Raw genomic sequence first — 89,484 nt, forward strand, 5'->3', positions numbered from 1 at the left:
GCCCGCGTGATCATGCTTCAGGAGGAGCTCGGCCTGGATGTGCTCGTCCACGGCGAGCCCGAGCGCAACGACATGGTCCAGTACTTCGCCGAGCGACTCGACGGCTACGCCGCCACCGACCACGGCTGGGTCCAGTCGTACGGTTCCCGCTGTGTGCGCCCGCCGATCCTGCACGGCGACGTCTCCCGCCCCGAGCCGATGACGGTGGAGTGGGCCTCCTACGCCCAGTCGCTCACGTCCAAGCCGGTCAAGGGCATGCTCACCGGGCCGGTGACGATGCTGGCCTGGTCGTTCGTCCGCGACGACCAGCCCTTGGCGCAGACCGCCCGCCAGGTCGCCCTCGCGCTACGCGACGAGATCACGGATCTGGAGGCCACCGGGATCGGGATCGTCCAGGTGGACGAACCGGCGCTGCGCGAGCTCCTGCCGCTCCGCAAGGACGACCAGGATGTCTATCTGGCCTGGGCGATCGGGGCGTTCCGGCTGGCCACCTCCGGCGCCGCCGACTCCACCCAGATCCACACCCACATGTGTTACTCGGAGTTCGGCGAGATCATCAGCCCGATCGCCGACCTGGACGCCGACGTCACCAGCGTCGAGGCCGCCCGCTCCCACATGGAACTGTTGCCCTACCTGACCGAGGTCGGCTACGCCAACGGCATCGGCCCCGGCGTCTACGACATCCATTCGCCGCGTGTCCCGACCACCGAGGAGATCGAGGACAACCTGCGCAACGTCCTCCAGGCCGTCCCGGCCGACCGTTTGTGGGTCAACCCCGACTGCGGGCTGAAGACCCGCGGCTACCCCGAGACGCGAGCCGCCCTGGCCAACATGGTCGCCGCCGCCCGAACTGTCCGAGCGGATCTCTGATCAGTGCCGCTTCCCGGCCCGAAGCCCTGCTTCGGGCCGGCGTTCAGGAAGCTTCCTGGCCACACACCGCATGATCGCGTTCAAGTCATCGACAGCTCACCCCCGGGGAGTGAACTGGGCCAGGTCGTAGATGCCGAGGCTCTTCTCGATGTCGGCCACCTGGTTGACGACACCTGCGAAGCCGGCCGTACCGAAACGGCGGTGTTCCTCGTCTTCGAAGATCTCGCCCAACTCGGCGAACTGCTTGGCGGAGACGACTTCGCGCAGGGCGGGGAAGACGACGGTGTCCTCGCGCGCCTCGTGCGGTTCGTACATGCGGATGAAGACGGCCATGTCGGCGACCAGGGCGCGGCGGGCCTGGGCGGACGGCGTCGCGACGCCGGTCGTGCCGGTGGCGTTCAGGATGCGGCCGGTCACCGCGCGTCCGCGCCGATGTTGCTGGAGCAGCACCGTGACGGTGCCGGTGAGCTTGCCGGCCTTGACCAGCGGCGGGAAGACGTACTTCTCTTCCAGGCGCTCGTGGTACTCCTCGATGAAGGAGCGGATGAGGCCCGCCGATGCGTGCAGCGCCTGGGCCGGTACGACCTGGCCGCTGTCGATGCGCCGGATCCCGTCCCGGTAGATGAGCAGGATGCGCTTGAGCACACCGTGCTCGCGCATCAGATCCTCAGGTGGGGTAACGGGTTCGATCTGCCCGGCCGGGGTGGAAGGCGTCGGCGAGGTGGCGTAGGAGACGTTGGTGGTATGCGTCCCGCAAGCCGTCAGCGCCGATCCGCAGACCACCACGAGCGGCAGGCCGAGCAACTCGCGCCGGTGCACAGGTGGCCTGTCGGCGCACGTTTGGTCGTCCCGTCCCACCGGCCGCATCCCGAGCCCCCAGTTCATCTGCCGCATGCCCGCGCATCACGGGCATGCCCGGGTTCAGACGATCCGATACGACGAATCGGGTAATGCCTGATCAAGGTCCCAATCAGGGGACGATCTGCCAGGGGCGCATCGTCTCGGTGTTCTCGTGGCCCCCATGACGCTCCCAGGAAACCGGGTGATGACGTGGGAGGCGACTATCTGGATGTGCAGGGGGCGGCGCCCGGCCGTCCGGTTGGACCATTCACCAAGGAAGGACGGACGGTCGGGCGCCGCGGTCATGGGGTCAGGCGCCCTTGGCCGCGTCGAAGCGGGCGATGACGTCGTTCCAGTTGATCAGCGACCACAGCTGCTCGACGTAGTCGGGGCGCACGTTGCGGTACTGCAGGTAGTAGGCGTGCTCCCAGGCGTCGAAGACCAGCAGCGGGGTGGTGTTCACACCGACGTTGCCGTGGTGGTCGTACACCTGCTCCACCACCAGGCGTCGGCTCAGCGGTTCCCAGGCCAGGATGCCCCAGCCCGATCCCTGCACGGTGGCGGTGGCGGTGGTGAGCTGCTTCTGGAAGGCCTCGAAGGAGCCGAAGTGCTCGGTGATCGCCTCGCCGAGCGCTCCGTCGGGACGGTCGCCGCCGTCGGGGGAGAGGTTCTGCCAGAAGATCGAGTGCAGCACGTGCCCGGACAGGTTGAAGGCGAAGGTCTTCTCCAGCCCGACCAGGCCGCCGAACTCGCTCTTGTCGCGCGCCTCGGCCAGCCTCTCCAGGGTGTCGTTCGCGCCCTTGACGTAGGCGGCGTGGTGCTTGGCGTGGTGCAACTCCAGGATCTCCCCGGTGATCGCGGGCTCCAGCGCCGCGTAGTCGTAGGGCATGTCCGGAAGGGTGTATCGGCCCACAGTGATCTCCTTGCTGCGCCAGACCTTATCGCAATTAGTTCGCAACAACAATAACTATGCAACTACTTACGGCATGTGCCGTGTGCTCCACCTCGCACGGGAGGCCCCCTCCGGCCATCGCCGACTTGATGCGGCTTGCTGGCAATTGCAACTTATGTGCAGAATATGGTGCTTTGATGCACAACGATCGTTTGATCTCGAACCTCCGGAGACTCACCACATGAGCCGCCCGCCCCGCATCACCCCGACCATCTGGCGGCGACGCGCCACCGAAGGCGGTACCCCGATCATGAGAAGACTGCTCGTCCTGGCAGTCGCTCTGACGCTGACCGCCTGCTCACCGGCTCCCGCCACTCAGGGGACCGGCCAGAAGGCCGAACAGGCGGCGGCGCCGCAGGCCGGTTTCCCGGTCACGGTGGAGAACTGCGGGCGCGAGCTCACGTTCGACAAGCCGCCCGCCAAGGTGGTGACCGGCTACCACCCCTCTCTGGAGACTCTGTTCGCGCTCGGTCTGGGCGATCAGGTCGCCGGGCGCACGAACTTTTCCGAGAGCCCGTTCCTGCCGGGGCAGCAGGAGCAGTACGCCAAGATCCCGGAGATCTCCGGCACGATCATGCTGCCGCAAAAAGAGGTCATGCTCTCCCAGGGCGCGGACTTCGTCCTGGACAACGCGATGGCCGGCTTCGACGCCGCCGGTGGTTACGCCACCGTGGAGGAGCTGGACGCGGCCGGCTCTCCGGTGTACATCCTGGGCGGCTGGTGCAGCCCCGAGGAGGTGCTCGAGTTCACCATCGACGACACCTACACCGACCTGCGCAATCTCGGCGCGATCTTCGGTGTCCCCGACCGCGCCGACGCGCTGATCGGCGAACTTCAGGGCAGGCTCGCCGATGTCACGAAGCGCGTCGCCGACCGCAGCCCGGTCAAGGTGCTGGCCACCGACGGCGGCAAGGGGCCGGTCAACGCCTACGGCGGCTCGGGCATCACCCACCAGATGATCACCGCCGCCGGCGGGACGAACGTGCTGGCCGACGTCAAGGGCGACTACACCGAGGTCAGCGCGGAGAAGGTCAGCGCCGCCCAGCCCGAGGCCGTCCTGATCAGCGACTACTCCACCCTGCGCGGCGAGGACATGCCGAGCTCGCCGGCCAAGGCCGCCGAGGCCTTCGCCATCGCCAAGAACAGTCCCGCCGCCAAGGAGCAGCGCTACCTCGCGCTTCCGGTGGCGGCCCAGCACCCCGGTTATCGCAACATCCTGGCCATCGCCGACATCGCCCGTTTCCTGCACCCTGACGCCTTCACCCGGTGACCGGCGCGACCCGGCAGAGCCCGGCACAGACCGGGATCGTGCCGAAGAGGCGCCGCGTGAGCGGGTTTCTCCTGCTCATCGCCGTGCTCGCCGTCGCCGTCGTCGTCTCGACCTGGCTGGCGGTGAGCATCGGCGCGGTGCACGTCGCGCTGCCCCAAGCCTGGGGCATCGTCGCCGACCGTCTCCTGCCCGGCGTCCTGACCGATGGGGGAGCGCGCACCTGGACCCCGGTGCAGGAGCAGATCGTGTGGGAGTTCCGGCTGCCACGCGCGCTGCTGGCACTCCTGGTCGGGGCCGGGCTCTCTGTGGTCGGCGCGGTGCTGCAGGCCCTGGTACGCAACCCGCTGGCCGACCCGTTCCTGCTCGGTATCTCCTCCGGCGCCTCGTTCGGCGCGGTGCTCGTGCTGATCCTGGGCGCCTCGGCGCTGGGCGGGCTGTCACTGTCGGCTGCGGCCTTCGCCGGATCCCTGCTCTCGCTCGCCCTGGTGTACACGCTGGCGCAGCGGTCCGGCCGCCTGTCCCCGTCCCGGCTCGTGCTGGCCGGGGTGGCGCTGGCCTACCTGTTCCAGGCCGCCTACAGCTTCGTCCTGCAGCTGGCTCAGAGCGGCCGGGCCGCACAGCAGGTGCTGTTCTGGCTGATGGGGAGCCTCGGCGGCGCCCGCTGGCACATGCTGCCGCTGCCGGCCGTCGTCCTCGCCGCCGGGGTGACGTACCTGCTGCTGCAGCACCGTCCGCTGAACGCGCTCGCCGCCGGAGAGGAGACGGCCGTCTCGCTCGGCGTGAACGTGCACCGCTTCCGCCTGATTCTGTTCGTGCTGACCTCGCTGCTGGTCGGTGTGCTGGTGGCCACCAGCGGCGCGATCGCGTTCGTCGGCCTGATCGTGCCGCACGCCGCCCGGCTGCTGGTGGGCGCCGACCACCGCCGTGTGTTGCCCGTCAGTGCCCTGCTCGGAGCGGTGTTCCTGCAGTTCGTGGACATCGCCGCGCGCACCGTCAACGCGCCGCAGGAACTGGCGCTCAGTATCGTCACCGCCCTGTTCGGCGTGCCGTTCTTCCTGTGGCTGCTGCGCCGCCGCTCCGTGGACCGGGCGGTGAGCGTCACGTGAAACTCGATCTGCGCGGTGTGTCCGTCACACTGGACGGCCACCCGATCGTGCACGAGGCCGACCTGGTGGTGGACGACGGCGAGTTCGTCGGCCTGGTCGGGCCGAACGGTTGCGGCAAGTCCACCCTGCTGCGTTCGATCTACCGGGCGCTGCGCCCCGCCGCCGGGCTCATCACCGTCGACGGTGACGACGTGCACCGGCTGCCCGCCCGCCAGGCCGCCCGTCGCACCGCCGTGGTCGCCCAGGAGACCCCGTCCGACCTCGACTTCACGGTGGCCGAGATCGTCTTCATGGGCCGCACCCCCTACAGGGCCGACGCCGCCGGCGACGAGGAGCTGTGCGCGCGGGCGCTGGAGCGCGTCGGCCTGGCCGGCGCCACCGAGCGGATCTTCGCCACCCTGTCCGGTGGGGAGAAACAACGCGTCCTGCTCGCCCGCGCCCTGGCCCAGCAGACCCGCCTGCTGTTGCTGGACGAGCCCACCTCCCACCTCGACATCCGCCACCAGCTGGAGATCCTGCATCTGGTGCGCGAGCTGGGCATCGCCACCCTCGCCGTGCTGCACGACCTCAACCAGGCCGCCGCGTTCTGTGGCCGCCTCTACGTGATGAACGCCGGCCGCATCGTGGCCGGCGGGCCGCCCGAGCAGGTTCTCACCCCGGACCTGATCTGTCAGGTGTACGGCGTGCGCGCCGTACACCGAACCCAGCTCGTCTTCGAGCGGCTCAAGGAGGAGCGGTGATTCCCTGACCGCCGCCCCTGTCGCCGTTCATCCGGGTGGCGCCGCGGGTCCTTGCCGCCGTCCAGCACGGCCATCTACGTGGGACTCTCCAGCAACATCGCTTGAGCGCCGTCGGGGGACTATCGTGCTCAGCGTGTCCGATCGCGCGCTGAGCTTCGGAATGATGGCGCAAGCCTACGAACGGTTCCGCCCGGGATATCCCGAGGAGCTTTTCGACACGGTAGCGGCGTACGCCGCCCGGCCGTTGAGGACCGCCCTCGAAATCGGTGCCGGCACGGGCAAGGCGACCCGCCTGTTCGCCGAGCGAGGAGTCGCGGTGACCGCGACCGAGCCCGATGAGGCCATGCTCACCGAGCTGCGCAAGCACGTGCCGGCACATGTCAGGACCGTGCGAGCCGCGTTCGAGGATCTGCTGCCGGGGGAGAGGTACGACCTGGTCTACGCGGCCGCGGCATTGCATTGGACGAGCCCGGAGGATCGGTGGTCACGGATGGCTTCGCTGGTGGAGCCGGGCGGGGTGGTCGCCTCGTTCGGCGGGCCGATCGAGCCGGCCGACCCGGCTGTGGCGCGCACCGTCCGCGCGGCACGAGCACCGTTCCTGGCGAGAGATGATGTCCCGTCCCCGGATGGGACACCTCCGGAGGCGGAGATGCAGTGGCCGGGCACCGAGCTTCGACGGTCTGAGTGGTTCACCGATGTCCGGCAAGCCGTGATCGAACGCCGCTTCACGTTGACCGCCGACGATTACATCGGCCATCTCTCGACCGTCTCGGCCTATCTCGTCCTGCCGGAAGCGGAGCGCGAGCAGGTGTTTCACCAGATCAGGAGGGTTCTGCCGGAGACGCTCCAGATCACCGCCGACGTCACCGTTCACCTCGCACGCCGCCGCTACGATCCGTAGCCGGAGTCTGAGGTGATCGGCTGGAAAGGGCTCGCCGGTGACGTCGATCGAACGGACCGCCTCCCCCGCAGTTCAAGCGCCTGACCTCGACGTGGGTGCTGAATGGGTTCTTCACCCCAACGGCCGAGGAGATCGACTGGGCCAAGGAGCGCGCCGGCTCCGGGGTGTCGCTGGCCCTGAAGTGCTTTCAGAAGATGGAGCGTTCCCTTCCCGGCAGGAGATTTCCGAGGCTGACCATGATCGGTTCTACCGCTGATTTCTGCATCCAGACTCCTCGAAGGCCTGCCTGGCGGAGCGGCGAGCCACCGCGGAGATCGAGTGGAACCGGCTCTGGGCCGCGAAGGCCGGCGTTATGGAGTGAGGACCACCTTGTTGCACTCGTCCTGCTTGTTCTTGAACAGCTCGAACGCGTGCGGCGCCTCGCTGAGCGGCATCCGGTGCGAGATGACGAAGCTCGGATCGATCTCGCCTCCGCGGATCCGCTGCAGCAGTGGCTCCGTGTAGCGCTGCACGTGGCACTGGCCGGTGCGGATGGTCAGCGACCGGTTCATGACGGTGCCCATCGGGAACTTGTCCACGAATCCGCCGTAGACGCCGATGACGGACACCACGCCGCCGTTGCGGCAGGCCATGATGGCCTCGCGCAGCACGTACGGGCGCTCGGTCTCCAGCCGGGCGGCCTGCTTGGTGCGGTCGTAGGCGTACATGGCCGGAGTCGGATGGTGGGCCTCCATGCCGACGGCGTCGATGCAGGCGTCCGGGCCGCGCCCGCCGGTCATGTCGCGCAGCGCGTCCAGCACGTTCACCTCCTCGTAGTTGAGGACCTCGGCGCCGGTCCGCTGGACCCGCCTGAGCCGGTACGGGAAGCGGTCGATGACGATGACCCGGTCGGCGCCGAGCAGGAACGCGCTGGCCGCGGCTAACTGCCCGACCGGCCCCGCGCCCCAGATCGCGATCGTCTGGCCCGGCTTGATGTCGCACATCTCCGCTCCCATGAAGCCGGTGGGGAAGATGTCCGACAGGAACAGCACCTTCTCGTCCGGCAGGTCGTCCTCGACCTTGATGGGACCGACGTCGGCGAACGGGACGCGCACGTACTCGGCCTGCCCGCCGGGGAAGCCGCCCAGCATGTGGGAGTAGCCGAAGATGCCGGCGGGCGCGTGGCCCATCAGCTTCTCGGCGATCCCGGCGTTGGGGTTGGAGTTCTCGCACACGGAGTAGAGGCCCTCTTCGCAGGCGAAGCAGGCGCCGCAGGCGATCGGGAACGGCACTACGACGCGGTCGCCGACGTGCAGGTCACGCACGCCGGAACCGACCTCGACGACCTCGCCCATGAACTCGTGGCCGAGCACGTCCCCCTTCTTGACGGTCGGGATGTAGCCGTCCACGAGGTGCAGGTCGGAGCCGCAGATCGCGGTGGAGGTGACGCGGACGATCGCGTCGCGCGCGTTGAGGATCTGCGGGTCGGGAACGTCTTGGATCTCCAGGCGGTTGCGGCCCATCCACACGTTGGCTTTCATGCCCGTCCTCCGATCGGTTGTGCGGGACGCTGGTGGAGCCGGCGCAGGGTGCGGTGGCCCTCGGGGCTGCCCTCGGAGCGGACCACCTCGCCGGTCTCCATGACCTGCTTGAAGCGGCGCAGGTCGTCGCGGACCTGCTGCTCGGGGTGCTCGCCGAACATCCGGGCGAGGGCGGCGGCGAGCTTGTGGCCGGGCGCGCCGTACTCCAGCGAGACGTCCACGACGGTGCCGCGCCCACCGGGGCCGTCGCTGAAGCTGACCAGGCCGGCGGTGGAGACGCCGGTGCCGGGCACCGACCGCCAGGCGATCAGGTCGTCGGCCCGCTCGTCGATGATTTCGGCCTCCCACTCCAGGTCGACGATCGGGCCCTTGGCCTTCCAGCGGGAGCGGCGCTGGTTGATGGTGCGCACCGAGTCCAGGTGCACCATGAAGGAGGGCAGGTTTTCCAGGTCCCGCCAGAAGCGGTAGACCTCCTCGCGTGGCTTGTTGATGGTGATGGAGGCGCGCACCTGCAGCGGGCCCTTGGCCTTGGCGGTGCCGCCCCGGGCGCAGGCGACGTCGATGGCGGTGATCCCGGCGACCGCGCCGAGCGCGGCCAGCACGCGGATGCGGCGGGCGCCCGTGCGGTTGGCGGCGGCCTTGCCGAGGACGCCGAGATTCATCGTGTCGCCGGCGACCCTGGTCCACGCCCATTGGGCGGGATTCTTGGTGCCGAGCAGCAGCGCGGCGTGCAGGAGTTCGCGCCCGCCGACGAGCCTGGCGACGGTCGTGGCCTCGGGCGCGTCGTCGACGCCGCACAGGCGGGTCACGGCCCGTGGCGCCGCCAGTTGCGCCGCGCCCAGCGCGAGGCTGGTCCACCCGAGCGCACGGGCGAATTTGTTGATCATCATGCCCCCTAACACAGGTTGCGGTGGTATGTGCGCACGCCGCAGGCGGCCCCGATCTGCCGACGCCCCCGCGTCTATCGTCTCCTTTCCCCCGACAAAACCGACGACACCGGCAGATTCGGGCACGAAAGGTGCAATTCGCCTGGATGGCCGTCCACGACGGGTTTCGCATCCCGCGCCGAACCTGCTAGCGGCCGAACAACGCCAGGCGGTTGCTGCGCGTCGCCGACCGTCGCGCTGCCCAGCGGCGGCACACTCGCCGCGTCGAGGAGCGTTCTGATCCGCGATGACGGGAGTTGTCGCAGATCAGAACAGGTTCGGCGGCTGGTGACACGTTGGTTGACGGCCCCCCGAACGGCGGCGACATCGAATGCTCAGTCGCCGGGCGACGGCCGTCCCTGGCCGACGGATGATGAGCGATCGGCGAAGACGAGTTCGCCACCCAGCTGACTGTACAGCTCCAGCTGGTCGTAGTAGATCCGGTGAGAGAGGATCTTGTCGTTGCCGACGGAGCAGGTGCTGGTGCCGCGAACGGCGACGGGACGGCCGGTTCCGTCCAGCACACCCCCGCGGGGCAGCATGAAGGGCCCGTTATGCGTGCCGGTGAGCATCCATTCGGTCACCACGGGATCGGCGCAGAACACCGTGTGCCAGACCGTCATGCGCAGGTCCGGAAACCCTTTGAAGACCTCCTCGTAGAACGAGGCGATCTGGTCGTGTCCTTCCGCGACGCCCTCCGGAGTCACCAGGACCCCGTCCTGGCTGTGGCACTGAAGGACACGATCCAGATCGTGGGCGTTGAATGCCTCGAACAGCTTGTCCTTGAGCGCGCGAGCGTCGCCCATGGTCATCACCCCTTCGACGGGAACCCTTCCGGCGACGGACGCGTCATCACGGCGGCCGGCCTTCGCTCGGGACCGGCCGCCGTGGTGGCGTGCGCACTCGCGGCGGCCGGTCCGGACGCCGTGTATCAGTTGAGCTTGCCGGGATGGAGGACGACCTTGGTCCAGCCGAGATCCCTCCGGTCGAAGTGCTCGTAGGCGTCCGGCGCGTCGTCCAGGTTCAGTTCGTGCGAGACGACCCAGGACGGGCGGGCCTTTCCTTCGTGGATGAGTGTCATGAGCGCCCGGTTGTAGCGCTTCACGTTGCACTGACCGTTGCCGATCATCTGGCCCTTGAACCAGAACATGCCGTAGTCGAAGGCGATCTCGCCCTGTTTGAAGAGATCGTCCGGGCTGCCCGGGTCCGACGGGATGAAGACACCGACGACGCCGATGGTCCCGGTGAACTTGACCGATCTGACGAGGTTGTTGAGCGTCATGTTGGGATGCTCGTGCCCCTGTGGGTCGTGTGCCTGGTAGCCCACGCACTCACAGCCCCGATCGGCTCCCCGGCCCTGGGTGAGCTCCATGATCTGATCGACCGGTGGCGCCTGGGAGTCGTCGATCGCGATCGCGCCGATCTCCTTGGCCTTGGCGAGCCGGTCGGGGTGGCGGTCGACGACCATCACCTTGCTCGCGCTCTTGAGCGTGGCGGAGTAGGCGGCCATCAGCCCGACGGGCCCCGCTCCGTAGATCACGACCGAGTCGCCCGCCTCCACCTGGGCGAGTTGAGTCGCGTGCCAGCCGGTCGGCCAGATGTCGGCGAGCATCACGTAGTCGTTCTGCTTCTCCTTCGCGTCGCCCGGGAGGACGAGGCAGTTGAAGTCGCCGTACGGCACGCGCAACAACTCGGCCTGGCCGCCGTTGTAGGGCCCCATGTCCGCGAAGCCGTAGGCCGCCCCGGCCATGCCCGGCTCGGGATTGGTGGTGAGGCAGTAGGCCGTCAGGCCCTTTTCGCAGTTCATACAGAAGCCGCAGGAGATGTTGAACGGGATGCAGACCACGTCGCCGACGCGGACGTGGTCGACGGCCGATCCGACCTCGACCACTTCGCCAAGGTTTTCGTGACCGAGGACGCGGCCTGTCTCGAAGTCCGTCCGGCCTTCGTACATGTGCAGGTCCGACCCGCAGATGTTGGTCGCGGTGATGCGAACCAGGACATCGGTGGGCCGCTCTATGCGCGCGTCCGGGACTTCCTCGACGCTTACCTGTCGAGGTCCGTTGTACACGATTGCTCTCATGATTTCCTCGCATGCGGTTGATCGCGAAGGATCGCCTTACCCGTCGGCGACGGGGCGAGAGGTTCTACGCCGTACAGCAGGTCAACGTTTCGTTCCTCCTTCCTCGCTCGCCGCGGCCGTGCCGCGGGAAGGGGCCGGCGCTGAACTCACCGGGCGTCCGGGGCGGGCCGTTCCGGGCTGATCGCCGAGGCCGTCCCGGCCGCCTCAGAGCAGCAGATCGAAGACACGTGTCGTGCGCTCCCACTGCTCGGTCGCGGGGTTCTTCACGTCCGGATCCACGATCTTGAAAGCCTGAGCCAGTGCCACCGACAGGCCGCCGACGATCTCGGGCAGGCGGCCGACGGTCTCCTCACCGATCGACAGGTCGAGCGGAGGCAGTGCGGCGAGCTGCTCCAGGATGGGTTTCAGCTCGATGTCCTCATCGAGGAGGCGGAACCGGTGAATGCTCTCCTGGAGGCCTTTGGTGACGGGTAGATCCCAGGGTTCGACGATGTCGCGACGGTTCGCCTTGGCGTGGGCCTGGCCGATCACCAGAAGGTCGTAGAGCTTGTCGTTCACGAAGTCGCCGTAGCGCCGGAGGTCGTCCTTGTCGACATCGACACCTGCGGCACTGCGGAAGAAACGTTCGAATCTCGGCACCGCCATGACAGCCATGGAGGTCTCCTTCCTTCCGGCCCGGAGTCACTCTCCGGCCTGGAGGTAGTCGTGGATCAGCCGTACGGCCATGGCGCCTTCACCGACCGCCGCGGCCACCCGCTTGATCGACCCGCTCCGCACATCCCCGGCCGCGAACACGCCCGCCCTGCTCGTTTCCAGCGGAAACGGCCGGCCGGCGGAGTCGGGCGTGCCTTCCTTGCCGGACCGGGTGGCGTCCGCGCCCGTCAGGATGTAGCCCCGCGGGTCGAGCGCGATCTCGTCGGCCAGCCAGGCGGTGTACGGCTCCGCGCCGATGAAGATGAACATCGCGCGGGCCTCGATCGTGGAACGCTCGCCGGTGACGTTGTTCTCGGCGACGACCGCGGCGAGCCTCTCTTCTCCCATCAGCTCCCGGACCTCGGTGTTCAGCATGACCTGGATCTGGGGGTGCCGTTCGATCTCGACGGCCAGGTAGCGGGACATGTTCGCAGACAGCGCGTCCTCGCGCACGAGCAGCCGGACGCAGGCGGCGTGCCGGGCCAGGAAGAGGGCGGCCTGGCCGGCCGAGTTGCCTCCGCCCACGATGACGATCGGATCTTGCTCGCACATCTGGGCTTCGAACATGGTCGCCGCGTAGTAGACGCTCGTGGGCTCGAACCTTTCCAGATTCTGGACATCGAGCCTCCGGTAGCGGACGCCGGTCGCGACGATCAGGGTCCGCGCGTGGATCGTGCCGCCCTCCCCGACGGTGACGATGTGATCGCCCGCGTCCAGGCGCAGTCCGCACGCCTGTGCGGGGACGCAGAAACCCGCGCCGAACTTGCCGGCCTGGATCGCCGCACGCTCCGCCAGTTCACCGCCGGAGATCCCGGAGGGGAAACCGAGGTAGTTCTCGATCCGCGAGGAGGTGCCCGCCTGGCCACCCGTCGCGACATCGTCCAGGACCATCGTCGCGAGACCCTCCGACGCCCCGTAGACCGCCGCCGCCAGCCCGGCCGGCCCGGCCCCGATGACGAGCAGGTCGCATCGGGTCTCCTGCACCCGTGGTGCGAGGAGCCCGACCGCCCGGGCCAGCTCCGCGTTGCTCGGGTTGCGAAGCACCCTCTCGCCACCCCAGATCACGACCGGGGTCTCCTGCGGGGTGACGCCCATGCTCCGCAGGAACCGCTCCGCCTCCTCGTCCTGCTCCAGGTCGATCCACCGGTGCGGCAGCCGGTTGCGTGCCGCGAACTCCCGCAGCCGCCGGGAGTCTGCCGAGAAGCGGGAGCCGATGATGCGGAAGCCCGCCCCCAGTCCGATGAGCATCGTGCGGCGGATGAGGTATGCGCGCAGGATGAGGTCGCCGAGTGCCGGATCCCCGGCGACCAGGTGGCGGAGCGCGTCCGCCGGCACGGCGAGAACCTCACCGTCCTCGGCCACCACACCGGTGACGAAGCCCACCTGGCCGGTGAGCACGTTGAGCTCTCCCAGGAACCGGCCAGCCCCGTGGACACCGATCACCCGGTCGTCCGCTCCGAATCCCTCGACCGTCGCCACCTTGCCGGCCAGGATCGCGAAGAACTCGGTGCACGGAAGACCCTCCGCGTACAGGACCTCGTCCTGACGGACGCGGCGCCGCTCGCCGTGCGGAGCCAGCGCCTGGAGTTGCGCGTCGCTCAGCCGCGGGTAGGCCCCCTGTGGGTCCGGCGTCTCGCAAAGCTCAGGCGGCCAGCGCATCGTCCACCCATTCACGGAGGACTGGAGCCGGCGCCGCGCCCGATCGCCGGGTGATGACCCGGCCCTGATCGATCACGACAAGGGTCGGGATGGCCTGTACGGTGAAGCGCTCCGAGAGCCGGGGCGCTTCGTCCACGTTCACCTTCACCAGCTTCAGGCGACCGGCAAGATCGGCCGCGACCTGTTCCAGCGCCGGGCTGACCATGTGGCACGGGCCACACCAAGGTGCCCAGAAGTCGACGACCACCGGGACCTTGGCCGCCTCGACGACCTCGCTGAAGTCGTCGTCCCCGGCCTCGGTGACCCAGGGAAGCGGCTGGTGGCAGTCGCCGCACCGCGGGATTCCCGAGGCGACCCTGGGCAGCCGGTTCTTCCGCCCGCATTTAGAGCATTGAACGACGCTCGCGTCCTTGGTCTGTGACCGCATGGTCAGACCTCCGGATTCCCCTACGTCATCGAGAGTGTGCCGCCGGTCGGTGCGACATGGATGACCGCCCCGTCGAGGGCGTCCCCGGCAACCGGTTCGCCGGTCCTGGCGGCCGCTCGGTGACGAGCCGCCGCTCAGCCTTCTCCACATCCCCAGACTAGCTCCGCCGCCAAAGACGCTTTGCAGCACCCCCAACGCTGACCAGCGACTATCCCCGCGCGTGATCCCTTTTGACGTATTCGTGTGCCCTGAAAGTGAAGGAGAGTTCGACGTAGGCGAATGATCTGAAGGGCTCTCCGCTCGGGTCGATGCGACCAAGTGAAAAGTAGCCGTGTGTAGTTATGGTCACCGATGGTGACGGTCAGGGGCTGGCCGTTGCCGCTGCCTGTTGGTCGTGTTCGCGGAGCATACGCATCACGGTGGCGGCCGAGGGGGGCCGGCCCTTGCGCTTACCGGTGGTGATGACGAGCCGGCGAGGAATTCCAGGCCGATGTCGCTGGCTTTGAGCTGTTCGGCCAGTGCCGCGAGTTCGATGCCGCGGCCGAGCCCTTCGTGTTCGTGGACCACGAGGGTGACCGCGACCACGCGCGTAGTCGTCGTCGCTCACCCCGGCCGCGTTTCATGAATGTGTTTCACAGATCATGTCATTTCATCGCCGTAGTTCTGGGAGATCAGGGCCGAGATGCGTGCGCATCAGGAGGCACGCAGCGTCTCGTGCCTGGTGTGCGATTTCGGGTGTGCCGAAGATCGCTGCGGTGGTGATCGCTCCTTCGGCGAGGAGCGCGAGCTGATCGGCCAGTTTGGCGGGCCGCCCAGATGCCTTCACGAGCCGGGCGAGGTAGTCGTGGAAGGCCCTCTTGTGGTGCTGGGCCTGCTCGGCGACCTCGGGCGAGACCGCGCCCAGCTCGCCGAAGGAGTTGATGAAGGCGCATCCGCGGTAATCCGGCTCGCAGAACCACTTGTGCAGCCAGTCGAACACCGCGGCGATCCGCTCCTCGGGCGTCGGCTGCGCCTCGACGTAGTCGGCGAGAGCCCGCCGCCACCGTGAATCCCGCTGCTGCAGGAATTCCAGCACGAGCGCTTCCTTGGAGGGGAACAGCTGGTAGAGGCGCTTGAGAGACACCCCGGAGGCGTTGCGTACCGCATCCATCCCGACCGCCTGGATGCCCCGGCTGTAGAACAGCTCCTGGGCTGCGTCGAGCACCCGTTCCCGTGCCGCTTCCCGATCCACCATCTGTGCCCCCTTGCGCGGAGAACCAACGTTCTCTACTCTAGCAAGTAGTTGAGAGAACGAACGTTCTCCGATGTTTCCAGGGCTCACCGGGCCTGCGGTGAGCCCCCAGAGTTCGAAGGAGTCGAGTCGACATGGCTGACACGACCCGCCCGCCGGTGCCACCGTTCACCCGGGAGACGGCCATCGAGAAGGTCCGATTGGCCGAGGACGCGTGGAACACCCGCGACCCACAGAAGGTGTCGCTGGGCTACACGGTGGACTCCCGCTGGCGCAACCGCTCGGAGTTCGCCACGGGCCGAGACGAGATCGTCGCGTTGCTGACCCGCAAGTGGAACACCGAGCTCGACTACCGGCTGATCAAGGAGCTGTGGGCCTACGACGGCAACCGCATCGCCGTGCGCTTCGCCTACGAGCACCGCGACGACGCCGGGAACTGGTACCGCTCCTACGGCAACGAGAACTGGGAATACGACGAGCGCGGCCTGATGCACACCCGCCACGCCTCCATCAACACCCTCCCCATCGCCGAATCCGAGCGCAAGTACTTCTGGCCGCTGGGCCGCCGTCCCGACGACCACCCCGGCCTCAGCGATCTCGGCTTCTGAGGACGCCTTCTCGGCAACCACCGAAGGGAGTGGCCCATGCGAGACTGGAGTTGGCTCGGTTTGGCGGCTGGAGGTCGAGCACACCCGTACCGACGGACGGCAGAGCATCATCGTGCTGGACGCCGGCCGGGCGTGAGATCGACCACCTACGAACGGCTCTACACCGGCCGCATGCGCGACGGCGTCCAGCTACCCACCCCGATGTTTCCCAGCCCTCTGGCCCAGACCGGACACCGCCGCTTCGGGCGACCATACGCGGCAGGTCGTAGGCGCCGACCTGGCTGATGGCAGGGAAACCTCCGTGAGGCGTCACCGTCGACGTGGGCGGTTTCGCCTCAGGCGTGCATCCGCCTGCCCAGGGCGGTCTCGTAGGCACGCATCGTCCGCACGATCGTGGCGCGCTCGGCCGGTGTGAGGTCGGTCAGGACCTCGGCCCACGCCAGCGCGCTGCCCGCCAGCCACTCGCGGATCGGCTCGGCGTACTCCGGTGCGATCGCGACGACCCGCCGCCGCCGGTCGGCGTCGTCCTCCTCCCGTGTCAGGACACCGCGTCGAGACAGGTCGCCGACCATGAGGCTGATGGTCGTGGGAGCGACCTCCAGTCGTTCCGCCAGGCGGTTCACCGTGCTGGGGCCGTCGTACTGCAGGTAGGCGAGCAGCGACAGGTGACGGGGGGCGAGATCGAATGTCCGCAGCGACTCGGGAACGGGCATCCGCTTGGCCCGCCCGACGAGCCTGGGCATCAGCAGCAGCATGGACCGCACCGCCTGCTGGGTCGTCATGCCGTCCGCGTCGTTGACCATCTGGCACCTCACCAATTACCTTTGCATATAAAGCTGATTTGAGAACAAACAGGAGGCCCTCGATGCCACATCTGACGGTCCGGGTGTTGGAGCCGCAGCTCGAAGGCAACGAACCGGCCCTCATCGCCGCGCTGACCGACGCGGTGGTCGAAGTGTACGGTGAGTGGGCTCGCGACGTCGTGGTGATCCACCTCGACGGCGTACCCGCCGGACGCTGGGGCCTGCGAGGCAAGCCGGTCGACGAGGCCCCGCCCGCGATCACGTTCGGTATCCGTGAGGGGGCGTTCACCCGCCCCGACAGCGACGAGCTCATCGCCAGGCTCGTGCGAACCGTCACCGACGCCACCGCCGACGTCCTCGGAGCGCACCTGCGCGACACCGTCGCGGTCGAGCTCGTCGCGACCCCGGCCGGCCGCACCGCGATCGGAGGTGTGATCGTCGACGGCTGATCCCGTTCTCGCACATCGAGGTGGTACGTCACTCTCCTTCGCGTCAGGGCGGCTCCGGCCGGCGCACCTTCTCACTCCGCAAGTGGTTCACGAAGATGCAGAGAATATGGCTCGTCGTGGCCGAATCCGGCGTGACCGAGATGATCCGCGCGAGGGCGATCGAACTCGGCTCGTTGCCGGATGTCGAGAATGTGGTGCCGGCTCCGTCTCAGGTACACCGGTGGCCACGACGGGCCGCCCAGCGAAGAAGGAGAACCACCATGGCGATTCAGCGGATGGACAACGTCGGCATCGTCGTCGACGACCTCAAGGCCGCGATCGCGTTCTTCGTGGAACTCGGCATGGAGCTGGAAAGCGAGGCGCAGATCGAAGGACTCTGGGCGGACCGTACCGTCGGACTCGACGGTATCCGGAGCGACATCGCGATGATGCGGACCCCGGACGGTCACAACAAGCTGGAGCTGATGAAGTACCACGCCCCCGCGGCGATCAGCGCCGGGCCGCAGAACCCGCCGCCCAACACGCTGGGCCTGCATCGGGTCATGTTCGCCGTCGACGACATCGACGACACCGTCGCCCGCCTGCGCGCCCACGGCGCCGAACTCCTCGGAGATCTGGTGCGCTACGAGAACAGCTACCGGCTCTGCTACCTTCGCGGCCCCGGCGGGATCATCCTCGCGCTGGCCGAGCAACTCGGCTGACGGCCCGTCGCGGCCGACCCGCGACCAACCGGAACGATCCGCCGGATGGACCGAGAACGACAGCGAAGAGGGCGGCCGGGCAACACACGATCGCTCGCGTGGGTTGGATCTCCCACGCCTCGACCCCGCAGCGGTACGCGGACTCCGTGAAGTCCGCCGGAAAATGTCGCGACGGGATGTCGAGAAGCCACGCGCCGCTCCGTCCCCGTGGTGAACACCGCCACAATGGGCCGTACCTCACCAAGGAGAACACGATGGCCAAGTACCTGCTGCTCAAGCACTACCGGGGCGCGCCGGCATCGGTGAACGACGTACCGATGGACCAGTGGGAGCCGGAGGAGATCTCGGCCCACATGCAGTACATGCGTGACTTCGCCGCCCGGCTTGAGAGCACCGGCGAGTTCGTCGACAGCCAGGCGCTCTCCCCGGAGGGCACCTTTGTCCGCTACGACGGCGAAGGGCGTCCGCCGGTCACCGACGGCCCGTTCGCGGAGACCAAGGACCTGATCGCCGGCTGGATGGTGATCGACGTCGAGACCTACGAGCGGGCGCTTGAGCTGGCCGGCGAGTTGTCCGCGGCGCCGGGAGCGGGCGGGAAGCCGATCCACGAGTGGCTTGAGCTGCGACCGTTCTACGGGCAGCCCACGGTGGTCGAGTGAACGAGTCGCTGCTGCGGGAGCTGGTGCCCGCGGTGATCGGCGTTCTCGTCCGCCGTGGAGCCGACTTCGCGGCGGCCGAGGACGCCGTGCAGGACGCCCTGGTCGAGGCCGTACGTGTGTGGCCGGACGATCCGCCACGGGATCCCCATGGGTGGCTGATCACCGTGGCCTGGCGGAAGTTCCTCGACGCCGCCCGCGCCGACACCTCGCGGCGGCACCGCGAGGTGCGCGTCGAGACCGAGCCCGTACCCGGCCCGGGGAAGGCGGTGGACGACACGCTCCGCCTGTACTTCCTGTGCGCGCACCCGTCCCTGACACCGGCCTCGGCCGTCGCGCTCACGCTGCGCGCGGTCGGCGGCCTCACGACGCGTCAGATCGCGCAGGCATACCTCGTGCCGGAGGCGACCATGGCCCAGCGGATCAGCAGGGCCAAGCGGACCGTCTCGGACGTCCGGTTCGACCGGCCGGGAGACGTCGCCACGGTTTTGCGCGTGCTCTACCTGGTCTTCAACGAGGGCTACTCCGGTGACGTCGACCTCGCCGCCGAGGCGATCCGGCTCACTCGACGGCTGGCCGCGGCGACCAGGCACGAGGAGGTCGCGGGCCTGCTCGCACTCATGCTGCTGCACCACGCCCGGCGACCGGCACGAACCGGCCCCGACGGCAGGCTCGTCCCTCTGGCCGAGCAGGACCGCGGCCTGTGGGACACCCGCCTGATCACCGAGGGCGTCGACGTGCTCCAGGCGGCCCTCGCCCGTGACCGGCTGGGCGAGTTCCAGGCCCAGGCCGCCATCGCCGCGCTGCACGCCGACGCCCGAACGGTCGAGGAGACCGACTGGGTGCAGATCGTCGAGTGGTACGACGAGCTGGTGCGCCTCACCGGCAATCCGGTGGCCCGCCTCAACCGGGCCGTCGCGGTCGGCGAGGCCGACGGCCCGCGGGCCGGTCTGGCCGCCCTCGCGGAACTCGACCCCTCCCTGCCCCGCCACACCGCCGCCGCGGCGTACCTGCGCGAACGTGACGGCGACCCGGTGACCGCGGCACGTCTCTACGCCGAAGCCGCCCGATCGGCACCCAACCTCTCCGAACGCGACCACCTCACGCGACAGGCCGCACGGCTCAACGCGCGACTGCGCGGTTGAGCCGCGGACACCGGGCGTTCACCCAAGACCGCCGTCGTCGCCGACGCGGGTGTGGCGCGGCCGGCGAGGCGGACGGCCGCCTGGCGGTCGTAGGGCAGGAGGAGCGGTGTGAGGGTGGTCGGCTCACGGATCTGGCCGGATCCACGGGTGAGCGCGGAGATGGCCGGGTCCGGACCGCGGCAGGCGCGGGAATCGCGCCTGCCGCGGTCCGGACCGATGGGTGTCGTGTGCGATCAGCGGGTGGCGCGGGCCGCCGCTGTGATGACAGCGACGGTGGTCTCGGGCCGGGAAATCATGATCACGTGTGAGGCTTCCCTGACTTCGCTGGTGTGCGCGCCGGCGCGCTTGGCCATGAACCGCTGGGCTGCGGGTGGGATGGCCCGGTCGGCGCCGGCGACCAGATACCAGGAGGGGACGGCCTTCCAGGCGGGCGCTCCGCCCGGGGAGCCGAGCGCGGCCAGGGCGGCCGGGCGCTGGGTGGCGGCCATCAGGGCTGTGTCGCGGGCGGGCAGGTCGGCGGCGAAGGCGGTGCGGAATGCGGCGGGGGCGATGTAGGCGTCGGTGCCGGTGCCGCCGCCGGGCAGCGGGTACTGGCGGGTGATCAGGCTGGTGGGCAGCTGGCTGCCGGGGAACCTGCCGGTCAGGTCGAGCGCCGACTCGGCTTCCTCAGGTGCGAACGCGGCGATGAAGACCAGCGCCTTGACGTTGGGGTGGCCGGTGGCGGCGTTGGAGATGACCGCTCCACCGTAGGAGTGGCCGACCAGGATGACCGGCCCGTCGATGCTGGAGACGACGCTCGACAGGTAGGTCGAATCGCCTGCCAGGTCGCGCAGGGGATTGGCGGGGGCGATCACCGGGTAGCCGGCCTCCTGGAGCCGGGCGACGACCTTGCTCCAGCTCGAGGCGTCGGCGAACGCACCGTGGACCAGCACCACCGTGGGTTTGGCGGTATACCGGCTCGCCGTGGTGGAGGCGGCGGCCGGGGGAAGAGCCGTGACCAGCATGGCCAGGACGGCCAGCGTCACGGGCAGCAGGATTCGGATTCCCGGCCGGGAGAGCGGAGAGGTTCGTGAGGGCACATGCGCGGACATGGCGGATCTCCTTGGTCAGAAGTGAAGGTGTCAGGCGAGGCGAGGACGGCTTCGACGTCGAAGGAGGCCGGTGCGTCGTTCACGTCGGAGACGGGCGAGCTGTCGGCTGCTCCTGTTTCGGCGTCGGGTCAGTTCTTGAGGAAGCGCAGAAGTGTGCGGGTGAGCTGTTCGGGGTGTTCCTCGAAGATCCAGTGACCGGAGTCTTCGATGACGACCCCGGTCACGCGGTCGGCGTATCGGCGGACCTGGGCGGGGACGAAGTCACCGAGGCTGCCGCGGGCGCCGATGGCGAGCACGGGCATGGTGAGCTTCTTCGCGCCGTACGCGCGGTTGTCGGTGACGTCCTGTGGCAGGGCACGAAACCATTCGAAACTCGCCCGCAGGTGCGCGTCGTCGCGCAGCCAGCGCGCGTACTCGCGGACCTGCTTGTCGCTGACGCCGTTCTTCCTGACTTCGAGGGAGTCGACGAAACGCTCCACCCACTGCTCCTCCCTGCCGTTCACCATGCGCTCGGGCAGGCCGTTGGTGAGGCTGAAGTAGCCGAAGTTCCAGAAGCCCGGCCCCTTCGCGGTGAGGGCGGGGAAGGTGTAGAGGGACTTGTCGGGGATGGGTGCTTCGCTGAGGACCAGCTTGGTGACGTCGCGGCGGTGGGTGGCGGCGTAGGCGTAGGCGACCATCGTGCCGATGTCGTGGCCCACGAGCCTGATGTCCCGCTTGAGGCCGAGTTCGGTCAACAAGCCGTGCAGGTCGGCGGCGAGGGTCTTCTTGTCGTAGCCGTCGGCGGGTGCGTCGCTCTGGCCCGCTCCGCGTAGATCCGGCGCGATGACGGTGTAGTGCTTGGCGAGCTCGGGCAGGACTTCGCGCCAGGTGTACCAGGTCTGCGGATACCCGTGCAGCAGCACCAGGGTCGGCCCGCGTCCACCGCGCACGTAGTTGATCGAGATGTCGCCGACCCGAACTCTCCGCTCGCGGAAACCTGCCGGAACGCGTGGCTCATCGCCGCTCTTCGAGAGCGTCTCGGCGGCGATGGCCGTGATGGGCGCCGGCGTGGCCAGGGCGGAGGCGGCAGGAGCGAGGGAGGCGAGCATGCCGATCACCGCGATCGGGATGACGGCGCGGCCGCGGATCTTCGGGGCAAGGGCGAAATGGATCGTTTTCACAAGACGTTTCCCTTTTCGAGGCGGGTGAGGGTCGTAGGCTGCTGAACGTGCCGACCGTGCGGTCCGGCTCTCCGGTCTCTCCACGGTGGACCGGGACGTCGCGCACGGTTCGCCGGGAGCCCCGGCGTCGCCGCTCAAGGAGCGATGGAGCACTGGGTATTCATGGGGCAAACCGTAGAAACCGGCTCGCCGGCCGCGCGAGCGTCACCTGACTGCGTCACCGAGCGCCACGTGACTGCGGGTCTTGTTCCAGGCCGAAGGTGCACGAAGCGGCGCCTCACCCTCGATCATGCGGTGACCTGTGGCTGTCACCGGTCTTCCCATAGGCTTTGGGGCATCTCCACCAGGTTGCGGAGAAGGAGCACCCGATCACCACACCCAGCTTCGCGGAGGTGCTGCGTCGTCATCGGCACGCGGTACGTCTGACACTGGAGCAGCTCGCCGAGGCCTCCGGGGTCAGCGCCCGGACGTTGTCGGACATGGAACGCGGACGCAGCAAGGGTTCCCAGCATCGGACCGTCACCGCGCTGGCCGACGCTCTCGGCCTGGACGACGCCGACCGCAACCAGCTCGTCGAGCTGGCGCGTGAGGGCCGCCTGCGTGATCGCTGGGCCCGGCCGACCGGGTTGTGCGAGCTGCCGCGCTCCGTCGGCGACTTCACCGGTCGAGCCGCGGGACTGGCCTGGACGAGCGAACTCCTACGCGCCGGGGACGCGCCGGGCGCGGCGGGGGTCGGGCTCATCACCGGTTCCGCCGGGCTGGGCAAGACCACGTTGGCCGTCCGCGCCGGGCACGTCCTGCGGCCGGATTTCCCTCGCGGGGTGTTCTTCCTCGACCTGTTCGGTATGTCTCCGCAGCCCTTACCCGTCGACGATGCCTTGGGCATGCTGCTTCGCGCACTCGGTATCGCGGATCAGCAGATCCCGGGCGACGTCGCCGAGCGTGCGTCCCTGTACCGCTCCCTGCTGCGCGACCGGCGCGCGCTGATCGTGCTGGACAACGCCGCCTCCGAGGAGCAGGTCCGGCCGCTGCTGCCTGGCGGCGGTGCGGGAAAGGCCCTGGTGACCAGTCGTCGCCTGCTGGCCGGTCTGGAAGGAGTGCGCAGACTCGCCCTCGGGCCCTTGCCCCCGCTGGAAGCCACCAAGCTGCTGACCGGAATCCTGAAAGAGCGCAGCGCCCCGGACGAAGAATCGGCCGTCGGGCGGCTCGCGCAGTTGTGCGGTGGTCTGCCGCTCGCGCTGCGGATCGCCGGAAATCGGCTGGTGAGCCGGCCAGGCTGGAACGCCGCCGACCTCGCCGCCCGGCTGACGAACGAGGAGCGCCGCCTGGACCAGCTCAGCGCCGGCGACCTCAAGATCGCCACCGCGTTCGGGTTGTCCTACGAGCAGCTGGCCATCTCGACGCGACGGCTTTTCCGCCGCCTCGCTTTGGTTCCGGGCCGTGACTTCGACGCCGCTCTGGCCGCCGTGGCGGGCGGCACATCGATCGAGGAGGCATGGAACGCCCTCGATGAACTTGTCGACCTCGGTCTGCTGCAGGATGACATGTCGGGGCGCTACCGCTTCCACGACCTGGTCCGGCTGTTCGCCCGCGACCGGCTTCGGCAGGAGGAGACCACGGCCGAGCGCGACGCGCTCACCGTGACGCTGACGTCGTGGCTGCTGTCGACGGCCACGACCGCCGGGCGGTGGTTCGAGCCCGGGTACGGCGATCCCGGCCAAGCCGCCCCCGACGCCGCTGAGCTGTCCTCCGCGGAGAAGGCCGACCACTGGCTACGCGTGAACGCGGACAACTGGCTGGGCGCGTTACGTCACGCGACGAGCATCGGCCGGTTCGACGTCGTCCTCGACTGCGCCGAGTCGATGGACTGGTTCTCCGACCGGTGGATGCACGCGCCGCTCTGGTACGAGGTGTTCACCCTCGGTGCCGAGGCCGCCGCCGCCCTGGGCGACCCTGCCAGGCAGGCGGTGCAGCTGAACATGCTGGCCTGGGCTCATCTACTGTCGCGAGACGACCCGGAGGCCACACTGCGCTACACGGCCCAGGCGATGGACCTGGCGACCCGCAGCGGTGCCTCGATCCAGATCGCCTTGGCCCACCACCATGCGGGGGGCGCGCTTCGGCGGCTCGGGCGCCTCGACGAGGCCATCGCGTCGGAAACCCGGGCGGCGGAGTTACACAGGTCCAACGGCGACATGGACCGGTACTGCCACTCTCTCGGCGCCATCGGCACCTGCCTGCGCGATGCCGGGCACCACGCCGAGGCACTGGAGCGCTACCTCGGCCTACTGGCTCTGCTGAACGACGACCGCTCGGGGGTGACGCCGAGCGTCGTGGCGATCATCCGGCCGATCGCGCTGGCCCGCGTCGGCGACTGTCTGGGACTGCTCGGCCGCCGGGCTGAGGCGATCCTCAAGCTCACCGAGGCGATCAGCCTCATGGAGCAGGGGCAGTTGCCCGTTCCGCAGGCCCGCTCCCTGGAGACACTGGCGGTCCTGCTGTCCGAGGAGGACCGGATCGGGGAGAGCCGCCGTGCCTACGCGCGGGCGGCCGAGGTGTACCAGGCCGTCGGAGACGCCGAGGCGAGCGGCCGCTGCCGGAGCCTGGCGACCGTCGCGCCCTGACCGTTTCCGCGCCACTTCTGCGTCCTGTTCTGCGTGGCCTGACCACGCGCGCGCGACTTGGATGGAGAGCGTCAGGGACAGGCGCCGGGCCTGTCCGTCCAGGACAGGAGCGACCATGACCGCTGTCGGGAACATCGTGCTCGTGCACGGGGGCTTCGTGGACGGATCCGGCTGGCGGGGCGTCCACGACGAGCTGACCAGGGATGGACTCCGCGTCCACGTCGTGCAGAACCCGACGCTGTCGCTGGAGGACGACGCCGCGGTGACCCGCCGGGTGCTGGACGGCCTTGATGGTCCAGCCGTCCTGGTCGGCCACTCCTACGGCGGGGTCGTCATCAGCGAGGCCGGCACCCACCCCAACGTCACGTCGCTGGTGTACGTCGCCGCGTTCGCCCCCGACAGGGGTGAGTCGGTCGGCACCCTCATCGCCGCCGCACCCCCCGGCGCGCCGGCGCCGCCCATCCTGCCCGCGGTGCAGGGCTTTCTCCTCCTCGACCGTGACAGGTTCGCCGCCGCGTTCGCCGCCGACCTGCCCGGCCGGGTGGCCGCGTTCATGGCGGACTCCCAGGTCCCGTGGGGCGTGGACGCTTTCGGCGGGCCGGTCACCGAACCGGCCTGGCGGCACAGGCCCAGCTGGTACCTCATCGCGACCGAGGACCGGATGATCCCGCCGCCGGCTCAGCACAGGATGGCCGAGCGTGCCGGGGCGAAGATCGTCGAGGTCATCGGCAGCCACGCCGTCCACGTCTCCCAGCCCGCCGTGGTCGCCGACCTCATCCGCGAGGCCGCCGCCTGACGACGTCCGCCCTCGCGCGGGAGGCCAGGCCATGTTCTTCCCGCTGACCTGGGAGCCCTCGCCGCAGCACAGATCGCGGCCGCCGCATGCGAGCCGCCCAGAACACGGACACCCGCAGCACTGAACGCATCAGTGAAAGGCCGGAATCCTCATGACCCGCGTTTCCGAAGAAAGCGCGATATCCGACTGCAGGAACGTCGCCCCGGCGGATTTCGCCGCTGCGCAAGACCGGCCCGGTCAGAAGCGATCTGTCAACGGGCCTGACAGTGGGCTCGCTGGACGGGACCTCTGGCGCAGGCAATCATGGCCATATATGCCAGCGAACCCGCCAGGAAGATCACTTTTCGGGCGAGAGTCCGAACAGCGGCGTCTCCGCGAGTTCGTGGACGGCGTCCACACCAGCGGCGGGGCGTTGCTGGTGCGTGGCGAGGCGGGGATCGGAAAGTCGGCCCTGTTGCTGGACACGGCGGAGATCGCGGCCGCGCGTGGCATGCGCGTCTTGCGGACGGCCGGTGTGGAATCAGAGACACACATGCCCTTCGCCGGCCTGCATCAGGTACTGCTTCCGCTTCGTGCCGAGATCGGAAAACTGCCCGCTCCGCAGCGCGACGCGCTGGGAGCGGCGTTCGGCTTGACCGACGCCCGGGTGCCGGACCCGTTCCTCATCGCCCTGGCTGCGCTGAATCTCCTGGGCGAGGCCGCCGTCCGCTCGCCCGTCCTGTTCCTCGTCGAGGACGCTCACTGGCTGGACCGTGCCAGCGCCGACGTGCTCGCGTTCGTCGCGCGGCGACTGGACTCCGAACCGATCGTGCTGTTGGCCGCGATACGCGACGGTTTCCAGAGTCCCCTCGACAGGGTGGGGCTGCAGGAGTTGCTCCTCGATCGGCTCGACGACACCGCCGCGACCGCCCTGCTGGACGCCCACAGCCCCGCCCTGGCGCCGACGGTGCGCGCACGGTTGCTGCGGGAGGCGGCGGGAAACCCGTTGGCCCTCGTCGAACTGCCGATCGCCTCGGACACGCGGGACGGGAAGGGGCCCCTGCCGCCGGGATGGCTCCCGCTGACCACCCGGCTGGAGCAGGCTTTCACCGCCCGCATGTCGGGATTGTCGCCGACCCTTCGGACCATGCTGCTGGTGGCCGCGCTCAACGACAGCACCGCTCTTTCCGAGACCCTCGACGCCACTGCGCTGATCACCGCTGTAGCGGTCACGGCAGACGATCTGGCTCCCGCTGTCAGCGTACGGCTGATCGACGTGCACGAAGCCGGGGTGTCCTTCCGGCACCCGCTCATGCGCTCGGCGATCTATCAGGGGGCGAGCATCTCCCAGAGGCACGCGGTGCACGCCGCCCTGGCCGACGTCCTCATCGGCCGGCCCGACCGTCGCCTCTGGCACCGCGCGGCATCCACCCCCAGACCGGATGAGAGCATCGCCGCCGAGTTGGAGACCACGGCCAAAGGCGTGCGACGCCGAGGCGACCTGTTGTCGGCCGTCGCGGCGCTGGAGCACGCGGTCAGGCTCAGCGAGAATCCCGCTCACCGGTGTGAACGGCTTGTGCGGGCCGCCGAGTACGCGGCTGAGATGGGACGGCGCGACATCGTCGTGCGGCTGCTGGGCGAAGGCGAGCGGCTGCGGCCTTCGGCCCGGCAGCGGGCCCGTATCGTGTGGATCCGTGAGAACTTCGAGGACGGCATCCGTGACGACAGCGAGGCAGCGCACTCACTGGCCGACCTCGCCGAGAGCATGGCGGCGCAGGGGGACGTCGATCTCGCGCTGAAACTCCTGTCCAGTGCGGCCTTGCGATGTTTCTGGGCTCATGCCGACGAGGAGTCACGGCAACGCGTCGTCACCGTGGCCGAGGGCCTGCCCGTCGACGATCTGGACGGGCGGTTGCTGACGGTCTTGGCGTTCGCGGCTCCCATCGAGCGTGGCAAGGTCGTGATCGAGCGATTACGCCACCTGGCCGCCCACCCGGCCGACGGCAGGCCGGTGGCAGGACTGCTCGGCAGTTCGGCGTTGATGGTGGGGGCATTCGACCTGTCAGAGAAGTTTTGCGCCGCGTCGCTACCGGCCCTGCGCGCACAGGGCCGGCTCAGCCTCCTGGCACGAGACCTCGGGGCACAGGCGTGGAGCGCGGCCCGGCTGGCCGACCTGAGCGTGGCCATTCCCGCTGCCGAGGAGGCCGCCCGTCTGGCGCACGAGACATCCCAGCCGCTGATGCACGCCATCGCTCAGGCCTCGGGCGCGGTGCTCGCCGCACTACGCGGCGAGCAGGATCGGGTGGGGAGCCTCGCGGCGGCGGCCGAGCAGGTGGCCCTGCCCATCGGAGCCCGCCCCGTACTGGCCACGGTACAGCTCGCGCGCGGGCTCGCCGCGCTGGGCGAAGGACGTTACGCCGACGCCTTCGACCAGCTGCGAAGAATGCACGACCCCGCCGATCCGGCCTTCCACCTGGCGCTACGCTGCTTTTCCATCGCCGAACTCGCAGACGCCGCGGCGCACAGCGGCCAAAACCACGCGGTCGCCGGCATCCTCCGGGAAATGGAGACGGTGGCGCTCACCACACCGTCGCCGTCCCTGCACGCCGACCTGCGCTACGCGCGGGCCGTGCTGGCCGACGAGGCGGTGGCAGGACCCTTCTTCGATGCCGCGCTCGGCGCCGACCTGCGGCGATGGCCCTTCGTGCGGGCCCGGGTGCAGCTGGCGTACGGGGAATGGCTGCGACGCCGGCGGCGTACGGCCGAGTCGCGGGCGCCCTTGCGGATGGCTCGCGAGACGTTCGACGCCTTGGGAGTGATCCCCTGGAGCGAACGAGCGCGCCAGGAGCTGAGGGCCTCGGGCGAGAGCAGCCACAGTCGCAGCAGCGAAGCGCGCGACGTGCTGACCCCGCAGGAACTCCAGATCGCCCAGATGGCGGCCGACGGCCTGACGAACCGGGAGATCGGCGAGAAGCTCTACCTGTCTCACCGAACCGTCAGCTCCCACCTCTACAGGATCTTCCCCAAGCTGGGGGTCACCTCACGATCGGCTCTGAGCACAGCGCTACGCGTATCGGCCTCACCTCACCGCCTGCTCGGGTGACGCTCGGTGACGCAGTCATGTGACGCTCGCGAGGCGCGCACGGGACTTCCTACGGTGAGGCCATGACAGCAGAGAGATCCTTCAAGAACGGCAGCACACCGACCGTCGTCCTGGTCCACGGCGCCTTCGCGGACGGGTCGAGCTGGTCGGGCGTGATCGCCGAACTTCAGGATTCCGGGATACCCGTGACCGCGGTGGCCAACCCGCTGCGCGGCCTGGCCACCGACGCCGCCTACCTCACCGGCGTCGTCGCCGCGATCGACGGTCCGGTCCTGCTGGTGGGCCACTCCTACGGCGGTGCGGTCATCACCTGGGCCGGAGCACGACCGGGCAACGTGGTCGGGCTGGTCTACGTGACCGCTTTCGCGCTGGAGGCGGGGGAGAGCCTGCTGGACGTCACGGGCCACTTCCCCGGCAGCCTGCTGGGCCCGGCGCTGCGGCCGGCCGTCTTACGCGCAGCCGACGGGGAGGAGACCGTGGAGTTGTTCCTCAAGGACGAGCGGTTTCCTGCGGTGTTCGCCGCCGACCTGCCCGGGCCCTTCACCTCGGTGGCGGCCGCCGCGCAACGCCCCATCGCGGCTACGGCGTTCGAGGACAGCTCTCCCGACGCGAGCTGGAAGACCCTCCCGTCCTGGTACGTCGTGGCGACCGCCGATCAGGCGATCCATCCCGCCGCCCAGCGTTTCATGGCCCGGCGCGCCGGGGCCGACACCATCGAGGTCGACGCGTCACACGCGATCGCGCTGTCGCGACCGGCAGCCGTGGCCGACCACATCCGCACCGCCGCGACCACGACCGGGGCGGTCAAGCACACCCATCCGGCATAAAAGCCCTGTTCCCAAGGAGCCACACCCCATGACCGCACCGACCGTTCCCGTCATCTTCATCCACGGCCTCTGGCTGCACGCCACCTCCTGGTCCTCCTGGATCGAGCTGTTCACGACCGCCGGCTACGACGCGACGGCCCCTGGCTGGCCGGGCGACGGCGAAAGCGTCGAACTGTCCCGCAAGAACCCCGAGAGCATCGCCGACCATGGCATCGACGACGTCGTCGCCCACTACACAGAGATCATCAACGCTCTGGGCGTCAAGCCGATCCTGATCGGCCACTCCTTCGGCGGCATGATCGCCGAGAAGCTGCTCGGGCAGAACCTGGCCAGAGCCGCGATCGCGATCGACGCCGCGCAGATCAAGGGGGTGCTGCCGCTGCCGCTGTCGGCGCTGCGCTCGACCCTGCCGGTGTTCAAGAACCCGGCCAACAAGCACCGGGCGGTCTCCCTCACCCTCGACCAGTTCACCTACGCGTTCGGCAACGCCATCCCGCCTCAGGAAGCCGCCGAACTGTACGAACGCTGGACCATCCCTGCCCCGGGCAAGCCGCTGTTCGAGGCCGCCGCCGCCAACTTCTCCCCTCATTCGCCCGCCAAGGTCGACACCGGCAACAACTCCCGGGGACCGCTGCTCCTGATCGCCGGTGGCAAGGACCACACCGTCCCCGAGACCGTCACCAAAGCGACCCTCAAGCAGTACCGGGACTCCACCGCGATCACCGACTTCCAGGATTTCCCCGACCGCGGCCACTCCCTGACCATCGACCACGGCTGGCGTGAGGTGGCCGACGCCTGTCTGGCCTGGCTCACCGCGAACAACCTCTAGACGAGCCGAAAACGATCCGCGGCGTTGCCTTCGTCACCCGTCAACGTCGAGGTTGACCTGGCCACCGCCGCGGGCCCGGCCGCCTCGTCGCCGCCGCGCCGGCGCAGCTGAACCTTCACACCCTCCTGCCGGCCTTCGAAGCTCTGTGAAGCGGGACTCAGGCGGCTCGGTCGGCGGCTTCCAAGGACTCGATGAGCTGGGTTCGGGCTCGCGCCACCCGGGAGCGCACCGTGCCGATCGGGCAGCCGATCAGCTGGGCGGCCTCGGCGTAGGGCACGCCGACGACCTGGGTGAGCACGAACGCCTCCCGCCGCTCGCGGGGCACCTTGGCCAGCAGGTCGGCCAGAGCCACCTGATCCTCGCATCCCGGCAGCCCGACGGGTTGACGCCGTTCGGCGACGCCCTGCCAGTCTGCGAGATCGGCGACTACGGGGCGGCGGGACGCGGACCGGAACCGGTCGACGACGACCCGCCGGGCGATGGACAGCAACCAGGTCCTGGCCGAGGAGCGGCCCGCGAAGCGGGGCAGGCTGCGCAGGACGCGTACGAACGTCTCCTGGGTCAGGTCTTCGGCCGGCGCGCTCCCGGCCAGATGGGCGACGAACCTGCGGACCTCGGCGTAGACCGCGCGGGTGAAGGCCTCGACGTCCGCGGGCGCTCCCGAGCGCGCGGTCAGCGCGAGCAGCGTCAAATCGTCATCGGGACACGTGGTGACGTCGTGGTCGGCAGCGGGGTGATCGCACGTGGCGGAAATCATGGTGATCGTTCCTCGGGTCACGGTGCAGAACGGATACACGGGTCGAAGGCGCGGCCCCGGAGGGGCCGGCCACGACAGGGATCGGGAAGAGGGCGGCCGGACAGCGCGAATGCCGAGGCGGAACGCGGAAGCGGGATCGGGGCGCGTGGCCGGACCGATCGGGTTTCGTGTTCGCGGCGAGAAGGGGGATGGGCATGGGCCTGCTCCGGCCTGTGGTGAGGGGTACGGCCTGTGAATTCGGGCACGACGGCGGCCGAACGGACACAGGTCCGCCCGGGAGGGCATCGTGAGGAGACGGAACCGCCTTCGAACGAAGGTCGGTCCGTGATGGGGGAGCGGTTCAGCTACGGATCGACAGCGGCGGGGCGCGTCCGCTGAGCGCGTACCGCAACAGCGCCGAGCGCAGCAGCGGCGGTGCGGGGGAGGCGGTGAACCAGGGGCGGGCGGGTTTGGCCGTCCGGTCGCACCGGACTGTCAGCAACCGTAAAACCCGGACGGCGAGGCGGCGCAGCACCGCCCAGAGCGCGGCCTCGCCGCGCGCCAGCCACCAAGCGGCCAGCGCTGCGGCCCAGGCGTGTGTCGCCACCATGCCCAGGCCGGGCACCAGCCCAGAACCGGAATGCGCGTGTCCGCCGGTCTCGGCCAGTGGCGCGATGAGGTGAACGGCGGAGAAGAGCAGGTGCAGCGCCACCTGCGTGGCCGCCAGCAGCGGCCAGATCACCGCCATGCCGCGCTCGGTGCCGGTCGCGGGCAGCGCCGTCAGGAACGCCAGCGCCAGGGCGCCCGCCGCCGCCGGCGCGGAGACGACGCCGCCGCCCACGATATGGGCGAGCGCGCCCAGTCCCAGGCACACCACGGCGAAGACCGCGGCGCGGGCCAGGCGCAGCGTCGGGTGCGCGGGCATGCTCAGCGGATCACTCCGCGCCGCCGCCGGGACGGCCCCGGCGCGAGATCAGCGACCAGGTGCCCGAGCCGATCACCACGAGCGCGACCAGCGCGATCCAGGTCCAGCCCGGCAGTCCCTCGGAAGCCTGCCGGTCGTCGGTCGCGGAAACGGGGGCGTCGGCCACGGCGGAGGTAGGAGATGTCGGGGCGGGCGAGGAGGGCTGCGCGTCCGCCGAAGGAACGGCGGAAGTGTCCGACTCCGATGTCGGTGTGCGGGAGGGGATGGCAGACGGGGTTGCCGGGGCGGTCACGGTGAAGGGGATCTCCCCTTCGATCGGGTGACCGTCGGAGGAGACCACCCGCCAGGCGATCACATATTTGCCTGCGGGCAGCGGCTCGGGAACGTCGGAGGTGACCGTGTCGCCCGCGCCTTTCGCCTTGCCGATGTCGATGACCACATCGCCCGCCGTGCGCAACGCGACCGTAGGGAAGCGCATCCGGGAGCTGAACTCCAACTTGATCCGCTCGACCGCCGAGACCTTGGCGCCCTTGGCCGGGGAACTGCTCTTGAGGCGGTCGTGGGCGAGTGCGGCGGGGGCGAAGGGGGTGCTGAGCAGGACGAACAGGGCGCAGCACAGTGTGGTGACAACGGTCGTGCGGACGGATCGTGGCAGGGATGCCATGGTGGGCTCCGAAAAGGACCTTTCGCCGTGCCTCGGTACGGGCCGACGAGAACGGAAGAGACGCCTCCGGCGAAAGAAGAGAGGAGGACATCATGGTCACGGGGGCACGCCGCCCGCCGGACCCTTTCTTCCGAGGTCCCTCAGCCGGCGTGTCGCGGCACGGGCGGGCCGCGCCGCCGCAGCACCGGTGAGATCTCCCAGCCGCCGTACGGCCGAACCTCCGCGGCCGGGACGGCCCGCCACACCGGCGCCGCCACCTCGACGGGGACGGCGAACAGCAGCCGGATCAGCGGCCTGGGCCCGCCGTACAGGCGGATCATCAGCCACAGCGCGCTCTCACCCCGGTGCAGCCACCAGCCGGTGCCCAGCGCCACCACCAGATGGACCACCGTCATGCCCAGCCCGGAATGGCCGTGTTCGGCGGGCGACATCACGTGCGAGGCGGGCGCGGCACGGCCGAACAGCTCGTGCAGCAGGATCTGCGCGCCGATGGTCGCGCCGAGCACGACCTCCACCCCGCGTTCACGCCCGTTCAGCGCGTACGCCACGCAAAAAGCGATCAACGCGCCGAGAACGGCCAGGTGCGGGGGGATCAGGCCACCCCCGGCCAGGGCGTGGCCGCCCGCGGAGACCACGAGGCACATCGTCGCGAAGACGACGGCTCGCGGCACGCGCAGCGCCGACGCCGGAGGGGTCACGAACGACATCTTGTCAGGCAGGTAGCCCGCCGAGAAGACCGGGACCGTGGATCATGTCATCGGCCGTCGCTGCCTGGGGCGCACACCTCATGTCCGGAGATACGCGGATGGGCGGTCCGGCGGTTCACCCGTAGGCATGTCCGGCGCTCCGCGCCGGACATGCCTACGAAGCCGACGCCGGTCGAGGCGGGAGCGGCTCCCGTGGACTGTGCCGGCCGGCAGCCCGTCGCCACAGGAGCCCGCGAAGGTCGTTCAGGGTCTGCGGCCGTGGAAGGTACGGCGCAGGTCGTTCACCCAGGCGTCGGGGTTCTCCCAGGGGATGAAGTGGCCGCCGTGGTCGTGGGCGTTGACGTTGACGTGGTTGAACCAGTCGCCCTGCGGGCCGCTCTTGAACGCCTGGACGCGCTCGGCGGCGGTGTGGATGCCGGGAGGGTTCTCGTACGTGACGAAGGTGAGGCCGACCGGGGCCTGCACGACCGGGGTGCGGTCGTGGGCGGGGGCCCAGGGGTAGCGGTTGGCGTTGGCGTAGTAGCGCATCGACGTGGCGATGGAGTTGTTCACCCAGTAGATCGTGGCGTGGGTGAGCAGATCGTCCTTGGTGAAGACGGTTTCGATGTCGCCGCCGTTGTCGCTCCAGGCGTTCCAGCGCTCCAGCAGCCAGGCGAGCAGTCCGGCGGGGGAGTCGCTCAGCCCATGGGCCAGGGTGGCGCCGTCGAGCATGTGCACGGCGAGGTGGGACGCCCAGCGATGGTCCAGCTCGATGATGCGGGCGCGGATGTCCGCGGGCTGGTCGTCGGTGAGAGGCTGGTTCCGGGCGAAGTTCCAGGCCCGGGGGCCGGTGAAGAAGCTGAGCGGCAGCCCGGAGCCGATGTGGATGCCGTACAGCTCGTCGGCGTACTTGTGGCCGAGCTGGCTGGTGACGATTCCGCCGATGTCGCAGCCCCCGGCGGCGTACTTCTCATACCCCAGGGTCTCGGTCATCAGGGTGTGCCAGAGGTCGGAGACCTTCCAGAAGTTGACGTCGGGAAAGCCGGTGAGCGGGCCGGGGAAACCGAAGCCGGGCAGAGACGGCACGATGACGTCGAAGGCGTCGGCGGGGTCACCGCCGAACGCGGCCGGGTCGGCGAGCGGATCGATCACCTTCGACCAGTGCCAGAACGTCCACGGCCAGCCGTGGGTGAGGATCAGCGGGATCGGACGGGGGCCGCGGCCGGCCTTGCGCATGAAGTGCACCGGGACACCGTCGACGCTCACCCGGTAGTGGTCGTGGACGTTGATGGCGGCCTCGGCCTTGCGCCAGTCGTAGCCGTCCCGCCAGTAGGCGACCAAGTCACGGAGATAGCCGTCGGGGACGCCGTAGGACCAGTCCTCGTTCCCCTCGTCCAGCGGCGGACGGGTCAATGCGAGACGGGCGCGCAGGTCATCGAGGGCCTCGTCGGACACGTGGATCGCAAAGGGCTTCAGCGGGAAGACGTCCTGGGTGCTCATCGCGTGGTTCCTTCTTCTGACATCAACCATTTGGGACATTGAATCGGTCACGGGGCGGTCGCCGCTCAGGCACCCCGATCGGATCTACCCGTGTGGACGAGCCGAGAACAGGAGGGTCAGCGGGCCAGCAGGCCCCGGATCGTCGCCGCGATCTCGTCGGGTGCCTCCTCGGCCATGAAGTGCCCCGCCCGGGTCAGCCGGTGGTCCAGGTCCGGCGCCCACGCCTTCCACACGCCGGCGGCGTCGTAGCCCAGCCGCGCACCCCAGTCCTGCTGGACGACCGTCACGGGCATGGCCAGCTGCGACCCGGCGTCCAGGTCCGCCTGGTCGTGCAGGACGTCGATGCCCGCCGAGGCCCGGTAGTCCGCGACGATCGACGGCACCGCCGCGGCGCTCGCCCGCAGGTATTCGGCACGCACATCCTCCGGCACGGCGGCCGGGTCGTTGGCCCAGGCGTCGAGGAAGGAACCGAAGAACGCGTCCGCGCTGCCTGCGATCATCGTCTCCGGCAGGCCCGGCGGCTGCGCCATCAGGAAAAGGTGGTAGCCGACCGCCGCCGAGACGCCGTGCAGGACGTTCCACATGTCGAGCGTCGGCACGATGTCGAGGATGCCCAGGTGCGTGATGGTCTCAGGATGGTCCAACCCCGCCCGGAAGGCGACCAGGGCGCCCCGGTCGTGGCCGACGAGAGCGAAACGCTCGTGCCCGAGCGCCGCCGCCAGGGTCACGACGTCGGCGGCCATGGCGCGCTTGGCGTACACGTCGGGGTCGGTGGCCGCCGGCTTGTCGCTGGCGCCGTAGCCTCGAAGGTCAGGACAGATCACCGTGTGCTCGTCGGCGAGCCGCTCGGCGACGTGTCGCCACATCAGGTGGGTCTGCGGAAAACCGTGCAACAGCACGACCGGGCTGCCACTGCCGCCGACAGCGGTGGACAGCTCAACACCGCCCGCACCGGGCAGGCGAATGTGATCGAAGCCGGGAATGGTGAGCGTCATGAAGGGCCGTCCTTTTCGATTGGGGGACTGACCCGATCAGCCTGGGCGACGGCGATCAGCAGCCGATCAGTGCGGTTGGGCTCGGCCGACCCCAGGCAGGGAGGATGGGAGTATGCGAATCGACGTGCTCGGCGCCGTGCGGGCGCTCCGCGACGACGGCAGCCCGGCCGACCTGGGCGGGCCTCGTCATCGTGAGGTACTCGCCAGGCTCGTCGCCGCCGAGGGGCGGATGGTGACCACCGACACCCTCGTCGACGACCTGTGGACCGATCCACCGGCCCGCGCCGTGGGCGCTTTGCGGACGTTCGTCGCCGCGTTGCGCCGCGCCCTCGAACCCGACCGGCCGCCGCGCAGCCCGCCGCGCGTGATCGTCACCGAAGGTCCCGGCTACGCGCTGCGCCTGTCACGCGAGGACGTGGACGTCCACCGGTTCCAGGACGCCCTGGCCCGCGCCCGCCGCACCCCCGACGCGGTGGCCGACCTCGACGTGGCACTCGCGGTCTGGCGCGGACCCGCCTACGCCGATGTGCCCGGCTCCCCATGGGTGCGGCGCGAGCGGACCCGGCTGGAGGAACTGAGGTTGGAGGGGGTGGAACTGCGCGCCCGTATCCTCCTCGACTCCGGGGAAGGGACCGATCTCGTCGCCGAACTGGGTGCTCACGTCGCCGAACATCCGTGGCGCGAGCCGGCCTGGGGACTTCTCGCCCGCGCGCTGTACCGCGCGGGCCGCCAGGCCGACGCACTGGCCGCACTCCGCCGCGCCCGCACGATGCTCGTCGATCAACTCGGACTGGACCCCGGTGCCGATCTTCAGCGCCTGGAGACGGACATCCTCCGCGGATCCGTGCTCCTCGAAGGCGCGCGCACCGCGTGGACCGGTCCCGGTGCCCGGCTCGGCCCGCGCACCACCGTGAATCTGGCCCGCACCCTCGCACTGGCGGGCGGCGACGCCCTCATCCACTCGCGGCGCGACCGCCTCGCCGCCATCCAGGCGGCGGAACGCACGGGAGACCTCTTTCTGACCGCCCGGATCATCGGCGCCTACGACGTGCCCGCCATCTGGAGCCGGGCCGACGATCCCGAACAGTCCCGCGCCGTCGTCGCGGCCGCCGAGCGCACCCTCACCGCACTCGGCCCCGACGGTCCCCCCGGCCTGTCGGGCCGCCTGCTGGCCACGATCGCCGTCGAGAGCCGCAGCGCCGATCTGTCCGGGGCCGAGCTGAGACGCGCGCACCAGGCGGCGCTGCGGGCCGAGGCGCTGGCACGGGACCTGGCCGATCCGGCCCTGCTGGCGTTCGCGCTCAACGGGGTCTTCCTGCAGTCCTTCACCCGCCCCGGGCTCGCGACGGTACGAGACGGGATCGGCGCCGAGATCCTCGACCTGGCCACCCGGCACGAGCTGCCGAACTTCGCCGTACTCGGCCGGCTCATCCGCCTGCAATCCGCCTCGGCCCTCGGTGATCTCGACGCCGCGACCGCGCACGCCGAGGCCGCCGAACAGCTCGCCGCCACCACGGAGGCGCCCCTCGTCGCCGTCCTCACCCGGTGGTTCAGGGCCCGGGCCACGGCCGTTCGCAGCACCGAACCCGGTGGGCCGAGCGCCGCCACGGCCGCAGCGCACTACCGCGCCTGCGAGGACGCCCTCCTTGCGGCCGGAATGCCGGGGCTGCACCGCGGCCTGTTCCCGCTCGCCCTGCTGGGGCTGCGCCTGCTGCACGACCGGCCCGCGCCCGTTGACCCGCACCTCGACTGGGGTCCGTACCGGCCCTGGGCACGCCCCCTCGTGCTGCTGGCCCAGGACCGGGGCGAGCAGGCCCGTACCGCCCTCGCCGCGGTGCCCGAACCGCCGCGTGACCACATGCAGGAGGCCATGTGGTGCCTGACCGCCCGCGCCGCCGTACACCTCGGCGAGCGCGAAATCGCCGCACACGCTGCGGCGGCCCTGAGCGATGCCTGTGCCGAACAAGCCGGCGCCGGCAGCGGAATGCTGACCCTGGGCCCGGTGTCGCGGTATCTGGCCGAGGCGAAGGCATGCGCCGAAGCGAGGTAGGCGAAGGCGATCCGCGAGCTCGCCCCATGGCCCCGGCGGGCTCAGGTCGCCATCGAAACGGCTAGGGTGATCGCCGTGCTGCGAGGAGGCGGGGCCGAGGTGATCGCGTCATGCGGGACGGATGAGCTGTCCGACCATGACGCCATGGAGTTTGGGGCCGACTGACGATGAGCGCGGAAGAGGATTTCAAGCAGGTCGGCGCCGAGCTGGCCGACCTGGGCGTATGGATCTCCACAATGATGGGGAATCCCGCGCTGAAAGATCAGGCGGGGAAGGTGTTCGCGAGCCTGCAGCGCGACGGTTCCATGGTGTTCCGGCTGGTCAGGGAAACCGTTGAACACACGGCCGCGCTTCAGTTGGCTGGGACGTCCCTGTTCGACCCCTCGGGACGGGGCAGGGTGATGAAGGACTGGGTGGTCGTGCCTCACTCCTTGGCCGAGAGATGGACGGATCTGGCCGAGGCCGCCCTCAGCCGCCCACGCTGAGCGGGCCGCGACCGCTGGACGGTCAGCCGTCATCGCGGCCTTCCTCGGGCGGCTCGGGTGCTTGGCGACATTTGTATTGACCACGAACGTAGTTGACAGTCGGGCTTGATCAATAGCGAAGACCTCCGATGTGGTGGAGGTGTCTGGGCTCCACGTCGAAGTCTTCTCAGGCGCTTGCATCTCAAGCCGCTTGAGGTCGCATAGTGGGCGTCGTGGACACGAACGAGCTGTATGCCATCGGGGATGTCGCCCGGCGGACCGGCCTGAGCGTCAGCGCCGTCCGGTACTACGCGGACGCCGGCGTCGTCACGCCGACCGCCGGCACGTCGGCTGGCCACCGCCTGTACGACGTGTCGGCCATCGCCCGGCTGGAACTGGTCCGGACGCTACGGGAACTCGACGCGGGCCTGGACGAGATCCGGCGGGTGCTGGCCGGCGAGGCGACGCTGCGCGAGCTGGCCGCCACCCACCTGGCCCTGCTGGCACGGCAGGAGGCACGGCTGCGCAGCCGTCGCGCGGTGTTGTCGACCATCCTGCGACAGGACTCCACGGCCGAGCAGGTCACGCTGATGCACAAGCTCGTCGGCATGCCGGACGAGGAGCGCGACCGGCTGATCGACGAGTTCTGGACGGAGGTCTCCACCGGCTGGGAGCCGCCGGAGCGGATGGTCGAGTGGTGGCGGGCGGTCCGGCCTGAGCTGCCCGAACATCCCAGCGCGGCCCAGCTGGAGGCGTGGATCGAGCTGGCCGAGATGGTCCGGGACACCGAGGCCCGGCAGGCCGTGCGCCGTGAGCTGCACGAGGTGTGCACCACCGGGGCCGGACCGCTGATGACCTCGTCGCCGATGCTGGACAGCCTGGAGGCGGCCACGCCGATCGGCCAGGCGGCGATGGACGCGGCACGGGAGCAGGTGCCACCGGACTCACCACGAGGGCGGGAGATCGCCGACCGATGGATCGGGTGGCTGACCGGCATTTTCGCGACACCGGACAGCCCCGGGATGCCGGACACGCCCGAGTTCCGGATCCAGACGGCCGACCACATGCTGATGGCCGCGGAGTGGGACCGCACGCCGCCGGAGCCGGAGGGACCGCTCGACCGGTACATGGCGCTGGTCACCGCCGTGAACAACGCGCCAACGGAGCAGTTCCCGTACGAATGGCTCGCCGCGGCACTGCGCGCGTCCGCCCCACCGGCTCGCTGATCACTTCGCCCCGAAGCCGCAGGCGCCTCGCGTCAGTTCTTGGAGGGCCGCTGTCTCCGGGAGCCGTCGGCCGCGAGCGGGAGACCGCGCAGCGACAGGGCACTCGGCGGAGGCAGGGCCCCGTGAGCCGCCTCGGCGCGGAACGACTGGAGCAGGTACGCCACCAGGCGCCGAGACGCGGCACCGTCACGCGGCAGCGCGGTGACCAGCCCGCAATGGGACAACAGGGCCACGGCGAGGTCGGAGGGGTGGAAGTCGGCCCGCAGCGCGCCCGCTGCCTGGGCTCTGCGGACCAGGGTCATCAGGTCCCGCTCGGCCCGTTCCCGGGCCTGCGCGTGTTCCACCGTGCTGTCCGGGAAGGCCGCCACGAACGCGGCCGAGAACCCCTGTTCCTCCCGCTGAAGCTCGCAGGCCGTCTCGACCAGCCGCTGGAAGCCCCGCCAGGGGTCGGGGTCGGCCAGCGCCTCGGTGAGCGCTCGGGCGCAGGTCTCCATCTGCTGCGCGAACGCAGCCCGCACCAGGTCGTCCCGGGTCGGAAAACGCCGGTACAGCGTCGCGACGCCGACCCCGGCCCGTCGCGCCACGGCCGCCATGGGCGCGTCGATCCCGTGCTCGGCGAAGACCGCACGGGCGGCGACGAGGATGCGCCCCCGGTTGCGTCGGGCGTCGGCCCGCAGCCCCGGGCCCGCGATCCGAGAGGATTCCTCCACCACTGTCTCTCACCTCCGGCCTAAACGGACGGTGTCGTCCGGTTAAGAGCCTACGCTCGGGGCCAGCCCCCCGCACGGCCGCTGGTGACGAAGGTGAGAACGATGGACGACCGCACGATGAGAGCAGTGCTTTTCGACCGCTTCGGCGGCCCCGAGGTGTTGTACGTGGGCCGGGTTCCACGTCCCGAACCGGCACCCGGCGAGGTACTCGTGCGGGTGCGCGCGTTCAGCGTCAACGGCGGCGAACTGGCGGCCCGTTCCGGCCGCCTCCGTCTCTTCACCGGACAGAAGTTCCCGCAACGCGTCGGGCTGGACTTCACCGGCGAGGTCGCCGCGCTCGGCGCCGATGCCACGGGCGTCGCGGTCGGCGACCGGGTGTGGGGCGTCGTGGGCCGTACCGGATTCGGCAGCGCCGCCGAGTACGTGGCGGTCCGGGCCGAGCGGCTCGGCCGGGTCCCGGACGGACTGGATCTGGTGGCAGCCGCCGCGCTGCCGGTCGCGACCACGGCCATCACGGCGCTGCGCGACAAGGCCAGGCTGCGCCCCGGTGAACGACTGCTCGTACGGGGCGCAGCGGGTGGCGTCGGCAACGCCGCCGTCCAGCTCGGACGGGCATACGGTGCCGAAGTCACGGCCCTGGCCCGCGCCGCCAACCTCGACTTCGTCCGCACGCTCGGCGCCCACCACGCCATCGACCACCGGACCGTCCCGCCGGGGGAACTGGGCCTGTTCGACGTGGTCCTCGACACCGTGGGCACCGACCTGCGGTCCTTCCGGCGCCTGCTGACGCCCGGCGGACGCATGGTCACCATCTCTTTCGACCTGACACGGCTCGCCGCCTCACTCGGCTACATCGCCGCCAGCGCCGTACACGGACGCGGCCGGGTGCGCTTCTTCAGCGGCAACCCCACGCGGGCGCTCTTCGACGACCTCGCCCGCCAGGCGGCGGACGGGGGACTGCGCCCCGCGGTGGACAGGTGCTTCCCGCTGGAGGAGACGGCGGCGGCACACCGGGCGCTGGAGGCGGGCGGGGTACGGGGCAAGTACGTGGTCAGGGTCGACTGATCGTCACGATCGCAGATGCTCCTCAGCCTTTCCGGGACGGGTTTCATCCTCCGGCTCGGTGAACCGCACGACTCGCTCCACGCATCCCTGATCGCTGCGGCAGGGCGAGCGGCACCCGTCGTGGCCTCCAGGCGACCGGGCCCGTAAGGGGGCTGAGAGTCTGGTGCGCGTGACAGTTGATGCGGTTGAGGAGTTCGAGCGGCATCGTTCGAAGCTGTTCGGGTTGGCCTATCGGATGCTGGGTTCGGCTGAGGAGGCCGAGGACGTCGTCCAGGACGCCTTCCTGCGGTGGCATCAGGCGAGCGCTGTCGCGTCGCCGTGGGCGTGGCTGGCCAAGGTCGCCACCAACCTGTGTGTGAACCGGTTGACGTCCGCGCGTGCGCGCCGGGAGAGCTATGTCGGTTCTTGGCTGCCGGAGCCGGTGTTGACCGCGGGCGGCGCTTTGGGCCCGCTGGACAGCGCCGAGCAGCGGGAGTTCGTCTCGCTGGCCTTCCTGGTGCTGCTGGAAAGGCTCAACCCGGTGGAGCGCGCGGTGTTCGTCCTGCGCGAAGCCTTCGACTACAGCCATCGGGAGGTGGCCGAGGTCATCAACTCCTCCGAGGCGAACTCCCGGCAGCTGTACACCCGAGCTCGCCGGCGTCTGACCGAGGCGCGTGGTCGCTCCGATCGCCGGTTGGACCAGGACCACCGCCGCGACCTGGTGGAAAGCTTCCTGAAAGCCGCGGAACAAGGAGACCTGCCGGGGTTGGAGAAGGTGCTGGCCGAGGACGTGACCGTGTGGGTGGACGGTGGCGGCAGGGTCGGCGCCGCTCGGCGGCCCATCTCCGGTGTCTCCAAGGTGGCGCGCTACCTGGTGGGGTCGTTGAGCATCGCCGGTGAGGGGGTGCGGCTGTCGGCTACGGAGGTGAACGGCGCACTGGGACTGCTGGCCCGGGCCGGTGGGAAGCCGGTCGGCGTGCTGGTGCCGGAGACGGCGAACGGCCGGATCAGCGGGATTCGCATCATCGCCAACCCCGACAAGCTGCGGTTGTCACATTCCGGAGGCCTGTCCGGTTCTTAACAGGTGACCGCCTCACGCCGGACCCGGTGTGAGGCGGTGACCTGACAGCCGCGCGAGGCCGGAACACCGGCATCGCGCTCTCCGCGGAGGATTCCTGCTCGTGACGAACCTGATCCTGGTGACGGGCGGTACCGGCCGGCTCGGCCGCGTACTCGTGCCACGGCTTCTGTCGGACGGTCATGCCGTCCGCGTGCTGAGCCGCAAGGCGCCATCGGATGAGCGGACGTGGCGCGGTGACCTGCTCACCGGTGAGGGCCTGAAGGAGGCGGTCGACGGCGTCGGGGTGATTGTCCACTGCGCGACCGGTAACGGCCGTGCGGACATCGCCGGCACGCGCAACCTCATCCGGACGGCGGTGCGAGCCGGGCGCCCGCATCTGATGTACGTGTCCATCGTCGGCGTCGGCCAGGTGGACATGGCCTACTACCGGGCGAAGCTGGCCTGTGAGCAGCTCGTGGAACGCTCTGCCCTGCCGTGGACGATCCAGCGTACGACCCAGTTCCACGAGCTCATCGTCTGGATGTGCACGAGCCAGCGCTGGCTGCCCATGATCGTGATGCCCAGCGGGGTCAGCTTCCAGCCCGTTGACGCCGGCGAGGTGGCCGCCCGCCTGGTCACGCTGGCCGGCGCGCCACCGGCCGGCCGTTCGCCGGACATGGGCGGGCCCGAGGTGCGCCTCGCCGCCGATCTGGCCCGCGCCTACACGCGCTCGCGCCCCAGCCGTCGGCCGGTGGTGTCGGTGCCGATGCCCGGGGCCGGTATCCGCGGCTACCGCGAAGGGGGACATCTCACCCCTGAGCACGCCGACGGTCGCATCACCTTCGAGCAGTTCCTCGCCGCATGAGCGCCCTCACCCGGCTGCGGGCGGGCCTGGCCTTCCTCGCCGTGGCGCAGTTCGTCGTGGGGGGTTGGGCACTGTTGTCGCCCCGCTCGTTCTTCGACATTCCGTGGGTGGGGATGCGCATGCCGTACAACGCGCATCTGATGATGGACTACGGCGCGATGAGCCTGGCCACGTCGGTGGTGCTGGGCGTGAGTTTTTTCATCGTACGGCGGAGCATGGCCCGTACGGCGCTCGCCGTGTACCTGGTGTTCGCCGCGCCGCACCTGGTGATCCACATCCAGCTGCTGCACCATCTCACGCCCGGCGAACGCGTGCCGTTGCTGGCCGCACTCACGGTGGCCGTCGTGATCCCGCTGGTGCTGCTTCCGCTCACCAGCCGGCTCGAAAAGGAGTAATTCCTCCACCTTTCCATAGAGCGGTGGGGTTCACGAGATACTCGGGCGGCTCCGCGGGTGGCGTGCTTCGGGCGCCACCGGAATACCGTAGAAACGGGTCAGCGAGCTTGATCGCCGATATTGGTAAAGGTTTCGAAGGTTCAGGTGGTGCCGATCGATCGGACGGCGTACCCGAGGTTCACGCGAGCCGTATCGGAGCGGGTCAAGATGTTTCCCCTGGCAATCGAGCAGACATTCGCCGAGCACCGCGGTCTGCTGCACGCTGTGGCCTACCGGGTGCTCGGCAGCGTCGCCGAAGCCGAAGATGTGGTGCAGGACGCGTGGTTACGCTGGAGCCGCGTCGATGTGGCGACCGTCGCGGACGCCGAAGGCTATCTGGTCAGGGTGGCCACCCGGCTGGCGATCGACCGGCTGCGCAGTGCACGCGTGCGGCGGGAGTCCTATGTGGGATCGTGGCTGCCCGAGCCGCTTCTGACCGATCCGGATGCCGCGCAGAACGTGCTGCTCAAGGAGTCGGTGTCGACCGCGATGCTGCTGGTGCTCGAGATGCTCTCCCCGGTGGAACGCGCGGTGTTCGTGCTCAGCGAGGCCTTCGGGTACGGCCACCACGAGATAGCGCACCTCATCGGGCGCAAACACGCGACAGTGCGCCAGATAGCGCTCCGCGCCAGGAAGGCGGTGGAGACGCGGCACCGACGCTATGACACCGATCAAGCGACCAGGCGGCAGGCCACCGAGCGGTTTCTGGCGGCCTGTCTTGGCGGCGACCTGAATGCCCTGATGGAGGTATTGGCGCCGGATGTGACCATGGTGAGCGACGGTGGCGGATTCACCGGCGCCCCTCGCAGGGCCATCCACGGCCGCGAGCGTGTGGCCCGCGCCGCCGTCGTCCTGTCGGCACGTCGGCCGTACGACTCGCTGGCGCAGATCTTCCAGGTCAACGACGGCCCGGGAATCATCATCCACTCGGGGCGCACACCGGTGCTGGCGGCCACCTTCCACCTGGCGAAGGGGAAAATCGAGGTGATCCACGTGGTCAGCAACCCGGAGAAGCTGACCGGCGTCGCGTTGTAACGCAGATCACACGGCGACGCGTCACTCCTCGGGCCGCCGTCTCGTCCGTGAGGCGATCAACCAGCCGATCGTTGTCACGGAAGAGGGAATAGCTTGATGTTCGCGGTCTATCTCACGGTCACACTTCTCGCTGCGGCGCTCTACGGTATGGCAGCCATCGCCAACCTCATCGGCCATGACTACCCCAAGAGCCAGGCGGACATGTTGGGCGTTCCCCGGTCCTGGATGCGCCTGTTGGGGGTGCTGCTGGCCGCCGGGGCGCTGGGGCTGCTGGCCGGAATCGCCGTACCGATCCTGGGCACGCTCGCCGCCAGCGGGCTCGTGCTGTACTTCCTCGGCGCATTCGCGGCACACCTACGGGCCAACGACCACCACTTCGCCCCCTGGAGCCTCTTCTTCTGCATGGCGGTGGCCGCCCTGGCCGTCAACCTGACGTGCCGCTGATTCATCACTTGGGCGAAGACATCACCTCGACGCGGACGTCATGAGCGGCACCGACGGCATCCACTGGTCCTCGCTCACCTGGAGGAGACCGACATCGGGGAGTTCGCCTCCGGCAACCGGCCAACGCCGGCAACCGGGGCCATACCGTTGTGGCCGTGGCCGGCCTGGTGGGCGCGCAGCCGTGCGCCAGGCCGGGGAATGGGCGGCTTCCGTTACGGCGTAGCCGACAATTCCGATACCCGGGGTGGGGCAGGGAACTCGTCGTCAGGTGAAAGGCCCGTCACCGTCTCTGCTCCGGAGTCAGGACGCGTCGGGTCCGGTCCCCGGTCCAGGCCGCTTCGAGGATCGCGGTCAGGCTGGCGGTGTCGGTCGGGCCCGGATGGTTCTGGATCAAGCGGGTGACGCCACTGGCCATCTCCGCGAAGCGCGGGAGGTCGGCGCGTGCCACGCCGATGTCCGCCAAGGTGGCAGGGATGCCGATGTCGGCAAGGAGCCCGTCGAGCCAGGTGAGGAACATATCCGCGGCCTCGGCATCGGAGGCGTCGGTCACATCGAGCCCGCACACCCCGGCGAGGACGGCCAACCGGTCGCCGATGGCATCCTTGGCCGCGTCCAGCGCGTAGGGCAGCAGCAGCCCGACACCCAGGCCGTGCGGTGTGTGGGTGGCTGCGCCGATGGGGTACTGGAGGGCGTGCGGAGCCCCGTTGCCCGCGTGGGAGAACGCGAGCCCGGCCAGCATGGACCCATAGGACATGTCCGCGCGCGCGTCCTTGTCGCCTCCGTCCCTGACGGCACGGGGCAAGCTGCGGGCGATCCGCTCCGCGGCCAGGAGCGCGTAGTGATCGGTGATCGGGTTGCGGCCGAGGAAGACCTGCTCCACCGGGTCGCGAGGTGCGTGGGCCCGGGGCCGCGCGGTGTAGCTCTCCACCGCGTGGCAAAACGCGTCGATGCCGGAGTGGGCGGTGACGGTCGCGGGGCAGGTGTAGGTGAGCTCGGGGTCGACGATGGCGAAGTCGGGCACGATGTGGACACTGGAGACCCCCACCTTCAGCTCGCGGTCCGGGTCGGTCAGCACCGAGACGGGCGTGAGCTCGGAGCCGGTGCCTGACGTCGTCGGGACCGCGACGAGAGGAATCGTCGGCCCCGGCACCCTCGACTCGCCGTAGAAGTCGCGCGGCGTCCCACCGTGGCGCCGGATGACGCCGACGATTTTGGCGAGGTCGATCACCGTGCCACCCCCGATGGCGAGGATCACGTCGGCGTCCACCTCTGCGGCGACCGAGACGGCCAGGGCGACATCGGTGAGTGGCACGTCCGGAGTCGCGTCGGCGAACACCCCGACGACTTCGACCTTCTCCCGCACGGCGGCCACGATCTCGGCCACGCCCGGCTGCCCCAGAAGAACCCGGTCGGTCACGATGAGGAGTCGCGAGCCGCACTCGGCCACCACTCGTGGGATGTTCTGCGCGACCCCTTCGCCCACTATCAGCTGGCGTGGTCCGCGGACGGTCTCAAGCATGTCAGTGCCTCTCTGGAACGTCGGCGGTGATTTGCTGGGCGGACGTCCAGGTCACCTGCGAGACCGGGACGGCGTCGGCAGGGTTGGCTGCCGGGTGGCGCAGGCGCGTGCCGGACTCCCGGATCCGGTCGTGCCCGGGCGCCCTCGGGTCCATCGCGATGCGGTGATCCTCGGTGGGCACCCGGAGCCGCAGGCCGGTCACGGTAGGTCGATCGCGGCGTAGGTGACGTCGAGGTACTCGAAGATGCCCTCGTGCGACCCCTCCTTGCCGATCCCGGACTGCTTCACGCCTCCGAACGGAGCCGACGGGTCCGAGATCAGGCCACGGTTGATGCCGATCATCCCCGTCTCCAGCCCTTCGGCGAACCGGAGCGCCCGCTGGAGGTCACGGGTGAAGACGTATCCGGCCAGGCCGTGCTCGGTGTCGTTGGCCTTCGCCATCACCTCGTCGTCGGACGTGAACGAGATGATCGGCGCCACCGGGCCGAAGATTTCCGCCTCCAGTATCTGCGCGTCTTCGGGCACGTCGACGAGGACCGTAGGCGGGTAGAAGTGGCCCGGCCCCTCCGGACGCTCGCCGCCCACCAGGACACGGGCGCCGCGATCGACCGCGTCGGCGACGAGCTCGTCGATCTTGGTGACCGAGGGCTCGTCGATCAGCGCCCCGACGTTCACGCCGTCGTCGAGACCGTGGCCCACCGAGAGCGCGGCCATCCGCTCGGCGAAGCGCGCCGTGAACTCCTCGCGCACCGGCTCCTCGACGTAGATCCGGTTGGCCGCGATGCAGGACTCCCCGATGTTGCGCATCTTGGCCACCATGGCACCGTCGAGCGCGACGTCCAGGTCCGCGTCGGCACACACGATCAAGGCCGCGTTGCCGCCCAGTTCCATGGAGGTGCGCAGCACGTTGTCCGCCGCCTGTCGGAGCAGCACGCGCCCGACCTCGGTCGACCCGGTGAACGAAAGCTTGCGGGTCCGGCGGTCGGCCAGCAGTGCCGAGACCACCTTGCCGGAACGCTTTGTCGTCACGACGTTGACGACGCCCGGGGGAACGCCGACCTCCTCCATGATGCGGGCCAGGAACAGCATGGTGAGTGGCGTCTGGGCTGCCGGCTTGGTGATCGTCGTGCAGCCCGCCGCCAGCGCAGGAGCGATCTTGCGGGCCCCCATGGCCAGCGGAAAGTTCCAGGGCGTCACGAAGACGCACGGTCCGACCGGCTTCGGTACGGTGAGGATGCGATATCCACCGGCGGGAGCGGTGTTGTAGCGTCCCTCGACGCGCACCGCCTCCTCGGCGAACCAACGGAAGAACTCGGCGCCGTAGGCCACCTCTCCGCGAGCCTCGGCGAGCGGCTTGCCCATCTCGAGCGTTATCAGCCGGGCGACCTCCTCGGATCGCTCGGTCAGTGCCCGGTACGTCGCGGTCAGCAACTCCGACCGTTTTCGCGGCGGGGTCGCCGCCCACTCCGCCATCGCCTTGCTCGCCGCGTCCAGAGCGGCGAGCCCGTCCACGACGTCGGCGTCCGCCACCTCGGCGATGGTCTTGCCGGTGGCCGGGTCCTCGACGGCGAAGGTGGCTCCGCCGGCGGCGTCGCGCCAGGCGTCGCCGATCCGGAGCCGCCGGTGCTCGGGGGCCAGGACGTTCATCGGGTCACTCATCGCGTCGCCTCCTGTGATGTGCTTGGTGATGTCCGGCGTGACCTCCGCGGTCGCGCCACGCGCGTTGACGAACGGGTCACACGACCTCGTCGGGGTCGAGGTCGCCGAGCGGGTCGAACGTGGCCTCGGCCCTGGCCGCGGGGCGACGCCCCGCGCCGCCGGTCGCCTTCTCGGGCCATGGCTGCTTCGGCGTCGTCAGGCTGTGCTCACCGGTGACGGTCCGCCGAGGCTCGATCGCCTCGTAGGGGCGCATGTCGACGTCGTCGCCCCGCGCGGTTACCTCCCGGCCTCGGACAGCGCCAGCCCGGTGTCCGCGTCGAACAGGTGCGCACGGTCCAGGTCGACCGTGACAAGCAGCCGCTCGCCCGGCGTACCGGTGACGGTGGGTCGTGCCTTGATCTTGAGCATCTCCGTCCCCACCCGGACGTCGACCACCGTCCGGTCACCGAGCGGCTCAAGGCCGTAGAGCTCACCCGGCAACGACGTGCTCCCACGCTGCTCGACGGACAGGTCCTCCGCGCGCAGGCCCAGCAGCAGCGGACGACCGTCCTCGGCCGTGGTCCAGCGGGGCCGCGGCAGCGTCCAGCCTTCCGCCCCGACCAGACGATCTCCCTCGGCGTGGCAGGCGAGCAGGCTGATCGCCGGGCTCCCGACGAAGCCCGCGACCCACTGGTTGGCCGGACGCTCGTACACCTCGGCCGGCGTTCCGACCTGTTGCACCTTCCCCTCCTTGAGGACCGCGACCTGGTCGGCCATGGACAGGGCCTCGACCTGGTCGTTGGTCACGTAGACGAAGGTTCCCCCGAGGCTCCGGTGGATGCGGGTGAGCTCGGTGCGCATCTCGACGCGGAGCTTGAGGTCGAGGTTGGTCAGCGGCTCGTCCATGAGGAACGCGCGCGGGCGACGGACCAGTGCCCGGGCCAGGGCGACACGCTGCATCTCACCGCCCGACATCTGCGCGGGACGACGCTGCAGCAGGCGTTCGATGTGCAGCAGACTCGACATCTTCTCGACGGCGGCGGCGATCTCGCTGGAAGAGCAGCGGCGTGCCCGCAGTGGTGAGGCGATGTTCTCGTACGCCGTGAGTCGCGGGTAGAGGGCGTAGCTCTGGAAGACCATGGCCAGGTCGCGTGCGGCCGGGGTGTCACCGGTCGCGTCCCTCCCGTCCAGGTGCACCGACCCGGCGTCGAGCTTCTCAAGGCCGGCGATCGCTCGCAGGGTCGTCGTCTTGCCTGCCCCGGAGGGCCCCAGCACGACGAAGAACGAGCCGTCCGGCACGTCCAGCGTCACCCCGTCGAGGGCCTGGACTTTACCGAAGGACTTGGACAGCCCGTGCACTGCCACGGTTCCCATCAGGCCACCAGCTCTTCCGTGCTCGCGTCGTAGACGGGCGGGGGCCCGCCGGTGTGCCGCAGCCCGACCGGCGCGTCGGCGGCGAAACGGACGGTCAGTGGCATTCGAACCCGTGCGTCGCGCCGGTCGCCGTGGTCGACCACGTAGATGATCTCGTCGCCCAGCCACTCCGCCGAGACCACGCGGGCCGGGACCGAACGTTCCGCCCCCGGTTCCGTGACTTCCAGCGCCTCCGGCCGGACGCCCGCGATCAGGGAACGGTCGCGCGGCAGGTTCGGCGGTGGCGTGAGGGCCAGTCCGCTCTTACTGCGCAGTTGCCCGTCGGCCAGCTCCACCTCGATCAGGTTCATCGGCGGGGAGCCGATGAACGCGGCGCAGAAGAGACTCGCCGGACGGTCGTAGACCTCCAGCGGCGTGCCGACCTGCTCGACGCGGCCCTTGTTGAGGATGGCGATTCTGTGACCGAGCGACATCGCCTCGACCTGGTCGTGGGTGACGTAGACCATCGTCGTCCCCAACTCCCCTTGGAGATGCTTGATCTCCGTGCGCATGTCCGCCCTCAGCTCCGCGTCCAGGTTGGTGAGGGGTTCGTCCATGAGGAACGCGCGCGGTCGTCGCACCAGGGCGCGAGCGAGCGCGACGCGCTGCTGCTCCCCGCCCGACAGCCGGTGCGGTCGCCGGTCCATGAGCGAACCGAGCCGCATCAGCCGGGCGGCCTCGTCGACCCGCTCCTGCACCTCCTGCTTGGGCAGTCCCTCGGCCCGCAGGGGGAACGCCAGGTTGTCGCGGGTTCTCAGATGCGGGTAGAGAGCGTAGAACTGGAACACCATGGCGATGTCGCGCTCGGCGGGCGGCAGGTCGTTGACCAGCGTGTCGCCGATGCGGATGTCGCCCGTCGTCTGCCTCTCCAGGCCGGCTATGGCCCGCAGCGTGGTCGTCTTGCCGCAGCCCGAAGGGCCGAGCATCACGAACAGCTCACCGTCGGCGATGGACAGGTCCACGTGCTCGACCGCGACCGTCCCGTCCGGGTAGCGCTTGTGCAGCGCGGTCACCTCGATGCCCGCCATCAGCGTCGCACCGCCCCGAGCGTCACACCGGCGACGAGGTGCTTGCGCACCAGGTAGGCGAAGACGAGCACCGGTAGGGCGAACACTATGGAGGCGGCGGCCACGAGACCCCAGTCCACAGTGGTTCCGCCGATGAGGCCGGCGATGGCGGGCGGGGCCGTCCGCACGGCGTCGCTGGAGGTGAGGAAGATGGCGAACACGAACTCGTTCCACGAGAAGATGAGGGCGAAGACCGCCGTCGCGGCGATGCCGGGCAGGAGCAGGGGAAGGGTGAATTTCCAGAACGCCTGCAGGCGGGTGTAACCGTCGAGCATGGCGGCATCCTCGTACTCCGCGGGCACCTCGTCGACGAACCCCTTCATCATCCAGATCGTGAACGGGACGTTGAACGCGGTGTAGATGAGGATCAGGCCGAGCTTGGTGTCGAAGAGTCCGACTTGGCGGTACATGAGGAAGATCGGGATCACGACCACCACGGGCGGCATGAACCGGGTGGACAGGATGAAGAACAGCTGGTCCTTCTTGGCCTTCACGGCGAAGCGTGAGTAGGCCCAGGCCGCCGGGACCCCCAGCACGGTGGCCAGCACCGTGGAGACCCCGGCGACCACGACGGAGTTGAGGAACGCGCCGGACAAGGTCGAGGGACCGCCACCGGAGGCGACGAACACGTCCTTGAAATGGTCCAACGTGACCGTGAAGTTGAAGAACTTGGCCGGGATGGCGTAGACGTCCCGGTTCTCCTTGATGGACGTCTCGATCATCCACAGCACCGGGAAGAGCATCACGGTGGCCAGCACGGCCAGCAGCGCGACCTCCAGCACGGCGCGTCCCCGGCCGCCGAAGCGGCGCCCTGGGGGCCGGTGATCCTGGACAGGACCTGGGGACACGGCCTCGTCGACGGAGACGGCCATCAGTCCTCCTTGAGCTTGTTCAGGTAGCGCATGTAGAGCTGCGCGAGGACGATGACGACGAGGACCATGAGGATTCCGTACGCCGAGGCGGTTCCGGTGTTGAAGCCCAGGAACGCGACCTTGTAGACGTGGAACGACAACGTCTCGGTGGAGACTCCCGGACCTCCGCTGGTGAGGATGTAGACGAGGTCGAACAGCCGGAAGGCCTCGATGGCCCTGAACAGCACGGCGATGAGGAGCAGCGGCCACACCAGCGGAAGAGTGATGGTGCGGAACCGGAACCACTCGGACGCCCGGTCGATCGAGGCGGCCTCGTACAGGTACTTGGGGACCGCGGTGAGGCCCGCGAGTGCGATGAGCATGATGAACGGCGTCCACTGCCAGGTGTCGACCACGATCAGGGAGATCAACGCCGTGTTCTGCCGGGTGAGCCACTCCACCTGCCCCAGGCCGAGCGAGCCGAGCATGCTGTTGATCACGCCGAACTGCGCGTCGAGCATGAATCGCCAGAACAGCCCGACCACGACCGGCGACAGCATCATCGGAACCAGGAACAGCGTGGTCAGCACTCCTCGCCCGTGCGTGCGCCGTGAGATCAGGTAGGCGATGGAGAAACCGAGCACGGTCTGCAGGGTGACCGCGCCGACCACGTAGATCAACGTCGTGAAGGCCCTCAGGTGGACCTGCGCCGAAGTCAGGATGGCGGTGAAGTTCTCGAACCAGACGAAGGTGGCGGCCCCCCCGCGGGTGGCCGAGTAGTCGGTGAACGACAGGTACAGCGCCCACAGCAGCGGGAAAACCGACATCGCGAGCAACAACAGCAACGCGGGGGAGATGAAGGCCACCGTGAGCCAGCGGTCGCTCAGGTGGCGGGACCGCCCCGGTGCAGGAGGCGTCACGGACGCCTCCTGCACCGGGTGGTCCGTCGTCAGAGAGACGGGGTCACTCACAGTCCGCCGCCACCCTTGCGGCCGGCGGAGTCGAGCACGCCCTGCTGTTCCTTGGCGATGTCGTTGAGCGCGTCCTTCGGGTTCTTCGCGCCGTTGAGAGCCGCGTTCACGTTGGTGTTCTCGATGTCGATGAGGCGCGCGTACTCGGGCACGTTCCACATGTCCCGCATCCGGGTGACCGAGTCGGCGTACACCTGGTTGAACGGCCCGGCATTGAGGAACTCGGGCGAGGCCAGGGCGTCCGTACGCGCGGGCACACCACCGGCGGCCGCCCACTTCTTCTGGATGTCAGCCTGCTCGAACCACTTCATGAAGTTCAGGGCCTCCGCCTGCTTCTCCGCGGAGGAGTAGGCCGACACGTGCATCCCCATGCCGCCGAGCGGCACCAGGTCCGTCTTCTGCTTCGGCAGGGTGGCAAAGCCCAGCTTCTCGAGGATCTCCTCCCGCGTGGTGCCGAGCGTCGACTCCTTCGGGTCGAGCAGGCCGCCGCTCGCGGCGATCCAGTTGAACGCGATGCATGCCTTGCCCTGGGCGACCGCCGCGTTCACCTCGTCGATGAACCAGTTGCCGGAGCCTGCGGCGGTCAGCGGCTTCATCTTGTTGACCAGGACGTCCATCGCCTCCTGGCCTGCGGCGTCGTTGATGACGCCCTCGATCTTGCGCGCCTTGGAGTCCCAGAGTTTGCCGCCGTAGACGCCGTTGACCGTGTTGTAGGTCACGGCCGCGGCGTCGGAGCCGTTGGCCTGGTGGAAGGCCAGCCCGCTGACGCCGGGGTTGTCCGTCTGGCACTTCTCGGCGGCTGCGATCATCTCGTCCCAGGTCTGCGGCGGCTTGTCGCCGATCAGGTCCTTGCGGTAGATCATCGTCCAGGTGTCGCCGAGCAGCGGCAGGCCGTACAGGCTGGCGTTCTCGTCGCGCTGCCCGGTCTCCGCCTGGGGGTACTGGCCGTAGGCCGCCAGGAGGTACGGGTTGTAGGCGCTGACGTCGATGTTCTTCTTGACGAAGTCGGTGATGTCGAGGATGTTGCCGTTCGTCACGGCCTCACCGATGTGCTGCGAGTCCAGGATCGGGATGTCGAAGTCGGTCTTGTTCGCTGCGAACTGGGTGAACATCGCGTCGTGCCAGTTCGCGTTCGGCACGGTGTTGACCTTGATGGTCACGTTCGACCGCTCCTTGGTGTACTCCGCGTTCGCGAAGTCTTCCAGAGCTTTGGCGGGGGGCCACTCGAACCAGATGAAGCTGAGGGTCAGCGGGTCCTTGGTGAGCTCCGGGATGTCCGCCGGCGCCTTGGGGGCGCTCGCCGCGCCGTCGTCCTGGCCACCGCAAGCCGCCATGGTCGCGGCCATCACCATGGCCATCGTCGCCAGCTGCACCTTTCGAGTGGGAACGGACAGTCGTCCTATCCGCTTGGGATACCGCATCCTCTTGCCTGCTTTCTGGGGGGTGGGAACTTCTGGAGCCCTGCTGTGTGCTTCGCCGAGCAGTTGCTGGGTTGTTCGGGCGTGTTGCCGGCTGTCGCAGGGGCTGACCCGCGGACCGGCGTCACGAGTACGCCGCGACGTGATGGGCTTCAGGCAGTCGAGAGGTCCTTCGGTCCTTGTGGGCCCGATGGCGAATCGAGTAGGACGTCGAGCATGCTCATGGGAGCTCCAACTGATCGAAGCGGAGCGATGGCGGGCGGTTCCCCGATTGGTGAAGGATGGCTGGCATCCGTCACCTTTCCTATACGATCCGGGTGGGGGCGTCAATATCCCGTAGCGTTGCGACCGATGTCAACAGGTTCCCGAAGGCGCAAGAAAGGACCTCACGTCACGATGGACGACGAAGCGGTGATCGCGCGGCGCCGTGGGGCCACGAGAGGCGGAACGCCGCCGGGAAGATCTCGCGGCCGGCTTGCCGACGAGGTGTACGACACGCTGCTCGGACAGCTGATGTCGCTACGGATCGAGCCTGGCTCCCGCGTCACGATCGATGCCCTGGCCCGAGAGCTCGGGGTCTCGCAGACGCCGATCCGAGACGCTCTGAACCGCATGGAGGCCGAGGGCCTGGTCGTGCGTGTGCCCCACGCCGGCTATCGCATTCCCCCCCAGATCACCCGTGACCGATTCGAGGACATGGTTGAGGTCCGCCTGCTCCTCGAGCCGGCGGCGGCGCGCAGATCCGCCGAACGCGCATCCTCGAAGCAGGTGGACGGTATGCGACGAATGCTGGAGGAGATGGCGGAGTTGGAGGGGGGCGACGGGGCCATGGCCTATGGCGCCTTCGGGCTACGCGACGCCGCTTTTCACGATCTCATCGCTCTGAGCGCGGAGAACCAGGTCATCCGCGAAGCGCTCGCCCGCCTGCACACACACGTGCACCTGTTCCGGCTTCTGCACGACACCCAGGTCACTCACCTGGCCATGGCCGAGCACGAAGAGGTTCTGGCCGCGATCGCCGCGCGTGATCCCGACGCCGCCGCCTACGCCATGCGTCGGCACATCCTGCTGTCCGGCGAACGGTTCCGGCGATTGTTCGACGAGGCCCAGGACGCGGACTCAATGGCGGCAAAGGCTTGACGGGCGGGCCGGGCCGAGGAATGCTAACCCAACCGGAGCGGATCGGATCGGATCGGATTGGATCCATCTCGCCCGCCCAGATACGAGGAGAAGCAGGTGCCCAGAGCGCTGCTCCTGACCGGCGACGCCGCCGAGGAGCTCGACACCATGTATCCCTACTACCGTGTGCAGGAGGGGGGCTGGGACGTTGACGTCTCGTCACGCACCATGCGTGACGTTCAGCTTGTCATCCACGAGTTCGACCCCAACTCCGACGCCTACGTGGAGAAGAACGGCCGAAAGCTGCCGGTCGACGTGCCCTGGGCCGACGTCGACGTCGAGCGCTATGACGCCCTCATCATCCCCGGGGGACGCGCCCCCGAGTGGATCCGGGTCGACGCCGACGTCAGGCGCATCACCGAGCACTTCTTCGCGCGCAACCTCCCGATCGCCCTGGTGTGCCACGGCGCGCAGGTCCCGGCCGTGTACGGGCTGCTGAAAGGCCGAAAGACGGCGTGCTTCCCTCCCATCACCGGTGACATGGAGAACGCGGGCGCGACGGTCATCGACGCTCCCGACGTCGTGGACGGCAACCTCGTCTCCTGCCGCGGCTGGCCCGACATGCCGCAGTTCGGCCGGGCGATGATGGACGTCTTCTCCAAGTCCATCAACTCCGCATCCGCATGAGCACACCTGGCCGGTCTCGGTGACGACACTTCGGACCGTCACCGTCGACGGCTCTCCCGTCCACGTCATGGAGAGCGGCACCGGGCCCGCGGTCCTGATGCTGCACGGCTCCGGACCCGGTACGACCGGATCCGGAGCCTGGGCGACGACGGCCCAGGCGCTGGGCACGTCCTGGCGCCTGGTGGCTCCTGACCAGGCGGGGTTCGGCCGTACCCCGATGCCGGCGGGCTCCAGGGGTGGGCTCCGGCTGTGGACGGAGCAGGCCGCGGGCCTGATGGATGCTCTCGGTGTCGAGCACTACGCCGTGGTGGGCCACTCCATGGGCGGTGCCGTGGCGCTGGCGTTGGCGGCCGCGCGTCCCCGGCAGGTCACCTGTGTCGTGGCGGTCTCGACGATGGGCGCCCCCGGGGCGCCGCTGTCGGCCGACCTCGACGCGCTCTGGGCCGCCCCCGCCGGCGTGCCCGGGGCACGAGACATGTTGAGTCGCCTCGTCCTCGACCAAGCGCTCGTGACCGAGTCGGCCGTCGCCGCCCGTGCGGCCGCGATGCGAGAGGGGGCGGCCGCATTCGCGTCGTTGTTCCCTCCGCCTCGGGCACGTTGGGCCGACGATCTCACCCTCTCGGCGCAGACGCTGGCAGGGATCCGCGCGCCCGTGCTGCTCGTCCACGGCGCCGAGGACCGAGTCACCCCGCTCGAGACGGCAGCCCTGCCCCTGCTCGAACACCTGGCCGATGTCCGTCTGCACGTGCTCGGCCGATGCGGGCACGTGCCGGCGCTCGAGCACCCGCACGACTTCAGGCGACTCCTGTCGTGCTTCCTCGGCCGGGAACGAGGTAACTGATCGCTGCGACAGGTCCGCAGCCGTGCTCAAGCAGGGCGGACACGGCTGCACTACCGTCAAGAACTGCCCGGACGATGATGGGGCTTTGCCTCTCGCCGCAATGACGAGGCGGACCGTGCCGACTGGGCGCGGTGGACCCATTCGGCGCGGTTCGGTGCCGATGGGTCAGGCATTGCCCGCTGATGACGGGCCGGCGTGGCCGCCGTAGGTGGCGATCTTGTATTCGGTCGCCGCCAGCGACAGGGTCAGCTCCCTGAGCTGCCGGCGGATCGTGTCGCGGTGTTCGAGCAGCAGGTCCAGGCGCTCGGGGACGGTGTCGTCGCCCTCGTCGGCCAGCCGCACGTAGTGCTGAAGGTCGCGTATGGCCATCCCGGACAGGCGCATGCGGGTCAGGAACACCAGCCTCCGTACCGTCTTCGCGTCGTAGCTGCGGTGGCCGCCGGCGTCGCGGGCCACCTCGACCAGCCCGATCCGCTCGTAGTAGCGCAGCGTGTGCGGCGACATGTCAAGCAGGTCGGCGACCTCCGTGATGGTCATGAGGTCGGTGGCGGCGCCGACGTCGACGAGGCGGTGGATCACCTCGACCGACATCGGGCCGTCGACCTCGTCGAGAGCGGCGAGCGCCCTCGACATCAGATCGTCCGTGGCCATGGCGACACTCTAGATCGGCCGGACGGACGCGGGGGCGCCGGGGAAGTCGGCGGCACGCGCGGCAGGGGCCCAGCGTTCGAGCTCCTCCAGGTTCTGCCGGTAGGACCTTCCGATGCGCTCGACCGCCTCACGCCCGAGCGGAAGGCGCAGCGGCAGCTCCTCACCGGCGACCAGGTCCACGATGATCTCCGCGGCCCGTACCGGATCGCCCTCCTGAATCCCGTCGGCGCTCGCCATGTCGTCGCGGACGGCCTCGAGCAGCCCGGCGTACACGGCGCCGGCGTCGGCGACCCCGAGCACGCCGGGCGCGTTGAACGAGGTGCGAAACCGGCTCGGCTCGACGATCATCACCCGGACCCCGAACGGCGCGACCTCACCGGCCAGCGCCTCCGACCAGCCTTCGAGCGCGAACTTGCCGGCCGAGTAGGCGCCGACGCCGGGGAAGGAGACGCGCCCGCCCTGGCTGCTCATCTGCACGATCGTGCCCGACCCCTGCTCGCGAAAGTAGGGCAGGACGGCCCGCACGAGCGCCGCCGGACCCAGCAGGTGCAGTTCCAAAGACGCGCGAAGCTCCTGCTCGCCGACCTCCTCGGCCGCGCCGACGACCCCGCGGCCGGCGTTGTTCACCAGCACGTCCACCCGATCGAACCGTTCGGCCACCGACCGTACGACGTCCCCGGCGCGTCCGGTGTCACGCACGTCGAACTCGGCGACCAGCACCTGGTCGCGATGGGCGTCCACCAGGTCGGCCACCGCCCCGGGCCGCCGCACAGCCAGCACCACGTTGTCGCCCCGCCCGACCGCGCACTCGGCGATGGCACGACCGAAGCCCGCCGACGCGCCAGTGATGATCCATGTCCGCTGAGTCTCTTGAGTCCCTGGTCGAGATGTCATGCCGGCGATGCTAGGAGTTCGAGCGCGCTCGAACTCAAGCGCGGCATCCGCCGCCGCTCGTCGACGGCCCTGACAGCACCCGCCCAGTACGTGGACGACGCGAACTCCGGCACGGCACAGATCGATTCCACACCGAACCGTTCGCGATGGGTATCGCAGTACTTCCTCCAGCAGGGCGCGTGCGGCGTCGTTGTCGCTGACGGCGCAGTCCCAGATCACCTGCTCACCGTCGCTGGTGACGTGGAACGCGAAGAACGCGCAGCACGCCTTTTCGCAGGCGGCAGTGGCGGCGGTGGCGGCTTCTACCCATGACCGCGGTGCACGCAGAAGAGCTGGTCTTCGGTGCCGTAGGGTTCGCGGTAGGAGACGATGGCGGGACCTTGAGCACTCAGGTGGCCGGGCAGCCGGATGTCGGGGCTCCAGTCGGCTGAGTTGAAGCTGGTCCACCACAGGCTCTGGTCGCCGGAGCCTCGGTGCACGCAGTACAGCCTGTTGTTGAAGACGGCCAGGGCAGGGCCCTCCGCACTCCGGTGCGCGGGCAGCCGACGGGCGCTGCTCCAGCGCGTGCCGTCGAAACTGGTCCACCACAGGAAGTGGTCGGAGCCTCCACCGCGAAACACGCAATACAGCACGCCGCCGTAGACGGCCAGAGCGGGGTTGGAGGCCGTGAAGTGGCTGCCGAACGGCTGGTCGTTGCTCCAACTGGTGCCGTTGAAGCGGGTCCACCACATCTGATCGCTGTTGGCGTCCCGGTAGGCGCAGTACAGCATGCCGTTGAAGGTCGCCAGGGCCGGGCCTCGGCTGGACGCGCCGTTCATGCGGGTGTCGGGGCTCCAGCGGTTGCCGTCGAAGCGGGTCCACCACAGGCGCCTGTCGTTGCCACCGCCGCGGTGCACGCAGTACAGGAAGTTGTTGTAAACGGCCAGGGCAGGGCCGTCGGCGCTGCGATGGGCGGGGAAGGGGACATTGTCGCTCCAGCCCTCGTTGCTGCCGGGGTCGTAGGCGGTCCACCAGAGCGATTCGTCCCGGTCCCCGCGGTGCACGGCGTACAGCCGGCTGCGGAACTCCGCCAGCGCCGGATTGGACCTGGACAGGTGGCCGGGGAATCTCTCGTTCTCGCTCCAGTTGTGAGAGGTGTTCATGGTCGTCCACCACAGCGAGGTGTCCTGCCTGGGGGCCAGAGAGATGGGCAGAAGCATCCCCGGGGCGAACCAGGGCGACACCAGCCGACAACCGTGGTCCCTGCCGACGATCTGGATGATGAGAGAACGGATCTGGAAGGAGAGCTCGATCAACCGGCCGAGCGTCCTGGGACGGACGGCCATGGCCACGATCTCCCCTACCAACTCCGAGATCTCGGCGGCGGCTTGGGCGGCCGCGGCGTTGAGGACGATCTCAAAACCCCACCATCTCGCGTTGGCGTACACCTGCCTGCCGTTGGCGTTCAGCTGCGCCTCGATCTGGCGAGTCCTATCCTGGTCGGCTTGGGGGAGCTGGCTGGTCTGCTCCTCGAATTCTTCGCGGGCCTCGTCCAGATACTCCCGGGAGATCCGCTGCGCCTCCTCGGGGGAGACGGAGTACGGGATGGCCTGCCAAGCGGCGAGGGCGTCGGCCTCGGCTCTGGCCTGGTCTCGGCTGGTGCTTTCATCGAGCATGCGATCACGTCCCATTCCGTAGGAGGATCCGCCGCGAAGCTCGTCAGCGGCCTTGAGTATCCGGCCGTGCCCCACTACCGGCAAGGGCGTGCGGGTGGCCGGATGAGGCCACGGGCATAACGGACCGTCGCGGGCCGGTTGGATACGTGGTCGCGCCACTGGGCCTCCGCTCGATCGTTGGAGGCCGCAGCAATGTACGCGCCACATCCAACGTCGGTTTCGAGACGGTACGACTGCGTTTCATTGCTATGGTCGCGCGCATGCGATCGAATTACCTCGCCTGGGACGATGCGGTGGACCTGTTCGAGCAGCGCGGGCTGCCGAAGGAGACCTACGAGAACCTGTACGAGGAGGAGTACATCCTGGTTCCGGGGTCGGCCGCGGTGACCGGCGAACTCCCCCTCGACGAGCACGAGCGGACGCCGTGGCGGGAGGGCACGCCCGAGGCGGCAACCGGGTACATCGTGGACGGTGACCTGGTCGTCGACGGGAACATCACCGATGTGGACGACGGGGCCGCCGCTCTGATCGTCCTCGGGAACCTGCGGGCGCGGAACATCTACCTGGCCGGTGACGCGAAGCTGGTCGTACGCGGCCACGTGACGGCCGAGACCTTCGTCGGCGACATGACCGACAAGCTGGTGATGATCCATGGGGACCTGCGCACCACCGTCTCGCTCTTCTGGAACGAGTTCTGCCCCGACCTTGTCGCCGGCACCCTCCACGGCAGGACCCTCGCGCCGGCCTACCTCGACCTGTCCACCGCCTCCATCGGCGCTCTGGTCGACCCGGCACCCGAGGTTCCGCTCAGCCGCCTCCTCGTACCCGAACTGCTGGTCACCGGCGCCCCCGGCCCCGACGACCTTCCCGAGCTCGGCATCCGCGGCGACGCCCTGCGCGACCGCCTGCTGGCCGGTCTTCCCCTCGCCGCGACCCTCTGATCCGCGTCGTCGCAGGAAGGTCAGGGCACGCTCGCGCCATAGCGGGCGCTCCCGCGCGGGCCTTGACCTCCGGCCTGAAGGCCGGAGCACTGGCCCGCACTCTGGTAGCGGGCGAGCATGGTCTGTACGGCTTGCTCGACGGCGTAGCGAGTGTCAGAGGCTGTGGGATCCCAGTCGGTCAGCAGCATGCGAGGCCACAGGACGTAGTTAGCGATCATGCCGAGGAACTGGTTGGCGGCGCTCTCGGCATCGGGGACGTCGGCGTTGCCGGCCTCGTGCTCGGATTCCAGGTATTGCTGGACGGAGGCGAAGTAGGGCAGTTTGCCGAGTTGGAACTGCATCCTTCCCAGTTCGGGGAAACGGGGCAGTTCGGCGATGACGATGCGGAACAGGGCTGTCATGCCGGGCCGGCCGATCAGATCGGCGTAGCGGTGACCGATGGACGTCAGCCCGGAGCGCAGGTCCCCGGCCTGAGGTCGTGCGACGGTGTCGCCGGTGTCACGTTGCCATGACTCGGTGACGATGGCCTCGAAGAGAGCCGCCTTGGTGGGGAACTGCTTGAAAAGGGTGGACTTCGAGACGGCCGCCGCCTCGGCGACACGGGCGAGGGAGGTGCCGTCGTAGCCGCGGTTCAGGAACAGCTCCGTGGCTGCGGAGATGATCGCCTCGCGCTTTTGTCGGGCGAGTCGGCGGTGGTGCGCGGAGAGCTCTGCTGCCATGTCTGCAGTATGCCCTGACATACGAGGCGAGTCACTTGACTCGCCTCTTTTTGTCGGCATATGGTGCGAAAGAAAGGCGAGTCAGACGACTCGCATCTAATCTGTGGCGCCTCCCGTCCTTCGGGTGCCATGTGATGAAGAAGGAGTTGTTGATGGCAGTCGACAGGATCGCTCTGGTGACCGGCGCCAACCGTGGCCTGGGACGGAGCGCCGCTCTCGCCCTCGCGAGGTGCGGGGTGCGTGTCGTTGTCACCCATCGCGGTGATGTGGACGGCGCCGAGGAGACGGCGCGGCAGGTACGGGCCGCGGGCGGGGCTGCCGCTGTGCTGCGCCTCGACATCAGTGATGTCTCCTCTTTCGGAACCTTTGTTTCCGAGCTGAGTAAACTACTGGAGCGCTACGGCGACGCTCCGCGGCTCGACATCGTGGTCAACAATGCAGGGGTTGGCGTCTTCGGCCCGCTGGAAGCTGTCACGCCCGACGACTTCGACACGGTGTTCGATACGAACGTCCGGGGCACGTTCTTCCTCATTCAGTCGCTTCTGCCGCTGCTGGCGCCAGGCGCCGGCATCATCAACGTCTCGTCGTCACTGACCCGGCACACCAGTCCCGCGACCTCGGTCTACTCCGCCTCCAAGGCCGCCGTCGAGATCTTGAGCCGCACGTTGGCCGCAGAGCTCGGCCCCCGCGGCATCCGGGTCAACTCCATCGCTCCAGGGCCGACCGCCACCGACTTCAACGGCGGAGCCATGCGAGACGATGCCGAGATGCGCCAGGGCCTTGCCCGGCAGACCGCGCTCGGCCGCGTCGGCGAGCCCGAAGAGATCGGCGACGCCATCGCCGCGCTGGCCTCCGAGAGCCTGCGCTGGGTCACTGCCCAGCGTATCGAGGTCTCCGGCGGCGTACTCCTCTGACGAGGAGGTACGCGGATCCGGTCCGCGGTGTCCGGTGTGCGGGGACGTCACCGGCCACCGGGGTGTGCAACCCGCCACGGCTTCAGCCATAGGGGCGAGCACTGCGGCGAACGCGCGGTGGGGACCGAGTGCCTTCCTCTAGTCGAGGGTGGCGCCGGGGGCGACGAAGACGACCTTGCCGTTGACCGGGGCGGTGGCGACTTCGGCGTGCACCTGCGCCAGTCCGGCCAGCGGCACCCGCCGGGTCGCGCCGAGGTGCAGCCTGCCGGCGTCAAGCAGGGTCGCCAGCTGGGCGAGCTGTTCGGCGTCGGGACGGAAGAAAAGATTGATCCCCCGTACGCCGCGGGCCTCGTCGGACGCAGCGGGCATCCACACGGTGGTGTTGACCAGCACGCCGCCGTCCCGGATCACGGCGGCCAGAGCGGCCATCTGCTCCGGGGCGATCGGGGCGAAGTTGAGCACGACGTCGACCGGCTCGGACAGCTCCGGGATCCCGGGACCGTGGATCTCGTCGGCGCCGGCCGTCTTGGCCTGCTCGGAGCTGCGTGGGCCGGTCGTTGCGATCACGTACGTGCCGGCGTTCTTGGCCAGCTGCACCGCGTAGCCGCCGACGGCGCCGCCCGCGCCGTTGATCAGCACCCGCTGGCCGGCGGTCGGCTTCGCGTGGTCGAACAGCGCCTGCCACGCGGTGAGCCCGACCAGCGGTAGTCCGGCGGCGTCCACCAGCGGGACGCTCGTGGGGGCTGCCGCCAGAATCCGGGCCGGGGCGATGACGTACTCGGCGGCCGCGCCGGTGCTGGTCAGCGGCAGGGCGCCGATCACCCGGTCGCCGATGTCGAAGCCGGTCACGTCCTCGCCGAGCGCGTCGACCTTGCCCGCGATGTCGATGCCGGGGGTGTGCGGCAGCCGGATCGGGATGGGGCCCTGCATGACACCGGCGCGGATGTTGCCCTCGACCGGGTTGAACGACGTCGCCGCCACCCGGATCCGGACCTCGCCGACGCCGGGGACCGGCTGGTCCACGTCTTCGTAGCGCAGGACCTCGGGGGTGCCGTACTCGTGGAAACGCACTGCCTTCATGACGAGCCTCGTCTTCCTGAATCCGTTGTGCTTCGACTTCGAAGCACTTCTGAAACTAGCACGTTTCGAATTCGAAGCAAATGTGATGTGGCGGGTGACATCCGTCTCGGCCGGGGTTACCGCCGGTCGGCAGAACTCTCCTCGTTGCTCCCGGCGGCCGGAGCACGAAGCTTCGCGTGGCGGGCGGAGCCGCGTGCCCGCCTGACAGGTCAGCCCGCTGTGGCTGTACACGACACCGTCGGCCAAGTCGGTCATCCGCAGCTCGCCCCGCGCGCGTCGGCGAGCCGGGCGAGGAGCCGAAACTGCAAATAGCTGAGGTCACCGTCGATGCGCAGGTGCTCGTCCACCGCGTACTGAGGAAGGCTGCCGACCTCCACCGGAGCGAAGTACGCGCCACGTTTCTCCGCACTCAGGCCTGGCGCCGCTTCACTCATCCCACGATCGCACATGCTTTGAAAGCGATGATCGATGTCAACCTGCGCGGCGTGATGCACGGCATCGCCGCAGCGCTGTCGGTGTTCCGCGAGCAGGGGCATGGCCACCTCGTGACCACGGTGTCGACGGCCGGTCTGAAGATCACCCCTACGATGGCGGTCTACGCCGCGACCAAGAACACCGTGCGCACCCTCCTGGAAGGGTTACGGCAGGAGTCCACCGACGGCGTGCTGCGGACAACGGCGATCTCGCCGGGCTACGTACATACGGAACTCATCGACTCCATCGACAACCCCGAGGTCCGCGAGGAGATCCGCCGCACCATGGACCAGTACGCCATCGCGCCGGAAGCCGTCGCCCGCGCCGTCGCCTTCGAACAGCCGCCCTCGTCCAAGCCGGGCCCGCGCCACCGGGCCACGATGCAGATATCGGCGGCCGCAGGCGCGTGAGGCACGCTGTCATTGTCCGGCAGTGCGCCCGGCTACCAGAGTGCGGGCCAGTGCTCCGGCCTTCAGGCCGGAGGTGAAGGCCCGCGCGGGAGTGCCCGCTAGGGCGCGAGCGTGCCCTGACCTGCCTGGTCGTCCCGCTCGGCCCACCAGGCATAGGAGACGAGCACGGCGCGAGGCTCCCCATGTCGCTCCACGATGGTGGGTTCGCCGGTGAAAGAGGGCGACGTCGATCCGGGGCCCCAACTGGTCGCGGAGTTCTCGAACACACATGCGTTCGGTCATGGAACCATCGGTGCCGTGCAGCTTCGTTACCGCTACCGGCTCTACCCGGACGCCGCTCAGCGCCAAGCACTGGCGCGGGCGTTCGGGTGCGCGCGGGTGGTGTTCAACGACGGGCTGCGCGCCCGCACCGACGCCCACCAGGCGGGCCTGCCGTACATCTCCGACGCCGACCTGTCCAAGCGGGTCATCACCGAGGCGAAGCACGCACCGCAACGATCGTGGCTGGGCGAGGTGTCGGCGGTGGTGCTGCAGCAGGCTCTGGCCGACCTGAACACCGCCTACCGCAACTTCTTCGCCTCGATCACCGGTAAGCGTCAGGGGCCGAAGCTCGGCCCGCCCCGGTTCCGGTCCCGAAAAGACAACCACCAGGCGATCCGCTTCACCCGCAACGCCCGATTCGCCATCACCGCGGGCGGGAAACTCCGCCTGCCGAAGATCGGCGATGTGGCGGTGCGCTGGTCGCGGGCCCTGCCGTCGGAGCCGTCCAGCGTCACGGTGATCAAGGACGCGGCGGGTCGGTACTTCGCGAGTTTCGTCGTGGAGGCGTCCGAGGAACCGCTTGCCGGGGTCGCGGCCGAGGTCGGCGTCGACCTGGGGCTCACCCACTTCGCGGTCACCTCCGACGGCCGGAAGATCGACAACCCACGATTCCTGCGCCGCGCGGCCAAGAAACTCCGCAAAGCGCAAAAGGCCCTCAGCCGTAAGGCGAAGGGGTCGAACAACCGCAGCAAGGCCGTCGTCAAGGTCGCCCGCGCGCACGCCCAGGTGACCGACGCGCGCCGGGACTTCACCCACCAGCTCTCCACCCAGTTGATCCGCGATAACCAAGCGGTGTACGTGGAGGACCTGTCGGTGAACGGCCTGGCCCGCACCCGGCTGGCCAAGAGCGTCCATGACGCGGGCTGGTCGGCCTTCGTCGGGATGCTGGAGTACAAGGCGAAACGGTACGGCCGCACCTTCGCCAAGATCAACCGCTGGTTCCCGTCCTCGAAGACGTGCTCGCAGTGCGGCACCCGGCAAGAGTCGATGCCGCTGAACGTCCGGGAATGGACCTGCCCCTGCGGCGCGACCCATGACCGCGACGTCAACGCCGCACGCAACATCCTTACCGAAGGCCAACGAACCGTCGCCGCTGGACGGAAACCCGCCGCTGAAACGCGGCGGGAGGCGGAGACGTTAAACGCCCGTGGAGGTGACGTAAGACCACCGCTCGCGGCGGCAGACACCGATGAAGCAGGAAGCCACAGAGGTGCCGCATGACGCGGCACGGACTGAATCCCCGGCCTTCAACCGGGGAGCGCGTCAACGTGATCGGTATGGGGCTCTCCTCAGCCGTCAGATTCGGGATTTCGCTGTCCGTGGCGGCTGGCCCTGCTCGAGAGGACCGCGTCCAGGGAAGAGATTCGGCCAGTTGCCGCCGCGAGCCCGTACGTCCGCGGCCACCTCTTGAACCGACCGACCGTCGGTGTCGACGCGCAGATCACCTGCCGCGGCGCTGTCGAGCGCCCTGGCCTCGTGCGCCGCTCGTTCGGCGATACGGTGCAGGGCTTCCGAGTCCAGCCCGCGCAGCTCATCACCCGGTATGGTCGGCCCGCCTCCCTGGCCACGTTGCGCGACGCGCTCGGCCAGCGTTGCCGGCTCCGCATGCAGTCGACACACGGTCAATGCCACGTCGGGCAGCGATTCGGCGTAGCCACGGAGAGTGTCATCGGAGTCTGCTTCCCCGGAGATGACCAGGCACTGGACGCCAGCCGCGCGATGCCCTGCCCAGATGGCCGCGAGGTTGCGGGCCTTGAGACGATGGCTGAGCACGTCGTCGTCCGCGGTGGGGCGCAGCGCACCGATCTGCTTCACATCGACGTAGGCGGCTCGCACGCCGCTCCGATAGACCTGCATGAAGATCTCATAGCCGACCGTCGACTTCCCAACCGCCATAGCGCCGGACAGCCACAGCACAGGTACCGACGCGGAAGCAGGTGCGGCATCCGCCTGGGAGGTCGGGTGATTCTGCTGGTCAACGATGCTGTGCAGCGTTGCGGAGGGGAGGGTGCCCGGCCATCCTCCAACCCGCTCACAGATCAGCCGGGCTGCCTCTGACGCCCCTAAGCCGCCGGTGTCCACGCACACGTCGGCGTAGTCACTGCGTTCCAGGGCTTCCGCTTCAATGATCGCCTCCTGTACCAGATCCGGACGCCATCCCCGCGCGAGGAACCGTTCCTTGAGCTCAGCGCTATCGACGCGCAGTCGGCACACCGTGAACGCGGCCTCAGGAAGAAGGGCGGTGTACTCACGAACCTCCTCGGGAGTGTCAACGAAGCCCGCAAGGACCAGACATCGCACCCCTTCCTGCCGGAAGTTCGGCCACATCGCGGCCAGATTCCGCGCGCGGAGGCGATGCGTCACGCCCTCGGGCATGGGGTAGCACAGGCTGATCTGGTCAGCGTCGACAAACGCCGTCTTGACGCCGGCACGACTCAGCTGCGCAAACACCTCCCAGCCAACCGTGGACTTCCCGACACCCGTAGGCCCCGAAAGCCAGAGCAGAGGCAGAGAAACGTCGCTCATCCGCGCGACACTAGCGGGCCCCCGGTGCAGCGAGCGAGTGCATTTTTGCCGCTGCCAGGGGGCGGATGAGGCTCCGAGCGGGACACGCGGTTCCAGGTCCAGCCGGGTGGCGGTGATCTGCTCGCGCAAGACCGGCTCGGACAGGTAACGCAGCAGGGTGATGGTGCGGATGGCGCGCGCTGCTGGCGGCGGGCAGCGGGACGTTCGTCACGACCGCGCTCGACCACGAGCGGCTCTTCGCGGTCTTCGTCGGTGAGGGCACCGACTCCCCGGAGCGCCAGGCACACCTGTCGGTCTGACCCGGCCGTACGCCTCAGCTTGTTCATCGCTCAGAAATTCCACCGGCACGAGCCGGACCGTAGCCAGCACCGGAGCAGGCCCGGAGCCGTTTCACCGAACCCCGGCGGCGAAGTGGATCACTGTGCTAGACGACCATAATCGTTCTCACCGATAACCGCTGTACCGATGTTCCCCGAGGCCGTACGAGCACGCGTGGGAGATCCGGGACGCCTACGACTACCACGAGTACGACGACCCAGAGTGGTCGCGGCGGTTCCGTACGTTCCTGCACGGGCGGGCATGGACGCACGCCGAGGGCCCGAAGGCGCTGTTCGACAACGCGGTGGGGTGGCTGCGCCGCAATTGGATGCTGCTGACGGGGGTGAGCGTGCTGGCCCGGCAGGTGTCGGAGGTCCGGACGGTCGCGGACAAGCGGCTGCACGCCACCGTCGCGGGCGCTGCCCGGCGACCTGGTGGCGACGCTGACGACGCCAGAGGGCTCCCGGTTCTCGGCTGCGCCGGCCGCCGACGCGAACGCCGTCCCGGTCGTCCGCGCGCTGGAGCGGGTGGACGAGAGCCTTCGACTGGCAGGATGACCGCCATGCCCTACGCCCCCGCCCCCGTCCCGGCCCGCGAGGAGTTCCTCGATCTCCTGGAGCACCTCGACGTCACAGATCACTCCGGCACCGAACACCTTCGCAGCCGACCGCCTAGCCGCCCCCTTACCGGCATCACCGATCTCGACGCTGTCCTCATCAACCTTCCCCCTGGCACCCTGACCGTCGTGGCCTCCCGCCCCGGGGTGGGAAGCACGACCCTGCTGCTCGCCTTCTGCCGAGGCGCCGCTTTCAACCGCGACACCCCCACCCTGCTGGTCAGCTACGAGTCCTCCCGCCGCGACCTGCTCACCCGCCTCACCTCGGCCGAGGCCCGCGTCGCCGGTCACGCGCTGCGCTGCGGCGCCCTACGCGACGAGGACCGGGCCGCGCTCGCCCGCGTGATACCCCGTCTCGCCGACGCCCCCTTGCACGTGGCCACCCCGGCCGACTGGCCCCTGAGCGAGCTGAGCGACCACATCACCCGCGCCTGCACCGCCGACGAGCCCGCAGCCCGCCTGGTCGCCATCGACGGCCTGCGCCACATCCGCCCCGACGTGCGCGGCGGCACCCGTGAACACGAGGTCACCCAGACCGTGCACACTCTCAAGGCGCTCGCTGTGCGGTTGGAGGTCCCTATCATCGTCTCCGCCGATCTCGACCGCCTGCCCGAGGTGGGGGGCGGCCGACTGCCGGACCTGCACACCGACCTGTGTGACGCCGTCGCCCGCACCGCAGACCTCGTCGTCCTGGTGCACCGCGAGGACGCCGCCGAGCGTGACTCCCCCCGCGCGGGAGAGGCCGACCTGATCGTGGCCAAGCACCGCAACGGCCCCACGGCCACGATCACCGTGGCCTTCCAGGGCCACTACAGCCGCTTCGTCGACATGCCACCCGACTGAGAATCTCAGAAGACCAGACCAAACACGCCAATGTGACACCCAAGAAGAGCCAGCTCAGGCGGGAGGAGGAACGGCCTGTCTGGTGCGCGATGCCTCGGCCCGCGCCATCAGGTCGCGCAGTCGCTTGCGGACGTCGGCTCCACTCCACCTGCCCACGTAGTGCGGTTCGCCGCCCTCGATGGCCATCGCGAGGGCATACCCCACGCGGAGCGGATCATCGGGAGGCGGCACCGTGCTGCGCTGGTCGTAGCCCGTGGCAGGGACGTCCCACACCAGGATGCGCCAGTTAGTGCCGCGCTCCCCATGCTCCTCATCCAGGAAGTACTCGGGGGTTGAGGAACATCGGAATGGCGTGTCCCGAGTCCGGTTGAGTCGCGGAGCACCCGACCTGGCGCCGTCCAGGCCTGTTTGGCGACTGCTCACGTCGAGGCGGGATATCTTGACGGGACGGCGTCCGTCCGCGCCGAACCTCCAGCGACCCGCCCCAGCCGGGTTACTCACGGAGGCAAAGGGAGGTCCACCTCTCGGCCGGAGCTTCGTTGTCGATCGCGCGTCCGCCGCACCGGTCGCTGGGGGATCTGCGGACGGGCCGCGCGGGAGATGACCATGACGAAGCAGCCCGACTTCAAACGGCGCGTGCGCGCTCGAATGGCCAAGACCGGCGAGTCGTACGCGGCCGCCCGCGGCCAGCTCCTCGCCGGGCGGCCGGCCGATGACCAGATGATCGCGGCGTTGCATGTCAGCAACGGCGACACCACGGACCTGCCGGGAACCGGGCTCGCCCGGCGTGTGCTGTTCTGGCGCGACGTCCTGCACGATGGCCCAGTGCCCGCGGTGGGGATCGAGGAGCTCCGCCGTATCAGAGCCGCCTTCCTCATCGAGGCGGGCGCGGATGAGCGCGGTGAGGCCGCAGCGATGTTCGCCGAACGTGACCGCACCCTGGAAGCCAACCGAGACGGCGAGTACGTGCTGTGGTTCGAGGCTGACCTGTACGACCAGTTGCAGATTATCCAGATCCTCGCCCGCCTCGCCGACCTCGACGTGCCCGCGCAGCGCATCATCTTGATCTGCATCGGCGAACACCCCGGCATTGCCCGCTTCGGCGGCCTCGGCCAGCTGACCGCCGAACAGCTGCGCGAGCTGCCCGCGACGAAGGCGTGTGCCCGGCTGACCCCGGCCGCGCTGCGGCTCGCCACCCGCGCCTGGGCCGCTTTCCGCGCGCCGACGCCCGACGGCCTCGGCGCCATCGCCGCAAGCCGCTCGGCCGAGCTGCGGTTCCTTGGCGAGGCGTTCGACCGGCTCAGTCGGGAGTACCCGGCCACCCGCGACGGGCTGTCGCTGACCGAACGACGGGTGCTCGCCGCTGTTGCCGACGGCGCGCCCGACGCCGGGACCGCGTTCGCCCGCGCGGCAGCGCGGGAAACGCGCCCGTACCTCGGAGACATCTGGTACTTCGCGATGATCGACCGAATGGCTCGCGCATCGATGCCGCTCCTCAACGCCACGCAGGCGGGCCATCGAGTCGACCACGCCACCCGCCTGCGCCTGACCGACACCGGGGCACGGGTACTCGCAGGCGAGGCCGACCACGTCACGCTCAACGGCCTCGACCGCTGGATCGGCGGCGTCCACCTGCGCGGCCACTACACGCGCTGGCGCTGGGACGACGGGACTGAAACCATCAGCGGACTCGCCAAAGAGGCCTGACGAGCGCACGAAACATCCTCGGCAGCAGGAAACACCGCCGAAAGCCTCCCAGGTGATCACCGGCGGCAGTTGTTCATCGAAGTCGACGCCGCCCCACAACGTCTGCGGCCGCCAACCCACAACACCCGTACACCTGACCCGTTCTCGAGACAGGGAGCGGCCGGGCGGTCAGGCTCAACGGCATGAGCGATGACGAGGAGGACCTGCCCGTGCTGCAGGTCCGCGAGGGGATCGAGTTCACCGACGACGAGCGGCTCCTGGTCGACGGAAAGCAGGTCGAGCCGGGCCGGTACCGGCTGCAGCACGGCGCTGCTTCGGGGTGATCCGGACGTGAGCGCTCTCCTTGACCGGCCCCTGACGGCACGGGACGACTACGGCCTCGGGGTCCGCTATGTCCGGCCGCGTCGGCCTGGTCACGATGCATCAGACGCTCGGCCGGGCCAAGGGTCTGCGCCGCACACATCGACTCCGGCAGGGAGAGGCACCGAACACGTGAAGGACACCGAGATCTCGCGGGCGGTGGCCGCGGCCGTCGACACGGCCGCCGAGTACGGTCTGGGCGCCGAAGATGCCGCTGTGCTGCACAACTCGAACCGGATCGCCGTCCGGCTGCGGCCCGGCGGCGTGCTCGCCCGGGTCGCGCCCCTCGCGCACCGCCTCGACTTCGAGGTCGAGATCGCCCGGCGCCTCGCCGGGACCGGCAGCCCGGTGGCGGGTCTGGATCCGAGGGTCGAGCCCCGTGTCCATGTCCGCGACGGCTTCGCCGTCACTCTCTGGACCTACTACGAGCCCACCGCCGCACCCGAGAACCACCCGCCCGCCGCCTACGCCGACGCCCTGGCCCGGCTGCACGCCGGCCTGCGCCGCATCGACTTCGCCGTACCGCACTTCACCGGCCGCGTCGCCGACGCCCTCCGGGTGGTCGAGGACCCCGCTGTCAGCCCGGACCTCGGCGCCACAGAACGCGCTCTGCTGAGCGATACCCTCCGCGGAATCAGCCGCGCGATCCTGGACCGCGGCACGCGGCAACAGCTCCTGCACGGCGAACCGCACCCCGGCAACCTGCTCGCCACCGCGGACGGACCGCTCTTCATCGACCTGGAGACCGCCTGCCGCGGACCCGTCGAGTTCGACCTCGCGCATGCTCCGGAGGACGTCGCCGCACACTACCCAGGCGCCGACTCCGGGCTGCTCGCCGACTGCCGGATCCTCAGCCTCGCCCTCGTGGTCTCCTGGCGTTGGGACCGCGACGACCAACTCCCCGACGGGCGCAGAAGGGGCCGGGAGTGGCTCGCCCAGATGCAGGCCGACCTCCACCGCCGGAAGCACGCCGACGGTGGCGGCCACTGAGCGGCGCCCCCGCCGAAATGGCCACACTGCGGTCTGGTCGACGACGGCGTCTCGGTCACCGAGGCCGCCCGCACCCTCAAGATCGGCCGCTCCACTGCCTACGAGGCGCTGGCCCAGCTCGGAACATCATGAGCCGTGAACCAGACCCAGCCGCCGTCTACCTGGACGTGACCGCCCATGGTTACGGATCGTGTCGCATGAGTACTTGCCTGTTGAGTAAATGGGACGATATGACCAGTTTATGGCGGACCCGACACCCGCGGAACTGGAGAATTTCTTCTATTTGGACGGCCAACCGCCGAAGAAGGTGCAGAACAGACGGCGGGTGCACAATCGGCCGGTACGTGACCAAGCAGTTAAACGTGGAGGACTGGACGTCGGCAAAGGTGCGTGGGGATTGGCAGGAACTCCCGAGAGCCATCCCCCCGTTGGAGGATCGAGGCGCGAAACGGAGGATACGTGGGAAAGAGCGCGGGATCAGAGCCAAAGGAAGAGCCATGGGTGGGCCTGGCCAAGGCCGTGAACGCCGTGCGCGCGGAGCTGGAGTCGGCTCGGGAGCAGGCCGAGCAGGCGAAGCTCAGCTTCGAGGTCGGACCAGTGGAGATGGAGTTCGCCGTCGACGTTCGCGAGGATCGGAACTCCTCGGGAGGTGTGGACGTGCGGGTGCTGAGCCTGGGCAGGGAGAAGAGCGTCGGACACACTGGCACTCACCGGCTGACGATCACTCTTCATCCTCGGGATGGCGAAACCAAGGAGCCGGTGCGTATCTCCGACGAGGAGCCTGGTCTGCCTCCGCGGTGACCGGGTGAGACATGGAGGCGGCCAGAATCGTCGAAGTGCACGCGGGGGAGTACGGAAGCGGCTACCTCGTCGCGGCAGGAGTCGTTCTAACAGCCCGGCACCTGGTGACCGATCCCAGCCGAATCGTGGTCCGCTTCCTCCAGGAGGCGCACGACCATGAGGGCACGTTGGCCTGGGCATCGCAGAAATACGACGCCGCGCTGATCACGATCGGCACGAGCAGCGCCCGCGGCGTGAGCGGCATCGCGGGCGCTGAACCGAACGCGGGGGAGGATCGTGCACATGGCGTCGGGCCGGGCTCCGGCGCCGGCGGTGTGCCGGCCACCGGTGCAGGTCGAGGATCGGCACTCGGTCCGGTTCGCTGGGGGCGCCTCATCGGCTGCAACCCTGGCATTCCCTGGGAGACCGCCGGTTTTCCGCGCGCCCAGCGACTCGCGAACCACCGGCGCGGGCTCGAATTCCTGCGGGGCGAACTGGATCCCCTGACCGGTGCGCCGCACTCCCTGCAGCTTCCCCTTCCCGATCCGGTCCCGAGCCTGTCCTCTCCGTGGCCGGGGTTCTCCGGCGCGGCTGTGACGTGCTACGGCCTCGTCACGGCCATGGTCACCGACTCGATGCCGACGTACGACCATCGCCGTCTGCTCGCGATTCCCGTGGAACGGCTCCTCGCGGACCCGGGCTTCCGCCGCGTACTGGCCGAGGCAGGTTGCTCCGACATTACGGAGCAACCAGTCGAGCTCGCCCCGATCCTCACCGCACCGCCTCTGCCCGCGCCCGGCTTGTCGCCCGCCTCGCTGCTGCGTGCCGACGCAGAAACCATCGGCTTCCGCGGTCGCGCTGAGGAGGTGCGGCGGCTGCTCGAATGGTGTGACGGGTCCGAAGTGAGCGTGCGGCTGCTAACCGGCCCAGGAGGGCGGGGCAAGACACGCCTCGCGTACGAGCTGGCGCGGATCCTGCGTGACAAGGGGTGGATGATCGGGACGCTTGCCCACGACGCGGACTTGCGGCCCGTCCGCGACGTGCTGGCCGGGCTCCGCGTGCCCACGCTACTGGTCCACGACTATGCCGAGTCCCAGCCCGATTCAGTGCGCAACCTGGTCTCCGCCGCCATGGGACACCGTGGCCCGTCACCGCTGCGGATCCTGCTCCTGGCGCGCGCGGCGGGCGAGTGGTGGCGCCAGCTCATCGACGGAACGGGGCGCCACCTGCGTGACGTGCTCACCACTGCCCCCGTTGACGAGTTGGGTGCCTTGCCCGTTGGCGACCGTGAGGGCGTGTTCATCGACACCGCACGAAGCATGGCGCGGCGACTCGGGGGCGGCGCGCCGAAACCGGTGACGCGGCCGGACCTGTCACCGGATCGTTTCGGGTCACCGCTGAGTATCGCGATGGAGGCTCTCGCCGCGCTGCTCGCCCCCGGATCCGCTGCGACTGCGGGTGGCGCGGCGGACGTCGTCCTCGATCACGAGCGGCCGTACTGGTCCAGCACGGCCAAAGCGTACAGGGTCATGCTCGAACCCGAGGACCAGCGGACGGCCGTGGCCGCGGCCGCACTGTGCGGCGCGACCGACGAAACCGAAGCGCTGGCCCTGCTCCGGCGGTTGCCCGGGCTCGGCGACGACACCGACGACGGCCACCAGCGGCGTCGGCGGACAGCACGGTGGCTGCGCGACCTCTACCCCGCTCCCAGGGCCGGCGCAGGCGCTGCGGATAGCCCCAATGGCGGCTCCACGCACTGGGGATCACTGCAACCCGATCTGCTCGCCGAGCACCTGGTCGCGGTCGTTGCCCGCGAGGACCGCGGCTTCCTGTCCAGCGTCCTGGCCGCTCCTTCCGCCGCCCAGGCGCGGCAGGCCATGCGCGTCCTCACCCGCGCCGCCCTCCACCAGCCCGACATGGCCGACAGGATCACCGACCTGCTCGACGACCGACCCGATCTTTCCCGCCACGCGGTGGCCGTGGCGCCGCAGATCGAGAACCCCGCCCCCCTGCTGTCGGCTCTGGCCAAGACCGTCGACCGCATGCCCCCCTCCACCGAGTCGCTGAAGCGTCTGTGGGAGTTGACAGAGGCGTTTCCCACCCGCAGCCGACTCCTCGCCGACCTCGAGTATCAGGTCCACAGGACCATCGTCGCCCTCCAATTGGATACCGACTCCCTGCACACTGCCGCTGATCAGGATGCCTTCGCAGCCGCCGCCATCACTGCGGCCCAGCACATGGCCTCGCTGGGCCGGCCCGGACAGGCAGTGCAAGGGTTCCAGCTCGCGGTCAGCTACTACGAGTGGTTCGCGGAGCAAGTTCCCGGCCTGTTCCTGCCCAGGCTCGCCACCGCGCTGGCCAAGCTCGCCGACCAGCTCGTAAAGGTCGGCGACCGGCACAATGCCACTGCCGCGATTCACCGGGCAATGGACATCGCCGAACGACTCGCCGCAGAAGACTCCGGCACGCACCGACTTCTCCTGGCATCCGTGCTGAGCACGTTCGCCTGCATGTTCCCCAAATCGAGGACGGATGAGGCCCTGTCCGCCATGCGGCGCTCGGTCGCCTTGTACGAGCAGGCACCCGGGAAACAGGCCGGCGAGGCCCAGGCACTCGGCGCCGCCCTGGGCAACCTCTCCGCGATCTGCACCGCCGCCAACCTGACCGAGGAGGCACTGGCCCACGCCCAACGCGCGGTGGAGATCTACGAGCCACTGGCCCAGGCCGAGCCGGACGCCTACCAGGCAGGCCTGGCCAAGGCGCTCCACGGGCATGCTGTCCTGCTCATGCACCACGGGAGGTTCGGCGAAGCTCTGGACATCGCTGAGCGGGCGGTCGAACTCTGCAACGAGCTGGTCACGGGCTCCTTCGCGCGCTACGGCACCGACTTCCTCCACATGATGCTGACACTCGGGTTTCTGCGTCTTGAGGCCGCCCGGCCGGGAGACGCAGCGGCGTCCCTGACGGTACCAATCCGGATCAGCCAGCTCGGTGCGATCGAACTGAGCCCTCGCGACACGACGACCTACCAGGCGTTCTGCCTGCTCCGCAGCGCTTACAGGGAGGCGCCCGAGGACGTGGTCACGCGATGGCAGCAGATCACCGGCGAGCCGGCGCCAGACTGGCTGGATGAGGAGAACGGCGATTCGGCTGACGAAGAGGTGAGATGGTACCGGCGGGCCGCCGAGAACGGCGACCCGAACGCTGTACTACGCCTCGCCGCACTCTACGACGAGCGGGGCGAGGCCACCGAGGCCGAGATTTGGCTGGGCAAGGCCGCTACAGCCGGCAACACGACGGTGATGACCTGGCTGGGAAATCTGCTACGGCGGCAGGGCCGCCTCGTGGAGGCCGCGGTCTGGTGGCGCAAAGCCGCCGAGGCGGGCGACCACACAGCCATCACCGAACTCGCCACCTATTCGCTGGTTCGGGGTGAGCTGGCCGAGGCGAAAAACTGGTCACAAAAGAGCGCCGTACTCGGCGACGTGCGGGCTATGAACGTGCTCGGGCTCGTGCTGATGCAAAGCGGCGAGCTGGCCGAGGCCGAGACCTGGCTCTCCAAGGCCGCGCAGGCAGGCGACGCCAACGCGGCGAACAACCTCCTGCACCTGGTCACGATCAAGAGATCTGCCGACGAGGACGCCTTGCGGACCATCCCGTCGACGATCTCGTGGAACTTCCGAGAATGACACGTTCTCGGAAGTAGGGGTGCAACCGGAATGCAGATGCGGCCGGCGGACCATCGCCGCCTTCCTCGTCGACCCGGCGGCCGCGCCGCCCTGTGATCCCGGGCAGGCCGCCTACCGGGTCGTCCGGCCGGGGGAGCTCCACCTCACCTCCGCCCTCTACCGGGCACAGCGGACATGGTGACCCCTGCTGCCGTTCGGGCTGTTCGTGCTCACCGCGCTGGTCCAGCTCGCGGTGGGCCTGCGGCGCCCGCGCCGCAGGCCGTACACGGTGGTTGCGGGGCTGTCGGGGCTGCTCCTCACCGGGCTGACGGCCGACGCGCTCTACGGGGTGATCACGGAGAACGAGACAGTGCTGGGAGTGGGCGTCCCCTCGGCCCTGCTCTCCGAACTGGTCGCTCTCAACGTCGAAGACGTTCCGCTGTCGGCCCGCGAGGGCAAGGTACTCGTCCGCGCCGGCAAGGGTGAGGATTCCCCTGAGAGCCCGCCACTACTCAGCCATCGGCGTTGTGCGCCGATAGCTGGCTTCCCTCCCTTCCGCCAATGGGTAGCTGATCAGAGGTGTCGGGATTGGAGGATTTGACGACACCCTCTGATCGGGCCCTGTAAGCCCTCTCGAAAACCGGACATTGAGCAACGAACCGTGACGCCAGATGGCCGATTCCGCCCAAGAATTGACGACAGGGTTTCCCGACAGAAAGATCGGGCCCCACCCCTGACGGGAGCCTCGCTACGTAAGTCACCACCGAGACGCTGGCCGCACAAAGAATCAACCGTTACGCATCGTGACGGTAGGCGGTCCGGGCAGTCTCCGGGATTGGCCGAGTTGGGTACGTCCGATCAAGCAGCAGATGAGCGCGTGCGGGTCGCAATTGAGAGTTGGCGGCAGTGGCTGTCAGCGGCCGGTGGATCCGTCGATTCTTTCGCGGATGATGTCTGCGTGCCCCGCGTGGCGTCCAATCTCCTCGATCATATGGACCAGCACCCATCGCCGCGACGGCGGCAGAGCGCTGCGGCCGGGCGGCCGAGGGGCTGGCTGGGTCAGATCGGTCCAGGTTGCGATGACCTGGTTCGCCTGCGCGATCGTTGCCCGATAGCCGGCGAGCAGGCCGTCGACGGTTTCGTCACGAGTGGGCTGGAAAGTGCGGCGCATGTTGGTGATCGGTTCTTCGAGGAAGTAGAACCTCTCGACGGCGGTCACGTGTTTGATCAGCCCGAGGAGGTTGGTGCCGGAGGGCACGCCGGCGGTGCGGACCTCAGGCTCCGGTACATCGGCGACCTTGTCCATGATCGTGTTGCGGAGGTAGTCGATGAAGCCGACCAGAGTGGCCTTCTCCCCGGGGGCGGTCCATTCGGGCCCGGTGTCCTTGCGTTTCCTGGTTCGGGTGGTTGGCGGCATCAGCTTTTCCGATCATGTCGTTGGATGAGCAGAACGTTGTCGGTGACGGTGGCGGTCTGGCCTCCCGGTCCGGTGGCCCGGCGGTGCGGCATGTCGGCGCGTACGACGGACCACCGGGCCGGGTCAAGGGCGAGCTCGGCTGCGGTCTCGCCGGGTGAGGGGTAATGCGTGTCGGGATCTTTGTTCCATGACCAGGGTGCGGTCGAGCCGTGGTCGACGATCAGGAGATGACCGCCGGGGCGCAGTGCGTGCGCCGCGGTACGCAGTACTCGCGCGCGATCCAGTGCGAAGGGAGTGTGAAGGTACTGCGCGGAGATCAGGTCGAACTGCCCGTCGGGGAAGCTCCGGGCCAAATCGTGCTGTTCGCCGGTCACCCGGCCGTCGATGCCGAGTTGCCGGGAGCGTGCACGCACCCGTTCCACGGCGGCGCTTGAGATATCCACAGCGGTGACCTGCCAGCCATGTCGGGCAAGCCAGATGGTGTCGCCGCCGGCGCCACATCCCAGGTCGAGGGCATCGCCGGGATGCAATGCCTCGGCTGTCTCTTTCAACACCGGGTTGGGGTGCCCGGTACCGCCGCCGCGCCGGGCGCGGTGGTGCTGTTCCCAGAACGACTCGGCATTGAGTGCATCGGTCATCGGTCCGCCCCCCTCGCGAAGAATTTCACCAGCTCGGTGGTGACGAATTCTGGGTTCTCCTTGATCAGCCAGTGCCCGGCCTTGGGCACCTCGACAGCGCGGGTGATGTTGGACATGAAGGGCTGGACCGTCGAGCGGGTGAAGTCGAGCGTGCCTTCGGCTGTCAGCAGCATCGTCGGCATGGTGATCGGCTTCGCAGCCTTGTTGTCCCGTTCGTCCTGGTCCAGGGTGCGGTAAAGCTCAAACCCACCGGTCAGGACCTGCGGGCGCTGGTATGTGCGGGCGTATTCGTCAATCTGTTGTGCGGTGAAGGGAGCCTTCGCGCCCGGCCCGCCGAAGCTGGTCCCACCATAGGCAACATATCCGTAGAAAAGAGACAGGTAGTCACGGACGTCGTCGTCGACCAGCAGCTCGGGGAACCCGTCCTGGTTGTGGAATGACATGTGCCAGCTCGCCTGCCGGTAGGCGTTCGCGCTGAGGGTGGGACCGGGCATCGGATAGTCGAGGTGGGCGTACTTGACGACCTCGTCCGGGAACTGTGTGGCGTACTGGAACGCCACACCGGCGCCGAGATCATGCCCGACCAGCTTGATCTTGTTCAGCCCCAGCTTGCCGGCGAGCAGCCGGTGGACGTAGCGGGCCAGGGTGGCCTTGTCGTAACTGGACGGCGCACCCTCGCTGTCGCCGAGTCCCGGCAGATCAAGCGCATACACGGTGTATTTCTCGGCGAGCGCCGGCATGATCTCGCGCCACGAGTACCACGACTGGGGCCAGCCGTGCAGGAGGACGAGCGGCTCGCCGGTGCCGCCGGTGACGTAGTGCATCTTCACGCCGTCGACGTCGGCTGTCTCGTGCTTGAATTGACGGTTGAACTGGGCGTCATCCCGGGTGGCCGCGTCGTAACCTGCCGCGACGGTGGCGCTCGCTTGCTGCGACGTCGTGTTCTGCGCCCTGCCGCCGGTGGTCGTACAAGCTGTCGTCAGGACGAGCGCGGCCGTGACGGCTGCGACGGTGCGTGACCACCGTGTTGCTGGTCTCGAAGTTGCTGCTGATGTGAGCATTGGTTACTTACCTCCGCTACCAGCATGACCAGCAGCGTTGCCTATTTGCGAGAAACGTTGCGGATCCGCATCATGGGTTCATGAACGTCACGTCGCACGACGTCCTTGCGGGCGTCGGCCCGCGCCTGCGCGCACTACGCCAGGCCCGGAACATCTCGCTGGCCGCCTTGGCGGCAGAGACCGGCCTGACCGCAAGCACGCTGTCGCGTCTCGAGAACGGGAAACTGCGTCCGACACTGGAGCAACTGCTGCCGCTGGCGCGGGCGCACGGCGTCCCGCTCGACGAACTGGTCGCGGCCCCGCCCACCGGCGATCCACGTATCCACCTGCGGCCAGTACGGCGATCCGGCTTCACCGTCGTGCCGCTGACCAGACGTCCCGGAGGCATCCAGGCCTACAAAGTGATCTATCCACCGGCCGGGAAATCGGCTACGACGACACTGCAGACCCATGAGGGGTACGAATGGTTCTACGTACTCAACGGATATGTCAGGCTCGTCCTCGGTGACCAGGAATACCAGCTAGGCCCTGGCGAAGCCGCGGAGTTCGACACCCGTATCCCGCACCAGATCGGCAGCGCCGACTCTCAGGCCGCGGAGTTGCTCACGCTCTTCAGCGCCCAAGGCGAACGCGCCCACCTATCGCCCTTCCTGACATCGCCCACCTGAACGAACCGGCTCTGGAGCAAACATTTCACCCAAGCCGGGTCGAGGGTGGCGCGACCAGCGACAGCATCCCCCGGGACAAGGTCTTCTCCGAGAAGATCTCCACCCGGATACGGGTGCGCCCGCGGTTCGAGGCCGCGCTCGCCCAGGCTCGCGAGATCAAGGCCCACGCCCCGCACTGCCGGGTCATCTTCACCGTCAACGAGATGAAACGCCTCGGCCGCGACGCCGCCGAACTCACCGCCCTCGCCGACCACCTCGTCGCACACGGCCTGGTCCTGGAGATGCTCGCCGGACCCCTGCCCGGCATCTACGACCCCACCGGCCCAGGCCGGATCCTGTTCGCGTTCTTCGCTGCCCTCGCCGAGACCGAACGCGACAACATCCGCGAGGCCACCCTCGAAGGACTCGACTGATTACTCGGCGCTACACGCCACCTGGCGGTAGCTGTACGAGAACAGGGCCTTCAGGGAGCGGAGGAGCCCTGACCACCCCCATCCCGGCGCGGGCCGAGACCGGCCCCCAGACCCCATGCCTCGATGTCCGCCCGGCGGCCGGTGAAGCCGCACACCCGATTAAATCGGTCGCTTCGCTTTGTCGCGGATGAATACGATCACGGCACGCTCTGGGGGCGCCTGGACTCACGGAAGGACATCTCCGCGATGCTAGACCTGATCTTCGATCTGGAGACCCAGGATCCCGACGACGTACTGACCCTGTGCCTGGTCGCGGGCCATCCGGCCGTACGACTGCGCGCGGTCACCGTCACTCCGGGGTCGCCGACGCAGGTGGGACTGGTCCGGCACGTCCTGCGACGGCTGGAGCGAGACGATGTCGCGGTGGGCGCCAGCGATCCCGGTACGGGTAAGAGCCATGTGTCGGGCTTCCATGACCGCTGGCTCGGCACCCCTCCCGAGGCCCAGCCGGACGCCCCGCCCGCCGACGTCATCGCCGAGACCTTACAGTGTCACCCCGGGGCCACGCTCCTCACCGGCGGGCCCCTGCACAACCTCCGGCGGTTCCTCGAGACGTATCCGGGAGTGAGTCTGAGCCGGTGGGTGGCCCAGGGCGGGTTCGCGGGCGACAACGTCGTGCCGCCCGAGCACCGGTTGACGAAGTTCGAGGGCCGCACCGTATGCCCGACGTTCAACTTCAACGGTGAGCCCCGGGCGGCCCTGCTCGCTCTGTCCTCGACCGGGATCGCACTGCGCGAGCTGGTGTCCAAGAACGTCACTCACGGCGTCGCCTACGACGGCGAGTTCCACGAGCGGTTGCGACCACATCGCGACCGCACCGCCGGGCTCGCCCTGATATTCGCCGGCATGAAGCACTACCTGCGCAAGCGGCCCGGGGGGAAGCTGCTGCACGACCCCACCGCGGCCTGCGTGGCCATCGACCGCGCCATCGCCACGTGGGCCGAGGTCGAGATGGTCCGGGAGGAAGGCGGATGGGGTGCGCTGCCGGCGGCGGGCAGCGGGACGTTCGTCACGACCGCGCTCGACCACGAGCGGCTCTTCGAGGTCTTCGTCGGTGAGGGCACCGACTCCCTGGAACGAACCGTGAACGGCGCCACCCTCGCCTCCCTGGGGGAGGTCCATCGCCCGGATCCTTCGGGCGACGTTGCTGGCACAGGTTTCAGCGACATCGCTGAACTACGCCACTGATCGATTCCCGTGTCCCGGTTCTCGACGCTGCTCTGCCCATGGGGCGATGTCGATCGCGGTACGGCGGTGCGCGCGGCGCCCCGGCACGAGAAGTCCATGATCATATGACGTGTCGACGCGAAACCGACTCGCCGAGAGGGTCGCTGGCGGACGAACAGCGCAGGGCCAGTGTCAAAGGATGTCCGTACTCGTGTGGCCAGCAGAGCGCCGCTCAGCGCTCCAGCTCCCTGTGATCCGGATATCCGGGCAGGACTCGGACAGTCGTCGACCGGCGAGTCCGTCTGGCGCCGAACAGCAGGCCGATGTTCGGCGCCGGTGTTCCGGGCCGTCCTGTCTCATTCCATCTGAGGCAGTCTCATCCAAGCTGAGGTATCCGATGATTCGTCTCACCGATCTAAGGCATGATCACCAGCGGGTCGCCCCGGGCCAACGGCCTGCCGCGCGCACCGATCAAGCAGGTCAGGGGCAGTTTCTGTGTTGGGCAACAACCCTCGGGGCGAGGGTAGGCATCGGCGTCCCTGCCCTACGATGCCGCCCCGGGGGCGGCGGTCTGAAACGTCGCCAGCAGGGCTGACGCCGCCAACGAATGTGTCACCACCCGCCAAACCTGTTCTGACCTGGGACGTTAGTGACCCATCTTGAGCTCTGCCAATGCTTCGCCTGATCAACGCCGCTCTCTTAAAGCCCCGGGCGAGCAGCGCGGCTACGGGCTCTCGGCTGCGGCGCCGCCGAGCGAGGAGGCGTTGAGCTCCGCACCGACCCGGTCGGCGTGGCGGCTGACCACATGCAGGGCGACGACCAGGGCGCGCGCCACGGACGAGTCGTTCTGCTCGGCCCTCCGCTCCCGAACATGTCCCCAGCCGCTAGGTAGAGGAGTGAGAGGTCACGATTGCGGTTCGTGATCGTTTCGGTGCGGTGAATGTGGCTAGTTGGGTGGAGTTTCCGCTTGATCGTGTTGGTGTGGGAGGCGGTCGGGTGGAGGGCGGTTCGAGTGCGTCGGGAGTGGGAGCCGGAGGAGCTGATCGCGGCGTGAACGCTGCTGGACGGCGACTGGGAGCTGGTGGGGAACAAGACGGGGGCGACCCGTCTGGGGTTCGGCCTGATGCTGAAGTTCTTCGAGCAGGAGGGCCGGTTCCCGCGGCACGCGGGTGAGCTGCCCAGGGCTGCGGTGGACTATGTGGCCGGCCAGGTGAAGGTCGAGCCGGCGTTGCTGGCGGAATACGACTGGTCGGGCCGGTCGATCGAGCGGCACCGGGCCCAGGTGCGGGACGCGCTGGGGTTTCGGGAGTCGACCCGGGCGGATGAGGATGTACTGGCCGAATGGCTGGCGGACAAGATCTGCCCGATGGTGTTCACGGACGAAGGGCTGCGAGCGGCGCTGCTGGCCCGCTGCCGGACCTCGAAGATCGAGCCGCCGGGTCGGCTGGAGCGGATCGTGGGTGCAGGCAGGGCGCGGTTCGAGCGGGAGTTCTGCCTGCATGTGCTGAATGGATTGTCGGCGAACTCGGCGCGGTCGCTGTGGGAGCTGGCCACGGGTGAGGACGGGTTCTTGTTGGAGTTGAAGTCCGACCCGGGCCGGTTGGGGCTGGAGACGCTGCTGGAGGAGATCGTCAAGCTACGGCGGGCGAAGGCTCTGGGGCTGGCGGTGGATCTGTTCGGCGGGTATTCGGATCGGCTGGTGGCCTCCTGGCGGGCGAGGGCGATGGCCTCGCACCCATCGGACTTCGCGGCGAACCAGCCGCCGGTCCGGTTGACGTTGGTGGCCGCGTTGGCGTGGTCGCGGACGACGGAGATCACGGACGCACTGGTCGATCTGTTCATCGGCCTGGTGTCGAAGATCAATACTCGGGCGGAGCGGAAGGTCGAGCGGGCGATCGAGGCCGAGGCCAAGAAGGTGCACCGCAAGACCGAGAAGCTGTTCTCGATCGCCGAGGCGTCGTTGCGGGCACCGGAGGGCACGGTCCGGCAGGTGGTGTTCCCGGCGGTGCCGGGCGGGGAGAACACGCTGCGGGCGCTGGTGGCGGAAGCGAAGGCGGACGCCAGGGCCTACAAGGCCCGGGTGCGGACGGTGCTGACCAGTTCCTACACCTCCTACTACCGGCGGATGCTGCCCAAGCTGCTGGCCGCGATCGAGTTCAAGTGCAACAACACCGCCTACCGGCCGGTGATGGATGCCGTGGACCTGCTGCAGCGCTACGCCGACATCCCGAACACCACCCGCCACTACGACGCATCCGAGAACGTCCCCATCCATGGGGTGGTTCCGGATGGCTGGCTGGAGGCGGTCGTCGACGAGAACGTGGTCATCGAGCGGGCCTCCTACGAATTGTGCGTGATCGTGTCGTTGAAGGACGCGTTGCGCCGCCGCGAGATCTACGTCGCCGGCGCCCGCCGCTGGCGCAATCCCGAGGAGGACTTGCCGACCAATTTCGAGGACAACCGGGACGTCCACTACGAGAACATGCGCCAGCCGCTGGACAGCAGTGTGTTCATCGAGACGTTGAAGGAGGCGATGCGCGCCTCGATGGCGGCGTGCGGGGAGGCGGTCCGCAAGAACCGCTCCGGCGGCACGAAGGTGAAGACGCACCGCGGTGAGCCGCGCTGGCACATCCCTGACCTGGGCAAGCTGAAGGTGCCGGAGAACCTGCGGGCGCTGCACACCGAGGTCGCCGCCCGCTGGGGGATCATCGATCTGCTGGACTTCCTGAAGGAGTCCGACTTCGTCACCGACTTCACCGACGCGTTCACCACGGTCGCGACCCGGGAGGCGACCCCGCGGGAGGTGATCCGCAAACGGCTGCTGCTGGTGCTGTACGCGCTCGGCACCAATGTGGGGATCAAACGGGTCGCCGACGGTGGCCGCCACGGCGAGACCGAGGCCGCGCTGCGCGCAACAAGGCACCTGTTCGTCAACCGCGACAACTTGCGAGCGGCGATCGCGACCCTGGTGAACGCCACCCTGAGGATGCGGGACCCGCTGTGGTGGGGCAACGGCACCGCGTGCGCGTCGGACTCGAAGAAGTTCGGGTCCTGGTCGTCGAACCTGATGACCGAGTACCACGCCCGCTACGGCGGCCACGGCGTCATGATCTACTGGCACGTGGACCGCAAGTCGGTGTGCGTCTACTCCCAGCTACGGTCCTGCAACGCCTCCGAGGTCGCCGCGATGATGGAGGGCGTGCTGCGGCACTGCACCGACGCCACCATCGACCGCCAGTACACCGACAGCCACGGCCAGTCCCTGGTCGGGTTCGCGTTCTCCCACCTGCTGGGGTTCAAGCTGCTGCCGCGAATCAAGAGGATCGCCCATCAGAAGCTCGTGAAGGCCGACGCCGATGACCAGGTCCCGTCCTGCCTGACGGGCATGGTGGCCGACAAGTCGATCGACTGGGAGATCATCGCTCAGCAGTATGACCAGATGGTCAAGTACGCCACCGCCCTGCGGCTGGGCACGGCCGAGGCCGAGCAGGTGCTGCGATGCTTCACCCGCGGCGGCCCCAAGCACCCCACCTACAAGACCATCGAGGAACTCGGCAAGGCCGTCAAGAGCATCTTCGTCGCCGAGTACATCGCCGCTCAGGAACTGCGCCGCGAGATCCACGAGGGCCTGCAGGTCGTGGAGAACTGGAATTCGGCCAACACCGACCTGTTCTACGGCAGCGCCGGCACCCTCCCGGGCAGCGACAAGGAGCACCAGGAGGTCTCCATGCTCAGCCTGCACCTGCTTCAGTCCGCGCTGGTGTTCATCAACACCCTGCTCGTCCAGTCCGTCCTGAAGGACCCCACCTGGCAGCAGAAGCTGACCGAGGCCGACAAACGCGGCTTGTCCCCGCTGTTCTGGTCCAACGCCAACCTCTACGGCACGATCGACATCGACATGGGCCGCCACCTCGACCTCGGCCTCGCGGCCTGATCGGCTTCGTCCCCTCGATCAGGATGATCCAGGGGACGAAGCCGGCTAGTCGGGCAGCAGCCCGGCCAGCGCGGTCCGGACCGCGGCCCGACTCACCCCCTGCGCACGTGCGAGCGCCGCGATCGAGGCGCCCTGGTGGGTGAACGCCGACCGCACCTCCTCGATGCGTGCGCCGGTCAGCGCGGCCGGCCGCCCGCGGTAGCGGCCTTCGGCCTCGGCCGCGGCGATCCCCTCGGCGGTCAGATCGTTCTGCAGGTCGCGCTGGAACTGCCCCACAGCGGTGATCACGTTGATGATCAGGTCGGTGGTGGCGTCGTTGGCGGCCAGGTCGTGGAAGTTCGACAGCGGCCCGGACAGGACCCGCAGCACTACGCCGCGGGCCTGGCACCAGCCGCGGACGGTGTGGATGTCGACCAGGTCGCGGCAGAGCCGGAACAGCTCCGACACCGTGAGGGTGTCGCCGGGATGCGCAGCAGCGGCAACCTTGGCGAACGCGGGCCGCTCCAGCGCGGGAACCTTGGAGGTGGTCGCCGGGTCCTCAAACAGCAGCACACCCTCGGCCGGGTGGAACCCCGCCGCGACGCCCTCGGCCCGGACCAGCAACCCGGCCTCGGTGAGGATGTGCCGCTGCCGCAGCAGCGACTGGGTCGCGGTGGACGAGCGGGAGTAGACGATCCGCACCGGCGCTCCTCAAGAAGGACGAAGCCCCCTTCTACCTGTCGGAAAATACTGTCGTCAATCAGCGCCCGAACCAGGCCGCCTGGCGTGGTGTTTCATCCCCGGGAATCCGGTTTACAGGTGCCTCTGGGCCGCCTGTCGGGAAACCTTCTAATCCCGACAGCCTTCGCGAAGGCACAGAAGCAAATCAAGACCTGCGTGTTGCGGGAGCGGAGGCCGACCATGGCGTGAGGTCAAGTTCCGGATACCGCAGTGCCATGCCGGCCAGCGTCTGCGCAGTCCAATAAGAATGCCCTGGTGGGGGAAACCCGAAGGCTTGGAGTTGGCGAGGTGTAGCGCGGTGGACGAAGTCGACCCATTCTCGTTCGAAGCTGCGCGCTGCCCATCCCACACGTTGCCCCCACGAGAGGCTGGATGGCCGGAAGCCCAGGTGCATGCTGTAGCGGGCGCCGCGAGGTGCTGTTAGTTGAGTGCCTCGGTGGAAGGTGCCGGACTCGAAGGCGATGACCGTTCCGGCGGGCCCCGCACCAGAGACCTCGGCCCCATACATCTGTGGGCTGCCGCTGTCGTCGTTGAATCGCCATGCGCTGTGCTGTCCCGGCCGCAGGAACCAGTTCGGGACGGCGGGGACGTCCACGGTGTGCCTACGTGAGAGCAGATGCGGCGGCCCGAGTTCCTCGGGGACGTCGGCCAGGAAGACGAACATCTCCACCTGCAGACAGCCGGGTGCCGTGCTGGGGACCAGCAAGGTGTGGTTGAGGTAGTCGCGGTGCAGGTCCTGGTCGTAGTCGCAGGCACCGGTGTACTTCGCCCAGGCCTCGGCCGTGTAGATATGGACGTCGCTGTCATCCAGCAGCACCTGGGCGAGCGCCAGGATGCGATGGTTCACTGTCAGCAGGCTGATCTCGGTGCTGGCGAACGGGAAGGTGTCGATCCCGGCGAACTCGTCGCCGATGAAGCGGACGCGGCGCGGGTCGGTGCCGTCATGAAAGCCCTCGGCGGAGGGGAAAAGCAAACCCAGTTCGCTCACCGCCGCTGTCAACTCCTCTGCAGGGATGAACCCCGGGAGGATCACGAAGCCATCGGCCCGCCAGTCCCGCGCAGCGCGCTCAAGATCCATCCATCCAGGATCATCCGTACGAGCACCACAGGCAATCGATTTTTCATACGTACGGGTTCCCTCCAGCTCGCTGGACCAACTGAACCGCACATCGCTACCTGGCGGCTGGGGACACGTTCGGGAGCGGAGGGCCGCTCGGGAACCCCCTGGGGCAGCCTCTTTGGCCAGGATTGGGAGGCAGTCGTCGACCAGGATGCCGGGGGTGCCATCCAGGTCCTCCAGCGGTGGCATCGGGGCGCCCAGCGTGGCGAGGTACAGGCCGGGCGGCCGCTGCGCCGGCCGGTGGGCTCCAGCTGTTTGACACAGCCGGATCGGGCGCACATCCGCCCGGTATCGGGATTATCGGCTGTGTGAGCCCCACGGGAGGTGGCATGCCGATTCGGGTCCGGTCGCCACCGGGCGACCTTCTCGCCGCTGCCGCGCCGCCACGCTCCATCGCCCGATTTGCTTTGACACCGGCGTCAAGGTTCTAACCTCACGGGAGGTGGGCCGGTCTGTTCCGGACGGGGCCAGGTCGCGGAGACGGCCGCTCCGCGAGGAGCGAGGCCCGCCGCTCGTATGGTCTCCTCTGAGGTAAGGGATTCGGGTGAAAGTCTTCATCGTCGGCGCCAGCGGATACATCGGTGGCGCGATCGCCGACAGGCTCGTCGGGCAGGGTCACGAGGTCATCGGACTCGCCAGGTCGGCCAAGGCGACGGAGGCCCTAGGCAGGAAGGGCGTGCGGGCTTATCTGGGTGAGGTCGGGGACATCGAGCGGTGGATCGATCGGGCCGTGGAAGCCGACGCGGTGATCTTCGCCTGGCGGGCGTTCGACCTTGACACGTTCCGCGAAACGGACACCGCCGCCGTCCGGGCGGTGCTCGCCCGTCTGGCTGGCAGTGAGAAGGCGTTCCTCTACGTGACGGGGTCGCTGGGCACCGGTGACACCGGCTCGGCTACCGAGGTCGACGTCGACACGCCTGATGACCCGCCGGTCTTCCTCGCTTGGCGCTCCGCCCTCGAAGCCGAGATCCGCCGCTCCTCCCAAGCAGGTGTCCGGTCGGTGGTCGTGCGCGCCCCCATGGTGTACGGACGCGCCAGCGGTTTCATCGCGGAATCGCTTCTCGCCGACGTCAGCACCTCCGGACAGGTGCACCACGTCGGTGACGGCGACAACCTGCTGGCCTTCGTCCACGTCGACGACCTGGCGGAGCTGTGCGTCCGGGCGGTGCGGACGGCACCGGCCGGCGCACTGTACCTCGCGACGAACGGGGAGTCCCTGTCCTACCGCGACTTCGCCGTGCGGGCGAGCCATGCCCTCGGCGCCGGTGGGGCCGCCTCCCTCCCCCTCCAGGCCGCCCTGGCCGCCATGGGGCCGTTCGCCGAGGCCCTCACCTACTCCCAGCGCCTGTCCGGCGCCGCCGCGGGCAAGGAACTCGGCTGGAGCCCTGCCATGCACGGCATCGACACGGAACTCCGCCTTATTAAGGGATAACCCCACAGTTCCCTGAGCCCTCCATCGTGGCCATAGCTCCAGGACCTGGGCATTCTTCGTGCAGAGCACGTCGCTTTGACGGTTGAAGGGGTCTCGGGATCGGTGAAACCTCTTCCTCTTCGTTGAGGTTTTTGTAGTGGTGGTGAAGCCGAGGAGTCATGTGTCGGTCCCGGTCGGGGATGACTCGGTCCGCTGCTGGGCGCCGCCCTGGCAGAGGATGCCTGCTCACGCGGGGGTTGGCGCCGTACACCGACTTAGGCGCCTTGACTGCTCGCCGGGCCGGCGTGGTCTCGCGTCGCCAGGCCTTGGGGCGCCGCCCGGTGCCGCTCCGGGAACGGCTGACCGTAGACGGCCTTGGGTTCCGGCGAACCCAAGGGTGCGCAACCTCCCAGACCACCCCAACAGCCTGGACTCGACCTTTGGGTTCGCGGGAACTCTGGGATTTCAAGGGGCATGACGCGCATCGGAACGAAAAGTCCCGCTAGCAGAGCGGAGTTGAGCGGCTTACCATGACTTTCCGTTCGGATGCGTCTCATGCCCCTATACGGCGATTCGCAACGTTTGCCCTGTCCGCTACCGGCACCTCGGGGCGATGTCCCCCGTCGATATGTCCGCGCGTTCGGGGGCACGGCCAGC

87 protein-coding genes and 1 pseudogene (1 of these 88 only partly in view) are annotated in these 89,484 nt (G+C 69.0%); 45 read left to right on the forward strand and 43 right to left on the reverse strand.

What is annotated here, in order from left to right:
- Positions 1-870, forward strand: partial view of a 5-methyltetrahydropteroyltriglutamate--homocysteine S-methyltransferase gene (gene metE, locus ACFY3V_RS31405; protein ID WP_389778504.1) — the 3' portion only. 1,365 nt of this gene lie to the left of the window's left edge; 870 of the gene's 2,235 nt are visible here — the last part of the coding sequence; its start codon lies beyond the left edge, outside the window; its stop codon occupies positions 868-870.
- 96 nt (positions 871-966) lie between these two features.
- On the opposite strand, the gene ACFY3V_RS31410 is transcribed toward metE, so the two are convergent.
- Together ACFY3V_RS31410 and ACFY3V_RS31415 are read right to left on the reverse strand one after the other, a co-directional pair.
- The gene (locus ACFY3V_RS31410; protein ID WP_389778506.1) at positions 967-1,764 is read right to left on the reverse strand and encodes a hemerythrin domain-containing protein; all 798 of its coding nucleotides are present in this window, start codon (positions 1,762-1,764) and stop codon (positions 967-969) included.
- A 256-nt stretch (positions 1,765-2,020) separates the two neighbouring features.
- Positions 2,021-2,623 (reverse strand): superoxide dismutase, encoded by a 603-nt coding sequence (locus tag ACFY3V_RS31415; protein WP_362906127.1) that lies wholly within the window; start codon positions 2,621-2,623, stop codon positions 2,021-2,023.
- A 220-nt stretch (positions 2,624-2,843) separates the two neighbouring features.
- Here ACFY3V_RS31415 and ACFY3V_RS31420 point away from each other — a divergent pair, with 220 nt between their 5' ends.
- From ACFY3V_RS31420 to ACFY3V_RS31435, 4 genes are all read left to right on the forward strand, one after another.
- Positions 2,844-3,932, forward strand: coding sequence for an ABC transporter substrate-binding protein (locus tag ACFY3V_RS31420; protein ID WP_389778509.1), 1,089 nt, complete (start codon positions 2,844-2,846; stop codon positions 3,930-3,932).
- Between the two features lie 56 nt (positions 3,933-3,988).
- A complete protein-coding gene (locus ACFY3V_RS31425) occupies positions 3,989-5,038 on the forward strand; it encodes a FecCD family ABC transporter permease (RefSeq protein WP_389778511.1) in 1,050 nt (349 codons plus the stop codon).
- A complete protein-coding gene (locus ACFY3V_RS31430; RefSeq protein WP_389778513.1) occupies positions 5,035-5,778 on the forward strand; it encodes an ABC transporter ATP-binding protein in 744 nt (247 codons plus the stop codon). The genes ACFY3V_RS31425 and ACFY3V_RS31430 overlap by 4 nt, the downstream gene beginning before the upstream one ends.
- Before the next feature lie 133 nt (positions 5,779-5,911).
- Complete coding sequence (locus ACFY3V_RS31435; RefSeq protein WP_389778515.1) at positions 5,912-6,679, forward strand: class I SAM-dependent methyltransferase; 768 nt, start codon at positions 5,912-5,914, stop codon at positions 6,677-6,679.
- A gap of 350 nt (positions 6,680-7,029) precedes the next feature.
- Here ACFY3V_RS31435 and ACFY3V_RS31440 read toward each other — a convergent pair whose 3' ends face one another.
- The 9 genes from ACFY3V_RS31440 to ACFY3V_RS31480 all read right to left on the reverse strand — a co-directional run bounded on the left by ACFY3V_RS31440 (position 7,030) and on the right by ACFY3V_RS31480 (position 15,221).
- The gene (locus tag ACFY3V_RS31440) at positions 7,030-8,199 is read right to left on the reverse strand and encodes a zinc-dependent alcohol dehydrogenase (protein WP_362906137.1); all 1,170 of its coding nucleotides are present in this window, start codon (positions 8,197-8,199) and stop codon (positions 7,030-7,032) included.
- On the reverse strand, positions 8,196-9,089 hold the full coding sequence (locus ACFY3V_RS31445) for an SRPBCC family protein (RefSeq protein ID WP_389778518.1): 894 nt from the start codon (positions 9,087-9,089) through the stop codon (positions 8,196-8,198). The genes ACFY3V_RS31440 and ACFY3V_RS31445 overlap by 4 nt, the downstream gene beginning before the upstream one ends.
- Positions 9,090-9,460: 371 nt before the next feature.
- The gene (locus tag ACFY3V_RS31450; RefSeq protein ID WP_362906141.1) at positions 9,461-9,931 is read right to left on the reverse strand and encodes an ester cyclase; all 471 of its coding nucleotides are present in this window, start codon (positions 9,929-9,931) and stop codon (positions 9,461-9,463) included.
- Between the two features lie 125 nt (positions 9,932-10,056).
- A complete protein-coding gene (locus tag ACFY3V_RS31455; RefSeq protein ID WP_362906143.1) occupies positions 10,057-11,208 on the reverse strand; it encodes a glutathione-independent formaldehyde dehydrogenase in 1,152 nt (383 codons plus the stop codon).
- Positions 11,209-11,412: 204 nt separating this feature from the next.
- Entirely contained in the window at positions 11,413-11,862 is a 450-nt protein-coding gene (locus ACFY3V_RS31460; protein ID WP_362906145.1) for a DUF1931 family protein, read from the reverse strand.
- 27 nt (positions 11,863-11,889) lie between these two features.
- Positions 11,890-13,560: an FAD-dependent oxidoreductase gene (locus ACFY3V_RS31465; protein ID WP_389778521.1), complete on the reverse strand. Its 1,671-nt coding sequence runs from the start codon at positions 13,558-13,560 to the stop codon at positions 11,890-11,892.
- Entirely contained in the window at positions 13,544-13,987 is a 444-nt protein-coding gene (gene trxA, locus ACFY3V_RS31470; RefSeq protein WP_389778524.1) for a thioredoxin, read from the reverse strand. The genes ACFY3V_RS31465 and trxA overlap by 17 nt, the downstream gene beginning before the upstream one ends.
- Before the next feature lie 414 nt (positions 13,988-14,401).
- Positions 14,402-14,572 (reverse strand): hypothetical protein, encoded by a 171-nt coding sequence (locus ACFY3V_RS31475; protein WP_389778526.1) that lies wholly within the window; start codon positions 14,570-14,572, stop codon positions 14,402-14,404.
- A gap of 64 nt (positions 14,573-14,636) precedes the next feature.
- On the reverse strand, positions 14,637-15,221 hold the full coding sequence (locus tag ACFY3V_RS31480; RefSeq protein ID WP_389778528.1) for a TetR/AcrR family transcriptional regulator: 585 nt from the start codon (positions 15,219-15,221) through the stop codon (positions 14,637-14,639).
- A 131-nt stretch (positions 15,222-15,352) separates the two neighbouring features.
- Here ACFY3V_RS31480 and ACFY3V_RS31485 point away from each other — a divergent pair, with 131 nt between their 5' ends.
- A complete protein-coding gene (locus ACFY3V_RS31485; RefSeq protein WP_389778530.1) occupies positions 15,353-15,826 on the forward strand; it encodes a DUF1348 family protein in 474 nt (157 codons plus the stop codon).
- A 335-nt stretch (positions 15,827-16,161) separates the two neighbouring features.
- Here the strand turns inward: ACFY3V_RS31485 and ACFY3V_RS31490 are convergent, their stop codons facing one another.
- Positions 16,162-16,629 carry a MarR family winged helix-turn-helix transcriptional regulator gene (locus ACFY3V_RS31490; RefSeq protein WP_389778532.1) on the reverse strand — a complete coding sequence of 156 codons (468 nt, stop codon included), beginning with the start codon at positions 16,627-16,629 and terminating at the stop codon, positions 16,162-16,164.
- 62 nt (positions 16,630-16,691) lie between these two features.
- Here ACFY3V_RS31490 and ACFY3V_RS31495 point away from each other — a divergent pair, with 62 nt between their 5' ends.
- The 4 genes from ACFY3V_RS31495 (at position 16,692) to ACFY3V_RS31510 (ending at position 19,580) form a co-directional block, all read left to right on the forward strand.
- The gene (locus tag ACFY3V_RS31495; RefSeq protein WP_362906165.1) at positions 16,692-17,078 is read left to right on the forward strand and encodes a tautomerase family protein; all 387 of its coding nucleotides are present in this window, start codon (positions 16,692-16,694) and stop codon (positions 17,076-17,078) included.
- A gap of 275 nt (positions 17,079-17,353) precedes the next feature.
- A complete protein-coding gene (locus tag ACFY3V_RS31500) occupies positions 17,354-17,779 on the forward strand; it encodes a VOC family protein (RefSeq protein ID WP_389778619.1) in 426 nt (141 codons plus the stop codon).
- A 254-nt stretch (positions 17,780-18,033) separates the two neighbouring features.
- Complete coding sequence (locus tag ACFY3V_RS31505; protein ID WP_362906167.1) at positions 18,034-18,438, forward strand: YciI family protein; 405 nt, start codon at positions 18,034-18,036, stop codon at positions 18,436-18,438.
- On the forward strand, positions 18,435-19,580 hold the full coding sequence (locus ACFY3V_RS31510; protein WP_389778535.1) for an RNA polymerase sigma factor: 1,146 nt from the start codon (positions 18,435-18,437) through the stop codon (positions 19,578-19,580). Before ACFY3V_RS31505 ends, ACFY3V_RS31510 begins: the two co-directional genes overlap by 4 nt.
- A 233-nt stretch (positions 19,581-19,813) precedes the next feature.
- Here ACFY3V_RS31510 and ACFY3V_RS31515 read toward each other — a convergent pair whose 3' ends face one another.
- Positions 19,814-20,671, reverse strand: coding sequence for an alpha/beta fold hydrolase (locus ACFY3V_RS31515; protein ID WP_389778537.1), 858 nt, complete (start codon positions 20,669-20,671; stop codon positions 19,814-19,816).
- A 128-nt stretch (positions 20,672-20,799) separates the two neighbouring features.
- Positions 20,800-21,831 carry an alpha/beta fold hydrolase gene (locus ACFY3V_RS31520; protein ID WP_389778539.1) on the reverse strand — a complete coding sequence of 344 codons (1,032 nt, stop codon included), beginning with the start codon at positions 21,829-21,831 and terminating at the stop codon, positions 20,800-20,802.
- A 392-nt stretch (positions 21,832-22,223) separates the two neighbouring features.
- Between ACFY3V_RS31520 and ACFY3V_RS31525 the strand changes: the two genes are divergently transcribed.
- The 5 genes from ACFY3V_RS31525 (at position 22,224) to ACFY3V_RS31545 (ending at position 29,989) form a co-directional block, all read left to right on the forward strand.
- Entirely contained in the window at positions 22,224-24,455 is a 2,232-nt protein-coding gene (locus tag ACFY3V_RS31525; RefSeq protein WP_389778541.1) for an ATP-binding protein, read from the forward strand.
- Between the two features lie 115 nt (positions 24,456-24,570).
- The gene (locus ACFY3V_RS31530) at positions 24,571-25,251 is read left to right on the forward strand and encodes an alpha/beta hydrolase (protein WP_362906177.1); all 681 of its coding nucleotides are present in this window, start codon (positions 24,571-24,573) and stop codon (positions 25,249-25,251) included.
- Positions 25,252-25,564: 313 nt separating this feature from the next.
- Positions 25,565-28,333, forward strand: a complete 2,769-nt coding sequence (locus tag ACFY3V_RS31535) for an AAA family ATPase (protein WP_362906179.1) — start codon at positions 25,565-25,567, stop codon at positions 28,331-28,333.
- 62 nt (positions 28,334-28,395) lie between these two features.
- Positions 28,396-29,160 carry an alpha/beta hydrolase gene (locus tag ACFY3V_RS31540; protein WP_362906181.1) on the forward strand — a complete coding sequence of 255 codons (765 nt, stop codon included), beginning with the start codon at positions 28,396-28,398 and terminating at the stop codon, positions 29,158-29,160.
- Positions 29,161-29,188: 28 nt separating this feature from the next.
- Positions 29,189-29,989: an alpha/beta hydrolase gene (locus ACFY3V_RS31545; RefSeq protein WP_389778544.1), complete on the forward strand. Its 801-nt coding sequence runs from the start codon at positions 29,189-29,191 to the stop codon at positions 29,987-29,989.
- Between the two features lie 157 nt (positions 29,990-30,146).
- On the opposite strand, the gene ACFY3V_RS31550 is transcribed toward ACFY3V_RS31545, so the two are convergent.
- The 6 genes from ACFY3V_RS31550 to ACFY3V_RS31575 form a co-directional block, all read right to left on the reverse strand.
- Entirely contained in the window at positions 30,147-30,746 is a 600-nt protein-coding gene (locus ACFY3V_RS31550) for a sigma-70 family RNA polymerase sigma factor (RefSeq protein ID WP_362906187.1), read from the reverse strand.
- A 340-nt stretch (positions 30,747-31,086) separates the two neighbouring features.
- Complete coding sequence (locus tag ACFY3V_RS31555; protein WP_389778546.1) at positions 31,087-31,650, reverse strand: MFS transporter; 564 nt, start codon at positions 31,648-31,650, stop codon at positions 31,087-31,089.
- 10 nt (positions 31,651-31,660) lie between these two features.
- A complete protein-coding gene (locus tag ACFY3V_RS31560; protein ID WP_389778548.1) occupies positions 31,661-32,314 on the reverse strand; it encodes a copper resistance protein CopC in 654 nt (217 codons plus the stop codon).
- A 140-nt stretch (positions 32,315-32,454) separates the two neighbouring features.
- Positions 32,455-33,012 (reverse strand): hypothetical protein, encoded by a 558-nt coding sequence (locus ACFY3V_RS31565; protein ID WP_350949936.1) that lies wholly within the window; start codon positions 33,010-33,012, stop codon positions 32,455-32,457.
- Positions 33,013-33,264: 252 nt separating this feature from the next.
- Positions 33,265-34,500, reverse strand: coding sequence for an epoxide hydrolase family protein (locus ACFY3V_RS31570; RefSeq protein ID WP_389778551.1), 1,236 nt, complete (start codon positions 34,498-34,500; stop codon positions 33,265-33,267).
- 116 nt (positions 34,501-34,616) lie between these two features.
- The gene (locus ACFY3V_RS31575; protein WP_389778553.1) at positions 34,617-35,495 is read right to left on the reverse strand and encodes an alpha/beta fold hydrolase; all 879 of its coding nucleotides are present in this window, start codon (positions 35,493-35,495) and stop codon (positions 34,617-34,619) included.
- Between the two features lie 112 nt (positions 35,496-35,607).
- Here ACFY3V_RS31575 and ACFY3V_RS31580 point away from each other — a divergent pair, with 112 nt between their 5' ends.
- From ACFY3V_RS31580 to ACFY3V_RS31590, 3 genes are all read left to right on the forward strand, one after another.
- A complete protein-coding gene (locus ACFY3V_RS31580; RefSeq protein ID WP_389778555.1) occupies positions 35,608-37,545 on the forward strand; it encodes a BTAD domain-containing putative transcriptional regulator in 1,938 nt (645 codons plus the stop codon).
- A gap of 167 nt (positions 37,546-37,712) precedes the next feature.
- Positions 37,713-38,030: a hypothetical protein gene (locus ACFY3V_RS31585; RefSeq protein WP_362906201.1), complete on the forward strand. Its 318-nt coding sequence runs from the start codon at positions 37,713-37,715 to the stop codon at positions 38,028-38,030.
- A gap of 212 nt (positions 38,031-38,242) precedes the next feature.
- Positions 38,243-39,235, forward strand: coding sequence for a MerR family transcriptional regulator (locus ACFY3V_RS31590; protein ID WP_389778558.1), 993 nt, complete (start codon positions 38,243-38,245; stop codon positions 39,233-39,235).
- A 32-nt stretch (positions 39,236-39,267) separates the two neighbouring features.
- On the opposite strand, the gene ACFY3V_RS31595 is transcribed toward ACFY3V_RS31590, so the two are convergent.
- Positions 39,268-39,948 carry a TetR/AcrR family transcriptional regulator gene (locus ACFY3V_RS31595; RefSeq protein WP_389778560.1) on the reverse strand — a complete coding sequence of 227 codons (681 nt, stop codon included), beginning with the start codon at positions 39,946-39,948 and terminating at the stop codon, positions 39,268-39,270.
- 99 nt (positions 39,949-40,047) lie between these two features.
- On the opposite strand from ACFY3V_RS31595, the gene ACFY3V_RS31600 reads away from it, so the two are divergent.
- The 6 genes from ACFY3V_RS31600 to ACFY3V_RS31625 all read left to right on the forward strand — a co-directional run bounded on the left by ACFY3V_RS31600 (position 40,048) and on the right by ACFY3V_RS31625 (position 44,827).
- Positions 40,048-41,010 (forward strand): NAD(P)-dependent alcohol dehydrogenase, encoded by a 963-nt coding sequence (locus ACFY3V_RS31600; RefSeq protein ID WP_362906207.1) that lies wholly within the window; start codon positions 40,048-40,050, stop codon positions 41,008-41,010.
- Between the two features lie 169 nt (positions 41,011-41,179).
- On the forward strand, positions 41,180-42,070 hold the full coding sequence (locus ACFY3V_RS31605) for an RNA polymerase sigma-70 factor (protein WP_389778562.1): 891 nt from the start codon (positions 41,180-41,182) through the stop codon (positions 42,068-42,070).
- Between the two features lie 100 nt (positions 42,071-42,170).
- Complete coding sequence (locus ACFY3V_RS31610; protein ID WP_362906211.1) at positions 42,171-42,914, forward strand: NAD(P)H-binding protein; 744 nt, start codon at positions 42,171-42,173, stop codon at positions 42,912-42,914.
- Complete coding sequence (locus ACFY3V_RS31615; protein WP_389778564.1) at positions 42,911-43,309, forward strand: hypothetical protein; 399 nt, start codon at positions 42,911-42,913, stop codon at positions 43,307-43,309. The genes ACFY3V_RS31610 and ACFY3V_RS31615 overlap by 4 nt, the downstream gene beginning before the upstream one ends.
- A 147-nt stretch (positions 43,310-43,456) precedes the next feature.
- On the forward strand, positions 43,457-44,383 hold the full coding sequence (gene sigJ / locus ACFY3V_RS31620) for an RNA polymerase sigma factor SigJ (protein ID WP_362906216.1): 927 nt from the start codon (positions 43,457-43,459) through the stop codon (positions 44,381-44,383).
- 96 nt (positions 44,384-44,479) lie between these two features.
- Entirely contained in the window at positions 44,480-44,827 is a 348-nt protein-coding gene (locus tag ACFY3V_RS31625; protein WP_389778567.1) for a DoxX family protein, read from the forward strand.
- Positions 44,828-45,107: 280 nt separating this feature from the next.
- Here the strand turns inward: ACFY3V_RS31625 and ACFY3V_RS31630 are convergent, their stop codons facing one another.
- From ACFY3V_RS31630 to ACFY3V_RS31670, 9 genes are all read right to left on the reverse strand, one after another.
- Positions 45,108-46,346, reverse strand: a complete 1,239-nt coding sequence (locus ACFY3V_RS31630; RefSeq protein WP_389778569.1) for an iron-containing alcohol dehydrogenase — start codon at positions 46,344-46,346, stop codon at positions 45,108-45,110.
- Position 46,347: 1 nt separating this feature from the next.
- Entirely contained in the window at positions 46,348-46,548 is a 201-nt protein-coding gene (locus tag ACFY3V_RS31635) for a hypothetical protein (protein ID WP_362906221.1), read from the reverse strand.
- Positions 46,545-48,005 carry an NAD-dependent succinate-semialdehyde dehydrogenase gene (locus ACFY3V_RS31640; RefSeq protein ID WP_362906223.1) on the reverse strand — a complete coding sequence of 487 codons (1,461 nt, stop codon included), beginning with the start codon at positions 48,003-48,005 and terminating at the stop codon, positions 46,545-46,547. The genes ACFY3V_RS31635 and ACFY3V_RS31640 overlap by 4 nt, the downstream gene beginning before the upstream one ends.
- Before the next feature lie 76 nt (positions 48,006-48,081).
- Positions 48,082-48,258, reverse strand: a complete 177-nt coding sequence (locus ACFY3V_RS31645) for a hypothetical protein (RefSeq protein ID WP_389778572.1) — start codon at positions 48,256-48,258, stop codon at positions 48,082-48,084.
- A 23-nt stretch (positions 48,259-48,281) separates the two neighbouring features.
- Complete coding sequence (locus tag ACFY3V_RS31650; protein WP_389778574.1) at positions 48,282-49,358, reverse strand: ABC transporter ATP-binding protein; 1,077 nt, start codon at positions 49,356-49,358, stop codon at positions 48,282-48,284.
- Positions 49,358-50,425 carry an ABC transporter ATP-binding protein gene (locus ACFY3V_RS31655; RefSeq protein ID WP_362906229.1) on the reverse strand — a complete coding sequence of 356 codons (1,068 nt, stop codon included), beginning with the start codon at positions 50,423-50,425 and terminating at the stop codon, positions 49,358-49,360. Before ACFY3V_RS31655 ends, ACFY3V_RS31650 begins: the two co-directional genes overlap by 1 nt.
- Complete coding sequence (locus ACFY3V_RS31660) at positions 50,425-51,336, reverse strand: carbohydrate ABC transporter permease (RefSeq protein ID WP_350949952.1); 912 nt, start codon at positions 51,334-51,336, stop codon at positions 50,425-50,427. Before ACFY3V_RS31660 ends, ACFY3V_RS31655 begins: the two co-directional genes overlap by 1 nt.
- The gene (locus ACFY3V_RS31665) at positions 51,336-52,235 is read right to left on the reverse strand and encodes a sugar ABC transporter permease (RefSeq protein ID WP_350949953.1); all 900 of its coding nucleotides are present in this window, start codon (positions 52,233-52,235) and stop codon (positions 51,336-51,338) included. Before ACFY3V_RS31665 ends, ACFY3V_RS31660 begins: the two co-directional genes overlap by 1 nt.
- A gap of 47 nt (positions 52,236-52,282) precedes the next feature.
- Positions 52,283-53,659 (reverse strand): extracellular solute-binding protein, encoded by a 1,377-nt coding sequence (locus ACFY3V_RS31670; RefSeq protein WP_362906232.1) that lies wholly within the window; start codon positions 53,657-53,659, stop codon positions 52,283-52,285.
- Positions 53,660-54,100: 441 nt separating this feature from the next.
- Between ACFY3V_RS31670 and ACFY3V_RS31675 the strand changes: the two genes are divergently transcribed.
- From ACFY3V_RS31675 to ACFY3V_RS31685, 3 genes are all read left to right on the forward strand, one after another.
- On the forward strand, positions 54,101-54,844 hold the full coding sequence (locus tag ACFY3V_RS31675; protein ID WP_389778578.1) for a GntR family transcriptional regulator: 744 nt from the start codon (positions 54,101-54,103) through the stop codon (positions 54,842-54,844).
- Between the two features lie 96 nt (positions 54,845-54,940).
- The gene (locus ACFY3V_RS31680) at positions 54,941-55,510 is read left to right on the forward strand and encodes a DJ-1/PfpI family protein (RefSeq protein ID WP_344744621.1); all 570 of its coding nucleotides are present in this window, start codon (positions 54,941-54,943) and stop codon (positions 55,508-55,510) included.
- Positions 55,511-55,529: 19 nt separating this feature from the next.
- On the forward strand, positions 55,530-56,351 hold the full coding sequence (locus ACFY3V_RS31685) for an alpha/beta hydrolase (RefSeq protein WP_362904373.1): 822 nt from the start codon (positions 55,530-55,532) through the stop codon (positions 56,349-56,351).
- A gap of 165 nt (positions 56,352-56,516) precedes the next feature.
- On the opposite strand, the gene ACFY3V_RS31690 is transcribed toward ACFY3V_RS31685, so the two are convergent.
- The 3 genes from ACFY3V_RS31690 to ACFY3V_RS31700 all read right to left on the reverse strand — a co-directional run bounded on the left by ACFY3V_RS31690 (position 56,517) and on the right by ACFY3V_RS31700 (position 59,551).
- A complete protein-coding gene (locus ACFY3V_RS31690; RefSeq protein ID WP_362904371.1) occupies positions 56,517-57,002 on the reverse strand; it encodes a MerR family transcriptional regulator in 486 nt (161 codons plus the stop codon).
- Positions 57,003-57,011: 9 nt separating this feature from the next.
- Positions 57,012-57,896, reverse strand: coding sequence for an SDR family NAD(P)-dependent oxidoreductase (locus tag ACFY3V_RS31695; protein ID WP_389778580.1), 885 nt, complete (start codon positions 57,894-57,896; stop codon positions 57,012-57,014).
- 302 nt (positions 57,897-58,198) lie between these two features.
- A complete protein-coding gene (locus tag ACFY3V_RS31700) occupies positions 58,199-59,551 on the reverse strand; it encodes a hypothetical protein (RefSeq protein ID WP_389778582.1) in 1,353 nt (450 codons plus the stop codon).
- Between the two features lie 260 nt (positions 59,552-59,811).
- Between ACFY3V_RS31700 and ACFY3V_RS31705 the strand changes: the two genes are divergently transcribed.
- Positions 59,812-60,492: a polymer-forming cytoskeletal protein gene (locus tag ACFY3V_RS31705; RefSeq protein WP_362904365.1), complete on the forward strand. Its 681-nt coding sequence runs from the start codon at positions 59,812-59,814 to the stop codon at positions 60,490-60,492.
- Between the two features lie 20 nt (positions 60,493-60,512).
- Here ACFY3V_RS31705 and ACFY3V_RS31710 read toward each other — a convergent pair whose 3' ends face one another.
- The gene (locus ACFY3V_RS31710; protein WP_362904363.1) at positions 60,513-61,211 is read right to left on the reverse strand and encodes a TetR/AcrR family transcriptional regulator; all 699 of its coding nucleotides are present in this window, start codon (positions 61,209-61,211) and stop codon (positions 60,513-60,515) included.
- A gap of 134 nt (positions 61,212-61,345) precedes the next feature.
- Between ACFY3V_RS31710 and ACFY3V_RS31715 the strand changes: the two genes are divergently transcribed.
- Entirely contained in the window at positions 61,346-62,125 is a 780-nt protein-coding gene (locus ACFY3V_RS31715) for an SDR family oxidoreductase (RefSeq protein ID WP_362904361.1), read from the forward strand.
- Positions 62,126-62,263: 138 nt separating this feature from the next.
- On the opposite strand, the gene ACFY3V_RS31720 is transcribed toward ACFY3V_RS31715, so the two are convergent.
- Together ACFY3V_RS31720 and ACFY3V_RS31725 are read right to left on the reverse strand one after the other, a co-directional pair.
- Positions 62,264-63,205, reverse strand: a complete 942-nt coding sequence (locus ACFY3V_RS31720) for an NADP-dependent oxidoreductase (protein WP_362904359.1) — start codon at positions 63,203-63,205, stop codon at positions 62,264-62,266.
- 251 nt (positions 63,206-63,456) lie between these two features.
- Positions 63,457-63,639, reverse strand: coding sequence for a hypothetical protein (locus ACFY3V_RS31725; RefSeq protein ID WP_362904381.1), 183 nt, complete (start codon positions 63,637-63,639; stop codon positions 63,457-63,459).
- An 18-nt stretch (positions 63,640-63,657) separates the two neighbouring features.
- On the opposite strand from ACFY3V_RS31725, the gene ACFY3V_RS31730 reads away from it, so the two are divergent.
- On the forward strand, positions 63,658-64,089 hold the full coding sequence (locus ACFY3V_RS31730) for an SDR family oxidoreductase (RefSeq protein ID WP_389778586.1): 432 nt from the start codon (positions 63,658-63,660) through the stop codon (positions 64,087-64,089).
- Positions 64,090-64,386: 297 nt separating this feature from the next.
- Positions 64,387-65,631, forward strand: a complete 1,245-nt coding sequence (locus tag ACFY3V_RS31735; RefSeq protein WP_389778588.1) for an RNA-guided endonuclease InsQ/TnpB family protein — start codon at positions 64,387-64,389, stop codon at positions 65,629-65,631.
- A 75-nt stretch (positions 65,632-65,706) separates the two neighbouring features.
- Here the strand turns inward: ACFY3V_RS31735 and ACFY3V_RS31740 are convergent, their stop codons facing one another.
- Positions 65,707-66,936 (reverse strand): hypothetical protein, encoded by a 1,230-nt coding sequence (locus ACFY3V_RS31740; protein WP_389778590.1) that lies wholly within the window; start codon positions 66,934-66,936, stop codon positions 65,707-65,709.
- Positions 66,937-67,435: 499 nt separating this feature from the next.
- On the opposite strand from ACFY3V_RS31740, the pseudogene ACFY3V_RS31745 reads away from it, so the two are divergent.
- Positions 67,436-67,570 (forward strand): annotated as a pseudogene (locus tag ACFY3V_RS31745) (hypothetical protein); the annotation flags it as partial.
- 237 nt (positions 67,571-67,807) lie between these two features.
- Positions 67,808-68,713: a DnaB-like helicase C-terminal domain-containing protein gene (locus tag ACFY3V_RS31750; protein ID WP_389778592.1), complete on the forward strand. Its 906-nt coding sequence runs from the start codon at positions 67,808-67,810 to the stop codon at positions 68,711-68,713.
- 54 nt (positions 68,714-68,767) lie between these two features.
- Here the strand turns inward: ACFY3V_RS31750 and ACFY3V_RS31755 are convergent, their stop codons facing one another.
- The gene (locus tag ACFY3V_RS31755) at positions 68,768-68,986 is read right to left on the reverse strand and encodes a hypothetical protein (protein WP_389778594.1); all 219 of its coding nucleotides are present in this window, start codon (positions 68,984-68,986) and stop codon (positions 68,768-68,770) included.
- A 333-nt stretch (positions 68,987-69,319) separates the two neighbouring features.
- Here ACFY3V_RS31755 and ACFY3V_RS31760 point away from each other — a divergent pair, with 333 nt between their 5' ends.
- From ACFY3V_RS31760 to ACFY3V_RS31790, 7 genes are all read left to right on the forward strand, one after another.
- Positions 69,320-70,420: a hypothetical protein gene (locus ACFY3V_RS31760; RefSeq protein WP_362904351.1), complete on the forward strand. Its 1,101-nt coding sequence runs from the start codon at positions 69,320-69,322 to the stop codon at positions 70,418-70,420.
- Between the two features lie 182 nt (positions 70,421-70,602).
- Positions 70,603-70,743 (forward strand): hypothetical protein, encoded by a 141-nt coding sequence (locus ACFY3V_RS31765; protein ID WP_362904349.1) that lies wholly within the window; start codon positions 70,603-70,605, stop codon positions 70,741-70,743.
- A 169-nt stretch (positions 70,744-70,912) separates the two neighbouring features.
- Entirely contained in the window at positions 70,913-71,770 is an 858-nt protein-coding gene (locus ACFY3V_RS31770; RefSeq protein ID WP_389778597.1) for a phosphotransferase, read from the forward strand.
- A 459-nt stretch (positions 71,771-72,229) separates the two neighbouring features.
- Positions 72,230-72,571, forward strand: a complete 342-nt coding sequence (locus ACFY3V_RS31775) for a trypco2 family protein (protein ID WP_362904345.1) — start codon at positions 72,230-72,232, stop codon at positions 72,569-72,571.
- An 11-nt stretch (positions 72,572-72,582) separates the two neighbouring features.
- Entirely contained in the window at positions 72,583-76,239 is a 3,657-nt protein-coding gene (locus tag ACFY3V_RS31780) for a hypothetical protein (protein WP_389778599.1), read from the forward strand.
- Positions 76,240-76,258: 19 nt separating this feature from the next.
- Positions 76,259-76,420, forward strand: coding sequence for a hypothetical protein (locus tag ACFY3V_RS31785; RefSeq protein ID WP_389778601.1), 162 nt, complete (start codon positions 76,259-76,261; stop codon positions 76,418-76,420).
- A 24-nt stretch (positions 76,421-76,444) separates the two neighbouring features.
- A complete protein-coding gene (locus ACFY3V_RS31790; RefSeq protein ID WP_389778603.1) occupies positions 76,445-76,819 on the forward strand; it encodes a hypothetical protein in 375 nt (124 codons plus the stop codon).
- Positions 76,820-77,131: 312 nt separating this feature from the next.
- Here the strand turns inward: ACFY3V_RS31790 and ACFY3V_RS31795 are convergent, their stop codons facing one another.
- From ACFY3V_RS31795 to ACFY3V_RS31805, 3 genes are read right to left on the reverse strand one after another with little or no spacing between them, the layout of a single operon-like run.
- Entirely contained in the window at positions 77,132-77,635 is a 504-nt protein-coding gene (locus ACFY3V_RS31795) for a DinB family protein (protein ID WP_389778605.1), read from the reverse strand.
- Positions 77,635-78,273 (reverse strand): class I SAM-dependent methyltransferase, encoded by a 639-nt coding sequence (locus ACFY3V_RS31800; protein WP_362904337.1) that lies wholly within the window; start codon positions 78,271-78,273, stop codon positions 77,635-77,637. The genes ACFY3V_RS31795 and ACFY3V_RS31800 overlap by 1 nt, the downstream gene beginning before the upstream one ends.
- Positions 78,270-79,334, reverse strand: coding sequence for an alpha/beta fold hydrolase (locus ACFY3V_RS31805; protein ID WP_389778608.1), 1,065 nt, complete (start codon positions 79,332-79,334; stop codon positions 78,270-78,272). The genes ACFY3V_RS31800 and ACFY3V_RS31805 overlap by 4 nt, the downstream gene beginning before the upstream one ends.
- Positions 79,335-79,414: 80 nt before the next feature.
- Here ACFY3V_RS31805 and ACFY3V_RS31810 point away from each other — a divergent pair, with 80 nt between their 5' ends.
- The 4 genes from ACFY3V_RS31810 to ACFY3V_RS31825 all read left to right on the forward strand — a co-directional run bounded on the left by ACFY3V_RS31810 (position 79,415) and on the right by ACFY3V_RS31825 (position 85,576).
- Positions 79,415-80,002 carry an XRE family transcriptional regulator gene (locus tag ACFY3V_RS31810; protein WP_362904333.1) on the forward strand — a complete coding sequence of 196 codons (588 nt, stop codon included), beginning with the start codon at positions 79,415-79,417 and terminating at the stop codon, positions 80,000-80,002.
- A 65-nt stretch (positions 80,003-80,067) separates the two neighbouring features.
- Entirely contained in the window at positions 80,068-80,415 is a 348-nt protein-coding gene (locus tag ACFY3V_RS31815) for a recombinase family protein (RefSeq protein ID WP_389778621.1), read from the forward strand.
- A gap of 246 nt (positions 80,416-80,661) precedes the next feature.
- Positions 80,662-81,663 carry a nucleoside hydrolase gene (locus ACFY3V_RS31820; protein WP_389778610.1) on the forward strand — a complete coding sequence of 334 codons (1,002 nt, stop codon included), beginning with the start codon at positions 80,662-80,664 and terminating at the stop codon, positions 81,661-81,663.
- Between the two features lie 1,039 nt (positions 81,664-82,702).
- The gene (locus ACFY3V_RS31825; RefSeq protein WP_389778623.1) at positions 82,703-85,576 is read left to right on the forward strand and encodes a Tn3 family transposase; all 2,874 of its coding nucleotides are present in this window, start codon (positions 82,703-82,705) and stop codon (positions 85,574-85,576) included.
- A gap of 45 nt (positions 85,577-85,621) precedes the next feature.
- Here ACFY3V_RS31825 and ACFY3V_RS31830 read toward each other — a convergent pair whose 3' ends face one another.
- Together ACFY3V_RS31830 and ACFY3V_RS31835 are read right to left on the reverse strand one after the other, a co-directional pair.
- Positions 85,622-86,257, reverse strand: coding sequence for a recombinase family protein (locus ACFY3V_RS31830; protein ID WP_362904328.1), 636 nt, complete (start codon positions 86,255-86,257; stop codon positions 85,622-85,624).
- A 184-nt stretch (positions 86,258-86,441) separates the two neighbouring features.
- Positions 86,442-87,374 carry a phytanoyl-CoA dioxygenase family protein gene (locus ACFY3V_RS31835; protein WP_362904326.1) on the reverse strand — a complete coding sequence of 311 codons (933 nt, stop codon included), beginning with the start codon at positions 87,372-87,374 and terminating at the stop codon, positions 86,442-86,444.
- Between the two features lie 586 nt (positions 87,375-87,960).
- On the opposite strand from ACFY3V_RS31835, the gene ACFY3V_RS31840 reads away from it, so the two are divergent.
- Positions 87,961-88,848 carry an NAD-dependent epimerase/dehydratase family protein gene (locus ACFY3V_RS31840; RefSeq protein ID WP_389778613.1) on the forward strand — a complete coding sequence of 296 codons (888 nt, stop codon included), beginning with the start codon at positions 87,961-87,963 and terminating at the stop codon, positions 88,846-88,848.
- Positions 88,849-89,484 lie beyond the last annotated feature (636 nt).

Origin of the sequence: Streptosporangium sp. NPDC000095 (genome assembly GCF_042899335.1) — a bacterium.
Lineage (GTDB): Bacteria > Actinomycetota > Actinomycetes > Streptosporangiales > Streptosporangiaceae > Streptosporangium.

What these genes read in the sequence shown, in the direction of transcription:
- ACFY3V_RS31410 (WP_389778506.1), bottom strand. Translation starts at nt 1,764, where the DNA reads ATGCGGCAGATGAACTGGGGGCTCGGGATGCGGCCGGTGGGACGGGAC.
- ACFY3V_RS31420 (WP_389778509.1), top strand. Translation starts at nt 2,844, where the DNA reads ATGAGCCGCCCGCCCCGCATCACCCCGACCATCTGGCGGCGACGCGCC.
- ACFY3V_RS31440 (WP_362906137.1), bottom strand. Translation starts at nt 8,199, where the DNA reads ATGAAAGCCAACGTGTGGATGGGCCGCAACCGCCTGGAGATCCAAGAC.
- ACFY3V_RS31445 (WP_389778518.1), bottom strand. Translation starts at nt 9,089, where the DNA reads ATGATGATCAACAAATTCGCCCGTGCGCTCGGGTGGACCAGCCTCGCG.
- ACFY3V_RS31450 (WP_362906141.1), bottom strand. Translation starts at nt 9,931, where the DNA reads ATGGGCGACGCTCGCGCGCTCAAGGACAAGCTGTTCGAGGCATTCAAC.
- ACFY3V_RS31455 (WP_362906143.1), bottom strand. Translation starts at nt 11,208, where the DNA reads ATGAGAGCAATCGTGTACAACGGACCTCGACAGGTAAGCGTCGAGGAA.
- ACFY3V_RS31460 (WP_362906145.1), bottom strand. Translation starts at nt 11,862, where the DNA reads ATGGCTGTCATGGCGGTGCCGAGATTCGAACGTTTCTTCCGCAGTGCC.
- ACFY3V_RS31465 (WP_389778521.1), bottom strand. Translation starts at nt 13,560, where the DNA reads ATGCGCTGGCCGCCTGAGCTTTGCGAGACGCCGGACCCACAGGGGGCC.
- trxA (WP_389778524.1), bottom strand. Translation starts at nt 13,987, where the DNA reads ATGCGGTCACAGACCAAGGACGCGAGCGTCGTTCAATGCTCTAAATGC.
- ACFY3V_RS31480 (WP_389778528.1), bottom strand. Translation starts at nt 15,221, where the DNA reads ATGGTGGATCGGGAAGCGGCACGGGAACGGGTGCTCGACGCAGCCCAG.
- ACFY3V_RS31485 (WP_389778530.1), top strand. Translation starts at nt 15,353, where the DNA reads ATGGCTGACACGACCCGCCCGCCGGTGCCACCGTTCACCCGGGAGACG.
- ACFY3V_RS31490 (WP_389778532.1), bottom strand. Translation starts at nt 16,629, where the DNA reads ATGGTCAACGACGCGGACGGCATGACGACCCAGCAGGCGGTGCGGTCC.
- ACFY3V_RS31495 (WP_362906165.1), top strand. Translation starts at nt 16,692, where the DNA reads ATGCCACATCTGACGGTCCGGGTGTTGGAGCCGCAGCTCGAAGGCAAC.
- ACFY3V_RS31500 (WP_389778619.1), top strand. Translation starts at nt 17,354, where the DNA reads ATGGACAACGTCGGCATCGTCGTCGACGACCTCAAGGCCGCGATCGCG.
- ACFY3V_RS31505 (WP_362906167.1), top strand. Translation starts at nt 18,034, where the DNA reads ATGGCCAAGTACCTGCTGCTCAAGCACTACCGGGGCGCGCCGGCATCG.
- ACFY3V_RS31515 (WP_389778537.1), bottom strand. Translation starts at nt 20,671, where the DNA reads ATGTCCGCGCATGTGCCCTCACGAACCTCTCCGCTCTCCCGGCCGGGA.
- ACFY3V_RS31530 (WP_362906177.1), top strand. Translation starts at nt 24,571, where the DNA reads ATGACCGCTGTCGGGAACATCGTGCTCGTGCACGGGGGCTTCGTGGAC.
- ACFY3V_RS31535 (WP_362906179.1), top strand. Translation starts at nt 25,565, where the DNA reads ATGCCAGCGAACCCGCCAGGAAGATCACTTTTCGGGCGAGAGTCCGAA.
- ACFY3V_RS31540 (WP_362906181.1), top strand. Translation starts at nt 28,396, where the DNA reads ATGACAGCAGAGAGATCCTTCAAGAACGGCAGCACACCGACCGTCGTC.
- ACFY3V_RS31545 (WP_389778544.1), top strand. Translation starts at nt 29,189, where the DNA reads ATGACCGCACCGACCGTTCCCGTCATCTTCATCCACGGCCTCTGGCTG.
- ACFY3V_RS31550 (WP_362906187.1), bottom strand. Translation starts at nt 30,746, where the DNA reads ATGATTTCCGCCACGTGCGATCACCCCGCTGCCGACCACGACGTCACC.
- ACFY3V_RS31555 (WP_389778546.1), bottom strand. Translation starts at nt 31,650, where the DNA reads ATGCCCGCGCACCCGACGCTGCGCCTGGCCCGCGCCGCGGTCTTCGCC.
- ACFY3V_RS31560 (WP_389778548.1), bottom strand. Translation starts at nt 32,314, where the DNA reads ATGGCATCCCTGCCACGATCCGTCCGCACGACCGTTGTCACCACACTG.
- ACFY3V_RS31570 (WP_389778551.1), bottom strand. Translation starts at nt 34,500, where the DNA reads ATGAGCACCCAGGACGTCTTCCCGCTGAAGCCCTTTGCGATCCACGTG.
- ACFY3V_RS31575 (WP_389778553.1), bottom strand. Translation starts at nt 35,495, where the DNA reads ATGACGCTCACCATTCCCGGCTTCGATCACATTCGCCTGCCCGGTGCG.
- ACFY3V_RS31580 (WP_389778555.1), top strand. Translation starts at nt 35,608, where the DNA reads ATGCGAATCGACGTGCTCGGCGCCGTGCGGGCGCTCCGCGACGACGGC.
- ACFY3V_RS31585 (WP_362906201.1), top strand. Translation starts at nt 37,713, where the DNA reads ATGAGCGCGGAAGAGGATTTCAAGCAGGTCGGCGCCGAGCTGGCCGAC.
- ACFY3V_RS31600 (WP_362906207.1), top strand. Translation starts at nt 40,048, where the DNA reads ATGGACGACCGCACGATGAGAGCAGTGCTTTTCGACCGCTTCGGCGGC.
- ACFY3V_RS31615 (WP_389778564.1), top strand. Translation starts at nt 42,911, where the DNA reads ATGAGCGCCCTCACCCGGCTGCGGGCGGGCCTGGCCTTCCTCGCCGTG.
- ACFY3V_RS31625 (WP_389778567.1), top strand. Translation starts at nt 44,480, where the DNA reads ATGTTCGCGGTCTATCTCACGGTCACACTTCTCGCTGCGGCGCTCTAC.
- ACFY3V_RS31630 (WP_389778569.1), bottom strand. Translation starts at nt 46,346, where the DNA reads ATGCTTGAGACCGTCCGCGGACCACGCCAGCTGATAGTGGGCGAAGGG.
- ACFY3V_RS31640 (WP_362906223.1), bottom strand. Translation starts at nt 48,005, where the DNA reads ATGAGTGACCCGATGAACGTCCTGGCCCCCGAGCACCGGCGGCTCCGG.
- ACFY3V_RS31645 (WP_389778572.1), bottom strand. Translation starts at nt 48,258, where the DNA reads ATGCGCCCCTACGAGGCGATCGAGCCTCGGCGGACCGTCACCGGTGAG.
- ACFY3V_RS31650 (WP_389778574.1), bottom strand. Translation starts at nt 49,358, where the DNA reads ATGGGAACCGTGGCAGTGCACGGGCTGTCCAAGTCCTTCGGTAAAGTC.
- ACFY3V_RS31655 (WP_362906229.1), bottom strand. Translation starts at nt 50,425, where the DNA reads ATGGCGGGCATCGAGGTGACCGCGCTGCACAAGCGCTACCCGGACGGG.
- ACFY3V_RS31660 (WP_350949952.1), bottom strand. Translation starts at nt 51,336, where the DNA reads ATGGCCGTCTCCGTCGACGAGGCCGTGTCCCCAGGTCCTGTCCAGGAT.
- ACFY3V_RS31675 (WP_389778578.1), top strand. Translation starts at nt 54,101, where the DNA reads ATGGACGACGAAGCGGTGATCGCGCGGCGCCGTGGGGCCACGAGAGGC.
- ACFY3V_RS31690 (WP_362904371.1), bottom strand. Translation starts at nt 57,002, where the DNA reads ATGGCCACGGACGATCTGATGTCGAGGGCGCTCGCCGCTCTCGACGAG.
- ACFY3V_RS31695 (WP_389778580.1), bottom strand. Translation starts at nt 57,896, where the DNA reads ATGACATCTCGACCAGGGACTCAAGAGACTCAGCGGACATGGATCATC.
- ACFY3V_RS31700 (WP_389778582.1), bottom strand. Translation starts at nt 59,551, where the DNA reads ATGCTCGATGAAAGCACCAGCCGAGACCAGGCCAGAGCCGAGGCCGAC.
- ACFY3V_RS31705 (WP_362904365.1), top strand. Translation starts at nt 59,812, where the DNA reads ATGCGATCGAATTACCTCGCCTGGGACGATGCGGTGGACCTGTTCGAG.
- ACFY3V_RS31710 (WP_362904363.1), bottom strand. Translation starts at nt 61,211, where the DNA reads ATGGCAGCAGAGCTCTCCGCGCACCACCGCCGACTCGCCCGACAAAAG.
- ACFY3V_RS31715 (WP_362904361.1), top strand. Translation starts at nt 61,346, where the DNA reads ATGAAGAAGGAGTTGTTGATGGCAGTCGACAGGATCGCTCTGGTGACC.
- ACFY3V_RS31720 (WP_362904359.1), bottom strand. Translation starts at nt 63,205, where the DNA reads ATGAAGGCAGTGCGTTTCCACGAGTACGGCACCCCCGAGGTCCTGCGC.
- ACFY3V_RS31725 (WP_362904381.1), bottom strand. Translation starts at nt 63,639, where the DNA reads ATGAGTGAAGCGGCGCCAGGCCTGAGTGCGGAGAAACGTGGCGCGTAC.
- ACFY3V_RS31740 (WP_389778590.1), bottom strand. Translation starts at nt 66,936, where the DNA reads ATGAGCGACGTTTCTCTGCCTCTGCTCTGGCTTTCGGGGCCTACGGGT.
- ACFY3V_RS31750 (WP_389778592.1), top strand. Translation starts at nt 67,808, where the DNA reads ATGACCGCCATGCCCTACGCCCCCGCCCCCGTCCCGGCCCGCGAGGAG.
- ACFY3V_RS31760 (WP_362904351.1), top strand. Translation starts at nt 69,320, where the DNA reads ATGACGAAGCAGCCCGACTTCAAACGGCGCGTGCGCGCTCGAATGGCC.
- ACFY3V_RS31765 (WP_362904349.1), top strand. Translation starts at nt 70,603, where the DNA reads ATGAGCGATGACGAGGAGGACCTGCCCGTGCTGCAGGTCCGCGAGGGG.
- ACFY3V_RS31780 (WP_389778599.1), top strand. Translation starts at nt 72,583, where the DNA reads ATGGAGGCGGCCAGAATCGTCGAAGTGCACGCGGGGGAGTACGGAAGC.
- ACFY3V_RS31795 (WP_389778605.1), bottom strand. Translation starts at nt 77,635, where the DNA reads ATGCCGCCAACCACCCGAACCAGGAAACGCAAGGACACCGGGCCCGAA.
- ACFY3V_RS31800 (WP_362904337.1), bottom strand. Translation starts at nt 78,273, where the DNA reads ATGACCGATGCACTCAATGCCGAGTCGTTCTGGGAACAGCACCACCGC.
- ACFY3V_RS31805 (WP_389778608.1), bottom strand. Translation starts at nt 79,334, where the DNA reads ATGCTCACATCAGCAGCAACTTCGAGACCAGCAACACGGTGGTCACGC.
- ACFY3V_RS31810 (WP_362904333.1), top strand. Translation starts at nt 79,415, where the DNA reads ATGAACGTCACGTCGCACGACGTCCTTGCGGGCGTCGGCCCGCGCCTG.
- ACFY3V_RS31820 (WP_389778610.1), top strand. Translation starts at nt 80,662, where the DNA reads ATGCTAGACCTGATCTTCGATCTGGAGACCCAGGATCCCGACGACGTA.
- ACFY3V_RS31835 (WP_362904326.1), bottom strand. Translation starts at nt 87,374, where the DNA reads ATGGATCTTGAGCGCGCTGCGCGGGACTGGCGGGCCGATGGCTTCGTG.